We start from the raw sequence: 113,081 nt of genomic DNA on the forward strand, positions 1-113,081 counted from the left end.
CGATCGCGCGCGGCGAATATCAGTGGAAGATGCTGGGGGGCGATTGGGAGTTGTCGGGGGAGGCGGCGTTCAACACGCTCGACAATGTTGCGGCGCTTTATACGCTCGATCCGACAGGGGCTTTCGTCGAGCTTCCGTTCCCGGGCGGTACCGGGGGCGTGAAGGAGGATCGCTACGAAAGCCTGTTGAGCTTCGGCCGCAAGATCACCGACAAGCTGAACGTGCAGATCGTTGCGGGCGCCGAACGATCAACGATCACGCAAAGCGGCGCGAACGGCCTGACGCGCAGCTTCTTCCGACCGAAGGGATCGCTGTCGATCGCCTGGGCACCGGCGCCCGATTTCGACATGTCGCTCAAGATCCGACGCCGCGTGCTGCAGTTGAGCTTCTACGATTTCCTCGCGCGCGCCTTCCTGAACGACGACAACCAGAATGGCAGCAACACCGATCTGCGGCCGCAGCAGGACTGGAGCTATGAACTGGAAGTCAACAAGCGGTTCGGGGCGTGGGGATCGACAAAGCTGTTCTTCGTGTACCGCGATGTCGAAGACCGGGTCGACGTGATCCCGATCGGCGATGGCGAAGGCGTCGGCAATACTGCCAAGGCGCGCGCCGGCGCGATCGACTGGACCTCGACGATCAATCTCGATCCGGCCGGCATCAAGGGCATGAAGATCGAAACCCGGCTGCTACTTCAGAAAAGCTCGCTGCGCGACCCCTTCACCGGCGAGACGCGCCAGTGGAACGGCTTCACCGACCGGGTCGTCGAGCTGAGTCTGCGCCACGATATTCCCGGTAGCGACTGGGCCTGGGGCGCAAGCGCCAACCATTCGCATTACCAGCCGGTCTATCGCCGCAACCAGATCGACACCGCGTGGGAAGGGCCTGTGTTCGCCAACATCTTTGTCGAGAACAAGGATGTGTTCGGTCTGACGGTCCGTGCGACGGTGGCGAACATCCTCAATGCAAGGTCGAAGCGCGACCGCACGGTATGGACGGGATTGCGCGGCGAAAGCCCGATTGCCTTCGTCGAAAAGCGCGACCGGTTGATCGGGCCGATCTTCGCTTTCTCGGTTCGCGGGAAATTCTAGGCCGCGTAGGCGTCGATCGCGGCGAGATGACGCGCCTTGGCGTCGTCATCGAGGAAGGCGCCGAGAAAACTGTTGCGGGCGAGCGTGACAAGCTCGTCCCGCGACAGATCGAGCGCATCGGCGACGACGGTGTAGTTGGCGTTCACATAGCCGCCGAAATAGCTTGGGTCGTCGCTGTTCACGGTAGCAAGAAGCCCGGCATCCAGCATCGTCTTGAGGGGATGCGCGGTCATGTCGTCGACGACGCAAAGCTTGAGATTGGAAAGCGGGCACACGGTCAGGCACATCGCGTCATCGGCGAGCCGCGCGACAAGGGCTTCGTCCTCGAGGCTGCGATTGCCGTGGTCGATGCGATCGACGCCCAGCAGATCGAGCGCTTCGTGCACATATTCAGGCGGCCCCTCCTCGCCCGCATGGGCGACGAGGCGCAGGCCGAGGTTGCGGGCGCGGGCGAAGACGCGCTGGAACTTGGCGGGCGGGTGGCCGACTTCGGACGAATCGAGACCGACTCCGTCGATCCGGTCGAGCCATGGGCGCGCTTCGTCGAGCGTCGCCTCGGCCTCCTCCTCGCTGAGATGGCGCAGAAAGCACATGATGAGCCGCGAGCTCATGTCATAACGGGCCTGCGCATCGTCGAGCGCGCGGGTGATACCGCCGATGACGGTCGCGAAGGGGATGCCGCGCGCAGTGTGGCCCTGGGGATCGAAGAAGATCTCGCTGTGGCGAACGCCATCGGCATGCGCGCGCGCGAGATAGGCGGCCGTCAGGTCATAGAAATCCTGTTCGGTCTGCAGGACGCCCATCCCCTGATAATAGATGTCGAGAAAATCCTGCAGGTTCGAAAAGGCATAGGCCGCGCGGACATCATCGATCGTCGCAAACGGGATGGCGATGCCGTTGCGCCGCGCGAGTTCGAACATCAGTTCGGGTTCGAGCGATCCTTCGATATGCAGGTGCAACTCCGCCTTCGGGAGCGCGGCGATGAAGGCCGCCCGGTCTGCGGGGGTGGCAAAATCGTCAGCCATGCGGCGTCTCCGTTTCTTCGCGCAGGATGATCGCCGCCTCGGGTTTGTGGCGGCGTATTTCGTCGATCGTCAGCCCGTCGATTTCGTGCGGGAAGATCAGCCATTGGTCGGTTTCATGGACGAAGAAATCGGGTTTGAGATCGGTGACGTTGCGGCGCGGTTTGTAATAGACGGTCGCGATCCGGATATCGCGCGGCATATTGTGGCGGCATCGCGCCCTGAGTTCGGCGAGAAAGGCTCGAATGCTGCGACCGCTATCGAAAACATCGTCGATGATGAGCAGCCGGTCCTCGGGATCGAGTGTATCGATCAGATAGCCGAGCGCGAAGACCTTCACCTGCGTGTCCTGGCGGTCGATGCCGTGATAGGATGAGGTGCGGATCGCGATATGGTCGCTGTGAACGCCGTGATATTCCAGCAATTCCTGGACCGCGATGCCGACGGGCGCCCCGCCGCGCCAGATGCCGACGAGATGTGTCGGCGCAAAACCGCTGTCGATCACCTGCATCCCGAGCCGCAACGAATCGGCAAGAAGGTCGTTGGCGCTGATGTAGATCTTGTCGGTGGTCATGGGCCGGAGTTATACGCAGGCGAAGCGCCGGGCAAGGCGCGGCGACGGGGCGTCTTCTCTCTCTACCGACCGCCCGGCCGCCTCGCAGCCAAGATGCTATTTGCGGGTAGCGGCGGTCTGGTCGCGCAGCGCCTTGAACTCGCTGCCGCTCTTCCAGCCGGGCCATTTGCCCGAGCGCGCGAGCTCGTCGCCGATCGTGTAGAAGAGCGCGATATCCTGCGCGGCGCCTGCCAAGTTCCAGCTTTCATCCCATGCGTCGCAAGCTTGATGGTAACAGCGGCCGGTATAGTCATCGACCCATTTCTGCCCTGCTTCCTTGCCGCCTTCGACAAGGTCGGACACGCCGGCGATGCCCATGAGCAGCAACACGGGGACGCCGCGCTTGGCCATGCTGAAATGATCGGCGCGGAAGAAGAGGCCGCGTTCGGGAAGGCTTTCGGGCGATACGGTGCGGCCCTGCATCGCGGCGACGCGGGCGAGATCATCCTCGAGCGTGCCCTGGCCCTTGCCGACGAGAATGACGTCCTTTGACTTGCCTGCCGTCTGAAGAATGTCGATGCCAAGGTTCGCGACCGTCTTTTCAACCGGATAGACGGGCGCCTGTGCATAGGCCTCAGACCCGAGAAGGCCGCGCTCTTCGGCGGTCCAGAAGGCGAAAAGCAGCGTGCGATCGGTGGGCGGTGCGGCCTTGAAACCGCGTGCGATTTCGATCAGCGCCGCAACGCCGAGCGCGTCGTCGTTCGCACCGGCGCGGTAGATGCGGCCCTTTTCGTCGGGCTTGCCCTCGCCATAGGCATCCCAATGCGCGCCATACATCACGACCTCGTCAGCACGGTCGGTGCCCGAGATTTTGGCGAGAACATTCTGACTGCGCACGACCTCATGCGTGACCGGAATCGACGCCCGAAAGCCGGTGCCGAGGTCGACGGGACGAAAATCCTTGCGCCGGGCCGCAATGCGCAGCTTTGCGAGATCCTGACCGGCTGATGCAAACAGCCGGGTCGAGGCCTCGCCCGAAATCCAGCCCTGAAGCGCAAGGCTGGTCGCCTTTTCGGGTGGTACGACGAGGCTGTAGTTTTCGCCGCCGGGGCTTTTCACGACGTTCCAGCCATAGCCTGCGCCGTCGGTGTCGTGGACGATCAGCGCCGCGATGGCGCCGCGGCGGGCCGCTTCTTCGAACTTGTAGGTCCAGCGGCCATAGTAGGTCATCGTGCGGCCGCCGAATTTGCCGAAGCTGTCTTCGCCCTTCGTCGCGACGAAATCGGGGTCGTTGACCAGAAAGACCGCGACCTTGCCCTTGAGGTCGACGCCCTTGAAGTCGTCCCAGCCGCGTTCGGGCGCGTGGACGCCATAGCCGACGAAAACCATCGGCGCATCGGCGATCGCCGCCACATCCTTGTCCTGCTGGCTCGACACATAGATGTCGGTGCCGAGGGTGAGCGGGGTGGCGCTGCCCTGCCGGTTGAAGGCGAGCGCGGTCGGGGTGCCGAGGCGCGTATGGAGCAGCGGCACCGGCTGCGTCCATTCGCCGTTCGGGCCGGCGGGTTCGAGTCCGAGCGCCTGAAGCCGGCCGATCAGATAGCCGACGGTACGCTCTTCGCCGACCGTTCCGGGGGCGCGGCCCTGAAACTGGTCCGACGCGAGGGTGCGGACAGTCTCGGTCAGATTGGCGGTGCTGATATCCTGCGCAAGCGCGGGGACGGCAAAGGCGGCAGCGAGCAGGGCGGCGAGAGGGCGCAGAAACATCAGGGGAGCGGGCTCCGTTGGTTGGGGAAGCGCCGACCCTAGCAGGATGCGCGGCAATTGGAACCGCCGTAGAGCGGCGGGGGCGAGAGGCGCCCACCTGTCCGACCAAGCAAGTCTCGCGCGGGCGCCAGCCCGCGCTCAATCCTTGGCGGCCGGCGTCCACCCCTTCTTGTATTTTTCGAACCAGGCGAGGATCGCCGATGCCTTTGCGGCAGCCTGCGACGGGCGGGCTGCGATGCCGCCGTGGCTGGCGCCCGGCACCTTGACCAGCACCGTCGGGATGCCGCGCAGACGCAGCGCGGTATAATATTGCTCCGACTCGCTGACCGGGGTGCGATAATCCTCGCTGCCGACGACGACCATGGTCGGGGTCTTGACGTTGCCGACCAGCGACAGCGGCGAATGGCTCCAGAACGGCGTCTGATCCTCCCACGGCATCGCGCCGATCCAGTAACGGCCGAAGAAGGCGGGACCGTCGGCAGTGAGCGCCTGCGTCGTCCAGTTGATCACAGGCTTTTGGGCTACCGCGGCCTTGAAGCGGTCGGTCTTGCCGACGATCCAGCTCGTCAGCACGCCGCCCCCAGACCCGCCGGTGACGAAGAGCGCGTCGGGGTCGGCGATGCCGAGGTCGATCGCGCGATCGACGATGCTCATCAGGTCGAAATAATCATTGCCGGGATAATTTTTGTCGATCGCATTGGCGAAGGCCGCGCCATAGCTGGTCGAGCCGCGCGGGTTTGCCGAGAGGACGGCATAGCCCGCCGCGGCATAAAGCTGGTTATCGGTCGAAAAATGCGGCCCATAAGCGGCGAACGGCCCGCCATGGATTTCGAGGATCAGCGGTACGCGCTGCCCCTCGCGATAGCCCGGCGGCAGGGTGAGCCAGCCGTCGATCGACAGCCCCTCGACGCTCGACGTGGCGGTGATCTTGCGCACCTCGCCCAGCGCCTTCACCTCGCGCAGCGTGCGGTTGAGGTCGGTGAGGACGCGCGTTTTGCCGCCGGCCGCCAGTTCGACTTCGGCCGGCCGCGCCGGGCCGCCGCCGGTGAAGGCGATCGCGTCATTGTCGGCGACCGAAAAGCTGCCTCCCGAATAGGGCCGGTCGAGTCCGCTGCTCGTCAATCCGCTGGCGACGGTGCGGACCGATCCGTCGAGGCCGATGCGTGCCACTTTGGTTTCGCCATGCTCGTCATATTGGGCATAGAGGCCCCGCCCGTCGGCGTCCCACGCGAGGCCGTCGACGCTGAAATCCCAGTCGGGGGCGATGCGGCGGCTGTTCGATCCGTCGCGGTTCATCACGTAGAGGCCGGTGTTTTCATAGGCGCGCAGCCGGTCGTCGAAACCGAGATAGGCGATCATCCGACCGTCGGGCGATACCAGCGGATTGGCATCGGGGCCCTTGCGCGTCGTGAGCTGAGTGATCGAGCCGCTTGCGACGTCGAGCGCATAGATGTTGCTTTCGAGCGGATCGCTTTCCCAGTCGGGGCGGCGGTCGGCGCTGAAATAGAGCATCGCGCCGTCGCGCGACCAGCTGAGCGGACCGCCGTCATGATAGGGGCCGAAGGTCAGCTGGCGCGGCGCGCCGCCGGTCGCCGAGACAAGGAAGATCTTTTCGAACCCCGGTTCGATATAGCCCTGGCCGTCGGCGCGGTAGGTGAGCAGGTCGTGGACCTCCAGCGGCGCGGCCCATTTGGCGCCTTCGGGCTTGTTCGCGGGGGCCTTGCCGAACCGCGGCGCATCGTCCTTGACGAGCATCGTATAGGCGATCGACCGGCCATCGGGCGACCAGGTGATGCTCGACGGGCTGGTCGGCAGGCCGGTGAGCTTTACCGCCTCGCCTCCGTCCATCCAGCGCACCCAGAGCTGGACGCTGCCGCCCTCGGTCGATGCATAGGCAAGCCGCTTGCCGTCGGGCGACCAGCGCGGCGAAAAGGCATCACCGCCGCGTCCCGCAGCGGGGACTTCGGCGCCGGTCTGGGTGTCGACCAGCCAGATCGTGCTGACCGCGCGGTCGGACATGATGTCGTTCGCGCGGCGGACATAGGCGATGTGGCGCCCGTCCGGGCTGATCTGCGGGTCCGATGCGGCGGCGAGGCCGAAAAGATCCTCACCGGTGAACCGGCGCTGCGGCCCGGTCTGTGCGCTGCCGGTTGCGTCATCCGGCGCGGAGGCGGTTGCGGCGGGAGCGCTCGCGTGCTCGGAAACGGCGCCTTGCTGCGCGTGAAGCGGCTGCGCTGCGAGGGTGAGAAGGCTCGCGCCGAGCAAGGCGAGTTTGCGCATAATATGGGTGCCCCTTTTTCCGGTGGATGGTTGAGGGTGTAACCATCTGGCGCGGCGCGTCAATCGAGCGGGTGGGAAAGGGATGGTGGGTTGTGATTTTCTCCTCCCCTCCCGCCTGCAGGAGGGGAAATCAGCGCGCGACCTTGGCGCCATCTTCTGGTCGGACAAGCTAATAGCCATATAGGTTATTTTCTATTGATATTACCACGCTCTTATGGCACGAGGCCACATCATGAAGAACTGCGTTTGGGGCTGGCACCCTTCGATGCGGGAGGGGCGTTCCGGCCCTTTGTTTTGGGAGACGGGTGGCAGGCCACGTCCGGCTCGCAGTCAGATGGACATTTTTCTGGCATCGCTGGCAGAATCGTCGAATGTCGCGGCGTCGGCGCGGGTGACGGGAATCTTGCGCGATCCGTTAAGCAACAAGCCTTTCGTGCATTTCTATGCAACCAAAAGGGTGGGCGGTGCGATCATCGATTCGAACGCCATCAAGCTGTTTAAGTTCGCCGCCAGCTAAAGCGGCTGGTGCGCGAGGGCGCCCGGTCCCGGCTCCCTTCCCTTTCGGGACGGGCCGGGCGCCTACCGGCCGGCATTCCACTCCAAAATTAGGTCAATATTCGACAGGATGGTCCTGCCATGCCGACCCCCTTTTTCGCCGATATGGTGCGCGCGCTGTGCAACGAGGGCGGGACCGGCTCGCTGACGCCGAGCGGCGCGGTGCCCGGCCAACGCCGGTTCGCGGGCGCCGAGCCTGTCGCTAGATGTTTCCCTTATACGATTGCCGGCGCGGCGGGGCGATCGCGGGGGCGCTGCGCGGCGGTGCCGACGGCCGGGCGATGGCGGGGGCGCGGGTCGAACGGACGCGAACGCGCTTCGGGCGCGACGGCGGCTGGCGGCACGAGATGGCGCTGCGATGCCGCTGCCTGTTTGGGGATGGTTAGGGTAGGGAATAATCAAGTGCGGCGGGGATGGGATGGGAAGCGGAGCCTTGAAGCGTCCGCTGTCCTCCCCTCCCGCAAAGGGGAGCGGCAGTGAGCGTTGCGAGCTTGCTCGCTAGCCGCAGCGCAGTGGGTATATTCAAAGTCGCAAGCCCACCGCCAACCGCTCCCCCCTGCGGGAGGGTGGCAGAAATTCCGCAACCGGCCGAGACCCGTCGGGTCGTTCGCCACCGCATGGCGGGTGATGGCCGGACGGTCCGAATTGGTCCGCCCGCCTCGTCCCGCGTCTAGTCGGCGGGCATTGTCTTGGTTTCGGTATAATCCTTGAACTTGTCGATGAAGGTCGCGTGGTAATCCTCGACCTGCGAATCGGCGTCTTCGGCCGCTTCGGCGGCAGTGTCGCCATCGGCGCGATCGAGCGCGACTATTGCGCTGCGGAACGCATCGCGTTCGGTGCCGCAGGTTTCCTTGAGCGCGAGTTCATATTCGGCTTCGCCCATCTTTGCCTCGAGCGACTTCTTCATGTGATCGCGCAGGCATTTGGTGAAGACCGCACGCGAATTGTCGACGGCGGCGGCGGGCGACGGCGCCATGGCAGCGAGAAGAATGGAAAAAACAAGCATCCTGCGACTCCCCAGTTTGCGGATGATTATGTGCGAAGAGATGTAGACGATGGCTATTAAAAATGGGAGCGCCTTTCTGCTGCAGATCGGCAACGGCGCAAGGTGGCATCGAACTGGTCGATGTGCCGGTGCCATCGGCGGCGCGAGCGCTGCGGCCGCTGTCGCCGCTGCATGGAGATGTGTGCGCGGCTGCCGATGGCGCGATCGAGGCGCATAGGGTGCGGCGTAGCCGCGCCAGTAACGGCTGGCGCGGCCAGGTCGATCCGCCCGGCGAGGGCCGCGAGCTGTGGCAGACGATGCTGGTGCCCTTGATGCCGGGGCTCGGCCCGTGGGATTGCACTGGATCCCAGCTGGTCCTGGATGCCGCGCTGCTGGCAGCAATACCGGCGGGAAGCGCGCTTTCCGTTCAACAGGTCGGCGATTTCCGCCTTTCCCCGCCGCCGTTGATGGGCCGCTGGCAACCCCGCCCGAAGCCCCTGCCGCGGGCAATTGCTGGATCGTGGATGGAGCCGCGACCGGTGCATGGGCCAGCGAGGCGGGTCGGCTGGCGCTCTGGACCGCGGGCGGATGGCGAATTGTCGCGCCCTTGTCCGGGATGCGTGTCAGACGGATCAGCGACGGTGCCGCGTTACGTTTCGGCGGCTCCAAATGGACTCTACCCATCGCTATTGCGAATCCCGATGGGGGCACGACGATCGACCTGGAAGCGCGTGCGGCAATAGACGCGCTGCTTGCGCTTATGGTGGCGCATGGTATTATGATCGCTGACTGATTTTGCTTCTGTTCGCGCAGAAAGTGCGACTTTTTGGCAACAGATTGTCGATTTGTTTACTTGCGTGGAACCAAAGGCACGAGTAGGACGTCTGTCGAGACGTAATCTCAATTGAAAGGGGAATCCATTATGAGGAAGCTTGCCGTCGCTGTGGCGTTGGCCTCCACTGCCCTTGCGTCGCCTGCTATGGCGCGCGACAACTCGTGGTATGTTGGTGTCGGTGGTGGTGTCATGATCGTCGAGGACATCGACCTCGATATCGGCACCGTCGCTAATGCGGGAACGCTCGATCATCGTACCGGTTATGATTTCGAAGGCACTGTCGGTTATGACTTCGGCGGTTTCCGCGCTGAAGTCGAAGTCGGCTATCGTGAAGCCGACATCACCGGTGGTCGTTTTTCGACTCCCGGGATTCCGGCGAGCTCGACGGGCGGGCTCTTCACCGGCAATACGCCGCTGAACGGCGATTCGAACGCGTTGAGCTTCATGGCCAATGGTATGTTCGACTTCGGTGACGACGATGGCCTGCAGGGCTTCGTCGGCGGTGGTGCCGGTGTTGCACGCGTTTCGGTTCAGCCGGTCTTCGCAACCAACTTCCTCGACGATTCCGACACGCGCTTCGCGTGGCAGGCAATCGCCGGTGTTCGTGCACCGCTGACCAAGCATTGGGATGCCGGTCTGAAGTATCGCTTCTTCAATGTCAGCGATCTGAAGATGGTCGATCAGCTTGGCCGCGATGTTTCGGGTCGTTTCCGCTCGCACTCGCTGCTCGGAACGCTGACCTACAACTTCGGTGGCGCAGAAGCTCCGCCGCCGCCGCCGCCGGCTCCGCCGCCGCCGCCGCCGCCGCCGCCGCCGGCTCCGCCGCCGCCGCCGCCGCCGCCGCCGGTTTGCGAACCCGGACCGTATATCGTGTACTTCGACTGGGATCAGTCGGCGATCACGCCGGAAGCGGCTGCAACTCTGGACAACGCGATCAGCGCTTACAACCGTGGCTGCAGTGGCCAGCAGGTCATGCTCGCCGGTCACGCCGACCGTTCGGGTTCGGCCAAGTACAACGTCGGTCTGTCGCAGCGTCGCGCCGATGCCGTGAAGTCGTACATGACGGCTCGTGGTGTCGCCGATGGCTCGATCACGACGCAGGCGTTCGGCGAAACCCGCCCGGCCGTTGCAACCGCCGATGGCGTCCGCAACGACCAGAACCGTCGCGTGGAAATCACTTACGGTCCGAACTCGGGCATGTAAGACCGGTTTCCATCCCCGACGGGGATTGGACGAAAAAGAAGGGCGGTACCGCAAGGTGCCGCCCTTTCTTTATTTGGGCTCTTCGATGACACCTGCGGCTGATGGCGGGGCTTGCCGGGGCGACGACGCAGAATTTGAGCCTTGCTCCTCAGGATAAATGATATATCATATCTGTGAGGCGCCTCGATGAACGGGTTTGCCTCGGACAAGGCGGGCGCGCTGGCACGCGAGGATGAAATGTTGGCGCTCCCGATGGACAGGGAGAGACAGAATGCGTCGACGCCGCAGCATCTTTCGCGCCGATCCGAACGGCAGCCCCGACATCAACACCACGCCGCTGATCGACGTCATGCTCGTAATGCTGGTGATGTTCGTCATCACCATTCCGCCGCCGACGCACAAGGTCGATGTCACGCTGCCCGCCGGTCCGGCGCCTTTCGAAGTTCGCGACCAAAATCGCGTCAGCATCGACACCAGCGACATCATTCGCTGGAACGGCAACGCCGTCGACCTCGCCGAACTGGGCCAACTGGTGAAGGCAGCGTCCGAGCGGGCGGTTCCGGCAACGCTGCTGTTCGAACCCGACGCGCAGGCGCGCTATCTGCGGGTCGATCAGGCCATCGGCGCGATCCGTCGCAACGGGGGCAGCAAGATCGCGTTTCCCGGCATTCAGCGGTACGGCGGTCTGGTCTGACTTACAGCCCCCTGCGCGGGTATCCGATGTCGGGCGCGCCGGTCAGGCGGCCGGCGCTGTGCCGGGGCGTAGATGTTGCATCATATAGCCGGCATAATCGGCCTTGCCGAGCGGTACCCCAAGATGACGCATGACGGCATAGGCCGCGACGACGTGGAAGTAGAATTGCGGCAGCGCCCAGTCGCGAACATAGGTCGCGGCGGTAAGGTCGAAGACCATGCCGTTGGGCAGATCGAAGCTGACCGGTCGATCATCGTCCTCGCCGAGCGACGCGGGGTCGATCGTATCGAGAAAAGTCAGCGTGCGCGCGATCTGATCCTGCATTTCCGCAAAGTCCGCGGCGTCATCGGGGAAATCGGGGCCGCCCGATGCACCGAGCCGGGCAAGCCCGCTGACGGCCTGGCCGCAGGCGAAACGGATCTGCGTCGGCAAGGGAAACATGTCGGGGGCCAGCCGGCCGGCGGCGAATTGCAGCTCACCCACGGCATTGTCGGCACCCCATGTTTGCGCCTTTGCAAGCTGCGCCGAGAGCGCGCCGAGCGCATTGACGTAGGCGGGAACGGTCAGATCATAGAGCGACATCGCTATTTCTCCATCACGGCTGCCTGATCGGCGGCAAGATTATCCTGGAACTGCAGGCGCGCGAGCCGTGCATAGAGCCCGTCGGCGGCGACGAGATCGTCGTGGCGACCTTCCTCGACGATACGGCCTTCGTCCATCACGATGATGCGATCGGCGGCGCGGACGGTCGCGAGGCGGTGCGCGATGACGACGGTGGTGCGGTCGTGCATCAGCGCCTCGAGCGCATCCTGAACGAGTTTTTCGGACTCGGCGTCAAGCGCCGAGGTGGCCTCGTCGAGTAGCAGTAGCGGCGCGCGGCGGAGCAGCGCGCGGGCGATTGCAACACGCTGACGCTGGCCGCCCGACAGGCGGGCGCCCCCTTCGCCCATGAAAGTATCAAGGCCATCGGGAAGCTTGCGCAGAAATTCTTCCGCATTGGCCGCGCGCGCGGCGGCCCATAGCTCGTCGTCGGTGGCCAGCCAGTTGCCATAGCGCAGATTGTCGCGCGCCGACGCCGCGAATATCACCGTTTCCTGCGGCACCATCGCGATCCGGGCGCGCAGGTCGGCGGGGTCGAGCTCGGGCAGCGCGACGCCGTCGAGGCGGATTTCGCCGCCTTGCGGATCGTAGAAGCGCTCGGCGAGCTGGAAGAGCGTCGATTTGCCGGCACCCGAGGGGCCCACGATCGCGACCGTTTCGCGCGCGCGAATGGATAGGCTGAAATCGTGCAGCGCGGGCGCGTCGGGGCGCGTCGGGTAGCGGAATTCGACATGATCAAATTCGAGCGTACCGGTCGCGGTCTCCGGCAGAGCGCGAGGGGCCGGCGGCGGGGCAATGCTCGGCTCGGCGATCAGCAGTTCATTGAGGCGTTCGGCGGCACCGGCCGCGCGAAGCAGATCGCCATAGACTTCGGTCAGCGCGCCGAACGCACCCGCGACAAGGCCGCCGGTCAGGACGAAGGCGGCAATGGTGCCGCCCGTGATCGTGCCCGCGGCCACGCCTTCGGCCCCGTACCAGAGCAAAGTGGTGATGGCTCCGAACAGCAGCCCGATAACAATCGCGGTCATCGTAGCCCGGAGCCGGATGCGGCGTTTGGCGGTGGCGAAATTGGCTTCGACGGCGCTGGTGAAGCGTTCGGCCTCGCGCGTTTCCTGCCCGAAGGCCTGGACGATCTTCATTGCGCCGAGCTGTTCGGCCGTGGTTGCACCGATGTCGGCGACGCGATCCTGACTTGAGCGCGAGACGTTTTGCAGGCGGCGCCCGAGCAGCACGATCGGCATGATGATGATCGGGATGCCGAGCAGAATCCCGCCCGTAAGTTTCGGCGAGAGCGAGAAGAGATAGGCAATCCCGCCGATCCCCATAACGGTATTGCGCAGTGCGACCGAAACCGTGGTTCCGACGGTCTGTTCGATGATCGCCGTGTCCGCCGTCATGCGCGAGGCGATTTCTGAGGGGCGGTTTTCTTCGAAGAAGCCGGGGGCCAGGCGCAGAAGGTTACGCTGCACCGCCTCGCGGATATCGGCGACGGTGCGTTCGCCGAGCCAGCTCACGAAATAGAAGCGGAGCGCCGTCGCAATCGCGAGGATGAGAACGATCACGTAGAAGAACCGGAAATGCGGGCTGACATCGCCGCCGCCGGCGACGAAGCCCGAATCGATCATCTCCTTGAATTGATAGGGGATCGCGAGCGTTGCGATCGCCGCGATGCCGAGCGCGATCGCCGCGATCAGCAGCTGGAGCGGATAGCGGCTGGCATGATGCCAGACCATGCGCAGGCTCGATAGCTTGCGGGGTGGGTTCGGTTTATCGGATTTGGTCGCCATTGATCATCGCCCTAGCAGCCGCGCCGATGCCGCTCAACGATGCAGAATGGCGATCTGCTTCAAGGACCATGAAGCCAGGCTGCGTAAAGGGAGCGCGGGGCCGGATTGCCCGCGTGCCCTGCGGCTCAGTGATTGTCGAGTTGCGCGCCGGCACCGCACGCAGGCCCGCCTGCGTGATGCGATAGGGCATGCCGCTGCGCGAAGCGATGAAGCCGCGGCGGCGGAAGGTGCTCGAACAGGCCGAGGCCGCCGCTGTCCCGGAATATTATCCATCAGGCGCCGCGCAATGATTTTGATGCATTGCACAATGGCGATGTTGCCCTAGACTGTGCTCCAACAGGGATGCCGGAAGAGCGCCCGACCGGACGCAAGGAATTCAGATTATGCTGTACCACGCTTTTGACATGCAGCGCAGCTGGCTCGCGGGCGCGAGCGCATTGGCGACCGCGGGCGCGCAGGTCATCCAGCATCCCGCCAATCCGCTCGGCTATTTCAGCGCGAGCCCGATGTTCGCCTCGGCGCTCGAGGTCTTTGCACACGCCTCGGCGCCGCGCGGCAAACCGGGGTTCGAACTGTACGAGACGCTCGTCGATGGCGAGACGCTGCGCGTCGATGAAGCGATCGAGGCGCGCAAGCCCTTCGGCCAGCTCAAGCATTTCCGGCACGCGGCAAGCGTCGGCAAGCCCAAGCTGCTGATCGTCGCGCCGATGTCGGGCCATTATGCGACGCTGCTTCGCGGCACGGTCGAGCGGATGATCCCCGACCATGATGTGTGGATCACCGACTGGCGCGATGCCCGCAATGTCCCGCTCGAAGCGGGCAAATTCGATCTCGATGACTATATCGACTATCTGATCGGCTGGCTCGAGCATATCGGGCCGGGTGCGCATATGCTCGCCGTGTGCCAGCCTTCGGTTCCGAGCCTCGCCGCCGCAGCTGTCATGGCGGCCGACAAGCACAAGTGCCGCCCGCGCACGCTGACGATGATGGGCGGGCCGATCGACACGCGCAAGGCGCCGACCGCGGTGAACCAGCATGCGACGACGCGGCCTTATGCATGGTTCCAAGAAAATGTGATCGCAACGGTTCCGGCCTGGTATCCGGGCGCCGGGCGCCGCGTCTATCCTGGCTTCCTGCAGCTTGCCGGCTTCATGTCGATGAACCTTGGCAATCACATGATGAGCCATTGGGAAATGTTCAAGCATCTGGTCGACGGTGATGGCGAGAGTGCGGACAAGACCAAGGAATTCTATGACGAATATCGCGCCGTCTGCGACATGACCGCCGAATTCTATCTCCAGACGGTCGATGCGGTTTTCCAGCGCCATCTGTTGCCCAAGCGCGAATTCGAGCATCGCGGCAAGATCGTCGACCTTGGCAAGATCGACGATATTGCGCTGCTCGCGATCGAAGGCGAGCGTGACGATATTTCGGGGATCGGCCAGACCAAGGCGGCGCTGACCCTCGCCACCGAACTGCCGACCGCCAAGAAGAAATATCTGATGGCAAAAGGCGTCGGCCACTACGGCATCTTCAACGGCCGCAAGTGGCGGGAAGAGATTGCACCGGTCGTCGAAAAATGGATTCGCGCCAACGGCGGCTGACAGGATGCCCGCTCGCCCGATTCCCGTGATCGGGCGGCGGCGGACCGGAATCACGCGCCTTTCACGCAAAAGGGAGCATTGTCTTCGCCCATGCTTGGCGAAGCGGGACCGGCGCCCTACATGGAGCGCTCATGCCGCCTGACACCGCTTCTTCCGCCAGCCCGCGCAGCGAGCCGCCGATCCTGGCGACGCTGCGGCGCTTCCTGCCCTATCTTTGGCCGGCGGGGCATCGCGAGCACAAGTTGCGCATTATCGGGGCCGGGCTGCTGGTGCTGGCGTCAAAGGCGGTGCAACTGTCGATGGGCTTCGTCTATGGCGCAGCGATCAACCGTATGGCGCCGGGGATGCAGGAAGGCATCGCGCTGACCATCGGGCTGGTCGTCGCCTATGCCGGCGCGCGCTTTGCCGGGGTGCTGTTCGACAATCTGCGCAATGTTGTTTTCGAACGCGTCGGGCAGGATGCGACGCGCGAACTCGCGATCGCCACCTTCACTCACCTGCATGCACTGTCGCTGCGTTTCCACCTCGCGCGGCGGACGGGCGAGGTGACCAAGGTGATCGAGCGCGGAACCAAGAGCATCGACACCATGCTCTATTTCCTGCTGTTCAATATCGCGCCGACAATCATCGAACTGACCGCGGTCATCGTCATCTTCTGGACCAAATTCAGCCTCGGCCTTGCCGCGGCGACTGCGCTGATGGTCGTCGTCTACATCGCCTTCACGCGCAAGGTGACCGACTGGCGCACCGCGCTCAGGATGCGAATGAACGACCTCGACACGCTGACCGTCGGGCGCAGCGTCGACAGCTTGCTCAATTACGAGACGGTCAAATATTTCGGCGCCGAGGAGCGCGAGACGGCGCGCTACCGCGAGGTTGCGGGCCAATATGCGAGCGCCGCGGTCAAAAGCGAGAACAGCCTCGCCTGGCTCAATATCGGGCAGAGCTTCATCACCAATGCCGCCATGGCGGGGGCGATGGGCTACACGGTGTGGGGCTGGTCGCGCGGCATCTTCGCGGTCGGCGACGTGGTGCTCGTCAACACGCTGCTCGCGCAGCTTTTCCGTCCGCTCGACATGCTCGGCATGGTCTATCGCACGATCCGCCAGGGGCTGATCGACATGGAGGCGATGTTCCGCCTGATCGACACGCCGAGCGAGATCACCGACGCGCCGGGCGCCCCCGCGCTGCACGTCGCGGGCGGTGCCGTGGCGTTCGAGAATGTCGTCTTCGGCTATGAGGCCGACCGCACCATTTTGAACGGCGTCAGCTTTGCGGTGGGCGCAGGCGAGACGCTGGCTATTGTCGGCCCTTCGGGCGCGGGCAAATCGACGATCGCGCGGCTGCTCTTTCGCTTCTACGATCCGCAGGGCGGCCGCATCCTGATCGACGGGCAGGACATCCGCGCGGTAACGCAGCAGAGCCTGCGCGCCGCAATCGGGATCGTCCCGCAGGATACGGTGCTGTTCAACGACAGCATCGGATATAATATCGCCTATGGCCGCGCCGATGCGCACGTCGAAGAGATCGCCGAGGCCGCGAAGGGCGCGGCGATCGATGGCTTTATCGCGATGCTGCCGCAGGGCTATGAGACCGAAGTCGGCGAGCGCGGGCTCAAATTGTCGGGCGGCGAGAAGCAGCGCGTCGCGATCGCGCGCACCCTGCTCAAGAATCCGCCGGTCCTGATCCTCGACGAAGCGACGAGTGCTCTCGACAGCCGGACCGAGGCGGCGATTCAGGACACGCTCGAACGGATCGCCGAACGGCGCACGACGCTGGTGATCGCGCATCGCCTGTCGACCGTCACGAGCGCCGACCGCATCATCGTTCTCGATCGCGGCCGCGTCGCCGAAACGGGAACTCACGACCAACTGCTCGCGATGCGCGGCCTCTACGCCGACATGTGGGCGCGTCAGCAGGCCGAAAAGGAAGAGGGCACGGTTTAGGCTGGGAGAATGGAAGTCGGGCGGATGCTTTCGAGCGGGAGGGGAATTTCTGGTCTATCCTGATCCGTTCGCATCGAGCTCTTCGACGGCCCTCGCAGGCGCTCAGCACAGCCTTCGGCGTTTGGCCGAAGTCGAGATGCTCCTCGGGCTAGGCGTCGCGCCGATGGGTGTCTCGGCTTCGCTCGAAACGAACGCGATAATAGGTTCGACGGCTAGCGACCGATTGCGGACGCTCAGTTGGTAGTTACCTCAAGCGGAAAGCTGAAGCTCTGCTTCTCTCGGCGAACTGGCGAACGCGTATCCAAGCCCTCAATGTGCTTTGCCCATTTTAGAAGCCGTGGAAGTGCTTTGGTTAGCAGGCGGGCATTGATGGCGTTTGCAGAGCCTGATTCCACCGCTTTGCAGTAAATCCAGATAAAGTCTCCTGACCGACCGGACCAACTGCCATCAGGATAGTAATTGGCTTGTAGGACGGCCTCGAACTTGTCCCATCTTGTAAATTCCACCCTTAGCTGTAGCCCGCTCTCCAAGACTGCCCTTTCAAGCTCTGATGGCTTCAAAGGATATGAGCGACCCTTAGGCAACTTGTCCTTCCGCGACTCCAATTGCCTATCCTTCCGTTTTTACGCTTGTCTATGTCAGCTTTCTGCATCGCTATCGGAAAAGCAGACCGGCTGAAACCCACCTCAAAGCGGCCATTCCTACACGCGACTAAGCCCTAAAATGCAACAAAATCGCTTGAGTTGCTTGACCATGCGCATTCGCGGCTTTTACGCTGCCCTATGCCGCATGACACAAGCTTGATCGGAACCGTCGTCGCGGGCCTTGTGGTCGCATTTCTGATGGGGGCGCTGGCGCATCGGCTGCGCATTTCGCCAATTGCGGGCTATCTGCTGGCGGGCGTGCTTGTCGGGCCGTTCACGCCGGGTTTCGTCGCTGACACTGGGCTGGCGCTCCAGCTTGCGGAGATTGGCGTGATCCTGCTCATGTTCGGGGTGGGCCTTCATTTCTCGCTCAAGGATCTCTTGTCGGTGCGCCGGATCGCGGTGCCCGGAGCGATCGTGCAGATTGCTGCCGCGACCGCGCTCGGGACCGCGCTGGGTCTGTGGCTCGGCTGGTCGTTCGCCGGCAGCCTGATCTTCGGTCTGGCGCTGTCGGTGGCGAGTACCGTTGTTCTGCTGCGCGCCCTCCAGGCGCGCAACATGGTCGAGACCGAAAAGGGGCGGATCGCGGTCGGCTGGCTGATCGTCGAGGATCTGGCAATGGTGCTGGCGCTCGTCCTGCTTCCCGCGATGTTCGGCGCGCGCGGCGACGAGGGCGGCGCGGGGGACAGCGCCGCCTTGCTTCAGTCGGCAGGGATCGTCTTTCTGAAGGTTGCGGGTTTTGTCGCGATGATGCTCGTCCTCGGGCGCCGTATCCTGCCGTGGGTACTGCACTGGGTCGCCCATTCTGGCTCGCGCGAGCTGTTCCGGCTCGCGGTACTGGCGACCGCGCTCGGGGTCGCCTTCGGTGCTGCGGTGATCTTCGATGTCAGCTTCGCGCTGGGCGCCTTTTTTGCCGGAATGATTCTGGGCGAGACGCAGCTTTCGCGGCGCGCTGCCGAGGAAACGCTGCCGCTGCGCGACGCCTTTGCGGTCCTCTTCTTCGTCTCGGTCGGCATGTTGTTCGACCCTTGGGTGCTGATCGAGCATCCGGTACCGGTGCTCGCGACCGTTGCGATCATCATCGTGGGCAAATCGCTCGCGGCCTTTGCCATCGTGCGCGCCTTCGGTCATTCGACGCAGACCGCGCTGTCGATCTCGGTCAGCCTGGCGCAGATCGGCGAATTCTCCTTCATCCTCGCCGGGCTGGGGGTGGGGCTCAAGGTCATGCCTGACATGGCGCGCGACCTGATCCTGGCGGGGTCGATTCTGTCGATCCTGTTCAACCCGATCTTCTTCACGCTCGTCGTTCGCCGTGTGCGCGCCGAGCATCTTCCCGATATTGCCGAAGAAGCGGCCGCGTTGCCCGCGGCTGAGCCGTCACGCACCGTGCTGATCGGCTTCGGCCGCGTCGGCAGCCATATCTGTTCCCTGCTCTGTTCGCGCGGCGAGGCGCTGGTGGTGATAGAAGATCAGAAGGATATGGCCGCCGCCGCCGGCGCCGCGGGGGCGACGGTGATCGTCGGCGACGCGACCAAGGAAAGCGTTCTGCGCCAAGCGAAGATCGACACCGCCGCGACGCTGCTGATCGCCATCCCTGAAGGCGTCGAGGCGGGCGCGATCGTGCGGCGCGCGCGGGCGATCAACCCACAGCTGGTCATCGTAGCGCGAGCCCATTCGGACGAGGAGGTGGGCGATCTCGTCCGCCGCGGCGCCGACCATGTGGTGATGGCGGAACGCGAAACCGCGACGCGGATGGCCGAACGCGCGATGCTGGCCAGAGCCTGAGCGCCGGCAAAGGCGCGGTTGGGGTTTCCCTCGATCCCGATCTTCCCTATCGCCCCGAGCGATGTCTCCCGACGCTCTTCTCCCCCTGCTCAAATCCACATTCGGTTTCGACGCCTTTCGCGGGCGACAGGCCGATGTCGTTGCGCGGGTGATGGCGGGCGCGCATACGCTGGCGGTGATGCCGACGGGCGCCGGCAAGTCGCTGACCTACCAGCTTCCAGCTGTCGCCCTCGACGGCTGTGTCGTCGTCGTATCGCCGCTGATCGCGCTGATGCACGATCAGCTGCGCGGTGCGCGTGCGGCGGGGATTCGCGCCGCCAGTCTCACCAGCGTCGATGCCGATTTCGCCGACACGCGTCAGGCCTATCGCGACGGACAGCTCGACCTCCTCTACATCGCGCCCGAACGGGCAACGGGGGAGGGGTTTCGGTCGCTGGTGGCGGCGCGTGCGCCCGCGCTGTTCGCGATCGACGAAGCGCATTGTGTTTCGGAATGGGGGCATGATTTCCGCCCCGACTATCGCCTGCTCCGCCCGCTGCTCGACGCCTTTCCAGCGGTGCCGCGGCTCGCGCTGACCGCGACGGCCGACAAGCACACGCGCGAGGATATATTGGTCCAGCTCGGCATCCCCGCCGAAGGGCTGATTCTCGCGGGTTTCGACCGACCGAACATTCGCTATCGCATCGCGCCGCGCGGCGCGCCGGCAAAACAGCTTACCGAATTCATCGCCGCCAATCCGGGACCCGGGATCGTCTATTGTCCGACGCGCGACGGGACCGAACGGATGGCCGCGAAGCTCGCCGCCGCCACCGGGCGCAGCGTCGCCGCCTATCATGCCGGGCTCGATCCCGAACGGCGCGCGCGGGTGCAGCATGATTTCGTCGCTTCGGAAGATGGCATCGTCACCGCGACGGTCGCCTTCGGCATGGGGATCGACAAGCCCGACGTGCGCTTCGTTGCGCATGCCGGGCTGCCGAAATCGATCGAGAGCTATTATCAGGAGACCGGGCGCGCGGGGCGCGACGGCGATCCCGCCGAGGCGTTGATGCTGTGGGGCGCCGAAGATTTCGCGCGGGCGCGGATGCGGCTGGGCGATTTGCCCGAAGGCCGGCTGGCGGGCGAGCGCGCCCGGCTCAATGCGCTCGCGGCGCTGGTCGAGACGGTCGAGTGCCGCCGCGCGCTGCTGCTGCGCCACTTCGGCGAAAACCCGCCGCTGCGCTGCGGCAATTGCGACAATTGCATCGACCCGCCGAAGCAGGTCGATGCGACGGTGCTGGCGCAGAAGCTTTTGTCGGCGGTCTATCGAACCGGGCAAAGCTATGGCGCGGGGCATGTCGAGGCGGTGCTCACCGGGCGGCGTGACGAGCGCATCGCCGCGCGCGGCCATGACAAATTGTCGGTGTTCGGCATCGTCGAGGGGGAGGATGCGCGGCTGATCAAACCGCTGGTGCGCAGCCTGATGGCGCGCGAGGCGCTGGCCGCGACCGAACATGGCGGGCTGATGTTCGGCCCCACCGGGCGCGCGGTGATGAAGGGCGAGGTGCCCGTACTGATGGCCGAGCCGCCCGCGCGCCGCCTGTCGCGCGCCGGGCGCGGCGACGGCGCGGCGGCGAACCCGGTCGGAGACCCGCTGTTCGATGCGCTGCGTGCGACGCGGCGCGATCTCGCGAGCGAGGCGGGCGTGCCGCCCTATGTGATCTTCCACGACGCGGTGCTGCGCGCGATGGCGAGCGAGCGTCCCGCCTCGCGCAGCGACCTTGCGTCAATTCCCGGCGTCGGCGCCAAGAAGCTCGAAGCGTGGGGCGATGCCTTTCTGGAGGTGATCCGGCGGTTCTAGGAAAGATCGTTATCGCCCGACCTTGTTGCCACCTTCACGCTTGTCAGCAATCGGCGCAGGTTTATAGATCGCGGCATGAGCGACTTTCGAGCCTTGACCCCGACCTATTCGGTCGCGCCGCAAATCAGCATCGAGGACGTCGCCGCGGCGAAGGCGGCTGGCTTTGCGATGATCGTCAACAACCGCCCCGACGGCGAGGACCCGGGTGCGCCGCAGGGCGATGCCATCGCGCATGCCTGCGCCGCCGAGGGAATGGCCTATGCCGCCATCCCGATCGGCCATTCGGGGTTCAGCCATCCGCAGCTCGACGCGCTCGATACGCTGCTGGGCGATGCAACCGGGCCCGTGCTCGCCTATTGCCGGTCGGGCACGCGCTCGACGCATTTGTGGGCGCTGACGCGCGCGCGGGCCGGCGACGATATCGACATGCTGTGCGATGCGGCCGCGAACGGCGGCTATGATCTGTCGGCGCTGCGGCCGATGATGGACGCGCTCGCAGGTTAGCCATGACGGTGAGCGACCTCATCCAGCTCGCGGGATCGCTGGTGGCGGTCTTGTTCGTCGCCTGGCTGGTCAAGCGCATGGGTCTGGGCGCTGATCCGCGGATTGCCGACGCCGCTCATGCGATCCGCCTTGCCGACGAGGCCGAGACGGGGTTCGGAGGGGTAGAGGTCGCGCGCGACCGCGCGGGCTTTGCGGCGATCGTCCGCAACGCCGCCGGTCAGATGATGCTGGTGCGTGCGCACGGCAATCATTTCGCGGCGCGGCCGGTCGATGCCGCCGTGGTCGGGCGGCTCGACAAGGATTTCCTGACATTGACGATGCCCGAGCGAAGCTTCGGGTCGGTGACGCTGCAACTCGGGAAAGAGGCGGGCGTCTGGGCGGCGCGGATGCGGGATGTGGCGCATGGATGATCTTCCCAACCCGGTGACCTATGCGGTGCCCGCCTTCATCCTGCTGCTGATCGCCGAGATGATCGTGTCGCTGCGCCGCGACAAGAGCCGGTACGAAACGCGCGACACGCTGACCTCGCTTCTGCTTGGTACCGGTAGTCAAGTGGCCGGTGCAGCGGTCGGCGCGGCGGTCGTCGGCATGGCGGTGTGGGTCTATCAATTCCACCTGTTCGACATCGGCATCGCGCTCAAACAATGGTGGTGGGCGTGGATCCTCTGCTTCGTCCTCGACGATCTGGCCTATTATGCCTTTCATCGCAGCGCGCACCGCGTCCGCTGGTTCTGGGCGAGCCATGTCATCCATCATTCGAGCCAGCATTATAATCTGTCGACCGCGCTGCGGCAGACCTGGACCGGCTTTTTCAGCCTGGCTTTCCTGTTCCGTCTGCCGCTGTTCCTGATCGGCTTTCCACCCGCGATGGTCTTCTTCTGCGGCGGGCTTAACCTGATCTACCAGTTCTGGATTCACACCGAGGCGATCGGGCGGATGCCGCGCTGGTTCGAGGCGGTGATGAACACGCCATCGCACCACCGCGTCCACCACGGCGTCAACCCGCGCTACCTCGACGCCAACTATGCCGGGGTCTTCATCGTGTGGGACAGGATGTTCGGCAGCTTCGTTCCCGAACGCGACGACGATCCGGTTCGCTATGGCATCGTCAAACAGCTCGGCAGCTTCAACCTTTTGTGGGCGGCGGTCCACGAATGGGTCGGGATCGCCAAAGACGTGTGGAGCGCGCCGTGGCGGCACAAGCTGTCCTATATCTGGCGCGAACCCGGCTGGAGCCACGACGGCAGCCGGATGACCAGCGCCATGATCAAGGAGCGATGGGCAGGGGGGCGCCCCGCCGAGGAGCCGGCTGCGGAATAGTCCTCGCCCGCCGCGACAACGCGCTTGCCTCGCGGGCTAATGACATTCATGTAAGTCGCAATTGACCACCGATCGGGTGGCGAGGGGAGCGGCTTTATGGATCAGTTCGACATCATCGTCATCGGCGGCGGCAGCGCCGGAAGCGCGGCGGCGGGGCGGCTTGCCGAGGACGGCACGCGGCGTATCTGCCTGATCGAGGCCGGCGGATCGAACGACAATATGTGGGTGAAGACGCCCGGTTTCATGCCCTTCATCCCCAAGAAGTCGAATTATCAATATGATACGCTCCCGCAAAAGGGGCTGAACGGCCGCACAGGATATCAGCCGCGCGGGCGCGGGCTGGGCGGATCAAGCGCGATCAACGCGATGATCTATATTCGCGGGCACGCTTTCGATTACGACCAATGGGCGGCGCTTGGCGCGAGCGGGTGGAGCTATGCCGACGTGCTGCCCTATTTCAAGCGCAGCGAGGGCAATGAACGCGGCGCCGACCAATGGCACGGCGGCGACGGCCCGCTCAACGTGATGGACCAGCGCTGGCCCAATGTGACGAGCCGCCGCTTCGTCGAGAGCGCGGCGGCGCTGCAATTGCCGCGCACCCCCGATTTCAATGGCGCGCAGCAGGAAGGCTTTGGCCTGTATCAGGTGACGCAGAAGGGCGGCGAGCGCTGGTCGGCGGCGCGCGCCTATGTCGAACCGCTGCGCGGGCGCGCCAATTTCGCCATTCGCACCGGCGCGCTGGTCGAAAAAATCATCGTCGAAAACGGCCGCGCGACGGGTGTGGCGATCCGCCGCGGCAAAGCGCGCGAGACGCTGCGCGCCGCGGGCGGGATGATCCTGTCCGCCGGTGCTTTCGGGTCGCCGCAGCTGCTGATGCTGTCGGGCATCGGACCCGCCGCCCATCTGAAGGCGATGGGGATCGATCCGGTCGCCGACCGTGCGGCGGTGGGGGCCGATCTGCAGGATCATATCGACTATGTGTCGAGCTGGGAAACGCGCTCGGGCGACCCCTTCGGCGATAGTCTGGCGGGCAGCTGGCGAATGCTGAAGGCGATCTTTGAACATCGCACCGGGCGTACCGGCATCATGACCACGCCCTTCGCCGAGGCGGGCGGCTTCTGGAAGTCGCGGCCCGACGTCGCCGCGCCCGATATCCAGTTCCACTTCGTTCCCGCGATGCTGGAGGATCATGGTCGTACCAAGGTGAAGGGGCATGGCTTTTCGTGCCACGCCTGCGTCCTGCGCCCCGAAAGCCGGGGCAGCGTGACGCTCGCCTCGCCCGATGCAGCGGCGGCGCCCTTGATCGATCCCGGCTTCCTGACCGACGACCGCGACATGGCAACGCTGCGCGCCGGGGTACGGATGATGCACCGCATCGTCGCTGCGCCGCCGCTGTCCGACTATGCCGGGGTCGATCGCCATCCGGTGAATATCGACGATGACGCCGCGCTCGACGCGCTGATCCGCAGCCGCGCCGACACCGTCTATCACCCGGTGGGCACCTGCCGCATGGGCAGCGACGCCGACGCGGTTGTCGACCCGACGCTGAAGCTGAATGGCGTCGATGGCCTGTGGGTTGCCGATGCGAGCATCATGCCCCGCCTCGTCAGCGGCAACACCAATGCGCCGAGCATCATGATCGGCGAACGCGCCGCCGATTTCGTCAAATCCGCGCTGCAATAAGCGGCCTTTGCCGCCGCGCGCAAAAGCATCGCGGCGGCCGGAGTCTTTCGCGGCGGAGGCGCTGGGCGCGACCGATTCGGCGGACCGGGGCATGCAGCCCTCAGCGATATCTCACTATTCGAGAGGCCTGAAAAAGCCCGGCTTTTCGGGGGTGCCTGCGAAATGGGCAAAAAAAGAGGGCCAGGACTTGCGTCCTGGCCCAGCCTTTCAGGCTCTCCCCTCCTGAAACTGTTGACAGGCTGAATGCCATATTAATGTCATGATGGGAAGGCCTAATTTCGCGGCAGCGCTGCCCTTTTATTGTGCAGCGCAATCCGCACAAAAAAATGGCCGGGGCGCTTTCGCATCCCGGCCATGAGTGGTTCGCAGGAGGAACCTGGTTAGAACCCCGCCGCCCGTTTGAAAGAGGAGAGAGCGGCGGCGGGTATCCTGTCTCGTGATTACATATTGTAGGCGCGTTCCCCATGTTCGCCGAGGTCGAGGCCTTCGCGTTCGACTTCTTCGGTGACGCGGAGCCCAGTGAGCGCCTTGGCGACATAGACCGCGATAACGGTACCGATGGCGGCCCAGACGATCGCGACGAGGACAGCGACGATCTGGGTAACGACCTGGGGCCCCATCGCGAAATCCTCGCCACCGGGACCACCGAGGCTCGGCGCGTAGACGATGCCGGTGCCGATGGCGCCGACGATGCCGCCCACGCCGTGGATACCGAAGGCATCGAGCGCGTCGTCATAGCCGAGCTTGGGCTTGAGGACCGTGACGACATAGAAGCAGATGAACGCTGCAACCGCGCCGAGGACGATCGCGCCGAACGGACCCGAATTGCCCGCCGCGGGAGTGACAGCGACGAGGCCGGTGATGATGCCCGAGCAGAAGCCAAGGGCCGACGGCTTGTGACCGCCCAGCTTTTCGGCGAGCATCCAGGCGAGACCGGCCGAGGCGGTGGCGACGAAGGTATTGATCATCGCGAGCGCCGCCGAACCATTGGCTTCGAGCGCCGAGCCGGCGTTGAAGCCGAACCAGCCCACCCACAGCAGGCCGGTGCCGACCATCGTCAGCGTCAGCGAGTGCGGCGCCATGATTTCCTTCTGATAGCCGATGCGCTTGCCGAGGATCATCGCCGCAACGAGCGCCGAGACACCCGCGTTGATGTGGACGACGGTGCCGCCGGCAAAGTCGAGTGCCGCCGGAAGGTCGGTGCCGAACATCTTGCCTTCAAAAAGGAAGCCGCCGGCTGCCCACACCATGTGCGCGATCGGGAAATAGACGATCGTCAGCCAGATGACGCCGAAGACGAGCGCCGCCGAAAATTTCATGCGTTCAACCGTCGCGCCCAGGACCAGCGCCAGCGTGATCGCGGCGAAGGTCATCTGGAAACAGATGAACACATATTCGGGCAGCTTGAAGCCGTCCGAGAAGGTATCGGCAAGGCTGTCGGGCGTGACGCCGGCGAGGAAGAATTTGCCCCACGAGATGAAGGCATTGCCTTCGGGGCCGAAAGCAAGGCCATAGCCGTAGCAAACCCAGACGATCATCGCGAGACAGGCGACCGCGCCGATCTGCGTCATCGTCGAAAGCATGTTCTTGCTGCGGGTCAGGCCGCCGTAGAAAAGCGCAAGGCCGGGCAGGATCATCGCGAGGACGAGCACGGTCGAGGTCATCATCCAGGCGGTGTCGCCCTTGTCGACGACGGGTGCAGCTTCGGCCGCTTCCTGCGCCCAGGCGGGCAGCGCCGCGAACAGCGCGAGGCCGCCAGCCGCGGCGCTCGCCGCGATCTTACCGACCCCCATTTTCTTTGCGAACGTCATATTTTCCCCCTTCGTCATCACAGCGCCGCCTCGCCGGTCTCACCGGTGCGGATGCGCACGGCTTGCCCGACGTCGAGGACGAAAATCTTGCCGTCGCCGATCGACCCGGTTCCGGCGCTTTGCTGAAGCGTTTCGACGACCCGCGGTGCGAGCGCATCGTCGCAGACGAGCTCGATCTTCACCTTGGGCACCATGTTGGTTGCATATTCGGCGCCGCGATAGATTTCGGTCTGGCCCTTCTGCCGGCCGAACCCCTTGACCTCGGTGACGGTCATTCCCGCGATGCCCAGCCCGGTCAGCGCTTCGCGCACCTCGTCGAGCTTGAACGGTTTAATGATAGCAAGGATCAGCTTCATGATGCCCCCTTTTGCTTATGGCACCATGTTGCGGTGCAACAGCCGTGCCAAATTGCGGCGAGGGCGGGAAAGTTAACATTTTGTGACGATTTTCAACCGCCCCGCAGGTGCAATCGGTCGCAACCTGGGCAGGCGAGGCAGGCATTTGCCTAAATTTTGAGCAGCGATGCGCTCCTCGCGCTTATGCCTGTCCGCCCGACTTGGGAGGGCGCGGCCGGTCAGCCGGCGGGCTTGAACCGCGCCCAGATCGGCAGATGGTCGGATGCGCGCGCGGCGAGCGCGCTCTGATGGACTCCGGCATCCAGGGCTTCGAGATCGGGCGAGGCGAAGATGCGGTCGAGGCGCGCGACGGGCTTGCGGCTGTGGAAGCTGTGGCCGGTGTCGACGAGGCGGTGATGCTCGCCGAAATCATGGAGGCAGCCGCCGCGATTGCGCCATTCGTTGCAGTCGCCCATCAGCACCGTCGGCAGCTTTTCGCCCTCGGCGACATGCGAGAGGATGGCGCGCGCCTGCTGGCGCCGACGCAGCCCCGAAATGTCGAGATGCATGCCCACGACGCGGAGCCGCGTATCGCCGACGCGCACCGTCGCGGCGACCGCGCCGCGCGGTTCGAGCGTCGGCAGATGGAGCGCGTGACTCTCCTCGACCACGACGCCCTTGCGCACGAGCAGCGCATTGCCGTGCCAGCCGATCGCATAGGGGCGGCCGTCCAGCAGGTCGACGGGAACATAGTCACTATGATCTTCGAACATGTGCGGCGGGATCGCACTCGCGCGCGTGCCGAAGCGGCGGTCGGCCTCCTGCAAGGCGACGATGTCGGCATCGAGTTCGCCGAGTACCGACAGCACCCGCCCCGGATCGCGGCGACGGTCGAGGCCGATGCCCTTGCGCATATTGTAGCTGGCGACCTTGATCGTGGGAGGGGGCGGGATCATGGGAGAGGGCGGGCTGCTTTCATTGCGGTAAAGACGAACGGCGGCGGCTCCGGGTTGCAGCCGTCATCCGCATCCTAAGCGATCCCGAACTCCGCCATCAAGGCGCGCGCGTCGGCGAGATCCTCGTCGAGCACCATGACGCGGACGGGAATCGCGAGGCCGACGCTTTCGGCGATATTCATCCCCGCGTCGAAGCAGACAGCGGGAACCCCGGCGCTTTCGAGGCGGCCGCGCAGCAATTCGGCCTCGGCACCGTTCGGCATCCGCACCAGTTCGACCAGCGCCATTCAGGCTTCGCCCGCGATATAGCGGTCGGTCGGCCGGGTTGGCAGTCCGTCGATGCTGCGCGTGCGGCCCTTGAACTTTTCGGTCCATTCGACCGGATCGGCCTGACGATGATATTTCTGCAGCGTGTCGCGCTCGTGCTGCAGTTCCATCATCGGCACGCCCCAGCCGCAGCTCGTCTGCACGCTGTCGATATCGATGACGAAGATCTGGCGCGTGCCGGGGAGCAGACTGAAATGCGCCGCGAGCGCATCCCATTCCTCATCCTGCGGCAGCACCGCACGGCCGCGGCCATAGAGGCGCAGGATCAGCGCGCTGCGGTCGAAGGCGCAAAACATGATCGTGATGCGTCCGCGCTCGGCTTGTTCGGCCGCAAGATGCGCATGGGTTTCGTTCCCCGACCCGCCGAGGTCGAGATAGGCGACCTGGCTGCCGGACAGGATGCGGAAGCTGTCGGCATAGCCCTTGGGCGACAGGTTGACGCGCCCGTCGGCGGCCGCGGTCGCGACGAAAAATATGGGCTGCTTCTCGATGAAAGCGACGTGCTTTTCGGTCAGCGCGTCGAAAAATTCGGCCATGGCAAAGCTCCGTTCGGCCGCCGGTCTATCACCAATTCTTGCCCTCTTCTATCGCGCCCTTCTCATCGGCACGCGTTTCACGGCCGAGGGCAGCATTGCGGTGCGGGAAGCGTCCGAAACGGTCGATGATGTCGAAATGCTTCTGCGCATAGTCGTGGAAGACGGGATCGGCGAGTTCGGACATCAGGCGCAGCGATTCGCGCTGATCGGCGATATCCTCGCTATGTTCGAAGGGCAGATAGGCAAATTGACGCCGTGCGTCGGGCCAGTGCTGGTCCCAGCCCTGCGCGACGATGCCGCGCGCGATCTGGCGCGCCAGATCGTCGGATGCAAAGGCTTCTGCGCTGCCGCGAAAAATGTTGCGCGGCACCTGGTCGAACAGGATGGTCGCGGCGAGCGCGGTGTCGGGGTCGGTCAGGAAGACTTCGGCAGGCTGGCTGCGCAGCGCCGCCAGCCAGTCGGCTGCCAGATCGCGCACTGCGACATCGAAATCAGCCCCGCCGCCGTACCAGTCGTCCATTCCGTGGCTGTCGAACCAGAAGGCGAGCAGCCGATGCGGCCAGTCGGCGGGCGGCGGCGGGGGAGAGGGGAGGTCGTCGTCGAACATTCCCCTTATCTATCAGTTCGATCCCGCGCGTCGATAGGGGGTAAATTCGCCGAGCGAGACGAAACCGTTATACATGTGGCTGCTGCGGTCGTGCAGTTCGACGGTGTCGATCGAACAGAGCTGCGACGTCGTTGTCTTGGTCACCAGTATATCATCCTCGTCGAGGCTGTCGGCATTTTTGGGCCGATTGACCCAGAGGGTGTCGCCGATGCGATAGATGATCGCGGTCTTGTCGATGACCTGGCTGCTCGTGACCGCCGAGAGCGAGATGCAGTCGCGCGCCTTGCCGGCGACGCGGCCTTCGAGCAGCTTGGCAAGCTGCGCCTCGGGCGCGAGCTTTTCGCGCGCGGTGGCGGCAGCGGGAACCGCCGCTACGGCGGCGGCGGCGATGATGGCGGTAATCAGCGGACGCATGACAGGGCTCCTGCGGTTCGAATTGTCCTACCCTTCCCCACCCCATAGACGGAGACGCGTGAACCGAGCCTGAAAGCGCCGGGGGAAATCAGCAGGCGCCGTCGGGCAGCGGGATACCGAGCGGCCCTTTGCACTTCTTTTTCTTGGGCGGTTCGGCGGGGGTGCTGGCGCTGCCGCCCATCGCGCCCATGCCGCCCATATCGGCGCCGACGAGCAGCATGGTGTGTGACCGGAAGCGCACCTTGGCGGTCCAGTCGATATTCCACACCGCATTGCCCGCGGGTTTGGGCGGATAGGAGAAATTGGCTTCGGGGCCGAAGGCGTTGAGGTTGCCGATCATCATTTCGCCCGACGCTTTCTTGACCTCGGCCGGGATCTGGCAGCTCGTCTGCGATGGCGGCATCACGATCTTTTTCGTGATCAGGTTGGCGACGACCGACGGGGGGAGCCAATCCCACAGGCCGCCGCCGAATTCCTTCGATGCGCTGCTCGTCCACCAGACCATGTCGCCACTGCCGCCACCGCGGTCCATGCCGCCGATCGTCCATGCGACGTAACCGGTCGCGGGCTGGAGTGACCCCCAGCGGATCATCACCGATCCGTCGGCCTGTTGCGCGGTCGACGCCTGGAGTCCCGGCATATAATCCTGCGCCAGATTGAAATTGATGTCCGACCCGACATTGCTGTTGATCCGGTGCGCCCCGATCAGCGACGATCCCGCCTGCGGCTGTTTGCCGCCCTTGCTGTTCGGCCAGTCGACATAGGATTTGCTGTTCGCCTGGCTGACCTCGCGAATGATTGGCACCGCGCTCGAGAAGAGGCCCGGCGGAACCTGTCCGGCCGCGACCTTGGCGAAATCGATGATGACGGGCTGGCCGGGACCGGCCTTGGCGCCGCAGCCCCAATAGAGCAGCAGTCGCCCCTTGGGCCGTTCGAATTCGGTGGTGTAGCTGCCTTCGGCGCGCGGCGGCGCGATCAGCGGCACCGATTTGCCGAGCTTGGCCTGCGGTTCGAAATAATGATCGCCCTTGGGCGGCGGCGCGGTCGGCGACTGATCGGAGCCGAGACGAAGGTTGAGCGTGTAGGCGACGCGGCTCGACGGGTCGCCGCCGAACATCATGCTCATCGCGCCGCCCAGGCCGCCGCGACCGCCCCCGGCCATTGCGGCGAAACCGGACATCGTCGCGACGTCCATTTCATAACGTTCCTTGGGGCCGGTGGTCTTTTGCGCCGATCCCGGAACGGCGGCGAGCATCGCGGCAACGGCGGCGACGGACACGAAACGCAGACTCGAACGCATGCAAACCTCCCTGTTGTGGGGGTGCCCCACGGATGATGCGACCGAAATCTATTCTGTTTGCCCCTCTATATGCGCGGATCGGGCGAACGCCAAGTGAGGGCAGTCACAGTCTTCGGCATTGCGCGCGAAGCGACGCAATCTCCAGTCATCGCCGCCACGCAAGGCCAGCCGATCGAGATTGCTTCTTCACTTTTCCTCGCAGTCAGGCGATTGTCACGCCGTCCCGCCCACCGTCAGGCCGTTCACGAGCAGCGTCGGCTGGCCGACGCCCGCAGGGACGCTCTGGCCCCCCTTGCCGCAGATGCCGATGCCTTCGTCGATCGCCATGTCGTTGCCGATGCCGCTGACTTTGGTCAGCACGCTCGGCCCGTCGCCGATCAGGGTCGCGCCCTTGATCGAGTCCCCGATCTTGCCGTTCTCGATCTTGTAGGCTTCGGTGCAGCTGAAGACGAACTTGCCCGACACGATGTCGACCTGTCCGCCGCCGAAGCTCTTGGCGAAGATGCCGTTCTTGACGCGGCTCAGCAGCTCGGCGGGATCGTCGTTGCCGCCCCGCATGAAGGTGTTGGTCATTCGCGGCATCGGCGCGTGCGCGAAGCTTTCGCGGCGGCCGTTGCCGGTGGGCTCGACCCCCATCAGCCGGGCATTGAGGCGGTCCTGCATATAGCCCTTGAGGATGCCGTCCTCGATCAGGATCGTCTCGCCGGTCGGCGTGCCCTCGTCGTCGATGCTGAGCGACCCGCGGCGGCCGCCGCCGACCGGGCTTTCCATCGCGCCGTCATCGACCACCGTGACGCCCGCCGCTGCGACGCGCTCGCCGATCCGGCCCGAAAAGGCGCTGGTGCCCTTGCGGTTGAAATCGCCCTCAAGCCCGTGGCCGACCGCTTCGTGCAGCAGCACGCCTGGCCAGCCGGGGCCGAGCAAAACGGTGAACTCGCCCGCCGGGGCGTCGACCGCGCGCAGGTTGACGAGCGCCTGGTTCAGCGCCTCGTCGATCGCGCGGTTCCACTGCGCATCCTCGAACAGATGATCGTACATGTAGCGGCCACCAAGGCCGAAATAGCCGCTCTCGCGCCGCCCGTTTTCCTCGACGACGATCGAGACGTTGAGGCGGACGAGCGGGCGTATGTCGGTTGCGAGGAAACCGTCGGCGCGGACGATCTCGACCACCGACCAGCTGCCCGCGAGCGCGACCGAGACCTGGACGATGCGCGGATCGCGCGCGCGCGCGGCGGCGTCGATCTTCTGGCAGAGGTCGACCTTCTTCGCGAAGGGGATAAGGTCGAGCGGGTTCGCCTCGTCATAGAGGTGGCGGTTGGTGCGCGGCGGCGGGCCGGCGGGTGCCTGCTTTGCGGGATCGAGCAACGCGAGCGTTTCGGCGGCGCGGCGGATCGCGCCGGCGCTGACGTCGCTGGCGTGCGCAAAGCCCGTCATTTCGCCCGACACGGCGCGCAGCCCGAAGCCGGCGTCGGTCGAATAGTCGGCGGTCTTCAGGCGCCCGTCGTCGAAGCCGAAGCTCTCGGTCGCGCGATATTGCAGATAAAGCTCGCCATCGTCGGCCTTCGCCAGTGCCTCGCGCGCGAGTTTCTGCGCCAGATCGGGGTCGAGCGCATCGGTGCGGTACAGGAAGCGGCGGGGATCGGTGGGGCTTGTCATGCGCATGATATAGGCGCGCATAGCCATGGCGCAAAGCCCGTTCGGTGCCGCCGTGCCGCGGCGCTTCAACGACAGGCGGTGCGCGGCCTTGCAGCACTCCCCGTATCAGCGGCGGGAACTGCAAAAGAAAAGGGCGGGGAAATCCGCCCTGTCCGCGGCCTTCTAATCTCCTATAGTCCCGAACTGTTTTTCAGAACTCCAGCTTTGCTGCGGGGTCGAGAGGCGTTTCGGGTATCTGCCGCCAATTCGGCCTATCGCATCACTCTCGATCCTCGCGGTTGTTGCGCGACGGCTTCCCGCGAGGTGGTCAGCAACTGGCTAATTTACGCGATGAATCTGCCCTGCTTTGTAAGCCGTCCTTATGTCATCGTGCGATATCACTCCAGCCGGGCTTTCGATCCAAAAGATATCTGCTCCGGTGGGTGTCAGATGAGCCAGAATATAAGCAAGATCACCGAACGGCCCGCAGATAATCTTCCTCGCTCAGCGCGCCATCTTTCCGCGCAGCCATGAGCGTGACCTGCAGCCAAGCTGAGTAGTGGACTCGGCTGTTCGCGGCTATCTTAATTACCTAAAAATCGCTCCACAAGAAAACCTAAAATTCGTCTTGCATAATAACCTAAAAAGCGTACATCTGAATAACCTAAAAACTGTGCCACCGAATAACCTAAAATCACTCCAAGAGATGCAAATGGCGACCCCGCAGGAAAAATTGGCCAACGCGCTCGAAGCGCTTCATCAGCTGCAAAATGATGGGCGTGTGGCAATTCGGAGCGAGGATCTCGACAGGCCGCAGCGTGAACTCCTCATTCGGCGCGGGTTTCTAGGGCCCGTGATGAAAGGCTGGTACATCGCCAGCCCGCCGGAAACCATGCAAGGCGAAAGCGGTATCTGGTACACCGCCTATTGGAGCTTCTGCGCCCAATATCTCGCCGAGCGGTTCGGCGAAACATGGTCGCTTACGCCCGAGCTTTCTCTCGCATTGCAGACCGGCAACCGGACTATTCCCCGCCAGTTGCTCGTTCGGGCCAAGAAAGCCGGTAACAAGGCAACCGGGCTACTACTCGGCACATCGCTCTTCGACACGAGGGCTGCGATCCCTGAAGGAAACGACCTCGTCGTGCAGGACGGGCTAAGGCTTTTTTCGATCCCCGCTGCGCTGATCGCGGCGAGTCCGGGCTATTTCGAAGCCAATGCAATCGACGCGCGCGCGGCGCTGGCGACGATCCGTGACGCGTCGGAGCTTCTCGAGCGCCTGCTGGATAAAGGGCAAAGTACCGTTGCCGGTCGGCTTGCCGGCGCATTCCGCAACATCGGGCGCGGGCGGATTGCAGACGATATTCTAAAGGCGATGGACGGGGCGGGATACCGGGTTCGAGAAACCGATCCGTTCGAGCAAAAGCTTTCCGTTATGCCGCCGCGCGAGCGTTCGCCCTATGCCGGGCGCATTCGGCTCATGTGGGATATGATGCGCGGCCCGATCATCGAGCGCTTTCCGAGGGCGCCCGGGCTTCCGGGTGACGTCGAGGCCTTTCTCAAAAGCGTTCAGGACAATTATATTACTGACGCTTATCACTCGCTGTCGATCGAGGGATATCGCGTAAGCCCCGAACTTATCGACCGTGTGCGCAGCGGCGCTTGGAACCCCGATGCCGATGCCGCCGACCGCGAGCTAAAGAACGGCCTCGCAGCCCGCGGCTACTGGCTCGCCTATCAAGCGGTTCTGGATAGCGTCCGCGATGTGCTTGGCGGTGCCAATCCCGGCGAAGTCGCTGATGCGGATCATGGCGACTGGTACCGGGCGATGTTCAGCCCCAACGTTCAGGCGGGGCTGGTCGAAGCGAAGGATCTTGCGGGATATCGCAGCGGACAGGTTTATCTGAGCGGAGCGCTTCATGTACCGCTGAGTCCGGATGCGATGCGTGATGCTATGCCAGTGTTCTTCGAGCTTTTGAGAGAGGAGAAAGACGCCTCGGTTCGTGTCGTGCTCGGCCATTTCATATTCGTCTATATTCACCCATATATGGACGGGAACGGACGAACCGGCCGCTTCCTCATGAATCTCATGCTCGCGGCCGGCGGCTACCCTTGGACTGTCATTCCGGTCGAGCGTCGCAAGGATTATATGGTCGCACTGGAAGCAGCGAGCAGCGAGCAGGATATTGTGCCGTTTGCCGAGTTTCTCGCGGACCTCGTAACACGGGCGCTGAACGGCGAGGCAACGGCCGAGCTGCCCGCCGCGCGTTGATTGATTGACGGTCGCACTTGGGAGGCGGCTTTCGACTAATCATTCTCCAGCAACTCAGAACGTCCGTTCTCGTTGTCTGCTCACTGAAAGCCGCCCGAGCGCAATCGGCCAATCCTACCCATCGCGCGCCTCCCCGCTGGTCGCTCCCCCGAGGCTGCGCATGACAACTTCAGACCTCAAATCTTATGGCGATAAATACTTTGGCCTATTGTCGTTGCGCGATGGAGTAGAATAGACAATCTCAGACAATAATAGCAGAGGAATTGAACGGAACGGACTGTATCGTGAATTCAGATGCGCGGTGGGGCCGTGTGGGTCTGAAATTACGCGGATGTGATTTGAAAAATTATTTCAATCACATAGTCTTAACTTAACAATTCGCCCTGTTCTGGGTCTCAGTCGCCTTCGCCCGGTTCGGGCGAGAAGAATTTTTCATATTTGTCGTCGACGCCCTTATATTCGTCGGCGTCCGCAGGGCTGTCCTTCTTGGTCGTGATGTTCGGCCATTCGGCACTGAACTTGCTGTTCACTTCCAGCCATTTTTCAAGGCCGCTCTCAGTATCGGGCAGAATCGCCTCGGCGGGACATTCGGGTTCGCACACGCCGCAATCGATGCATTCATTGGGGTTGATGACGAGCATATTCTCGCCCTCATAGAAGCAGTCCACGGGGCAAACCTCGACGCAATCCATATATTTGCAGCGGATGCAGGCGTCGGTGACGACATAGGTCATGGGTAAGGGCTCCCTTCGTGGCGGATTGCTGCCGCCCCTTGTTGCGATTCCCCGCCTCCTATGCCGCGTGGCGGCGATGCGTCAATGGTCCGCCGCCAGTTGCGAATCACTCTCATTTCCCCGGGAGGCCGGCGCAGGGGCCAGTCGTTCGTAACAAGCCTGCGCTTCGGGCGCGGGACCGCGGCGTGGCGGCAGGGTCAGGAGGCGGATCACCTCGATGCGTTCGCCGACCGGCAGCACGATCGTCGCGCCGGGATGGACCGCGACCGACGCGCGGCTGACACGGCGGCCGTCGAGACGGATATGGCCCGCCGCGACCATCGCCTGCGCGATGCTGCGCGAGCGCGCGAAGCGCAAATACCAGAGCAGCTTGTCGAGCCGGATGCTGCCTGCTGCGCCGGGGCTCGCCATCAGTCCTTGCGCGCCTCTGCCATTAGCGCGGCCAGCCCGGCGAAGGGGCTGTTCGGCGACGGGCCGCGCCGGACCGGGCGCTCGGGACGGTCGGTTCGTGGTGGCCGCACCCCGGCTTTGCCCTGCTGCTGTCCTTGGGGCCGCTGACCCTTTGCCGTGGTCGGCTTGTCGGTCTTGCCCGGCTTGGCTCGGTGCCGCGCGGGGTGTCCGTCGGTAGAGGGCGCGGCCTTTGCTTCAGGCCGATTGTCGCCCACCTTGTGCTTGCGCCGCTTGCGCTTGTCGGCGGCCTTAAGCCCCGACCAGCGCCAGCGCTGGAGCGCGGGATCGCCGACGCTGCGAAAGCCGAACGCCTGCAGCAGCGCGCGGCGCGTTTCCTCGTCAAGCCCGAGCGATGTGGCGAGCGCCGGGTCGATGACGAAACCGGGCGGCGGCGCGGCCGAAACCCCCTGACCTTCGTCTGCGCCGTCAGAATGGTCGGCATGATGTTCGGCTGCACCCGCGACGGGCTCGGTCGGCGGGTGCGCGGCCTTCAGGCGCGCGGCATGGGCCTGGCGCGCCAGCTTTTCGGCCATGTCGATGCGCAGCCAGCCCGAAGCACAGCGGCGAAAGCCTGCAATGCGCAGCCCGCCGTGGTTGCCGGTCTTCTGCAGCACCGCGCCCTGCGGCGGCAGCGCCGGGATTGGCGCGCTTCCTTGTTGCGCCGCGAGCAGCGCGGCGCGCCAGCGCACCGCTTCGGGCTTGAGCAGCAGGTGATGAAATAGGTCGAGCGACCCGACGGTCAGCCCGAGCCTGCGCAGATAGGGGCGTTCGTCCGCGCTCATCGCGCCCAGTTGCGCCTCGACCTGCGCGCGCGGCGCCATGCCGCCGCCATCGACGAGCGCGGCGAGCAGCGCGCGGACGTGCGGCGGGGTGAAGAGGTCGCCGGCCGCTTCGCCCATCGCGGCCAGCGGCGCGGCGTGGCGCGCGAGCTGTTCGGCGACGAAAATCTGCAGCCGCTCGGCAATCGCCTGCGCCTGCTGCGGTTCGAGCCGCCGCAGCGACGGGTCGATCTGGATTGCCGGCTGTACAAGCGTCGGGCCGCGCGCGAGTGTCGCGATCGTCTGGCCGTGCCAGGCGAGCCGCGGCGGGGCGCCGGCTTCGCTGACCAGTTCGATCGCCTTGTCCTCGCCGCTTGCGAGCAGCGCGGCGCGGCGCGCGAGTTCGGCGCGCAGATGCTTCTCGGCGGCGGCGAGCAACAGGCGGTGATCGCTGGCGCGCGCGCCGGGGTCGACCTTGAACTGAAAGCCTTTGAGCGTCCCGATCGCTTCGCCGTCGACGGCGACGGTGCCGTCGGCGCCGACCGCGACCGGCAGCGCGGCGTGGCGCTGCCCCGCATCGCGGATCAGCAGCGCAAGGCGGCGATCAACAAAGCGCTGCGCGAGCGCCGCATGCAGCGCGTCGGACAATCGCGATTCGAGGTCCTGCGTGCGCTCGGTCCATCCGGCGCCGCCTTCGATCCAGTCGCCGCGCTGGGCGATAAAGCATAAGGTGCGGACCGCGGCAATGCGGCTTGCGAGCTGGTCGATATCGCCGTCAACCTGGTCGAGCCGCGCGAGGCGGCGCGCGAACCAGTCGGGGTCGATCATCCCGTTGCCGCTCGTGCGCCACTGCCACAGCTTGAGGACGGTGCGGCTATGATGTTCGGGGCCGAGCTGTTCGAAATCGGGGAGGCCGCACACGTCCCACAGGCGCTGCACCGCAGCGGCTTCGCCAGCGCGTGCACGCACCTCCATGTCGCTCGCCAGATGCTTGAGCACCGCAATATCCACGGCCTCGGGGGCGGGGCGCAGCGCCTTGTGCTCCGGCGGCCGCGCAAGGTCGGCGATCAGCGTGTCGAGCGTATCGAAGCGCGGCGCCGGATTGCGCCAGAACAGGCTGGTCAGCGGCGGGAAATGATGCCCTTCGATCGCGGCGATTTCTTCAGGCGTGAAGCCGCCCTGTGGCTGACCGACAGTGCCGAAACTGCCGTCCTGCTGGTGCCGCCCGGCGCGTCCGGCGATCTGCGCCATTTCCGATATGGTCAGACGGCGGACCCGGCGGCCGTCGAATTTCTGCAGGCTCGCGAAAGCGACATGCTGGACGTCGAGGTTCAGCCCCATGCCGATCGCGTCGGTGGCGACGAGATAGTCGACCTCGCCCGCTTCGAACATCGCGACCTGCGCGTTGCGCGTCTTGGGGCTGAGCGCCCCCATGACCACCGCGGCGCCGCCTGAGAAGCGGCGCAGCATCTCGGCGATCGCATAGACCTCCTCGGCCGAGAAGGCGACGATCGCCGATCGCTTGGGCAGGCGCGACAGCTTCGCGGCGCCAGCATAGCTCAGCGTCGAAAAGCGCGGCCGGCTGATCACCTCGATTTCGGGAACCAGATCGCGCACCAGCCCCTTGATGCTCGCCGAACCAAGGATCATCGTCTCTTCGCGGCCGCGCGCGCGCAGCACGCGGTCGGTGAAGACATGGCCTCGCTCGGGGTCGGCGCCGAGCTGCGCCTCGTCGATGCCGACGAAGGCGACGTCGCGGTCGACCGGCAGCGCCTCCATCGTGCCCAGCACATAGCGCGCTTCGGCGGGCCAGATGCGTTCCTCGCCGGTGACGAGCGCGACCTGCGCCGGCCCTTTGATTGCCACAACCCGGTCATAGACCTCGCGCGCCAGCAGGCGCAGCGGAAAGCCGATCATTCCGCTGGCGTGCGCCGTCAGGCGCTCGACCGCCAAATGGGTTTTGCCGGTGTTGGTGGGGCCAAGGACAGCCTTGACCGGGTGGGAGGAGTGGGACGGCATTTTCTTGGATGCAACGCTGGCACGGGCGGCGCGGCGGCGCAACAGCGGATCGACGAAGGCGGGTCGATCCGGTCGATTTCCCGATTGCGGCACATTATAACCCGCACGCGCCACGACTGGCCGCAAGCCCGCGCGTTCGCGTGGCCGTTAAATTGACTTTAACGGCCTTTGTTTACAGACCTCGGGTCGAAAACATGATCGACGGCCGGGCTTTGGGGGCCCGTCGAGCGGGGATTGCGATTTGTTTCAGCGTCACGAACCCATCGCGGGTATGTCGGGCAATGCCGCGACCCTGTCGATGTCGCAGGCGATTTCGCTGCGCCGTGCTGCCGACGAACCGCCCCGCGCGCTGTCCTGGATCGACGCGCTGCGCGACCGTTTCGCGCATATCGACCTCGTCCCCGACCTTGGCGACAATATCGGATCGGCGGAATGGTGGCGCGGGCTGGCCACGCTCACCTTGCTCTGCGGCACGGCCATATCGACCTTTCCGGGGCTGAAACCGCTCGAGATCGGCGGCGCTCCGGCGCTCGACGCATCGGACTTCAACGAAGCGCGTGCGCAGATGATCGTGCCGATCGCCTATGGCGGCGATACCGGGCGCCATATGGCGGCAACCGACGCGGTGCGCCCGCTGGCCCAGACGCCCGAACGGCCGCAGATCGAACTCACCGCGACACTGGGGCAAGGCGACAGCTTCGCTCGCGTACTCGAACGCTCGGGCGTCGGCAGCCCCGATGCGCAGGCGATCGCCAGCCAGGTCGCGGGCGCCGTCCCGCTGGCCGATATTGCCGCGGGAACGCGCATTGACCTGATCCTCGGCCGCCGCGCCGCGCGCACGATGCCGCGCCCGGTCGATGCGCTTGCCATGCGCGCGCGTTTCGATCTGCGGATCGAGATGGAGCGCATCGACGGCCGGTTGGTGATGCGCCGCATCCCGATCGCGGTCGACAATACGCCGCTGCGCATTCGCGGCCGGGTCGGCGACAGCCTCTATCGCTCGGCGCGCGCCGCCGGCGCGCCGCCCGAGGCGATCCAATCCTATCTGCGCGTGATCAGCCGCCAGATTTCGGTCGGCAGCGATATTCGCTCATCGGACGAATTCGACATCATCCTCGACCATCGCCGCGCCGAAACGGGCGAGAGCGAGACTGGCAAGCTGCTCTATGCCGGGCTGGTGCGCGGCGGAAAGCCGAAGCTGTCGATGATCGAATGGACCGTCGACGGCCGAACCCAATGGTATGAGGCCTCGGGCATCGGGCAGCAGCGCGGCGGCATGATCCGTCCGACGAACGGCCGCATCACCTCGACCTTCGGCATGCGCCGCCATCCGATCCTCGGCTATACGCGCATGCATAGCGGCGTCGATTTCGGCGGCGGTTACGGCGCGCCCATCTATGCGGTCAGCGACGGCGTGGTGACGATCGCGGGGCGGACCGGCGGTTTCGGCAATTATGTGAAACTGAACCATGGCGCCGGTCTCGGCACCGGTTATGGCCATATGAGCCGCATTGCGGTGCGCCCCGGCCAGCATGTCAATCGCGGTCAGGTCATCGGCTATATCGGGTCGAGCGGCCTGTCGACCGGCCCGCATCTTCACTATGAAGTCTATCGCAACGGCGTCGCGGTGAACCCGCTGTCGGTCAGCTTCGTGACGCGCGCACAGCTCGAAGGCAAGGCGCTCGCCGACTTCCGTGCCCGCATTCGCCAGCTCACCTCGGTCTCGGTCGGCGCCGCGCTGGCGCCGGTCGCCGCCCGGCCTGCCGAAGGACGGAAGCTCGGTTCGCTCGCCGACACTGCGTCGAAGCGGGCCGGCGAAGGGATCTGACGTCGGGCTTTCCCGTCGGTGCGCGGGGCGCACCGATATCCAATATCCATTTGCCCGGCGACCAAGCGCCGCTATGCACACGGGCATGACTCATGCCGCTTTCCCCGACCTGCGCCTGCGCCGCACCCGCCGAACCGCCTGGAGCCGCGCAATGGTGCGCGAGACGCAGCTGACTTCCGCCAATCTGATCTGGCCGCTATTCGTCTGTCAGGGTGACGGCGTCGAAGAACCGATCACCAGCCTGCCCGGCGTTTCGCGATGGTCAGTCGACCTGCTCGTGGCGCGCGCGCGCGATGCGGTCGATGCGGGCATCCCCTGTCTTGCCCTCTTTCCCTATACGCAGCCCGACCGGCGCAGCGAAGACGGCGCCGAGGCGCTCAATCCCGACAATCTGATGTGCCGCGCAACCGCGGCGATCAAGGACGCGCTCGGCGATGCGATCGGCGTGCTGACCGACGTCGCGCTCGATCCCTATACCAGCCACGGGCAGGACGGGCTCATCGACGCGGCGGGCTATGTCCTCAACGATGAAACGGTCGAGGTGCTGGTCGGCCAGGCGCTCAACCAGGCGCGCGCGGGCGCCGACATCATCGCGCCCAGTGACATGATGGACGGTCGCATCGGTGCGATCCGCGAAGCGCTGGAGATCGAGGGCTTCGGTCATGTCCAGATCATGAGCTATGCCGCCAAATATGCGTCGGCCTTCTATGGTCCCTTCCGCGATGCGGTGGGGTCGCGCGGGTTGCTGAAGGGCGACAAGAAAACCTATCAGATGGACCCCGCCAACGTCGAAGAGGCGCTGCGCGAGGTCGAACAGGATCTGGCCGAGGGCGCAGACAGCGTGATGGTCAAGCCGGGCCTCCCGTATCTCGACGTGGTGCGCGCGGTGAAGGACGCTTTCGCGGTGCCGGTCTATGCCTATCAGGTGTCGGGCGAATATGCGATGATCGAGGCCGCCGCCGCGGCAGGCGCGGGCGACCGCGACGCGCTCGTCCTCGAAACCCTGCTCGCCTTCCGCCGCGCCGGCGCGTCGGGGGTTCTGAGCTATCACGCACTGCACGCGGCGAGGCTCCTCGCTGCATGATCGAAACCGAGCGACTGGTTTTGCGGTCTTGGCGCGAAAGCGATCTCGCGCCCTTTCAGCAAATTTGCAGCGATCCCGATGTGATGGCAACGCTTGGGCCACCGCTCGACATGGCGGCTACGGCGACGCGGATCGAATGGATGCAGCGGCACGAAAGCGGGCATGGCCATTGCTTCTGGGCGCTCGAACGCCGCGACGATGCGCGGCTGATCGGATGGTGCGGCGTGATCCGCGGCGACATCGATCCGGTGCGGGACAAGCTCGAAATCGGTTGGCGCCTGGCACGCGATTGTTGGGGCGCCGGCTATGCGAGCGAGGCTGCCAAGGCCGCAACGGCGTGGAGTTTCGCCAATCGTGACGATGACGAAATTCGGGCCATCACGTGGGAGGGCAATGGTCGCAGCCGCGCGGTGATGGAGCGGCTCGGTATGGGCTATTGCACCGGGCTCGACTTCGATCATCCCAAGCTCGACGCGGGCGACCGATTGCGCCGCCATGTTACCTATTCGCTTTCTCGCGCAGATTGGCTTCGCGTATGACCGTCGCCGACCGTGGGCCGCGTCGGCTCCTGTTCGTTCTGACCATATTGGTCGGCAGTTTCCTGCTCTTCCTCGTTCAGCCGATGGTCGCACGCATGGTGCTGCCGCGGCTCGGCGGGGCGCCGGCGGTGTGGAACAGCGCGATGCTCGTCTATCAGGCGCTGCTCCTTGGCGGTTATGCCTATGCGCATTGGCTCGGGCGTTTCGCGGTGCGGCGGCAGGCGATGATCCATCTCGGCCTGCTGCTCGTTGCCGCGCTGTGGCTGCCGGTCGGCCTTGCACGGATCGCACCGCCGGCGCCGGGGCAGGAGGCGCTGTGGGTGCCGCTCCTGCTCTTTGCCTCCATCGGACCGGTCTTTTTCGCGGTTTCGGCGCAGGCGCCGTTGATGCAGCGTTGGTTCGCCGCCGATCCGCGCGCCGGCGATCCCTATTTCCTCTATGCGGCTTCGAATCTGGGCAGCTTCGCCGGGCTGATCAGTTATCCCGCGCTCGTCGAACCGCTGCTGCCGCTCGAGAAGCAGAGCATCGGCTGGACGCTGGGCTATGTTCTGCTGTTCATGCTGGTTGCGGCCGCCGCCGCGGCGCGCTGGGGGCGCGGCCCGGAAAGCGCCCAGCCGACTGACACGGCCGGCGACGAAGCCAGGCCGGACTGGCGGCGACAGGTGCATTGGCTGTTGATCGCCGCGGTTCCGTCGGGCCTGATGCTGTCGACGACGACGCATCTTACGACCGATATCGTCGCGATGCCTTTGCTCTGGGTATTGCCGCTCGGGCTGTATCTGTTCAGCTTCGTGATCGCTTTTTCCAGCTGGACGTCGCTCACCAACGTCATCGTCACGATCGCCCCGGCGCTGCTGCTGGTCGTCGGCGGACAGGCGCTGCTCGGAACGGGCGGCGGAACGATGCTCGTTGCGCTGGCGAGCCTCGTCATGCTGTTCGTCGTCGCGACCGCGCTTCACGGCTATCTCTATTTCCTGCGGCCGGGACCGCGGTATCTGACCCTGTTCTATCTGATCATGTCGGCGGGGGGCGTCCTTGGCGGCGCCTTCGCGGCGCTGGTGGCGCCGCTCGTCTTCAACTGGGTCTATGAGCATCCGGTGCTCGTGCTTGCCGCGGCGATGCTTTTGCCGTTGCCTGCATTGCTGCCGTGGGAAAAATGGCTGGGACTGCGCCGCCCGCTACCCGTCGTCGTCGCATTGGTCGCGATTGCCGCCTTCGCATCGTGGAAGCTTGTGGCGAGCTGGGACGGGACGCTGCACGGCGCGCATGTCGTCTGGGCGGCGATCATCGTGGCGGTCGGTCTGCTCGTCATTCGCTGGCGCTGGGCCTATGTTGCCGCGCTCTTCCTCTTGATGCTCGGATTCGGGGGCGTCCAGACGCTCGAAAAGGGGCGCGACGGGATGCGGGTGCGCAGCTATTTCGGCATCTACACCGTCACCGACGATCGCTATCATCAGCAGCGGCGGCTCGCGCATGGCACGACGCTGCACGGACTCCAGCGCACGACGCCCGGCCACGAACTCGATCCGACCACCTATTATGGCCATCAGTCGGGGGTCGGCCTGACGCTCGACAGGCTGCCCGAACTCGCCGGGCCCGATGCCGCGGTCGGCATCGTCGGCCTGGGGACGGGAACCTTGTCCTGCTATCGCAAGGCGGGGCAGCACTGGACGATCTTCGAAATCGACCCGGTCATGGCCGATATCGCGCGCGATCCCACCAAATTCACCTTCCTGTCGCGCTGCGCCGCCGATACGCCGATCGTGATCGGCGACGCGCGCCTGCAGATCGCGAAGCTGCCGCCCGCGCGCTTCGATGTGCTGGTCATCGACGCCTTTTCGTCGGACGCAATCCCGCTGCATCTGCTGACGCGCGAGGCGTTTGACGCCTATACGCGCGCGCTGCGCCCCGGCGGCATCCTGCTCGTCCATATCTCGAACCGCTTCTTCGATCTCGAACCCGTGCTCGCCGCCGAGGCGCGAGGCCGCGGGTGGAGCGCGGCGATCCGGCTCGACCCCGGCCCGGAGGATAGCGAGTTCGGTGATCTCACCGGATCGAACTGGGTGGCGCTGACGGCGACGCCTGCCCGCCTTGGCCAGTTGACGCACGGCCTGCGCCCCCGTCAGAATGCCGCCGCGAACGATACCTGGGTCGCGCTGCGTAGCGAGGCGGGGTTCGAGCGCTGGACCGACGATTATGCGTCCACGCTACCGATACTTCTCTGGGGCAATCTGATCGGGAAACATGAATGACCTACACCGACGTCAGCATCATCAGCGTCAACGGCAAGTCGCCGCAGATCGACCCGAGCGCCTTCATTGCGCCGGGTTGCCGGATCATCGGCGACGTGACGATCGGCGCCGATGTCAGCATCTGGTATAATTGCGTGCTGCGCGCCGACGTCAGCCATATCGTTATCGGCGCGCGGTCGAATATTCAGGACGGCAGCGTCGTGCACTGCGACGGCCCGATGCCGGGCCGCCCCGAAGGCTATCCGACGATCATCGGCGAGGATGTGCTGATCGGTCATATGGCGATGGTGCATGGCTGCATGCTCGCCGACCGCGCCTTCGTCGGATTGAAGGCGACGGTGATGAACGGCTGCCGCATCGGCAGCGACGCGATGCTCGCGGCGGGCGCGCTGCTGACCGAGAATAAAGAGATTCCCGACCGCGAACTATGGGCCGGGTCGCCCGCGCGCCGGGTGCGCGAAATCGGCGACGCGCAGGCGGCGGGAATGCAGATGGGCGTTGCCCACTATGTCCTCAACGGACGGATGCACAAGGCGGCGATCGACGGCTGAATCTTCCCTCCTCCCGATTGCGGGAGGGGAGGGAGGCGTTAATTTTCTTCCGGAACCGCCAGCCCGTTCTTCAGCATCACCGGTACCTGCGTCAGCGTGAAGAGGAAGGACAGGGCGGTCACGCCCCAGACCTTGATCGTCAGCCAAGTATCGAAACTCATCCGCCCGGCTTCGATGAGCACGTACATCACATGGTTCGCGATGCCGAGCGCGGCGAAGAACAGGCCCCAGTTGCGCGACAGCAGCAGCCAGCCGCGTTCAGTCATCCCGTCGAGCGCCGACTGGAGCAGATATTTGAGCATCGGCTTCTTGAACCACCAGCCGCCGAGCAGCATCAGCGCAAAGACCGCATAGATGATCGTCGGCTTCATCACGATGAACTTGGGATCGTGAAGATAAACGGTCAGCGCGCCGAACCCGATGACGAGGATACCCGACATCCACAGCATCGGCGAAATCCGCCCGAGCTTCCATTTCGAGATGCCCATCGCAACGAGGATCGCGACCATGAAGGCGATCGTGCCCTTGATCGCGCCCGCAGTCGCCGCGAAGGCGCCCTGGCCGCCGGCGGTGAACTTGTAGGTCAGGAAAAACACCAGCAGCGGCCCGAAATCGATCGCGAAGTTCAGCCAGCCATGCTTGGCGGGCGGCGCGGCGGGGACGGCTTCGGGGCCGCCGGGTAGCTGGTCGAGCGGTTCGCTCATCGGATATTTCCTGCAATGATGCCCGCGATCTCGTCGGGGTCGAAGGGGCGCAGATCGTCGATCGTTTCGCCGATGCCGATCGCGTGGATGGGCAGGCCATGGCGTTCGGCCGCGGCGACGAGGACGCCGCCGCGCGCGGTGCCGTCTAGCTTGGTCATCACGAGCCCGGTCACGCCCGCCACGTCACGGAACACGTCGATCTGCGATAGCGCATTCTGCCCGGTGGTCGCGTCGAGAACGAGCACGACGTCGTGCGGTGCTGCGGGGTTGAGGCGGCCGAGCACGCGCTTGATCTTGGCAAGCTCGTCCATCAGTTCGCGCTTGTTCTGAAGCCGCCCGGCGGTGTCGACGATCAGCACGTCGATGCCCGTCGCGGTCGCCTGCTTGACCGCATCGAACACGATGCCCGCCGCATCGCCGCCTTCGGGTCCGGTGACGATCGGCACGCCCAGCCGTTCGGCCCACACCTTGAGCTGGCCGATCGCGGCAGCGCGGAAGGTGTCGCCGGCGACCAGCATCACGCCATAATCCTGTTCCTGGAACAGATGCGCGAGCTTCGCGATGGTCGTGGTCTTGCCCGACCCGTTGACCCCGATCACCAAAATGACCTGGGGGCGCGGGAAAGCATCGATTTCCAGCGGCTCGGCGACCGGACGCAGCACCGCCGCAATCTCCTCGGCCACGACCCGGCGCAATTCGTCGGTGCCGTTAGCGGCAATGTCGCGGCGTTCGGACAGGCGGTCGCGGATACGCGCCGCCATGCCGGGGCCAAGGTCGGCGGTAATCAGCGCTTCCTCGATTCGGTCGAGGTCGTCTTCGTCGAGGCGCGACTTGCCCGTCAGCCCGGCCAGATTTTCGCCAAGCCGTTCCGACGTGCGCCGAAAGCCGCCGAGCAGCCGCTCGCTCCAGCTCGGTCCGCTCATCCCGATATCCTTTCCGCAGTCATTCTGTCGCCGTCGCGTGCGCCCGCACGGACCGGCACGATGGCGCCCGGCTCGGCGGGCGTGGCCAATATCAGCGCGGCGAAATTTTCGGCATGGCCGGTTCGGCCGTCGCGCTCGACCAGCATGGTTGTTGTCGATCCCGTCAGTCGGTCCAGCCAGGCATGACGCCGCCGCGCATTGGCCTCGCGCAGCCGCGCCGCCCGGTCGCGCGCCGCGCTGCGTCCGACCTGCGGCATTCGCGCCGCGGGCGTCCCGCTGCGCGCGCTGTAAGGAAAGATGTGACCGAAAACGATGTCGCAATCGTCGATCAGCGCCAGGCTGTTCGCGAACATGGCGGCATCCTCGGTCGGAAAACCGGCGATCAGGTCGGCGCCGATCGCGATTTCCGGGCGCGCGGCCTTCAGCCTTTCGACCAGCCGCACCGCGTCGGCGCGGCGGTGGCGGCGCTTCATGCGCGTCAGCACCATGTCGTCGCCCGCCTGCAGCGAGAGATGAACGTGCGGCATGATCCGCGCATCCTGCGTCAGCAGCGCGAACAGCGCATCGTCTATGCGGTCCGGATCGAGCGACGAAAGCCGGAGGCGTTCGAGGGGCAGGCGCAGCAAGGCTTCGACGAGCGCAGCAAGGCTGGTGCCGCTGTCGTCGCCATAGCTGGCAAGATCGACCCCGGTCAGCACGATCTCGCGCTGGCCGCGGTCTATCGCCGTTCGGGCCGCCGTCAGGATCGAACCGACCGTGGCCGAGCGGGCGGTTCCCCGTGCCAGCACCGTCGCGCAGAAAGTGCAGCTATGCGAACAGCCCGTCTGGACGCCCAGGAAAGCGCGGGCGTGGTCAGCGCCGGAAAGAGCAGGCAGGTAGGGGAGGGAAGAACGGCCCTTCGGCAGGCTCAGGGCGAAGGGTGGAGGAGGAGCTGCGTCATCCATCTCCGCTCGTGCCGAGCTTGCCGAAGCAATATTTTCGACTTGGTAGCTTGCCGTTAGCCCCTTCGCATCGTTGGCGACCACCCGCGCACCCATATCGGCAAAGCGCTCGGCCTCCAGTTCGGCGGCGCAGCCGGTAACGACCACCGCGGTGTCAGGGCGCTCGCGCAGCGCGCGGCGCACGGCCTGGCGAGCTTGGCGCACCGCTTCGTCGGTCACCGCGCAGCTGTTGAACACGATCGTGTCGGGCGCTGCGGCGCGCGTTGCGGCGGCGCGGATCGCTTCGCCTTCGGCCAGATTCAGCCGGCACCCGAAATTGACGACCTCGACCCGGCCGGCTTCGGCAACGCTCATCCGAATTGCGCCCAGTCGGTCTCGCCCTCGAACACGCGGGTCGCCGCGCCGCTCATCACGATCGGCTCGCCGGGCGACCAACGGATCACCAGATCGCCGCCGGGAAGCGACACGGTGACGGGCGATTTGACGATGCCGGCGCGGATTGCGGCGACCGCGGTCGCGCACGCGCCCGTGCCGCACGCCTGCGTCAGCCCGACGCCGCGTTCCCAGACGCGAAGCTGGAGCTGATTTTCGCCGTCGAGGCTCGCGACATTGACGTTGACCCGCTCGGGAAACAGGGGGTCGGTCTCGATCCGCGGGCCGAGGTCGCCCAGTGCGACTGCATCGGCTTCGGGGACGAAGAAGATGATGTGCGGATTGCCGACATTGACCGCCGCGCCATGTTCCAGTTCGTCCCACGCGACGGGCATGTCGCGGGTGTCCATCGGCATGGCGAGCGGAATATGCTCCCAATCGAAGACGGGTTCACCCAGCACGACTTCGGCGCCGCCGTCGGCGGGGGTCACGCGCAGCATCCCGCCCAGCGTTTCGATGACCGCGGGCTTGCCGATCAGCGTGGCGACGCAGCGCGTCGCGTTGCCGCACGCCTCGACCTCGCTGCCGTCGGCGTTGAATATCCGCATTTTGACGTCGGCCTTCGACGACGGTTCGAGCAGGATCAGCTGGTCGCAGCCGATGCCGTGGCGGCGATCGGCAATCGCATGCGCCCGCGCCGGCGTCATCTCGACGCTGTTCGCGCGCGCATCGATCACGACAAAGTCGTTGCCGAGGCCGTGCATCTTGGTGAAGCGGTCCGCCATAGTCCGCGCATGTAAGGGCGCCGACGGGCGAAGTCTAGCGATGTGGCGGCGTCAGGCCGTCTTGCGCAGCACTTCCTCGTCGACGTCGGGGGACGGCGTTTGTGGCAGCGCGGGCGCGCGGAGCAGGCCGCGGTCGGCAAGCATGCGCGCCGTGTCGTCGGCCGATGCGGCGCGGCCGTAGAACCAGCCCTGACCCTTCGCGCAGCCGAGCCGCGTCAGTTCGGTGGCGGTTGCTTCGTCTTCGACGCCCTCGGCAGTGATCGGCATGGCCAGGCTTTCGCCGAGGCGGACAATTGCCACAACAATCGCCTGCGCATCGGGGCTGCCCCGCATCGCGGCGACGAAGCTGCGGTCGATCTTGATGCGGTCGAAGGGCAGCGCGCGCAGGTGCGACAAGGAACTATAGCCGGTGCCGAAATCGTCGAGGCTGAGCGAAACGCCCTGATTCTTGAGGCTGGTGACGATCGAGCGGACCAGCGGCAGATTCTCGAACAGCGAGCTTTCGGTGATCTCGACCTCAAGCTGGCTGGCGGGGTAGCCCGTTTCGACCAGCAGCTTGGTGAGCTTCTGGCTGAACCAGGGATCCTTGAGCTGTTGCGGAGAAATATTGACCGCGAGAATGATCGACGGATCCCAGCCTTTGGCGATTTCCATCGCGCGGCGAATGACCAGCAGGGACAATTCGCCGATCAGCCCGCTTTCCTCGGCGATTGGAATGAAGCGTTCGGGCGGGATCATGCCATATTCGGGCGAATCCCAGCGCATCAGCATTTCGAAGCCGACAAGGCGGCCGGTCGCGATGTCGACCTGCGGCTCGAAAAAGGGAATGAACTCGCCGCGCGGCATGCCTTCGCGGATGCCGTTTTCGATCTGGTTGCGGACCTGGACCGCCATTTCCATGCCCTGCTCGAACCAGCAATAGCGGTTCCGGCCCTCGTCCTTGCAGTGATACATGGCGATGTCCGCCTGGCGGATCATCGTCTCCATCGTCATGCTGGCATCATTGGCAAGTGCGATGCCGAGCGAGGCGCCGATGCGGATATGCTGCGCATCATGGGCGACCGAATCCTCGAGCGACGAAACCAGTGCCGCGGCGAGCGCGTCGATGTTGGCGCGCGCGGCGGGCTCGAACGGAATCATCGCGACGAATTCGTCGCCGCCGAGCCGCGCTTTGGTCGCATTGGGCGGCAGGATGGCGGTGATCCGCTCGGCCGCGACCTGCAGCACACGGTCGCCCGCGGCATGGCCGTGAATATCGTTGACCGTCTTGAAATGGTCGAGGTCGAGCAGGAACAGGGCGACATTGCGCTTTTCGGCCGCGGCGCTGGCGATGAGCTGCTGCCCCGCAACGATCAGCGCGCGGCGGTTCAGAAATCCGGTCAGCGGATCGGTGTCGGCCAGATAGCGCGCGCGCTGTTCGGCCTCGGTGCGCTCGCGAATCTCGCGGTTGAGGTCTTCGTAGCGGCGCCAGCCGAACAGGATCAGCGCGACATTCAGGATCAGCGCCGCCGACAAGACCTTGTCCGGCCCGCCGCCGATGCCGATCAGCGTCTGCACCACCGCCTGCATCACATTGCCGCCGGTGCCGACGAACATCACGATCGCGGCGACGACGATTCCCCCTGCGATCATGTCGCGTCGGGCGTCCTCGCTACGGTTTCGCGGCTTCATCGTCGAATTCATGCTATAGTCCCCACCATTCCCTCGCATATGCCGGCAAAGCGGTGAAATTTGCGTTAAGTGGGGCTTGGTGGCGATCGCGAAGCCAGCGGGCGGTCCGACTTGCCTTTGCGGGCGATCTCGCCTAGGGAGCCGCTGTCCGCCTATTGGATTCGGGTGGGCATATCGACATCCGCGACGGAATTTCTGTCCACGGATAGCCGCTGGTTGGCGAGGTTTCGCTCACCGGCGTCTTTTGCGTTGCGGATCGAGAGAAGGATTTGGAAGCGCATGTTCGACAGTCTGAGCAATCGGCTAGGCGATGTATTCGGGAAGCTCCGCGGCCGCGGTGCGCTGACCGAGGCCGACGTGCGCGCGGCGATGCGCGAAGTGCGCATCGCACTGCTCGAAGCCGACGTCGCGCTGCCCGTGGTGCGCAGCTTCGTCGACCAGGTCACCGAACTTGCGGTCGGTCAGAATGTCCTGCGCTCGGTCACGCCGGGGCAGCAGGTCGTCAAGATCGTCAGCGACGCGCTGACCGAAATGCTCGGCTCCGAAGCTGCTGAACTTGACCTTGCCGTCACGCCGCCCGCCGTTGTCATGATGGTCGGCCTTCAGGGGTCGGGCAAGACGACGACGACCGCGAAGATCGCGAAGCGGCTGAAGGACAAGGAGCGCAAGAAGGTGCTGATGGCGTCGCTCGACGTCAATCGTCCCGCCGCGCAGGAACAGCTCGCCGTCCTCGGTAGCCAGATCGACGTCGCGACCTTGCCGATCATCGCCGGGCAGCAGCCGGTCGAGATTGCGCAGCGCGCCATGCAGGCGGCCAAGCTTCAGGGCTTCGACGTGCTGATGCTCGATACTGCGGGCCGCCTCCACGTCGATCAGCAATTGATGGACGAAATGCAGGCGGTGTCGCGCACGGCGAATCCGGCCGAAACGCTGCTTGTCGTCGACAGCCTGACCGGTCAGGACGCGGTGCAGGTCGCGCAGCGCTTCACCGAACAGGTGCCGCTGACCGGCGTCGTGCTCACCCGCATGGATGGCGATGCGCGCGGCGGCGCCGCGCTGTCGATGCGCGCCGTCACCGGCAAGCCGATCAAATTCGCCGGCACCGGCGAAAAGCTTGACGGCCTTGAAGTCTTCCAGCCCTCGCGCATCGCGGGCCGCATCCTCGGCATGGGCGACGTCGTCAGCCTCGTCGAACGCGCCGCCGAGACGATTCAGGCCGAAGAGGCCGAGGCGATGGCCAAGAAGATGGCGAAGGGTCAGTTCGACCTCGACGATCTTCGCACGCAATTGAACCAGATGCGCCGCATGGGCGGGCTAGGTGCGCTGGCGGGCATGATCCCCGGCCTCAAAAAAGCACAGGCGGCGATGGCGCAGAGCGGCACCGACGACAAGGTGCTCGTCCATTTCGACGCGATCATGGGCTCGATGACGCCAAAGGAACGCGCGAAACCCGAAATCATCAATGCGAAGCGCAAGATCCGCATTGCCAACGGGTCGGGTACCACGGTGCAGCAGGTGAACAAGGTGCTGAAAATGCATCAGGAAATGTCCACCGCGATGAAGAAGATTCGCAAGATGGGCGGCCTCAAGGGCCTTGGCGCTCTCCTCGGCCGCGGCGGCGGTATCCCCGGAATGGGCGGCGGCGGCATGGGCGGCGGCGGCATGGGCGGCGGCGGCGGTGCCGGCGGATTGCCCGGCCTTGGCGGTGCCGGACTTCCGCCCGATCTCGCCAATCTGCTGAACAAGAAGAAATAACCCTTAAAAATCAAAGTCAAAGTTAGCAAGTCAGAAGGAAAATATCATGGCTACCACCATTCGCCTTTCGCGCGGCGGTTCGAAAAAGCGCCCCTATTACAAGATCGTCGTTGCCGATTCGCGCAGCCCGCGCGACGGCCGTTTCATCGAACGCATCGGCAGCTACAACCCGCTGCTCGGCAAGGATAATCCGGACCGCGTCAAGCTCGACGCCGAACGTGCGAAGCATTGGGTTTCGGTTGGCGCGCAGCCGACCGACCGCGTCGCCCGCTTCCTCGACGCCGCAGGCGTGAAGGAACGTTCGGCCCGCAACAACCCGAACAAGGCTGTCCCGGGTGAAAAGGCCAAGGAACGCGCCGAAGAAAAGGCCGCGAAGCTGGCCGAGGCCGAAGAAGCTGCGGCGGCCGCCGCTGCGGCTCCGGCTCCGGCCGAAGAAGCGGCTCCCGAAGCGGCTGAATCGGATGCGACCGGCTCGGTGAAGAGCGAAGAAACCGCCGAAGCGGTTGCCGACGCAGTTGCCGAGGAAGTTCCGGCCGACGCGAGCGCCGACGACGCGGCTGCGATCGCCGAAGAAGTTGCCGAAGGCGGCCCCGTCGCCGAAGCCGGCGAAGAAAAGGCCGAAGGCTAAACCCTTGGCCGCCGCCGATCGTCCCGTCACCCTGGCCGCCATTGCCGGCGCGCACGGGGTCCGGGGCGAGGTGCGGCTCAAATTGTTCGGTGAAGGCGCGGAGGCTCTCCGCGCCTTTTCCGTTTTCGACGCCGGCGCCCGCAAGCTGACGCTGAAATCGGTACGCCCCGCCAATCAGGGGGCGGTGGCAAGCTTTGCCGAAATCGCCGATCGCAGCGCCGCCGAAGCGCTGCGCGGCACGGTGCTGACGGTCCCGCGCTCGGCGCTGCCGTCGCTCGCGCCAGGGGAGTATTATCACCACGACCTGATCGGCCTGCCCTGCGTTTCGACCGACGGCGAGGCTGTCGGCCATGTCGTGGCGGTCGAGAATTTCGGCGCCGGCGACATATTGGAAATCGAACGTCCGGCCGAAGCGGGACACAAGCCGAAGCGCTTCATGGTGCCGATGACCGCGCAGGCGGTTCCTGCCTGGAACCCCGAGGGCGTGACCGTGGCGGCGGCCTTCGTCGAATAGGTGTCGGCGCAAAGGCTTGGCGTTCGCTGCCGGGGCGTCTAGCCTGACCCCCCGCCAACCAGAGAGAGGTCCGCAGAGAGATCCATGTTCGCTCCCTTGATCCTGTCGCTCGTCCTTGCGGTGCAGTTGGTTCCAGCCCAGACCACGCAGTTGCCCCCGCCGCCGCCGCCCGTTCCGGCGGCCGTGACGCCCCCGGTCGAAGTCGCGGCGCCCGATACGCGGCCTTATGTGGCGCTCAAGACCGACGCGGGCACGATCGTCGTTCGGCTGGAGGACAAGCGGGCGCCGATCACCAGCGCCAATTTCCTCCGCTATGTCGACAGCAAGCGGATGGACGGGTTCAAATTCTATCGAACCACGCGCAGTTGGGGCGAGGGAAACAAGCTGATTCAGGCGGGCAACCGCGGCGACCCGCGGACCAACTTCCCACCCATCGCGCATGAGCCGACAACGAAAACCGGCCTTACCAATTGCGATGGTGCGCTGGTGATGGCGCATTTGCGCCCGGGCGATGCGACGACCGATTTCTTTTTGCTGCTGTCCGGCATCAAGGGCTTCGACGCCGACGCGCCCGGCGGCGATGGGGCGGGTTTCGCGGTATTCGGCGAGATTGCTTCGGGGCGCGACGTCGCCGAAAAAATCTTCGCGATGCCGGTTTCCGAGACCGCGGGCGAGGGCGTGATGCGCGGCCAGATCCTCGATCCGGCCGTGACCATCCTGTCGGCGCGCCGCGTTCCGGCGCCTGCCGATGCACCCAAAGGCTGTGTGGTGAAGGCGCCCCCGGTTCCGGCGCCGTGACGCCCCCGGGCGCCGCCGGACGATTTGGTTCGCGATGCCGACGAAAGACATGATCATTTATTTTGCGTTCATCTGCGCTGTGGCTATACCGCGCCCATGACTCAGCGCCCTTCCTCTCGCGCCGCCGTGCGCCTGATCGCCGCCGCCCTCGTGATTTCGCCGCTGCTCGCGGCCTGCGCCGGCGGGGGTGGGGTCAAGAAGGACACGCGCTACGTCGCGCGTGACGTGAATACGCTCTATCGCGCCGCGCAGGATCGTCTCGACCGCGGCCAGTACAAGATTGCCGCGGCGCTGTTCGACGAGGTCGAGCGTCAGCACCCCTATTCGCCCTGGGCGCGCCGCGCGCAGCTGATGAGCGCCTTTTCCTATTATATGGACCGCGAATATACGCCGTCGATCGAATCGGCGCAGCGTTTCCTGTCGATCCACCCGGGCAACAAGGATGCGCCTTACGCCTATTATCTGATCGCGCTCAGCTATTATGAGCAGATCAGCGACGTGACCCGCGACCAGAAGATCACGCAGCAGGCGCAGGCCGCGCTGGGCGAGATTGTGCGCCGCTATCCCGACAGCCGCTACGCCGCCGATGCGCGGTTGAAGCTTGACCTTGTCCGCGACCATCTGGCGGGCAAGGAGATGGAAATCGGCCGCTTTTACGAGCGCAGCTCGAACTGGCTCGCGGCCTCGATCCGCTTCCGCGAAGTCGTCGACAAATATCAGACCACCAGCCACGCCCCCGAGGCGCTGTTCCGGCTGACCGAATGCTATCTCGCGCTCGGCGTTCCCGAAGAGGCGAAGAAGTCGGCGGCCGTCCTCGGCGCCAATTATCCCGGCAGCAAATGGTACGAACGCGCGTACAAGCTGATGGAAAAGCACGCGCCCAGCGCCTGATGCATCGCGCGATAGATTCGCGCTTTGTTCTATTGTAAGGCGGGGCCGGATGCTGACCGCGCTGTCCATATCGAATATCGTTCTGATCGAACGGCTCGACCTCGATTTCGAGGGCGGGCTGGGCGTGCTCACGGGCGAAACCGGCGCCGGCAAGTCGATCCTCCTCGACGCGCTGGGACTTGCGCTGGGTGCGCGCGCCGACACGGCGCTGGTGCGGCAGGGCAGCGACCGCGCGCAGGTCACCGCCAGCTTTGCGCCGCCGGCAGCAGGCACGCCGCTCGCCGCGCTGCTCGCCGACAATGATGTCATATTGGAGGATGGCGAACCGCTGCTCATCCGCCGCACCGTCAAGGCCGACGGCGGCAGCCGCGCCTTTCTCAACGATCAGCCCTGTTCGGCGGCGCTGCTGCGCGAAGTCGGCAGCTATCTCGTTGAAATTCATGGGCAGCACGATGATCGCGGCCTGCTCGCGCCCGCGGGGCATCGCGCGCTGCTCGATGCCTATGCGCGCGCCGATGCCGGCGCGGTGGCGGCGGCGCATGCGAGTTGGCGCAGCGCCGAGGAGCGACTGGCGGCTGCACGGACCGCGATTGCCGAGGCCGAGCGCGACCGCGAATGGCTGGAACATTGCGTCGCCGAGTTGCGAACGCTGGCACCGCAGCCGGGCGAAGAAGCCGAACTCGCCGAGGCGCGCGCCGCGATGCAGAAGGGCGAGCGGATTGCGGGCGACCTGTCGGCGATCATGGAGGCATTCGACGGCAGCGCCGGCGGTCCCGCCCTGCTGCGCGGTGCCGCGCGGCGGCTCGACCGGCTGGCGGGCGACCATCCGCTGCTTGCCGAAGCGCTCGCCAGCCTTGATCGCGCAATCATCGATGCCGACGATGCCGAGGCCAAGCTGCACGAGGCGGCACGCGCCCTGGAATATGATCCCGATCGGCTCGAGGCGACCGAGACGCGGCTGTTCGAACTGCGCGCGATGGCGCGCAAGCATGGCGTCCAGCCCGACGAACTGGTGGCGCTGACCGACGACCTTGCCGCGCGGCTCGATGCGATCGAAGGCGGCAGCGCGGGGCTTGCCCGGCTCGAAGCAGCGGTCGCCGAAGGTGCCGCCGCCTACACCCATGCCGCGACCGCGCTGTCGGATCAGCGGACGAAGGCCGCGGCGCGGCTCGATGCGGCGGTCGCCGGCGAACTGGCGCCGCTCAAGCTCGATGCGGCGCGCTTCCGCACGCTCGTCGAACGCCTGCCTGCCGAGCGTTGGGGTGCGGACGGTATCGACCGCGTCGAATTTCTGATCGCGACTAATCCCGGCGCACCCTTTGCTCCGCTCGCCAAAATTGCCTCGGGCGGCGAATTGTCGCGCTTCATCCTCGCGCTGAAGGTTGCGCTTGCCGAAGAGGGCGGCGCTGACACGATCATCTTCGACGAGATCGACCGCGGTGTCGGCGGTGCGGTCGCGAGCGCGATCGGCGAGCGGCTGGCGCGGCTGGCCGGCGGAAGCGGAAAGGGCGGGGGCAAGCAATTGCTCGCGGTGACGCACAGCCCGCAGGTCGCCGCCAAGGGCGCGACGCATTTCATGATCGCCAAGTCGAGCGAAGGAACGGTGACGCGCACCGGCGTCCGCGCGCTCGACGAAGCGGGGCGCCGCGAAGAAATCGCCCGGATGCTGTCGGGGGCCGAAGTGACCGCGGAGGCGCGGGCACAGGCAGACCGGTTGCTCGAGGTTGCGGGGTGAGCGCGCACCCCCTCGATCGGCCGATCCTCAGCATCCTGACCGGCCGACAGGCACATCTGGCACAGGGCGACGCGCGGGCGGTGCGGATCGATGGGGACTACGGCCCGTTCGGTGCCGCCGCCGACACCGGCGCGGCGGCGCAAGCCGCGCTCGCTGCGCTTGTTCCTGAGCACGGCGAGCTGTGGCTGGTCGAAGGCGAGGCTTGGCCGCTGCCGCCGGGAACCCGCGAGATCAAGCGCGCCATTCTGACGCAGATGGTTGCGGAAGGACCGCCGCCCGAACCGCGCGCGGATGATCCCCCCATCGTGCCGCTGGGCGAGGCCGATGCGGCTGAAATGACCGCACTCGCCGAGCATGCGAAGCCGGGGCCGTGGGGGCCGAAGACGCATCTCTACGGCCCCTTCTTCGGCGTACGCGAAGAGGGGCGCCTGCTTGCGATGGCGGGGCAACGCATGCTTGTTCCCGGCATGGCGGAGGTCAGCGGCGTCGCGACCTGGGCAAATTGCCGCGGCCGCGGACTGGCGCGCGCGTTGATCGGCCATGTCATGCGCGCGATGGCGCAGCGCGGCGAGATGCCCTTTCTGCACAGCTATGCCGACAATGAAGGCGCGATCGCGCTGTATGAATCGCTCGGCTTTCGGGAACGGCGACAGGTGCATGTGCTGGTGATTGCACGGTGATCGGCAGACGCACCCATCTTGCCGCGCTCGCGACGTTCGCAGCAGCCGTTCTGGCACCGCGCGACCTGCTGGCCTTGGAGACGATCATGGACGAAGAACAGCCCCATTACGGCCTGATCGGCCAGATGATCGCGCTGCCCGGCCAGCGCGCCGCGCTGGCTGCGATCCTGACCGAGGATACGGACGCGATGCCCGGCAATTTCGCCTATCTGGTCGGCGAGGACAGCGCGAATCCGGATGCGCTGTGGATCGTCGAGCTCTGGGCTGACAAGGATGCTCATGCCGCCTCGCTGCAATTGCCGTCGGTGCAGGCGGCGATTGCGAAGGGGCGACCGCTGATTTCCGGATTTGGCGCTCGCGCCGAGTTCGTGCCGGTGGCAAAAGCGCGTCCATGATCGACATTGAATCGCTGACCGAAGCCGACGCCGCCAACGAACTGATGCGCCTCGCGAAACAGATCGCGCATCACAATAAACTCTATCATGCCGAGGATAGTCCGGAGATTTCGGACGCCGATTATGATGCGCTCGTCCGCCGCAACAATGCGATCGAAGCGGCGTTCCCGCATCTCGTCCGCGCCGACAGTCCGAACCGGCTGGTCGGCGCGGCAGTCGAGGCGTCGCCCCTCGCCAAGGTGACGCATGCGGTGCGGATGATGAGCCTCGACAATGCTTTCGCGGCGGAAGATGTCGAAGAATTTGCCGCGCGCGTAAGGCGTTTCCTCAATCTGGACGCGGACGAGGCGATTGCGCTGACCGCCGAGGACAAGATCGACGGATTGTCCTGCTCGCTGCGCTATGAAATGGGCAAGCTGGTTCAGGCGGCGACGCGCGGTGACGGTACGGTCGGTGAGGATGTCACCGCCAATGTCCGCACCATCGCTGACATTCCCGAAATGCTGAGCGGCGAAGTACCCGACGTGTTCGAGATCCGCGGCGAGGTCTATATGGCCAAGGCCGATTTCGCGGCGCTCAACGCGCGCCTGCTTGCCGAGGCTGACGATCCCGAAAAGGCGCGCCAGTTCGCCAATCCGCGCAACGCGGCGGCGGGATCATTGCGTCAGAAGGACGCCAGCGTCACCGCGTCGCGCCCGCTGCGCTTCCTGGCACATGGCTGGGGCGACGTCAGCGCGGTGCCGGAGGCGACGCAATATGCGATGATGAAGCGTATCGCGGGGTGGGGCGTCCCCGTATCGCCGCTGTTGAAGCGTTTCGACAGCGTCGAGGGCGTGCTGACGCACTACCGGACGATCGAGGCCGAGCGCGCCGAGATGCCCTATGATATCGACGGCGTCGTCTACAAGGTCGACCGGCTCGATTGGCAGGCGCGGCTCGGCTTCGTCGCCAAGGCGCCGCGCTGGGCGATTGCGCATAAATTCCCCGCCGAACGCGCGCAGACGACGCTCGAGGCGATCGACATCCAGGTCGGCCGGACGGGCAAGCTCACGCCCGTCGGGCGCCTCACCCCCGTTACCGTCGGCGGCGTCGTCGTCTCGAACGTGACATTGCACAATCGCGACGAGATCGAACGGCTCGGTGTCCGGCCGGGGGACCGCATCATTGTCCAGCGGGCGGGCGACGTGATTCCGCAAGTGGTCGACAATCTCACCCGCGACACGGCGCGCGACCCCTATATCTTCCCCGATCATTGCCCCGTCTGCGGCAGCGAAGCGGTTGCCGAGGAGGGCGAGGTCGATGTCCGCTGCACCGGCGGGCTGATCTGCGCGGCGCAGAAGTTCGAGCGGCTGCGCCACTTCGTCAGCCGCGGCGCGCTCGATATCGAGGGGCTGGGCGAGAAGAGCATTCAGGAATTCATGGACCTTGGCTGGCTCGACAAGGGCCCGGCCGACATCTTCCGCCTGAAGGCGCACCGGGACGAACTGCTCGGACGCGAAGGGTGGAAGGAAACATCGGTCGACAAGCTGTTTGCCGCAATCGAGGCAAAGCGGCAGCCCGATGCTGCGCGGCTGCTGTTCGGGCTCGGGATCCGTCATGTCGGCGCAGTAACCGCGCGCGATCTGCTCAAGGGGATCGGCGACATCCGGCGATTGCCCGAAAAGGCCGAGCAATTGCGGGCCTGGACCGAGGCGAACCCGCAAGATTCGGACGAATCCGACGGCAAATATGCAAGCCGCAAGCTCGACGCAATCAAGGCCATCCTCGAGGTGCGCGCCGACGGCATCGGTCCCGCGGTCGCCGAGGCGCTGAGCGATTTCTTCCATGAGCCGCACAACCGCGCGCTCTGGGACGATCTGTTCAGCGAAGTATCGCCGCCGCTTTATGTCGTCGAAACCCGCGAGAGCGAGGTGTCGGGCAAGACGGTCGTATTTACCGGCAAACTCGAGACGATGAGCCGTGACGAAGCGAAGGCGCAGGCCGAGGCGCTCGGCGCCAAGGCGGCGGGATCGGTGAGTGCCAAGACCGACCTCGTCGTCGCCGGGCCGGGCGCGGGATCGAAGCTCAAGCAGGCGGCCGCGCTCGGCATCCGCGTGATCGACGAAGCGGCGTGGGCGGAAATTGTGGCGGCGGCGGGATAGCACCGCGGCGCATATGGTTGGTCATGCGGAGGGGGCGAGGGGGGCAAAATGGCGAAGAGCGACTATCTGAAAAGCCTCATGCGCGATCTGGAATCGCATACCGAGGTGCGACGGTTCGGGAGCGGGTGGCTTTCGGGCTTCTTCGGATTGCTGTTTGCGATCAGCGGGTTTTTCATGGTCGTCGCGCTGCGCTTTCCCGACTGGTTCGCGACGCCCGAGCTCGAGATCGTCAAGGGCTGGACCGGATTTCGCGGGATGGTCCACCTGACTTTGCTCGCTAGCTATGGCCTGTCGCTGCTCAGCCTGCTGCTGCGGCCGCGCAAGGTGCTGGGGCTGACCGCGCTGATGATCGGGCTTGCGGCGGCGTTGATGGGCGGCGCCAATGTCCAGCCCGCCGAGACGCGCGACTGGGGCATTTTCTTCGGGCTCGACTTTTTCGTCGTCAACCTGCTCGTCACCGGCTTCATGTTCGCGCCGCTCGAGCGCGCCTTTCCGCACCGCCGTGCGCAGCGATTGTTCCGCATCGAATGGCGCGAGGATCTTTTCTATTATCTCGTCAGCACGATGTTCGTGCAGATATTGGGCTTTCTTGCGCTCGCCCCGCAGGCGTTCGTCAATGATCATACGAGCAGCTGGGCGGCATTCCGCGCCGGGGTCGCGGCGCTGCCGTGGATCGCGCAGTTCGCCATCGTCCTTCTCGCCTCCGACCTCGCGCAATATTGGTATCACCGGCTGTTCCACAAAATCCCCTTTCTGTGGGGATTCCACGCGATCCATCACAGCGCAAAATCGATGGACTGGCTCGCGGGATCGCGGATGCATTTCGTCGAGATCATCCTCCTGCGTTCGATCACCTCGCTGCCGCTGTTCACGCTCGGGTTCAGCCCGTCGGTGATGCAGGCCTATATCGGCTTCGTCTATGTCTGGTCGTCGCTGCTCCACGCCAATGTCGGCGGCGATTTCAACCGTCTGGGGCACTGGATCGCAACGCCGCGCTTTCACCATTGGCACCATGGGCTGGAACGCGAGGCGTTCGACGTCAATTTCGCGATCCACTTTCCCTTTCTCGACAAGCTGTTCGGCACCTTTCATCTGCCGAAGGATCGCTGGCCCGAAAATTATGGCATCCCCGAAGATGTACCGCGCAGCTATGGCAGCCAGTTCCTCTATCCGTGGACGCGGACGGGCAAGAAGATCGACGAGGCGCCCGCCGAATAGGGCTCATGCCCGCTTGCCAGCGCGCGTGGACGGGCATAAGGCGCGGCGCGTGGGGGTTCTCGCCGTCTTGCGCCGTCCCGGCATCCTGTTGCTGCTACCCGTGCTGCTGGCGCTGGCGGCGCGCGTCTTCGTCGCGCCCGGCTGGATGATCGAAAGCGACGCAAAGGGCGCGATCACGGTGCGCGTCTGTTCGGACCCCGCCAATCCCGGCGCGACGCTGACCATCCCCATTGAAAAGGCGGGCGACCACGACAGCGGCAAGGGGCAGCAGCATTGTCCGTGGGGCGCGCTCGCGGTCGCGCCGATCGTTCCCGATACGCCCGTGCTCCCCGTCGCGCTCGCCGCGGCCGATCCCGCGCCGGTCGCGATTCCCGCGCTGGGCTATGCGCCCGGGATCGCGTCGCCGCTACCGCCAAGCACCGGACCACCCGCCTTCGCCTGACCCGGTTTGATTACCGTCCGCGCACCTCGCGCGGCGCGGTTCTGCCTGTGTTCAAGCGAAGGATTTTCCATGAAGAGTCACGTTACCCGTGCGGCGCCGTTGCTGGCGCTCGCCATTTCCCTGGCGCCTGCCGCCCATGCCGCGGACACCGAAGACCAGTCGACGATCATCGTCACCGCGCCGCAGCTTACCGACGCGGCCGAAGCGCGCGCCGCGAGGACGCCCGGCGGCACCGATGTCGTTTCCTATGAAGATTATGCCGACAAATCGATCGTCAGCCTGCGCGACACGCTCGCCTTTTCACCCGGCGTTTATCTCCAGCCGCGCTATGGGCAGGAAGTGCGCCTGTCGATCCGCGGTTCGGGCCTGTCGCGCGGTTTCCACATGCGCGGCATCACGCTGCTCCAGGACGGCGTGCCGATCAACCTCGCCGACGACAATGGCGACTTTCAGGAACTCGAACCGATCTTCTTCGACCATCTCGAAGTCTATCGCGGCGCCAACGCGCTGCGCTTCGGGTCGGGCACGCTGGGCGGCGCGATCAATGGCGTGACGCCGACCGGCCGCACCGCCGAGGGCGTCTATCTGCGCGCCGACGCGGGCAGCTTTTCGATGCTGCGCGGCCTCGTCTCGGCCGGGGTGGCGAGCGAAGCGGTCGATGCCTGGGGCGCGGTCAGCGCCGACACGTCCGACGGGGATCGGGATCATGCGAAGCGGCGGAGCTTTCGCTTTCATTCCAATGTTGGCCTGCGGCTCAGCGATACCGTCTCGACGCACTTTTACGCCAGCTTCAACAATATCAACCAGCAGCTTCCCGGCGCGCTGACCTATGATCAGGCGCTGACGACGCCGAAAATGGCGAACGCGGGCAGCGCGGCGGGCGATCAGCAGCGCGACATCGATTCGCTGCGCCTGCAGAATCGCACGACCTTCGATTTCGGATCGGCGACGCTGGAGGTTGGCGGCTTCATCAACGCCAAATCGCTGTTCCACCCGATCTTTCAGGTGATCGACCAGAAATCGACCGATGTCGGCAGCTTCGCGCGGCTCGACTATGCGGCGGGGCCGGTCGAACTGACGCTGGGCGGCGAAATTCGCCATGGCAGCACCAAGGCGAAGCAGTTCGTCAACATCAGCGGGTCGCGCGGCGCGCTGACCTTCGATGCCGACCAGAAAGCGCAGACGGCGAGCCTCTATGGCGAGGTCCGCGTGCGCCCGGTGCCGCAGCTTTCGCTGATCGCGGGCGGCGTCTATGCCGATGGCTGGCGCAAGCGGCACGTCAATTTTTCGGCCTCTCCGGCGACCGACGGGCGCGTTGATCTCGACGCCTTTTCGCCGAAATTCGGATTGCTGTTCGAACCATTGAGCCGCATCCAGATTTTCGCCAACTACAGTCGTTCGGCCGAATTCCCCGGTTTCGGCGAGCTGTTCCAGACGATCGGCACCCCGCCGACCAGCGCCGTCATCTCCGCCATCCGCCCGCAGCGCGCGTGGACGGCCGAGATCGGTACGCGCGGCAGCGTCGGCATCGCGCATGGGGATCTGGCGCTCTACCGTTCGACGCTGACCGGTGAGATGCTGCAATTCTCGACGAACAGCAGCATTCCGGCCGCGACCTTCAACGCCGACCGGACGCTGCATCAGGGGATAGAGGCGGCGCTCGAGCTCAATTTCGCGCCGTGGGTGCGGCTGCGCCAGATCTATACCTACAGCGACTTCCGCTTCCGCGGCGACAGCCAGTTCGGCAACAACCGCCTGCCGGTGGTGCCGAAGCATATCTATCGCGCCGAGTTGCGGCTGGGGAGCGAGGCGTTGCACGTCGCTCCGAATGTCGAATGGGTACCCGACGGCCCCTTTGCCGATTATCGCAATCTGGTGCGGACGCCGGGCTATGCGCTGATCGGTATCACCGGCGGTGCGCGGATTACCGACGGCATCGACGCGTTCGTCGATGTGCGCAACATCACCGGCAAAAAGGCCATCGGCGATATCAGCGCGACGATCACCGCGGCACCGGCGTCGGCGATCTACTACCCCGTCGAACGCCGTGCCATTTCGGCCGGCCTTCGCGCGCGGTTCTGAGGGGGAGGAGGGGGATGACCGACGTCAGCCGCATGCCGCTCTATCGCACGATCTGGCGTTGGCATTTCTATGCCGGGCTGTTCGTCATCCCCTTCATCCTGATCCTGTCGCTGACCGGCGCGGCCTATCTGTTCAAGCCGCAGATCGACCGGTGGGAGGAGCGCGACTGGCGCGGGCTCTCCGCCGCGCAGCCCGTCGATGCCGATGCGCAGGTCGCGGCGGCGCTCGCCGCCTTTCCCGGCGCGGCCTTTCACTCTTATCGCATCCCGGAAGCGCCGGGCGACGCCGCGGTGATCCACCTCGGCCTGCCCGGCGGCACAATGCGCGATGTGGCGGTGTTGCCGCAGGGGCGCGTCATCGGGTCGGCCGATCCCGAGCTGCGCTGGACGGCGTGGCTCGCGCGGTTGCACGGCAAGCTGCTCCTTGGGCTGGGCGGCGGCATTCTGGTCGAACTTGCCGCAAGCTGGGCAATCGTGATGATCCTGACCGGCCTCTATCTCTGGTGGCCGCGCGGGCGGGGACTGGCCGGGGTCGTCTGGCCGCGGCTGCGCCTTGGCGGACGCGCGGCGCTGCGCGATCTGCACGCCGTCACGGGATTCTGGGTTTCGGGCCTCGCGCTCGTCCTCCTCACCACCGCGCTGCCGTGGACCGACATCTGGGCGACGGGCTTTCGCGCCGTGCGCGCCGAGATGGGCTGGGTGTCGGGGGTGCAGGACTGGAAGGGGGGGCTAGATCCGCACGCCGCGCACGATCATGGCGCGATGGCCAAGGCAATGAACGGGGCGACGCCGGCGCATCGGATGGCGAATGCAAACGATGCGCCGCGGGTCAAGCTCGATCGGATCGTGCTGCGCGCGCAGGCCGAACATATGCCCGCGCCGGCGATCATCCAGCCGCCGGGGGCGCCCAATATGTTCGGGCCGCCCAACGGCAATGTGTGGACGCTGACGACGCAGACGCAGAACCGCCCGCTCGTGCGCAAGGTCAGCTATGATCCGGTGACCGGGATCGAGGTGGGGCGCAGCGGTTTTGCCGACAAGCATGTGATCGACCGCGCCGTCGGCTACGGCATCGCCTGGCACGAAGGGCAGCTATTCGGTGTCGTCAATCAACTCGTCGGCGTCGCAACGGCGCTTGCGATGATCACGCTTGCCGTGTCGGGTTTCCTGATGTGGCGCCGCCGCAAGCCCTATGATGCGATCGGCGCGCCGCCCATGCCGCGCGATCCGGCGCGGCTTAAGGGTGTGGCGGCGATCGTGCTGTGCCTTGCCGCGCTGCTGCCGCTGCTTGCGGCGTCGCTGATCCTGTTGTGGCTCGTCGACCGGCTGATCCTGCCGCGCCTGCCGCGGGTGGCGCGCTGGCTGGGAATGGCTCCGGCGGTGCGGGAGGTTTTTAGAGTATAAGTTCATGGCCACAGCGGGCTTGACCTTCACGGCCATTGCGCCCGAGGGCAGAGAAAAGGTCGTGGCGCGCGTGGGTGACTTTCTAGATAAGCTTGGAGAGGCGCGGGGGCGAAAGCCACAGGATTGCGAAAAGCCGTTATTGCAGACCAACCCCTCGGTCCAGCTTGCGAACTGAAGCAGGCTCGCCGGATTCGCAGCTGCAATGGCATGAATGACTTTGCGAGCCATTCGCGCTTCCCGTCTCGACGAAGCGATGAATAAGCCGTAGCAGCCGGCTCCATCCGTCGACGGCGGCGCGGCACCTACGCCGCCCGCAAACACTGAAGACCATTCCATAACAGGAGGCCGAAAAATTGCAGCATATCAGCACCCATCCTGCTTTTGCAGGACGGCCAGAGCGTCATTCCGTGCTGAGGCAAGCCATCATGGTCGCGGCACTTGTTGGGTGCACCTTGCCCCCCTCAGCCACACTTCTGGCAGCCGAAGTGCAGGCAGGTCAGAAAGCGGTCTCGGCCAACCAGGAAGAGTTTCTGAGCAAATTCATGGCCTATTATGTCAAATGGGCGGAGGAAATTGAAGCGCGCGGCCAAGCGACGGGCATCCCTCTCGATCCGGACCAGGTGCGCCTCGCCGCAGAGATCGGCATAAAACATCCCGAAAAAGTGCGCCTCGTTTTCGTCGACGAAATCCCTTTCCCGACGGAAAATCCCGAGATCAAGCTTGCCGGCGAGACGTTCGGTTTCATCGGTCCGGGCATCGTCAACAACGCCCAGGCCTTTGGATACACAATCTGGGTGCGGAAGGGCTTCACGCTCGACCAGCCGCGCCTCGCACATGAGCTCGTTCATGTGTGGCAGATCGAGCGGAGCACGAGCTTCGCGGCCTATGCGGGCCAATATGTCTCGGAATTGATCCAACATGGCCACGACAAATCCCCACTCGAACTCGAGGCCTACGAAGCCAATCGAAGATATGCCGGTTGATCGGCCGGTGACGGCGTGATCCACAGCCGCCATCGACCGTCCGCCCGATGCAGCGGACTAAGATCGCGGCAGGCAGAGCGTCATCATCGAGAGACAGGCATGTTGCGAACGGCGACGAGATAGGCAATGCAGACCAAGGGGTTGCTGCTTTTGCTAATCGCAAGCGCTTTGGGGAAATGAAAATGACGAAATGGCACCTTGGCCTCGTGGCTCTCGCGGGCGTGTTGGCCGCATCACCAGCCGCCGCGACGATGAATTGCTACGGGCCGGAATGGCAACACTTCACCGATCCGCGGCTCGGCGTGACGCTCGACGTCAGCACCGATGTGCATCAAACCTACAGCCTGGGGGCCGAAGATTTCGTCAATGTCGAGGTAACCGAGCGCGCGCGGCCCGGGAAAGAGATCGGCGGCCGCTGCAGCAGCTTCAACTTCGGGGTCGTGGATTTTGGCATTTATGAAATTTCCGACGTCGCCGGCCTTCTGAAGGACCAGGCCGATCAGATCGCCAGCGGCGGCCTCAACAATTTCAAGGTCCTGAAAAACCGTCCCTTGACCTTCCAGGGTCTCCCGGCGCGCGAGGTCATCTTCTCGTTCGCCATCGACTATTTCAACACCCCGGCAACCCACCGCTATCTGATCGTGGCGCGAGGAAACAAGCTTTACACATTCAACTGGGTATGGGGTGACGCCGGCGACGTTCCCGCCGATTCAACGCGCATATACGACTCTATCCGGTTCACGCCCGTTGCAGCTGATCCGAACGCCCGGTCTCGTGCGATGCTGGAGGATACCATCCTCCTCTACTGGCTCCGCAGCGACTATCCTTCCACGATCCACATGTCCGCGTCGCTGCGCCGCATCGCCGATCCCAAACGCGCCGAAGAAAGCAAGATGGTCGCTGGATATGGCTATGTACAAAAGGTCGACTATCTGCGGACGGAGAAGGGCTACCGCGTCTTTCGGGTCGAGCACAGCAAGGCGGTCGTCGATTGGTATACGGCCGACGATGGAAGCCAGATTTCGGCGCTCTACTGGAAAAAAGTCCGTGATCTCTGAAAAGAGCTCGTCGTCACGCCATCGGACGATGGCATGACGAACCCGGCCACCTACGCCATCGTTCCGGATTTCCTCCGTTTCGAGGTCGGCGCGATCGGCCTCGAACTGGGCGGTGCGCATGGCGAGTATGAACGGCTGGAGCGGTGCATGACCGCTCCGCTCAGTGGAATCGCGGGCCAGCCGATCACCAGCGCAGCGCAGCATATCGGCGCGCTACAAGGAATGCTGGTCGTCCTCGACGCCCAAGAGGACGGCTCCGACTGGAGCGGCAGCATCCGCCGGAGCGCCTTCGGGACAGGTACCCCCGACGCGCCCGACTATGTGGTTTCGATCGATCTGTCGCCCGCCGCCTTCGACCGGCTGCTCGCGATGATGCAAGCAGGTCGGACGCTCACCGGACTGTCGCTCGATTTCCAGAATATCGATGGTCCGCTGAACGAAGATCCCCTCGACCGCCCGATCCCTTGGGACGACGCCCGATATCCGCACGTCGCCTTGACCAACTTCTTGCTGCGTTGGGCTTGAGGTGGCCGGTTTCGGACTGGCAGATTTCAGTGAAGAATCGAGAACAGTGGACAGTTGCAACGCAATCCCGGTGTCAGAAACAAGGGCTAGATAAAGCTAGGAATGGGCCCGATTTGGCTGGTCTGATCAGGAAGCGCTACCTGGACCTCATCAACATAGCACCAGCCCCAACCTTCAGGCGGATCATATCCCTCGATGATCGGATGGCCCGAACGCTCGAAGTGCGCGCGGGCATGGCGATTTGGCGATTGGTCGCAGCAACCGACATGTCCGCATTCGCGACAGAGCCGCAGATGCACCCATGGGCTGCCAATTTTGAGGCATTCCTCGCAGCCCCGTGCACTCGGTGTAACGTCGTGAACATGCGACAGGTGAGAACATCCAGACACAGCGAATTCCTTCAGGATTGTGCGAGCAAAGAATGAATCTGCGAAACGACCGCCGCGCCCTCGCCGACCGCGGCGGCCACGCGCTTCGTCGATCCGGCACGAACATCGCCAATTGCAAAGACGCCGGCGCGGCTCGTTTCGAGCGATCGGCTGCCGGCACCGCTGACGATAAAGCCGTCCTCATCGGTGGCCACGCAATCGCGTGCCCAGCCGGCATTGGGGTCGGCCCCGATGAACAGGAAAAGGTGTCGCAGCGCGTAACGGCGGGCCTCGCCGTCGGCCGCTCTGCGAAACGTCGCCGCAGCGAGATTTCCGGCCTCATCTCCTTCAAGTGCAGACAATTCTTCGCCGGAATGGATTTCCACATTCGGGAGCGCAGCGATGCGGTCGATCAGATAGCGCGACATAGTCTCCGAAAGATCGCGCCGAACGAACAGGCGGAGCGTACGCACAAAGGGTGCGAGAAATACGATTGCCTGTCCCGCCGAATTGCCGCCGCCGACAAGGGCGATGTCTTCGCCTGCGCATAGCCGTGCCTCGATCGCCGACGCCCAATAGGCGACACCCTTTCCTTCGAAGGCCGCCAGATTGGGGACGTCGGGCCGGCGATATTGCGCGCCAGAGGCAATTACCACCGAGCGCGCGCTGACACGGCGTTCCTCCGCGCAGACCAGGGTCAGCGGACCTGCGTCACAGACCAGCCGCTCGACGGCGACGGGGATCGCGATTTCGGCTCCGAACTTGAGCGCCTGATTGAAGGCGCGTCCGGCAAGCGCCTGTCCCGAGATGCCGGTGGGAAAGCCCAGATAATTTTCAATTCTGGCCGAGGCCCCCGCCTGTCCGCCCATGGTGCGCGCATCGAGAACGATAACCGATAACCCCTCCGAGGCGGCGTAGACCGCGGTTGCGAGACCTGCGGGGCCCGCACCGACGACCGCAACGTCGTAGAGGTGATCGGGATCGAGGTCCGGGATGATCCCCAGGCAGGCGGCAAGCTCCACGCTCGTCGGCCGGCGAAGAAGCGCCCCGCCGGGGCAGACGACGAGGGGAAGCTCGTCAGACGAAACCCCAGCCTGTTCGACCAGCGCGCGTCCCTCGCCATAGACGCGAACATCGAGAACAAGATTGGGCAATCCACTGCGGGTCAGAAACTCCTGTAGCGCGATAATCTCGGCGCTCCCGGGAATACCGATCAGGATCGTGCCGGCGCCTCCTTGTTCGATAAGCCGGACGCGCCGAAGGATCAGCGCCCGCATGATGATTTCGCCGATCTCGGCAGACCCTATCATCAAGGCCCGGAGATGCGCGGGATCGAAGGGGAGCGCCGTACATCCTAGGTCGCCTGCGTGTCCCCCGGCAATCGACGGACGGCCGGCAAGCTGATTGACCTCTCCGGTGAACTGCCCCGCGCCATGGACGGTGATCGGCGCCGTGCGATCGAGCCCGTCACCGCGCGTCACCTTGATCTCGCCATCGAGAATGAGCCAGGCTGGCGCGCCGCGCTCGCCGATCGCATATACGGTCTCACCGGGCGCAAAGCGATGCTCCGGACCGCTGGCGAAACGCCGCGCAAGCTCAATCTGCGCATGGCTCAGAACGGGAAACATCTGGGGTGCGCGGGTATCGGGGTCGCTCATGATCATCTCCCTGGATGGATGGGGGACGGCGCCGCGCGCCGCCCCCTCATGCAAAGCTCATTGCGTGATGAAGGCGAGCAGGTCGGGGTTGATGACATCGGCGTGGGTGGTGAGCATGCCGTGCGGAAAGCCCGGGTATATCTTCAGCGTTCCGTTCTGCAACAACTTGACCTGAAGCAGTGCGGCGTCGGTGTAGGGCACCACCTGGTCGTCATCGCCCTGCACCGCCAGCGTCGGCACGGAGATCGCCTTGAGATCCTCGGTCTGGTCGGTTTCGGAGAATGCCTTGATGCCTTCATAATGCGCCAGCGCGCTGCCCATCATGCCCTGCCGCCACCAGTTGCGGATCACCGCGTCCGACACGACGGCATCAGGACGGTTGAAGCCGTAAAAGGGCCCGGCGGCGACATCGAGGAAGAAGGCGGCACGATTGGCCGCAAGCGCCTCGCGAAAACCATCGAAAACCTCGATCGGAGTTCCCCCCGGGTTCGCGTCGGTTCGCAGCATCAGCGGCGGAATCGCAGCCACCAGAATGGTCTTGGCGACGCGCCCCTGCGGCTGACCGAACCGCGCGACATAGCGCGCGACCTCGCCGCCGCCGGTCGAGTGCCCGATGTGCACCGTGCCCCGAAGATCGAGATGCTCGACGACAGCCGAGGCGTCCGCCGCATAATGATCGATATCATGGCCGATGTCGGTTTGCGATGACCGGCCATGTCCGCGGCGATCATGGGCGATCACGCGATAGCCATGGGCAAGGAAGAAGAGCATCTGCGCGTCCCAATCATCGGCGGACAGCGGCCAGCCGTGATGGAACATGATCGGCTGAGCGTCTTTCGGACCCCAGTCCTTGTAGAAGATTTCGGTGCCGTCGGGCGTGGTAACAAAAGCCATGATCGTCTCCTGTGAATGCAGCGGACGGCAAGACGTGTCCGTCCGGTGATCGAACCATCGGCGCTGCGGCTCCGCGGCGATATTATACGCAGGTTTCGGGTCGCCCGTTGATGCCGGCAAACCTAGGTATGATGGCGCCTGTCCGCGCGATCGGGAAACAAGGGGGGCATGCCGCTTGGCGGCGGACCGAAAGGATGCCCGATGACCCAGCAACATCAAGTCCCGATCTTTGCGCCGTCCCCTGTCGCGGTCCTGCCGCCCCTGCGGGGACCGAGCCGTGCCGACGAAGCCAATCACCGCATCGCCAATAATCTCCAGTTGCTGAGCGCGCTCATTTCGCTGGACGCCCGTCGGGTAGCCGACCCCGAGATGCGCGATTGGTTCGCCACAGTGCAGCGGCGCATCGGCGCGATCGCCAATGTCCACCGCCAGCTCTATATTGCACCTGACAAGGCCTTCGTGGACCTCGGCGCCTATCTTTGCGAGCTAGCCGAAGAGCTTGATGGGGCGGCAGCCGCTATCGAAGGCGAAAGCCGGATCCGGGTCGAGCCGGCTGCGGTCGATGTCCCCGCCGAAGATGCGACCGCGGTCGGGATCATCGTCTCGGAACTGGTCGGCAACGCCTTCAAATATGCCTATGCCCCGGGCGCGCCGGGTCACGTCAGGATCGCTCTGCGCGCTCTGCCGCACGGCGGCTACTGGCTCGAGGTTTCGGACCGCGGCCGCGGCATGGTGCGCGGCCAGCCGTCCCGAGGCACCGGCATCGGCTCGCAGCTCGTAGCGATAATGGCGCGGCGTATGCGAGCGGCGCATGGGTGGCACGATAACGCGCCAGGAACGCGGTTCACATTATGCGTCGAACCACGTTGAATTTCGGTCTCGAGCCGCCTTCGCTGTTGCGATTGCGCCCTGGCTCGTCCAGCTTCCCCTGGGGCCGGCTCTCCTCGCCGGGCCAGCTGCGGGAGGCTTTGATGCGCGGGGATGCGGACGCCAGGAGGCTGGGCGCGCAGTTGCACGGCGCGATGGCGGCGACCCTCGCGCTCGTTATTTTTGCCCTCGATATTCTGAGCCCGCTGCAGGGTGCAGTAGCGGTGCTCTATACGACCGTTGTGCTTGTCGCATCGCGCAGTCAGATGCGCGCGCTGATATGGGCGGCCGGGAGCCTGACGATCCTGCTCGCGGTAACGGGCTATTACATCAGCCATTGGGGCGAACCGCTCGATTCGGCGGCGATGCGCCTCGCCGTCAGCCTCGTCGCGATCGGCATCACGACCTTGCTGTGCGTACGACATCAGCTATTGGCCGAAGCGCGCCGGCGCTCGGAAACACGGTATCGCACCATCTTCAACGCTGCCGGTCTGCCGATCTGGGAAAGCGACTGGTCGGCGGCTCACAGCCTTCTGGCAGACGTCGATGAGCCGGAACCAGCCAGGATCCAGCGCGCAGCCCGAGCGGCCGTCATACGCGACGCAAATGAAGCAGCGGCGCGCCTGTTCGGCTTGAAGGGCCGTGACGCACTGGTTGGTCAGACGCTCGCGCCGCATCACACCCCCGCGGCCGAGGCGACCTTTGGCGATATCGCGCGGGCGCTGACCTCGGGTGATCAGACGATCGAGCAGGAAACCCAGTTCCTCGATGCATCCGGCGAGCCCGTTGACGTCTTGTTGCGTGTCACTATTCCGCCCGGCAGCGATGGCTGGGGACGGGTTCTTGTGATGGCGCTCGATATTACCGAACGCAAACGCGCGCAGGCGCGGCTCGCGCAGTCACAGGCCGAGTTGACCCATGTCTCGCGTCTCACCACGCTCGGCCAGCTTGCCGCCTCGATTGCGCATGAGGTCAACCAGCCGCTGTCGGCGGTCGTGACCTATGCCAAGTCGGGCAAGAGATGGCTCGCGCGCGAGGCGCCGGATGCCGCCGAGGTGTCCGACTGTCTCGATCATATTGCCGCCAACGGCACACGCGCCGCCGATGTGATCGCGCGCATCCGCGATGTCGCGCGCAAGGCCGACCCGCGCCGGGAGGCAATAGCGCTTGCGCCGTTGATCGAAGAAACGGTTGCCCTGTTGCAGCGCGACCTGCAAACGCATGGGGTCGCCATCAAGCTGACTGTTGCCGGCGATCTTCCCCGCGTGGCGGGCGACCGGGTCCAGGTCCAGCAGGTGCTGATGAACCTGATGCTGAATGCGGAGCAGGCCATGAGCGAGGTTCCGGTCGAGCGTCGAACACTGGACCTCAAAGCGCGCCGCGATGGCGACGCGGTGAGGATCGACGTCTGCGATGCGGGCACGGGTATCGCGGCCGATCCGGAAAGCCTTTTTGCGCCTTTCTTTACCACCAAGACGACTGGCCTCGGCATGGGCCTTTCGATCTGTCGCTCGATTATCGAGCAGCATGGCGGCACGCTTGGTGCCGCGAACAATGGCGATCGCGGCGCGACATTCTGGTTTCGTCTGCCGATCGCGCGCGAGGGAGCCGAAGCGATATGAGCAATGCGGCCCGCGTTCATGTTATCGACGACGATGCCGAGGTGCGCGGCGCCTTGGGGAGCCTTTTGCGCTCTGCCGGCCATGACGTTGCGCTTCATGAAGAAACGGAGGATTTCCTCGCGTCCGGGCAACCCGATACGGCCTGCTGCCTGGTCCTCGACATCCGGCTCCGCGGCGAAAGCGGTCTCGATTTCCAGGAGCGATTGGCCAAGCAGGGAATCCAGATACCCGTCATCCTGATGACGGGACATGGCGATATTCCGATGACCGTGCGGGGAATGAAGGCAGGCGCGGTCGATTTCCTCCCCAAACCGTTCAGCGATGATCAGATGCTGACGGCGGTCGCGGCGGCGATCGAAGCCAGCCGGACGCAGCGCGCCGAAGCCGCCAAAGCTATTGCCGTGAAAGAGGCCCATGACAGGCTCACCCCGCGCGAGCGCGAGGTCATGGCGCTGGTCGTCACCGGCCTCATGAACAAGCAGGTCGCAGCGCGATTGAATCTGTCCGAGATCACGGTCAAGATCCACCGCGGCAATGTGATGCGCAAGATGGCGGCGCAGTCGCTCGCCGACCTCGTCCGCATGGCCGAACAGCTCGGCGTGCGCGACGACAGCATCCACCGGTTTAACATCTGAGTATGATGGAAAAACGGCGTGGGCGGGCGCATTCAGAAAGTCCCCCGTGCCCCCGTGCCGCTATTTCACTGGAATTGCTTTCGTGTCTTCTTCCCCCATCATAGCCATTGTCGACGACGATCCCGATGTCCGTGGCAGCCTCGACAGTCTGCTCCGCTCGGCCGGCATGACGCCGCGCTGCTATGCGGGTGGCGAAGAGATGCTGGCGAGCGGCGGGCATGAGGAGCTCGCCTGCATCGTGACCGATCTGCACATGCCCGGGATGACAGGATTGGAGTTGCAGGCCCAAATGGGCGCGCGCGGCTGGCGGACGCCCTTCATTCTCGTGACCGCCTATCCAACCGACGCCGCCCGCGACCAGGCGACGAGGGCAGGCGCTTGCGGATTCCTGACCAAGCCGGTCGACCCCGATCGCCTGCTCGACGCGATCGAAGACGCGATCAGATGGAGGGGCGCCGAAGCCGCGACGACGCCGAAGCTTTAAAAAGGGAGATTTTTTGTCGCCGAGCGGCGCGTCAATCCGGACGCGGAAGGCGGCACTGGGGGCATTGCGGAACCCCGTGATCGCGCGCTTCCTCGCCACATCGGCAGGATCGTCCGCAACAGGAAATATGCGATATCGCTCGCACCCGCCGCCGCATCGCAAGCGCGCAAGCCGCTGATCGCCGCGCCGTTGGTAATTCCGGCAGCCGGTGATCAACAAGATGAGACCGACAGCAACAGGGAGCATGTGTCTGTCAGGTTTCTCGATTGGAGGATGCGGCGACCCGCCGGGGGAGAGCGGGAGGCAGGCGGGTCGCCGCGGCCGAAGTCCTCAGAGGATCTTCGGCGATCGGCAGCTCTCGTAAAGGAACCAGCTTCGCCGTTCGGTCTCGTCGATCCACACTTCGAGCAGGCTCGCGGTGGCGACGTCGGCATATTCGTCGCATAGCTCATGAACGCGGCGCATCTCCGCCACGAGCTGCTTGTTGTCGCCGTGCAGTTCGGCGAGCATGTCCTTGGGATCGACGTAGGCGGCGTTGTTGTCGAGGATCCGCTGGCGGCCAGCGATGTCGGAGATCGAGCGGATCGTCGTGCCGCCGATCTTGCGCGCGCGTTCGGCGATCATGTCGGTCATCGCGAAAATCTGATCGCCCTGCTCATCGAGCAGGAGATGATAGTCGCGGAAATTCGGCCCGCTCATATGCCAGTGAAAATTCTTGGTCTTAAGATAGAGCGCGAAGACGTCGGCAAGCAGACCCGCAAGACCCGCCGAAATATCGCGGGTAGCATCGGTGCCGAGATCTGTGGGTGTGCCGAGAAAGCGCTCGGCTAGCGAGGCGCGCTGGTGTTGATCCGCCATCTTGATTCTCCTGGTCGGGGCGGCCCTATGCCGTCCGGCGGAGGTTTAGATACAGGCGAAAAGGCCCCATCCAATCCAAACAAAGGTTTGCATATCTTCGTATGATTGGCGGTTCGTCCGCCCCTGCCTAGCCTCCGCAGCAATCCGGAGAGCGACCCTCGCCTCTCCCGTATCGCGAGAGCATTCTACCATGACCGCACCCCGCCATGTCCGGCCGATCATGTTCCGCGAAGATGACCAAACCTGCTGATCAGGAGATCCCCATGACCAACGATCTTCGCCCATCGATGGATAATGCGCTGACCTTTTCGATGGCCGCTGCCGCCGGAATCGCGGTTGCCAACATCTATTACAACCAGCCGATGCTTGCGATAATGGAGCGCGATCTGCCCGGACCGGTTACGGCACTCGTCCCGACCGCGACCCAACTTGGTTATGCCGCCGGCCTCTTCCTGCTCGTACCGCTCGGCGACCTTGTCGAGCGCAGGCGGCTTATCGCCATGCAGTTTGGAGCCCTGGCTCTCGCGCTCGCCGCCGCTGCAATCGCACCGGGAGCAGCCATGCTCGTCCTCGCATCGCTGCTTCTCGGCGCGGCGGCGACGGTCGCCCAGCAAATCGTACCCTTTGCTGCACATCTCGCTCCGCCCGAGCGGCGCGGAGCGATCATCGGCCGGGTCATGGCGGGCCTCCTCTGCGGCATCCTGCTCAGCCGGACCATTGCCGGCTTCATCGTCTCGACTGCGGGCTGGCGAGCCATGTTCTGGATTGCTGCGCCCGTCGCCTTGCTGAGCGGCGCCTGGATGGCCCGCAAACTGCCCATAAGCAGGCCCGAGACCAGTCTGACCTATGGTTCGCTGATGCGCTCGCTGATCCATCTGTGGAACGAATTTCCGGCCTTGCGGCTCGCCGCCGTGACGCAGGCGCTCGTATTCGGATCGTTCACTGTTTTATGGACGATCCTGGCCTTTCGTCTTGAAGAGCCGCGCTTCGGGCTTGGTGCCGATGTCGCTGGCCTATTCGGTATTGTCGGCGCCGTCGGCATACTCGCGGCGCCGCTCGCCGGGCGCATCGCCGACCGGCAGGGACCGCACCGGATGATTTTGGCAGGCACGGCGCTGACATTCGCTTCCTGGGCGATCTTCGGTCTCTGGACCTCGCTGGCAGGGCTGATCGTCGGGGTGATCCTGCTCGATTTCGCGGTGCAGGTTTCGCTCGTTTCCAACCAGCACCTCGTTTACGCGCTCCGCCCCGATGCCCGGGCACGTCTCAACACCATCTTCATGGGCACCATGTTTCTTGGCGGCGCGGCCGGTTCAGCTGCTGCTGCCCCCGCCTGGCTCGCCTTCGGATGGCCAGGGACCGTGGCAATCGGGCTGGCGCTCGCCGGCGCTGCAACAATCCTGCAGTCGCTGTCTTGGAGGCTTACGCGGTCGTGCTGATGGTGGCCGCTTGCGGTCGGTCTGCTTTCGAGACGAAAATCTCGACAAGCAGACGTTCATGACAAAATGCTTGACGATGACCGAAAATCACCGTTTTCGAGTGTTTATCCGCGATGCTGGCGCACCGCGCGTGGCGGCTGGTTCGCAGCGGCGAGCGCGAGAGCCGCGATCAGGCCCGCCCACCTGCTCCCAAGGTGACCTTCGCCGCCGGGCTCATTTCTGTTCTTTTTTCGGGAGTTGCCTCTACCGGGCACGGCAACGATTGGCGCTCGCGCCGCCCTTTGCCTCATCTTGGAGGTCTAGTTCCTTCGTGACACGCCCCTAAACGTCTTTGAATCCTGCAGGCACCGGGACTAGGTCCGATCGATAATTGGCTCATCGGAATGTTCGCGATCGGGACGGCCCGCAATGTGATTGAGGACCTTGGCGAGAGAACGGACGCGAAGTTGTTTCTGAGGTTGAGCGCCGCACGCTTCTCGTCCACTGGTTGCCGATGACAAGCCCTAGCCTCCCGACTCAGATTATTTCATCCCGACGCCTCGATGCCGGGAGGGCGCGCCGTGCCGGCTAACGCACCGATCAACGTCACGGTAGGATATCCCGAAGCCGCGTCCCAAGGCTATGACGTCTATTTTTCGGCCGACGTCGAAACCGATGGTCCCATCCCGGGGCCTTATTCAATGCTCTCTTTCGGCCTCGTCTATGCCGGAGCATATGACGGGACGACCTTCTATCGGCCGCCGGAATATCTCGAGAAATATTATGTCGAGCTCCGTCCGATTTCCGATGATTTCGAGCGCGAAGCGCTGGCCGTCAACGGGCTGGATCGCGCTGCTCTTATCGAGCGAGGTGCGGATCCGATCACAGCCATGACGGACGCAGCGAATTGGGTACGACAGCGTGCAGGCATCGGATCCCCTGTCATCGTCGCCTACCCGCTGAGTTTCGACTGGATGTGGCTCTATTGGTACTTCATGCGATTTTCAACGACCGGGTCGCCGTTCGCTCACTCACGGGGATTTGACACCAAGACGGCCCTCTCAATCAAACTTCGCCGAATGATCAGCAAATCGGGTCGGTCGCGGATTCCGGAAACCGTGCGATCAAGCTTTCCCCACACGCACAATGCTTTGGATGACGCAATCGAACAGGCCGAAATATTCGCGAATGTCTTCGTGATGGAAGAAGGCCATGAGTGAGCTTTATCTTTTTTCGGCGCGTGCAAGCGCCTTGGAACGGCTGCAGCAGATAACGCGTGACCTGTCCGGCGCAAATGATGCCTTTGGAACAAGAGCATGCGTTTACGCCACGGGATCCTTTGGCCGTCTGGAGGCCGGCCCTGATAGCGATCTAGACTTGTTCATCGTCCTTGAGACGGATCCGAGCCCGCCTGGAAAACCGCTGCTCAACGCTGTTGATGAGATAAAGCTCAAAGGCGCGCTGATCAGCGCCGCAGAAAAGAACAAACTTGCCAAATTCGATGGCGGGGGTCGATTTCTGACGTCGCACAAAGTTGGGTCTTTCACAGAATGGCTCGGATCCAGCGAAGATGACTTCCGCAATACGTTGACCGGCCGGATGCTGTTGCTGCTCGAAAGCAAACCTCTCGTTGGTAATGATACCTACGCCAAGACGATCGACCTTGTGATTGCGAAATATTTTCGCGACTATGCGGGTCACGAGGATGCGTTTGTTCCGTCATTTCTGTTCAACGACGTCATCCGGATGTGGCGGACTTTCTGCGTAAATTACGAATTCCACCGGAAAGAGGGCGATTCCCGTAACAAGATCAAGAATCTGAAGCTCAAATTTAGCCGGATGCTGACCTGTTATTCGGGGATCGTCTATCTCTTGGCGGTATATGCCCGGGACAACCGCGTGCGCCCTGACGATGTCAAGGCGATGATAGCGATCAGCCCAACCGAACGTCTGGAAGCGATCGTGGCAGCTGATTTTGGTTTGCCGGAAAACAGCGCCGCCACGCTGAAAGAGGCCGTCCACCACGCGCTGACGAGCTATTCAGAGTTTCTGGGTCTGACGCATTCCAAAAAAGCGGTCCAAATATACACTGAAGATGAGACCATGTGGCGTAAAAAGTCCTACGCCTTCGGCCGTTCTCTTTCGACAATGATTGATTGCCTTGGCGAAGTGTCACCGGAAGCGGACGGTCTTCGCAGGCTCATCCTAATTTGAAGGCAGTTGCCAACCGCCGTCAGATACGCTGTCCTCTCGAAATTCCACGCCCTGCCGACGTTGGAGGTCAAGGCGCGCGCCGCCGACGCCGAAGCCCCTTCACCTCCTAATTGCGACGGGGGCGCCTTCAGCCTATCTGAGGAGATCAAGCTTCTCGCAGGACGCGATAAACCTGTTCAGGAAATGATGATAAACGTTTCAGCGGCCCCGCCGCACCTGCCCAGCCTGCTCCACTATGAGATTGGCCGATTGCAGTCAGACCGCTTTCGCACGCTGATTTCAAGAAGCGGAAATAATGCCACCTCTTTGACCCGCCGGCCGAGGTCGCGTTGTACGTGATCGCAGCTTGAGGGGCTCACGCGGCAAAAACGCGTACGGAGCCGGATCAGCAATCGAGCAAGATGCTAGACCGGCAGAGCTGCTTGGGCCAAATCACCGGTGAGGAGGGCTGCGTGCGAATCGCTGGGCAATCGACGATCACGGCATATGAGCAGACGCTTCGAAATATCGCTCGGGCCGATACAAACGCGTCGCTCCGACTCCCTTCGCGTATCCGGACGTCGATCGGTGGGGGTGAAGCCGCGCTTGCGCAAGTTATTGTCACTTGGGCGCAGCGTATGGAGGAACCGCAGCTCGCGACCTTTTTGTCGAATCCGGCCCAAATCAATGATTTTGTACGTCGGTTGCCAGGCATCACCTCGGCCTTGTGCTGCAGCGCCGCCACGGCGATGGATGGCGCCACGTCGATCACTGAGCAGCTCATCGGCGCGGCGCTTGCACGCCTAGACGCCATTCAGGGGCAGCGTCCGAGATTGGGCTTTCGCGGATCGTCCTCGGAGATCGTCTGTGCGGATCATCTAGGTCGCGACCGACCGTATCTTCTTTATCTGCCCGGCCGGCATCAAAGAGGGGCTTTGAGGCCCCGAGAGAATTTTCGGGACCTTGCCCGCTGGCTCCTGACGCGGACGATCCCGGAGCCATATAGACCGCAGTTCGACCAAGAAGCAGCAGAAGCGATCGGCGCCATGCTGTTCGAGACTTTCAAAAATACCGAAGACCATGGCCTCGTCGACGCCGAAGGAAATCTTCTGCGAATATCCATTCGTGCAGTGAAAACGGACCATCATGCTATCAGGCCCGACACAGCGGCGCGATTGGCCGACGAATTTCCGCCGCTTGCGAACTTCTGCGCCATGCTGGCTCCGGCGCAAGACGCCGCCCATGCGCATCTATTCGAACTGTCGATCCTTGATTCAGGGCCTGGCTTCGCCTCGACCTGGACCGGCAAGCCCTTGGCAGAATTGTCGGAAGAGGAGGAAGAAACGGCTGTCCGCGAGTGCTTCGGCAGAGGCAGCGCGAAGGGCCAAGATCGGTTCGGCGAAGGTCTGCCCCATGTACTGCGTGTCCTCCAGCGACAGAGGGGATTTCTGAGGCTGAGGACCGGCCGGCAATCGTTCTACCTCGATTACGGCGCGCACAATATTCCTGATGGCTATGCGCTGCAGCGCTTTGCGCCGCCCGGCACGGCACCGCTTGCCCCCGCGGCAGGCAGCCTTGTGACGATCCTCCTTCCGATGCGGCGCGGCCGATGAACTCGGTATACGCCTTCAGATTCGTCACCGGGCCTAAAGCCTCCGCGCGCGATGTGTTGATGGTCTTTTCGGCGACGCCCACGCTGGACGCTGAGGCGCTGGCGACCGTCGTTGAGGCCGAGATCGAAGCAAATCTGGTGCCCGACGAATTATTCATCGTTGTCCGCGAACCGCAATTCGATGCAGCGCGGGCCGACCTCGCGGCGGCGCCGCTCCATACTGCAACCCTTGCCCGCCTGCGCGACCGCGCCACAGTCACGCTCGCCGGCTATAACAGGCGCGGCGAAGAGTGCCGGCGCGAGCATATCAAGGGCCCCGCAGCGACGCGTCGGATTGAGTTCGACGACTTCAGGCGGCGTGCTGTCACAAGCATTTTCAACCTTCGCCACGGGTTCGTCGAGTCGACGCCGACTTATCATTTCGAAAACCCGTCGGGTCGGCATACCGAACGATTCATCCGGCTTTCAAACATCCTCGCACGCGGTGCGGAGATCGCCTTTATTGGCTTCGCGGCGCTCCCGCACGTGCCTGAGGGTGCCCGCATCGCTTACCTCGATACACCATCGCTTTACGCGGTAGTCGCCGCGATCAACGAACAGCTCGCTTCGTTCGAGGGCATCGCGCCGATATTGGCCGACAATTTCTCGTCCTACGCGGGCGTCGAGGATTATCGCTTCACGCAAATCGCCGACGCATTCGTGCTTATTTCCGCGTCGTCCAGCGGAAGCCTCGCGCGGCATCTGATCGAGCAACACGGCTTCGAGCCGGGGCAGATCGCCCACCTGCTGTTTCTCGGCGATGACAAGAGCAAATCGAGGATTGTCTGCGACCTATCGCGGTCGGACACGCGCAATCCCGAAGGCGTCGACAAATTGCCCGAGGTCGAGGAAGAAGCGCGCTGCCGGATGTGCCGGGGCGGTTCCTTCGCGATCAAGTTGAAGGGCGACCAGTTCGAATTTGCGGGGCCTCAGCAGGATCCCTTACTCATCGGGAAAAATGACGGACCAGACCGGCTTGCGGAATTGATGTCACGATATGCGGGGGGCGGCCTATTCGGAATCGGCTTCGGGAACAAGCCGGGCGCGCGGCAATTCAGCATCAACCATGCGGCATTGCTCGAACTTCCGGCCTTTCGCGACCGCCTCGATTACGCGCTACGCCGATCGCTCCCCGGGAGCGTCGAGCACGTCATTGCGATCGACGAATGGTCTGTCCCGATCGCGCGGCATGCCGCAGACTTCGCCGGCCGGGACATAAAGCCCCTTGGAAGGGACGACCTCTCACATATCCCAGCGGATACGACCTCGGCGATCCTCATTGCCGCTGCGGTGATCGAAAGCGGTCGAAGCCTGCTCGATATCAGCCGAGATCTGCGCAGCGTCGCCGCGAAGGCGCCGCTCCTTTATCTTGTAGGCTTCTCCAAGACGTCGGGCGAGGCACGGCGGGAAGCGCTGTCGCGCCATTTGGAACAGACGGTCAATCCTTTTCCCTACCAAATGATCGAAGTCGAGAAGATGGTCCTCCCGTCTTCGAGTGAAGACAACGCTTGGGATGCGGAGCTGCGCCTATTTCGCGATCCGGATGTCAGCGCCCTCATCCCGGACAATCTGAAGAGGGCAATCAACGCACGGGTCGAGATTCTGCGCCGCATCGCGTCGAGCACCAGCGCCGATCTCTTCGTCGCCAACTCAGGGAAGCGGTCGCTCACGCTGCAACCCGGATTTGTCTTCTGGCCCGATGGGCTACCCCGCGGACCGCATTCAGAGGCCGATATTTTCTTCACCATCGCTTCGGTTTTGCAAAATTTGCGTGCAAATGCAGGTCGCGGAAAAAAGCCAGCGATAAAAAGCAACTGGTTCCAACAAACTATCCTAGCGGCCGGCAACTTCGGCCGGTTCAACGACGACATAATTCAGGCGAGCATTCTACGCGCAGCGTATCCTGCGGAAATGAACTTCGCAGATGCGCCTGACGAAAGCCGCGACCTCGGGCGGCTCATTCGGCGCGTCATCCTGTCGGCAGGAACCGCGCGGGGCGGTGCCGCGGCGGAGTTTCTCATTGCCCTTGCATCGAGACGGTTGCAGCTTCGATGGCCGGACCTCGAGGCTGTCCTTTCCGCGGAGCCCGGTAACTACCCGCTCGTCGCATTCCTACAGGTCGTCTGCCGTGCTCGGTTGCAGCCGACATAGGCGTCTCTGCAACCATCGCGCGATAATTTCCCCATTAAATTGCCCCGCCCTTAAATGGGCGCACATTCACATCTCTTTCGGAAGACTACATGAAATTTCGAAAATCGTAGACATTATCAACGATGTCCGGATTCTGCTGGAGAATAGAAGCGAAGCGGCTGGAATAGACCAACGAAACCGGCAGCTTCTTGTACAGCGTGTTGTTGTTCCAATCCATCTTCGTCAGGCCGAGAATACCCGCACAGGTATCGTGCCACCCGCCGCTTCCCGAAAAGCGCCTTACTAGGATCGGTGACGGCACTGGTTTCAGGGAACCTTCCTTGTAAACATCACCATTCGGCTTTGTCAGATGCACGCCTTTGACATTGCCTTGTGTCCACAAAAGCGCCTCGTCCTTCTCGAGAGGAATATATGTTCCACGCTCCACGGGGTATCCATGTGCGGACGGGCTCTGCCTCGTGTTGTACCAGATGCCCTTCCACTCGACGTCCTTCACAATCTGAATGAGTTCAACCTCGGTGCCGTCGCGGAAGCTGTCGAGTGCGCCCAGTATCTCCTCTTCGCGAAAGGGCGTGTTCTTGTGTATGGTTACCTTGCGCGGCAGCCGGCCGGTATGGCCACTCTGGTAGATGTTCAAACTTCGGGAGAGGACCGACTGCATCTCGTAGTAAGAGAGATAAGGGTTGTTGCGAGCGTCCTGTTCAAACCCGTTCGCATCGACGTCATAGGCCACGAAATTAAAGCCTGTTCCATCGGGATCAAAGATTTGGCTGCAACAGGTAGTGAAACTGGTACCGTCGGCAGTGGTTTTCATAGCGTAGCTGATGCCGACGAACGCCTCGTCAGGTGTGAGTCCTGTCAATTTCCACGGTGCCCCGCCAGCTTTGGCGTACAACGCGACGCTCAAACCCCACATCACATTTGCACGGCACGTGCGTTCCAAGCTCGACTGGCGTAGAATTTGAATTGGAATATTTGACGGCGCGCAGAACGCCTTCAGATAGTCATGAAAGTCGAAATTCTCGCCCTCGAAGCAAGCCGCCCATGCCTGCGGCAGGTACAGTAGCACGACGTCGAACTCTGTCCGCAATCCCCGTAGCAACGCGAGCGATTGAAACAGCTCACGCGCGAGTTCGACTTTCGCGCCGGCGCTTGCGTGAGCATCAAGGGAATCGGGCAGCGCAATTGTCGTGCGGTCGGTAGGGGGAACGAGCGGGGTACGAAATACCTTCTGGAAGCCAAGGTAGTCGGGATAATAGTTAGTTGCCTGCCGCGCCCGCGCCGTGTTGCTCAGCTCAGTGATCACGCGGCCGACTTGCGCCATGTCGCGCTGTCGAGCCACGACGGCCAATCGCACCTGACCGGGTATGTTGAGCTTCAGGCTAAACGGGCCATGCTCGATAAGCCCGACGAGCGGATGCTTATGTGTGCGCCCGAGATGGAAGAGGAGATCTGGCTCCGGCAGCTTCGAATATCCTGGGAGGCGGCTGTCGATGGCCATTATCCCCCCAATCCCATGGAAAAGCCTGTCCGGTTGCCGAACGTAAAGCTGGGATTGGCATCCGTCTCCACATCACCAAATGCCGAGACCTCGATAACTGCCCCTCGTTGTGCCGTGCCAGCAAGCACACCGATCCAAGCCGTCAGAATAGCGTCGAACTTCGCGTTCAGGCGATCCTTGCGACGTTCGTCGAGAAACTCGCGTGCGGCCTCTCTTGCCCGTGGCGGCCAAATCCAGATATCGGGATCGACCAGAAGCCAAAAAGCACCATGCTTCTGAGCAATCGAAATGCGTGCCGCCTCCGCCCAAAAGACCCGCTCGGGCGCCGGATGTTCGTCATCGATCGGCGCAAAGACACCTGAGACTTGTCCGGTTAATTTGCCGACTGCCGAAAAGAGGGGCTGCAGTGCGCTCATATCCGGCGCGTGCGCGTCGGCGATGAGAATGGGCGAATTGCTTCTTCGACGGATGAGCAACGGACGGCTTCGAGCGAGCGCCGTTGCAAGCCCCTCCTCCACGAACCCTTTAAGAGGAAGCGCATCTGAACCAATCAGATCAGAGGAGATGTCTACTCCTTCGATCTGTGCGGCATGTCCTTCGAATGCCTTCGCAACCGCGTCAGGTGTCCGCCGTCAGCGCCAATGGCACAGATTTGAGGTTGTGATTTAAGGAGGATTTGGGCTTCGTCGTAGTGACGAAGGAACGAAGATGAAGCCCAAATCCTCCTTGAAAAAATCGGCGCCGAAGGCCCCAGCTGAGCGGGTGGTGAAGGACATACGGCGTGCGACGCGCCGGCACTTCTCTGCAGAGGACAAAATCAGGATCGTGCTGGAGGGGCTGCGCGGCGAAGACAGCATCGCCGAGCTGTGCCGCAAGGAAGGCATCGCCCAGAGCCTGTATTACACCTGGTCGAAGGAGTTTATGGAAGCGGGCAAGCGTCGTCTGGCCGGCGATACCGCCCGAGCTGCGACCACCGGCGAGGTGCACGATCTGCGCCGCGAAACCCGTGCCCTGAAGGAATGCGTGGCCGACCTGACGCTGGAAAACCGTCTGCTCAAAAAAAGCATGATCGCGGATGGGGGCGACGAAGAATGAGGTATCCCGCATCTGAGAAGCTCGAGATCATCAGGATCGTCGAGCAGTCGCATCTGCCCGCCAAGCGGACGCTGGACCAGCTCGGCATCCCCCGCCGGACCTTCTATCGATGGTATGACCGCTACCTCGAAGGCGGGCCGGAGGCGCTAGAGGATCGGCCATCGGCGCCGAGCCGGGTGTGGAATCGCATCGGCAACGATATCCAGCAGCAGATCGTCGAGATGGCGCTGGACGAGTCCGAGCTATCGCCCCGCGAGTTGGCTGTGCGCTTTACCGACGAGAAGCGCTACTTCGTGTCGGAATCGACGGTTTACCGGCTTCTGAAAGCCCATGACCTGATCACCAGCCCGGCCTTCATCGTGATCAAGGCGGCCGATGCGTTCCACACCAAGACGACGCGGCCGAACGAGATGTGGCAGACCGACTTCACCTACTTCAAAATCATCGGTTGGGGCTGGGTGTATCTGTCGACCGTGCTCGACGACTTCTCCCGCTATGTCATCGCCTGGAAGCTTTGCACCACCATGCGCGCCGGGGACGTCACCGACACGCTGGAACTGGCGCTTGAAGCCTCGGGCTGTTCGTCAGCCAGGGTCGTGCAAAAGCCCAGGCTGCTCAGCGATAATGGTCCGAGCTACATCGCCGAGGAGCTGGCCCAATGGATCGGTGCCAACGGTATGAGCCATGTCCGCGGCGCCCCGATGCATCCCCAGACCCAAGGCAAGATCGAGCGCTGGCACCAGACCCTCAAGAACCGGATCCTGCTGGAAAATTACTTCCTGCCCGGCGATCTGGAGACCCGGATCGAGGCCTTCATCGACCACTATAATCACCGCCGATATCACGAAAGCCTCGGCAATGTGACGCCCGCCGACACCTACTTCGGCAGGGCAGACGCCATCATCCAACAGCGCGAAAGGATCAAACGGAAGACCATCGAACACCGACGCTTGCAGCACCGCAAGCTCGCCGCTTAATATCAACCCCAGGACGAGGCCCGCGCTCCGCTAATCAACGCCGCGATCTGCGCCAAATGTTCTGACGACAGACACGCGTCAGGGTCGCCCCAGCAAAGGATGTTCGGAGCCTTGGTGACGAGAATTCTACTCTCCGCCTCCGATTGAATTGATCGCAGCGTCGCCCAGTCGATATCTTGGCGGGGCCGCACCGCAAGAGCCCGCCTGGGCAAGACCGCGATTGGAACGGCATTTAAGCGTAGCAATGGGGGCATCGATCCATGCGAAGGCACAGCAATGCTGACGGCTGCCGGCAATGACTTGCGCACCTTGGCATCCAGATCGGGGGGCCGTGAGGGCAGGTTCCTCCACATGCGCAGCATTAGTGCATCAAAGGTATCCACCTCGACATAGGCAGCCCGTACGCCCATAGCGACCGCCGCTTCGATCAACTCCGCGACAGCAGGCAACACGGGAGCGCCGCGCATCCCAGTCCAAAAGAGGCCATGAGGAAAGGGATTGGGCCGTGCAAGCGCAAGTCGAAACAGGTTCATCACGCTCTCGTCCCGGCCACTGTAGCCTGCGACGATAAAGCCAAACCGCCCTGCGGCTGTCAGTAGGCACTCTGCCAGTGCCGCATCCTGCTGCGCAAGGTCGACAGAAAGATTCTTGACGCTCTCGTACCGAAAATCACCGTGAAGCTTGCAATAGATCGGCCATTCCTCGTTCGACAACGCTTGGTTGGCTGCGGTTGACCCTTCCAAGTGAAATGCGCTGATTGAACGACCGCTGATCTCTGCGACGGCTCGCTCAACGACGCTGTCGAAGTTCGTTGTAAACACGATGCGGGTCAGCGCGGCTGAAAGCAGCGCGCCCATGACACGATTGCCTGCAGTGAGCCTGACCTTGTCCTCGGCGAGGATCGCGCGGAGATAAGCGCTCTGACGTTCGCGATCGGTGCCGAAGATCTTCTCGAAATAGGTACTGTATTCTTCGTCTGCCCAGAGCGGTGGAAAGCCACGCGAATCCATAAAGGACTGAATCCGTGCCGTAACGGCTGGGAGCTGCATGTCTTGGCGGCTCACATCTTGGTTCTCTTCGCGGCAATAGAAGCGCCGCTTCAAATCCCAGATGATATCGGTCGCTGTTGGCAGCCCGGACATTCGCGACGCGCCAGCGCCAAGAAACCAAGCGAAGGCTTGCGGCCTAGCAATAAAATGATCCGTCAGTTCCCCCTGATTCATCCAACTATTGTGCAAAAGACGACAGAATAAATCCAGTAGCGATCGCTGCATTATGGACTCTCAGAGAGCGCAGCGCAAAGACGCTATAATGCCCGCTGATCGCGTACGTCGTAATGTTTAGGGCGCAGTTTTTCCACGCCGGCAGCATCAATACCCCGTCCGCTTTTGGGGTGTGATCTATGTGGGCCGCTACGGCCGACATGAGGCGCGAAGCGGACGTGTCACCGAGCAGCAACCAGATTGAGACGATCAGGATGCCGGCTTGGCTGCGCGGTCCTTGTTCCGCTTGTCGGCAACGAAGCTGTGGCCGCCTTCGCCCTTAACGATCTCGAATAGCCCGGTTGCCTCAAACAACGCCGGAAAATTCTTGGCCCCGTAGTTTCTTGGATCGATCGGCGCCTGCCGCTTGACCGCGCTCCCGGCCGCCGACATCGATGCCCATCCGTCGTCACGCGCTGATGCCTCAACGGCACCGCGCAGGATCGTTACCAGCTTGGTGTCCTGCGCAAGTTTCTTGTTGGTGGCCTTTGCGGGCGGCGTAGCAGCCTTTGCCGAATCCTTGGCCTTTGGCGGCTTCGATTCGGATGGCTCGGACGGTGCCGCAGGTATATCGACGCCATCGAGATTATCGAGGTAGAGGAATGTCGTGCAGGCATTGACGAACGGACTGGGCGTTTTCCGTTCGCCGAAGCCGTAGACTTCATGACCATTGGCGCGAAGCTGCATTACGAGCGGCGTGAAGTCGGCATCGCTCGAAGCGAGGCAAAAGGCATCGAGCTTTTGGGTGTAGAGAAGCTCCATCGCATCGATCACCAGCGCGATGTCGGTGGCATTTTTCCCCGTGGAATAGTTGAACTGCTGGATCGGACGGATCGCGAAATCGTGAAGCTTGTCTTTCCAACCCTTCAGACTATCGCTTGCCCAATTGCCGTACGCGCGGCGAATGTTCGCCGTCCCATATTTGGAAAGCTCGGCCAGCATCGCTGCGATCTTGGCGTGTGAAACATTGTCGGCATCGATCAGCAACGCGATCTTGCGGTCCGCAATCGCCCGCGCGCGATCATTGCTTTCGGACGCCTCTGTCATGTGGGTACCCCCTCTTCCAAAGCGGCAATCCGCTCCGAGCAAACCGCGTGAACCGCGCGACCGAGTTCCTCGACGCAGCCGCCGAGCCATGTCAGCTCCTCTTCGGTGATGCGATAATGCTTCGAATAGCGGGCCTTAACATAGGCCTCCTTCAGCTTTTCGAAGCGAGACCGATCCGATTTTAGTTCGCGCGGCCAAGCGTCGACGAGGCGCATATCAATCCGCTCAGCTTGCGTGCGGAGAAACCCGAGATTGTGCACATGCGGCGAGTAGAAAGTGCAGACCAGTAGAACGCAGTGATAAAGAGTTTCGGTCGTTTGATGAAGGAGGAAAGCGGCCTCCTTTGAGAACGACTGGTCTATCGCATCTTGCGCAAGTTTCGATTTGCGCATCGCCGCCGGAAACCACTCCTCAAAATACTCCTGCGCCATCGCCAGAGCCTGCTCGGGCGTCTTCGGCTTGGGCTGGTGCAGTTCTTTGTCGTCTGCCTCGTAAAGCGCGATCCCGTCGCGCGCGACGTCCATGAAGAAATACCGCCCGTGCGCGAGCCCGTCGTTCACTTCCTGCAGGGTATGGACGATGAAATTCACCGGTGTCTTGAGGGTCCGGTCGATTAGAAGTTCCCGGGTCAGCCGGTCGTCAAGCTTCGACCAGACATCGACCTTGTCGATGAGCCGCTTGTCGTTGACGATGATGAGAAGGTCGAAGTCCGAGCGATAGCCCTTGGCGGTATGCGGCTCATCGACCCAGCCGCCGCGCGCATAGCTGCCATAGAGGATGATCTTGTCTATCCGCCCCTTCTTCTTCCAGCTCATCGTGCCGAGCGCCAATGCATCCTCGAACTCTTCGAAGATGATCTGCTTCACGCGTTCCAGCTCGCGCTGCTTGTTGGCTGGAAGATGATCGAGGTCGGTTTTCATCGCTGGCGGCACCCTGTCGGTGCGGCGGTCGCTTGGCAAGGTCGAAGCGGCGCTAACGCCGACAGAATTGCCACCACCTGCGGTTCTTTCTGCGGGCGGCCTGCGCGATGACCCGCAGACTGAGGTCATCGCTTCCTCGACCTCAGTAATGCTGACGCCATGGCGCTCGGCAAGCTGGCGGAGAGCTGAACCGCCAACCGGCAAACGGCCCGGCATCCCCCCACAGGTGCCGGGCCGCGCGCTGGCGGGACGTGCTGCGACCCGTTCAGCCCGCCGCGACCGCATGCGGTTCGCTGGTCCCCGGCACGGCGCCGGGGATGACCGCATGCATATCCTTGTTCTCGGGAAAGATCGGCCACAAAAGCTGCTGGCCCAGCGTGGCCGGCGGCAGATTTTCGACGCCATAGCTTTGCGGATAGCTGCGCGTGATCTTGGCGGTGCCGAACAGCACGTCCCAGAAAAACAGAAGATTGCCGAAATTGCCCTTGTAGTTGACCGCCGGGTCGTCGGCGTGGCGGCCGTGATGCGCATGATGCGTTGCGGGGGTGCTGATCGTGCGTTCGACGACCCACATCACCGGCGCGAGCGCCCGGATGCGATAGAGCGGCGCATCCCAGGCGACGTCGCTGTGCGCGCCGATGATCACCGCCATCTTCACGACGAGATAGAAGGCGTAGAACCAGCCGAGCCCGAGGTAGACGAGCACCCCGGCAAACCAGATGCTCGGCATCATCGCATAATAGATGATGTTGTTCCGGTAGACGAGCCGGACGCTCATATAGCGGGCATTATGGTGCGCGCGGTGCAGGTTGTAGAGCCAAGCGGTGCTGTGCGACGCGCGGTGCCACCAATATTGCATCATGTCTTCAAAGACGAGGAACATTGCGAGCGCGGCGTACCAGGGGGCGTGCGCCAGCGCGCCTTCATATTGCGGAAACCAGGCGTGGCCGAGCGCGCCGACGATCAGCAGGATTGCGGGCTGGGTCGCGATGAGCAGCGTGAAGGTGCTGACGATTTCGATGATGCCGTCGTGGCGCGACTGTTCGGACTTGGCGAACAGGCGCGTGCGGATCAGCTCGAGCAGGCAGAAGCCGACATAGATTGCAACGACGATCAGGCTCGACTGGGCCGAGGTAAGCTGCATCCCGATTCTCCCGCTATGGCCCCGTGCCACTTGTCTTTCGCGGCGTGGTGGCACAGAAACCTACTCGACAATGCAAAGAAGTTATCAATTGGCTCTTGCCGAGCGAACGCGCCTGTCGGGCTCCGAACGCGACCGGCTGCTCGCGATGACGTCGCCGCGATCCTTTGCGGATGGTCAGTTCGTTCAGCATCAGGGCGATCCTGGCGATGCCTTCTGGGCCGTGATCGAGGGGCATGTACTCGTCGGACGTTATGCGGAGGATGGCGCGTTCACCGCCTTTGCCGTGCTGGGGCCGGGCGATATCTTCGGCGAGCTGGCCTTCTTCACCGGGCTCGAACGCCAGGTCGACGCGATTGCCAGCGGTCCGGCGCGGCTGGTTGCCATCGACCGCCCGGTGCTTCGCGCGCTGATGACCGCCGACATCGGCTGGGCCGAGCTGCTGCTGCGCAGCCTGGGCCGCCAGCTTGCGGTGTCGCTCGACATCATCGATGCCGAACGGCGGCTGCCCGTCGCCGAACGGCTGGCGCGGCTGCTCGCGGCGATGGCCGCCGACGCCGCCGACGGGATGACGGTGCGCGCGACGCAGCAACAGCTCGCCGATCTGCTCGGCGTCTCGCGCGTCACGCTCGGCGCCGCGCTGCGCGATCTGTCGGCGCGCCGGACGATCGAGCGCGGCTATCGCCATGTTCGCGTCCTGCCGCCGCTTTCGCGCCCGGCGTAGCATGGCTATGGTCGCCGCCATGACGATCCTCCGGCGCCTGCTCCTCCTCCTTGGCCTGACCATCTGGGCGCCCATGGCGGCAGCGGCCGAGCGCGGGCCGCTGATTCTTGCGGCGGCCAGCCTTCAGGAATCCCTGACCGACGCCGCCGACGCTTGGGCGGCGCAGGGGCATGCGCGCCCCGTCCTGTCCTTTGCGGGATCGTCGGCGCTCGCGCGGCAGATCATGGCGGGGGCGCCCGCCGACCTGTTGATCTCCGCCGACGAGCCCTGGATGGACGCGGTCGGCAAGGCGGGACTGCTGCGTCCCGGCACGCGCGCCAATCTGGTCGGCAACCGGCTCGTGCTGATCGCCCCCAGGGCGAGCAGGCTGCACCTTGTCCCCGCGCGCGGCTTCGCGCTGGCGCGCGCGCTCGGCGGCGGGCGGCTGGCGGTTGCCGATCCGAACGCGGTGCCCGCGGGCAAATATGCCAAGGCGGCGCTGACCGCGCTCGGCGTGTGGGGCGATGTGGCGAAAAAGCTCGCCCCGGCCGAGAATGTCCGCGCCGCACTGGCGCTCGTCGAACGCGGCGCCGCGCCGCTCGGCATCGTCTACGCCACCGATGCGCAGGCGTCGCACGCGGTGCGCGTCGTTGGCACCTTTCCGGCCGCCAGCCATCCGCCGATCCGTTATCCGCTGGCGCTGCTCAAGACGTCGCGCAGCGGCGAGGCCGCAGCGTTCCGCGCGTTCCTGTTGTCGCGGCAGGCGCGCGCGATCTTTGCGCGCCACGGCTTCACGGCGCCCTGATGCTGTCGGCCGAGGAGTGGGGGATTGTTGCGCTGTCGCTCAAGGTCGGCGGGGTCGCAGTGCTCGCGACGCTGCCGCTTGCCTTCGCGCTCGCCTGGGTGCTCGCGCGCTATCGCTTTCCGGGGCGGCTGCTGCTCGACGCGCTGGTCCATCTCCCGCTCGTCCTGCCGCCAGTCGTCACCGGCTGGCTGCTGCTTGTCGCCTTCGGCCCGCTCGGCCCGATCGGCAGCCGGCTGCAGGAGTGGCTCGGCGTCACGCTGATGTTCCGTTGGACCGGCGCCGCGCTGGCCGCCGCGATCATGGCGCTCCCGCTGATGGTACGCGCGATGCGCCTGTCGATCGAGGGGATCGACCGGCGGCTCGAAGGCGCGGCGCGGACGCTGGGGGCGGGGCGCTGGCACGCCTTCCGGACGGTCAGCCTGCCACTCGCTCTGCCCGGCGTGCTGGCGGCGCTCGTGCTCGGCTTCGCCCGCTCGATCGGCGAGTTCGGCGCGACCATCACCTTCGTTTCCAACATTCCCGGCGAAACACAGACGCTGCCGCTCGCCATCTATTCGGCGCTCCAGGTGCCCGGGGCGGAGGCGATGGTAACCCGGCTCGCGCTGCTGTCGGTCGCGCTGTCGCTCGGTGCGCTGATCCTGTCCGAGTGGCTGGTGCGGCGCACCCATGCCGAAAGGGCGCGGCATGGCGATTGATATCGACGTCGAAAGGCGCTTCGGCGCGAGCGTCATCGCGGCGCAGTTCACGGCCGAAGCCGGACTGACCGCGCTGTTCGGGCCTTCGGGGGTCGGCAAGACCAGCCTACTCAACATGGTCGCCGGGCTGCTGCGCCCCGATCGCGGGCATATCCGTATCGGCGGACGGACATTGTTCGACGGCGCCACCGACCTGCCGCCCGAGGCGCGGCGCGTCGGCTATGTCTTTCAGGACGGGCGCCTCTTTCCGCATCGGCGCGTGAAGGCCAATCTCCTCTATGGCTGGCGTCTCGCCGATCCGGCTAATCGCTGGATGACGCTGGATGAGGCCGCCGATTTCCTGGGCATCGGCCATTTGCTCGGTCGCTGGCCGCAAAGCCTGTCGGGCGGCGAGGCGCAGCGGGTCGCGATCGGCCGGGCCTTGCTCGCGGCGCCGCAAATCCTGTTGATGGACGAACCGCTGTCGTCGCTCGACGCGGCGCGGCGCGACGACATCATGACGGTGATCGAACGGATACGCGACGAGCTGAAAGTGCCGATCCTCTATGTCAGCCACGATCGGGCCGAGGTCGACCGGCTGGCAACGCAAATCGTCGAGGTCGGCAAATAAAGTTTCACTTGAAACCATATTGATGGTAGATTGCACGCATGGAAAGCCAGTTTACGCACGTCCACGACACGCCGCCGCCGGGCGCCGCGGCGGATTGGACGATTTCGCAGGATTGGGACGCCTTTACCGCCGACGAGCATGCGATGTGGGACCGGCTGTTCGCGCGCCAGTCCGAGATGCTGCCGGGACGCGCCGCCGACGCCTTTCTGCGCGGGATCGACGTGCTCAAGCTCGAAAAGCCGGGCATCCCCGATTATCGCGAACTCAATGCGCGGCTGATGGCGGCGACGGGGTGGCAGGTCGTGGCGGTGCCGGGGCTTGTCCCCGATGACGTGTTTTTCGACCATCTGGCGAACCGGCGCTTCCCGGCGGGCAATTTCATCCGCACACCGCAGCAGCTCGACTATCTGCAGGAACCCGACGTCTTTCACGACGTGTTCGGCCATGTCCCGATGCTCGCCGACCCGATATTCGCCGATTATATGGTCGCTTATGGCGAAGGCGGCCTCAGGAGCCTGCAGTTCGACGCGCTGAAGCAGCTCGCGCGGCTCTATTGGTACACGGTCGAATTCGGGCTGATCCGCGAGAGCGGCGACCTGCGCATCTATGGCGCGGGGATCGTCTCGTCCTACGCCGAAAGCGTCTTCGCACTCGATTCGGACAGCCCCAACCGCATCGGTTTCGACCTCGCGCGCGTGATGCGCACCGATTACCGGATCGACGATTTCCAGCAGAATTATTTCGTGATCGATAGTCTGGACCAGCTTCTGGAGACGACGGTCAACACCGACTTTGCTCCGCTCTATGCCGCGAACGCCGCGCTGCCGCCGATCCCGATCGCCGACATCCTGCCGGACGATAGCGTCATCACCCGCGGCACGCAGGACTATGCGGCGGCGAAAGCCTGATTTTCACCAGCTCCCGAAGCTCGCGTCCGAGGGGCTGGCGCGGTGCAGGGCGCGTTCCTTGCGGCGGTAGCCGTAGCGCCGCCGCTTGGTGAGCAGCAGACAGGGCCATTCCGCGCTGCCCCCGCGCGCGGACAGGCGAAAGCCGTGCGCGCGATAGGCGGCGACTACGGGATCCATCTGGCGCGCGATCAGGCCGGCAAGAATGGCGCGGCCGCCGGGTGCGGTCGCAGCGGCAATGTCGGGAGCAAGAGTGATGAGCGGCCCGGCGAGAATATTGGCGATGACGAGGTCATAGGGCGCCCGGTGCCTTATGGCCGGATGGTCGGTCCCCGGCGCGACCGCCAGCGCGAGCCGGCCGCCGCCGCGGCCCAGTGGCACATCGTTGATCGCGGCATTGTCACGCGTGACGAATATGCTCGCCGGGTCGATGTCCGACGCGATGACGCGCGCGCGCGGCCATAGCGCCATGGCGGCGAAGGCGAGCAGGCCCGTGCCCGTCCCGATGTCGGCGATATTGCGCGGTGCGGCGCCCACGCGGTCGAGGCGGTCGAGCATCGCGAGGCAGCCCGCAGTGGTGTCGTGCCCGCCGGTGCCGAAGGCCTGGCTCGCATCGATCAGAAAGGATGTCGTGCCCGGCGGGACGCGGTCGGCATAGCTGCTGGTGTGGACGAAAAAGCGTCCGGCGCGCACCGGCTCGAGCCCCTGCTGCGACAGCGTGACCCAATCTTCTTCGGGCAATTCGGCGACGGTCGGCGCGACGCCCTTCGCGCTCGGGGCGAGCGATTGGATCAGCCGCAGCAGATCATCGCCCGGCGCGTCGTCCATATAGGCGTCGAGCTGCCACGTTCCGGCATCTTCGTCGATCTCGCGCGTCACGACGACCGGCGCTTCGGGGGCAGCATCCAGCGCAGGGATTTCACCCGACAGCGCTTCGGCCTCCGCACGCGTGCAGGGCAACGAGACGATCCAGCTCATCGCGTCGCCGCCTCTTTCGCCAGCCGATCGTCGAGTCGCTTGCTTGCTGCCGCGGCATAAGCGGCGCAGCCATCGGCGCCGGCCAGCGGAGCCTCGCCCGCCAACCGCGCAAACAAATTGCTCGCGCCGGGATGCGGGGTGACCAAAATGTCGCACGGCAGCGTCGGCACCTTGGCAAAGGTCGCGCGCAGCATCGCGACATAGTCGGGATGGTCGCTGAAGCGGTAGCCGTCGGCCGAAATGGCGGTCAGGCTGTCGACATAGGCGATGGTGCGGCAGGCGGACCCTTCGCACGATTGCCACGTCCAGCTCGTGCTGCCCGGCGTGTGGCCGGGGGTTGCGTGGGCGGTGATCCGGATGTCGGCAAAGGCGAGCGGCTGTCCGTCGCGCAGGCGCTGTGCGACCGGCACGCCGGTGAAGCTATCGAGGGCGCCGCGCTGCGGATCGCGCGGGTCGGGGGTTCCGCTTTCGAGCTGCGGCGCGGCGTCGGCAAGCGCGATCACCGGCGCGCCGGTCGCGGCATGCAGCGCCGCGAGACCGCCGACATGATCGAAATGCTCATGGCTGGTCAGGATCGCGCGGATGCGTTTGGGATCGAAGCCCAGCGCACGGATATTGGCAAGGATCGCAGGCGCCGCTTCGGCGGTTGCGGCATCGATCAGGATCGGTCCGGCCGGTGCGTCGATGAGCAGCGCGGTGATGCCGCAGGTGCCGACATAATAAGTGTTGCCGAACAGCTTGGCCGGCGGCGCGGGATCGCTCCAGCCGTCGCGATCGGCGCAGGCGGCGGCGAGCGCCTTGCCCGTCGGGGCAGGAGGCGCCGCGGCCGGAGCGCTCGCCTGCGGCGCGCATCCGGCAAGCATCGGGGCAGCAAGCATCAGGGCGGCGAGAGCAAGACTTTTAGCGGACATAGCTGGCTCCATTGGCATCGAGGATCGCGCCGGTCATCGAGGGCGGCGCCTCGAGCGCGCACCAGCGCGCCATTTCGGCGATTTCCTCGGGGCTCGCCACGCGGCCCAGCGGGATGTCGGCGAGCAATGTGTCGCCGCCCCGGCTGGCGAGATAATCCTCGGCCATGCCGGTCATCGTGAAGCCCGGGCAAATGGCGAAGGCGAGGATGCCTTCATGAGCATAGCCGCGCGCAATCGTCTTGGTCATTGCGACCATGCCCGCCTTCGATGCCGCATAATGCCAATGCGCGGGACTGTCGCCGCGATAGGCGGCGCGGCTGGCGATATTGACGATCCGGCCATGGCTCGTGTCGCCTGCGGCCCGGCGCGCCTGCCAGTGCTGCACCGCGCGGCGGCACAGCTGCGCGGCGGCGGTCAGGTTGATCTGGAGGGTCCGGTTCCAGCTTTCGAGCCAGTCGGCGTCGCTGCTGTCGATCGGATTCGCTTCGAAAACGCCGGCATTATTGACGAGCACGTCGATCCGGCCGTCGAGCCGGTCGAGGCTTTTATCCCATAGTTGGTCCGCAATCGCAGGGTCGCCAAGGTCGCCGTCGGCGCTCGACAGCGCGGCGACCTTCGCCGCGTCGGTCGCAAGCGCGTCGGCGATGGCCGCACCAATGCCGCGGCTCGCGCCGGTAATCAGGATGTGGGTTTTCATCCCCCCGCCTTAGGCGAGCGGCGGGCCGCTTGCCAAGCAGGGCGCGACGGATCAGGCGACGCGGCGGCTGAATTCGCTCGCGGCGGTTTCCAGTGCCTGCAGCCGCTCGCCCATCTTGGAAAATTCCTGGCTGAGCACGCTGATTTCGCTGGCGACGGTGCCCGAATCGTTGCGGATGCTGGCGATGGTCGACGACATGCTGTCGGCCGCGAGCGCGGTTTCGTCGACGGCGGCGGTGATCGAGGTGACCGTCTGCGCCTGCGCGTCCATCGCATCGCGAATTCGCTGCGCCGACTGCTGCACCTCGATGATCGTCTGCTGGATCGACTGGTTGGCCGCGACCGACCCGCGCGTTGCCTGCTGGATCGCGGTGATCTTGCCCGCAATATCGTCGGTCGCGCGCGCGGTTTCGTTGGCGAGGCTCTTCACTTCCTGCGCGACGACGGCAAAGCCGCGGCCCGATTCGCCCGCGCGCGCCGCCTCGATCGTCGCGTTGAGCGCGAGGAGGTTGGTCTGGCCCGCAATTTCGCGGATCAGGCCCAGAATGGATTCGATCGATTCGGCGTGACGCGACAGCGCGTCGGACATGGCCACCGCTTCGCCCGCCTGTTCAGAGGCGCGCGTCGCGACGCTGGCCGATGCTTCGACTTCGGTGCGGGCATCCTCGATCGCGCGGATCAGCCCGGCGGCGGTCGATGCGGCTTCGCGCATCGCCATCGCCGATTGCTCCGAGGCCGCAGCGACTTCGCTCGTCTTGGCGATCATGCCGCGCGCGGCATGATCGGCCGATGTGGCCTGTTTGGCGAGCTGCTGGCGCACCCCGTCGCTGTCCTGGACCAGCGAGGCGATCGAGCGGTCGAAATCGCTCGCCAGCGCCTGTCGCTCCTGCGAGATCGCCGCCCGGTCGAGCTTTTCGGCATAAGCGAGCATGATGTCCATTTCGAGCAGCGCGAGACGGTTGATCGCCGCGGTCAGGCGCGTCTGGCGCGCCGTGTCGCCGGCGCACGCCTCGATCACATAATGGATGGCGAGCTTGTGGCTCTCGCCGATGCACGACAGCACGGTCGCGATCGGCAGGCCGACGCGCAGCGCCATATGGGTGTTCTGGCACGCGATGGTCGCGGCCTCCTGCCCCCCGGCGTCGGCATATTTGGTCTGCATGTGCCGCGCGCTGCCGCGAATATAGGATTCAAGCAGTTCACCCTCGATCTTGCGGGTGACGATGGGCAGCGCGTTGAAGGCATCCCAATAGGCGGTCGCCAGCTGCGTCTCCAGCCCCGACAGGATCATGTGCACTTCGGCCCCGTCGGCGGCGAGCCGGCCGTCGAGGTCATAGGTCGGGAAGCGATCGGCCATCAGAACGGGCTCGATTTGCTGCTTATGAATCGGATTTTCCTTCACCATGATCCTGTTCCCTTGCCGACCCCGGGACGCGCAGGTCTGTCGCCCGCCATCATCCCAAACTGCGTCTGCCGGATATGGAAGGAAATTGGTAAATTCACCGTTAACCAGCGCGGCCGGTTTCGCTCGGTTCAGCGGCGCTCGGTGGGTTGGACGGGATAGCCTTCGAAGCCCTTTATGGTGCGCAGGGCAAAGGCGCTGTGCATCGCGGCGACACCGGGAAGGCGCGACAGGCAGTGGCGGTGCAGCCGGTCGAAATCGGCGACATTGCGCGCGGCGACGCGCAGCCGATAGTCGGACGCGCCTGACAGCAATTGGCACTCGAGGATTTCGTCGAAGCTTTTGACCGCGCTTTCGAAAGCGGTGAGCGCCTCTTCGCTCTGCGAGGTCAGGCTGATGTCGACGAACACGTCGAGACCGAGGCCGATCGTGTCGGGGGCGATGCGCGCGGCATAGCCGGTGATGATCCCCGCCGCCTCCATCGCGCGGATGCGGCGATGGCAGGCGGAGGCCGAAAGTCCGACCCGTTCGCCCAGTTCAGCGACGGGTTTTGGCCCCTCGCGCTGCAACAGGTTGAGCAGCTTTGCATCGATTCGATCGATCATGTCGCGTGTCTATCCAGAAAGACGCAAAAATATTGCGTGTTTATCGTCATGCGAACGATAGTTTGCAAGCAAATCCCGCCGATACGCTGTTATGTTTGCCCGAAGGCTTCGGATAGGCGAAAATGCGCGCGTCCGTTCCGGCAAATCGGAGAGATAGCATGATCATCGGCACCCCCAAGGAAATCAAGAATCACGAATATCGCGTCGGCCTGACGCCCGAGAGCGCCCGCGAACTGGTGGCACATGGTCACCGCGTCCTCGTCCAGACCGGCGCGGGCGAGGGCATTGGCGCTCACGACCGCTTCTATGTCGAGGCGGGCGCCGAGATCGTCGACAGCGCCGAAGAAATTTTCGCGAGCTGCGAAATGGTCGTGAAGGTCAAGGAGCCGCAGGCGGTCGAGCGCGCGATGCTGCGCGAAGGCCAGATTCTCTATACCTATCTCCACCTTGCGCCCGATCCCGAGCAGACGCGCGATCTGATGAAATCGGGCGCGGTGTGCATCGCCTATGAAACCGTGACCAGCCCCCATGGCGGCCTGCCGCTCCTGAAGCCCATGAGTCAGGTCGCGGGGCGCATGTCGATCCAGGCCGGCGCGACCGCGCTTGAAAAGGCGCACGGCGGCCGCGGCGTGCTGCTCGGCGGCGTGCCGGGCGTGGCGCCGGGCAAAATCTGCGTGATCGGCGGCGGCGTCGTCGGCTTCAACGCGGCGCAGATGGCGGCGGGGCTGGGCGCCGACGTCACGATCCTCGATCGTGATCCCGAAGTGCTCGAACGCGTCGGCACCTTTTTCGAAGCGCGCGCGAAGACCCGCTTTTCGAACCGCGCGAACCTTGCCGAATGCGTCGCCGAGGCCGATCTGGTCATCGGCGCGGTGCTGATCCCCGGCGCCGAAGCGCCGAAGCTCGTCACGCGCGACATGCTGAAGACGATGCGCCCCGGATCGGTCCTGGTCGACGTCGCAATCGACCAGGGCGGCTGTTTCGAGACGAGCCATGCGACGACGCACGCCGATCCGACCTATGTCGTCGACGGCATCGTCCATTATGCGGTCGCCAACATGCCCGGCGCCGTCGCGCGCACGAGCACCTATGCGCTCAACAATGTCACCCTGCCGCACGCGCTGCGCATCGCCGACCTCGGCTGGAAAGAAGCGCTGCGCCGCGACATGCATCTTTCGCAGGGCCTGAACGTATGGAATGGTAAGGTGACGTTCGAAGCCGTAGCCGAAGCGGTGGGAACGGACTATGTGCCTGTCGAGCAGGCACTCGCCTGACGCCAGACCATAGGATCAAGAGAGACGATGACCGAGCAAGTGCCGCCTCCCCCGCAAGACGAAGAAGAAAATGAAGTGCTGCGCGCCGCGCGCGAGCAGCAGGCCCAGAAGGAAGCCGCCGAGGCGACCGAGGCGGCCGACCGGGAGGCGGCGAAAGGCGGCCGCAAGATCGGCTGGAAGACGGCGGCGGGGATCGGCGTCGGTTCGGCCGCAGTGCTTGCGGCGCTGCTCTACGCGAACCGCGACAAGATCAAATAAGGCGCGTCGGCCCCGGACGATCCTTCGATCCCGGGGCCGGCTGCCTGCGAATTCTTGCCTCCATCGCCCCCTAAGCAATTGCATATCGTGCGCGCGGCGCTAAACCGGCGCCCATCGACCGACTAGAGTCACGGAATGGGGCTGATATGGCTGGCAAAGAACCGAGCGGGCGTCCGCTCTCGCCGCACCTCCAGGTGTATAAATGGGGGCCGCACATGGCGGTCTCGATCTTTCACCGCGTCAGCGGTGACGGGCTGGCCATCGTCGGTGCGCTGATGTTCCTCGGCTGGCTCGGCGCGATCGCGGCGGGCCCCGAGGCCTATGCGGCCTTCGTCGCCTGCGTCTGGCACGACCCTGCGGGCGGCGGCGTGCATCAGGTCACCAATATTCTGGGCAAGATCGTGCTCGTCGGTCTGACTTGGGCCTTTTTCCAGCATCTGTTTTCGGGGCTGCGCCACTTCGTCCTCGATACCGGCGCGGGTTATGAACTCAAGGCCAACAAGCTCTGGTCGACCGTCGTGATCGTGGGCGCGATCCTCGCGACCGCCGCGACCTGGCTCTATATCGCCAAGGAGGCGCTCAATGGGTAACGGAACGCCTCTCGGCCGGGTTCGCGGACTTGGCGCTTCGCACCACGGTACCGGCCACTGGCTGCAGCAGCGGCTGACCGCGCTCGGCAATGTGCTGCTCGTCACCTGGTTCGTCGTCTCGCTGCTCCGCTTGCCGCTCGGCGACCATGCCGCGCTGATGCAGTGGGCGTCGAAGCCGATGGTCGCCTTTGCGCTGATCCTGCTCGTGGTCAGCGTCTTCTGGCACCTGCGCCTCGGGCTGCAGGTGCTGATCGAGGATTATGTCCACGGCGAAGCGACGCGTCTGCTGTCGATCGTCCTGTTGAATTTCTATGCGTTCGGCGGCGCGGCCTATGGCATTTTCGCGATCGTGCGCATCGCGCTGGCGCCCGCCGCGCTCGGCCCGGGGGGCATGTGATATGACCGAAGCCTACAAGATCATCGACCACACCTATGATACCGTCGTCGTCGGCGCCGGCGGTTCGGGCCTGCGCGCCACGATGGGCAGCGCCGAGGCCGGCCTGCGCACCGCCTGCATCACCAAGGTGTTCCCGACGCGCAGTCATACCGTTGCGGCGCAGGGCGGCATTGCCGCCAGCCTCGGCAACAACAGCCCCGACCATTGGCAGTGGCATATGTACGACACCGTCAAGGGTTCCGACTGGCTGGGCGACCAGGACGCGATCGAATATATGGTGCGCGAGGCGCCCGCCGCGGTCTACGAACTCGAACATGCCGGCGTGCCCTTTTCGCGCAACGCCAATGGCACCATCTATCAGCGCCCGTTCGGCGGCCATATGCAGAATATGGGTGAAGGCCCGCCGGTGCAGCGCACCTGCGCCGCCGCCGACCGCACCGGTCACGCGATGCTCCACGCGCTCTATCAGCAGAGCCTGAAGTATGACGCGGACTTCTTCATCGAATATTTCGCGCTCGACCTGATCATGGAAGACGGCGTGTGCCGCGGCGTGATCGCGCTGTGCATGGAAGACGGCAGCATCCACCGCTTCCGCAGCCAGGCGGTCGTGCTCGCGACCGGCGGCTATGGCCGCTGCTATTTCACCGCCACCTCGGCGCATACCTGCACCGGCGACGGCGGCGGGATGGTGCTGCGCGCGGGCCTGCCGCTCCAGGACATGGAGTTCGTCCAGTTCCACCCGACCGGCATCTACGGTGCGGGCGTCCTCATCACCGAGGGCGCGCGCGGCGAGGGCGGCTATCTCACCAACTCCGAGGGCGAGCGCTTCATGGAACGCTATGCCCCCTCGGCGAAGGATCTGGCGTCGCGCGACGTCGTGTCGCGTTCGATGGCGCTCGAAATCCGCGAAGGCCGCGGCGTCGGTCCGCACAAGGACCATATCTTCCTGCACCTCGATCATATCGATCCCGCGGTGCTGGCGGAGCGTCTGCCGGGCATCACCGAAAGCGGCAAGATTTTCGCGGGCGTCGACCTGACGCGCCAGCCGCTGCCGGTCGTGCCGACGGTCCATTACAATATGGGCGGCATTCCCTGTAACTATCATGGCGAAGTCGTGACGCTGAAGGACGGCAACCCCGATGCGGTCGTCCCCGGCCTGTTCGCGGTCGGCGAGGCGGCGTGCGTGTCGGTCCATGGCGCGAACCGCCTTGGCTCGAACAGCCTGATCGACCTGGTCGTTTTCGGACGCGCGACGGGGCACCGGCTCAAGGAAATCGTCGCGCCCGGCGCCGCGCAGCCTGCGCTGCCCAAGGACAGCGCCGACCTCGCGCTTGGCCGCCTTGACCATTTCCGCAATGCGAGCGGCGGTTCGCCGACCGCCGAAATCCGCACGGAGATGCAGCGCGCGATGTCGCAGCACGCGGCGGTTTTCCGCACCGACGAGCTGATGGCCGAGGGCAAGGACAAGCTTGCCAAGACCTATGAGCGCATGAACGACGTCCATGTCGCCGACCGCAGCCTGATCTGGAACACCGACCTCGTCGAAACGCTCGAGCTCGACAATCTGATCGCGCAGGCGACGGTGACGATGCATTCGGCGTTCAACCGCAAGGAAAGCCGCGGCGCCCACGCGCACGAGGATTTCCCGAACCGCGACGATGCGAACTGGATGAAGCACACTATCAGCTGGTTCGACGGCTGGGGCGGCAAGGACGGCAAGGTGACGCTCGATTACCGCCCGGTCCACGAATATACGCTGACCGACGATGCCGAATATATCAAGCCGAAGGCGCGCGTTTACTGAGGACGCGTTTGTGACCGGGCGCCTTCGGGTGCCCGGATCGGCCGCTCCGCCTATTTGCCCAGAATATTGTCGATCGGATTGAGGTCGGAAAAGGGCCTGTCGACCTGCAGGCCCATCAGCCACAATTTGTAGCAGGCAACCGCGAAGAACATCAGCGCGATCGTCCACACGATGATCGTCTTGATGATGCGCCAGCGCTTTTCTTCATAGGCGGCGCGCGCGCGCGCCTTGTGATCGATGCCGAGTTCGCCCTCGAACTCGGCAATCAACTGCGCACGGCGAGTCCGCGAAATATTCGCAAGGCTCATCGCCTGCCCATCACTGGCCGAACGGGGGTCCGCCATCGTTGATCCCTGAATCCCAATAGTCCTGCATTGAACGATAGGGGGGAGCCCCTGATAAATGGTTAAGCGGGGCCTTGCTTTGCGATCAGTCGAGCGCGACCGCGACCAGTTTTATCCGCGCCGTCGCGCCGCGCAGCAGCGTCAGATCGCGGCGTGGCCGGCCGAGCGCGGCCGCGAGCAGGCGCAGCACCGCCTCGTTGGCGGCGCCGTCGGCGGGCGGGGCGGTGACGCGCAGCAAAACGGCGCCGGCCTCGATCCGTACCTCGTCGCGCCCCGCGCCAGGCGTCACGCGCACCTCGATCCGGCCGGTCGGCCGCGCCAGTGCGTCGAGCGCCTCGGTCAGCGCGGGATCGGGGCGATATTTCAGATGGTCACGACCAGCTTGCCGACGGCGCTGCGGTCGCCCAGCTTGGCGATCGCCTTGCCGCCATCGGCCAGCGCGAAGCGTTCGGTGACGCGCGGGCTGATCTTGCCCTGTTCCCAAAGCTGGAACAGGCGTGCGATATTGGCGCGGTTGCGCTGCGGCTCGCGGGCGGCGAAGGCTCCCCAGAAGACACCGGCGACGTCGCAGCTCTTGAGCAGGGTCAGGTTGAGCGGCAGGCGCGGAATGCCCGCGGGGAAGCCGACAACGAGGTAGCGTCCTTCCCATGCGATCGAGCGCAGCGCCGGTTCGCAATAATCGCCGCCGACCGCATCGTAGATCACATTGGCGCCGTCGCCGCCGACCGCCGCCTTGAACGTGTTGGCGAGCGCCTTCGAGGCCTCCTTGTCGAACGGCTGATAGCCATAGACGACGACTTCGTCGGCGCCGGCCTGACGTGCGATGTCGGCCTTTGCCTCGCTCGATACGCCGGCGACGACGCGCGCGCCGAATGCCTTGCCCAGTTCGACCGCGGCAATGCCGACTCCGCCCGAGGCGCCAAGGACGAGCAGCGTATCGCCTTCCTCGATATGGCCGCGATCGACCAGCGCATGAATGCTGGTGCCATAGGTCATCAGGAGCGCCGCGCCTTCGGCAAAGTCGCGCCCTTCGGGCAGCGGATAGCTATTGGCGGCATTGACCAGCGCCGCCTCGGCCATGCCGCCGTTGCCGCACGCCGCAATCACCCGGTCGCCGACCTTGAAATCGGTCACGCCTTCGCCGACCTCGGCCACGATGCCCGCGACCTCGCCGCCCGGGGCGAAGGGGCGCTGCGGCTTGAACTGATATTTATCCTCGATGATGAGCACGTCGGGGAAGTTGACCGCGCAGGCCTTCACATCGACGACCATCTGCCCTTTGCCGGGGGTGGGGCGCGCAACCTCGCCCAGTTCGAGCGTTTCGGGGCCGCCGGTCGCGGTCGACAGAAGAGCCTTCATCATCGTCTCCTTTTCCTGTTTCGTTGGTTATTCGGTGAGCGCGGGCTGCAGCCAGGGCCGCTCGGCCGCTAGTTTGGCCTCATAAGCGTCGATCGCCCCGCCGCTCTTTTCGGTGAGCGAGATCTCGTCGAGACCGCCGAGCAGGCACATCTTGCGGAACGGGTCGATTTCGAAGGTGAAGCGATCCTGAAAGGGCGTCGTCACCGTCTGCGTGTCGAGGTCGACGTGAATCGGATCGGTTGCCGCGACCTCGATCAGCCGGTCGACCGCCGCCTGCGGCAGCACTACGGGCAAGATGCCGTTCTTTACCGCATTGCCCGAGAAGATGTCGGAATAGCTGGGCGCGATGACGACGCGGATGCCAAGGTCGCCGAGCGCCCAGGCGGCATGTTCGCGGCTCGACCCGCAGCCGAAATTGTCGCCCGCGATCAGGATCGGAGCGCCCTTGTTCTCGGGGCGGTCGAACAGATTGTCGGGATCGGCGCGCAGGCTTTCGAACGCGCCGCGGCCCATGCCTTCGCGGCTCGTGGTCTTGAGCCAGTGCGCGGGAATGATGACGTCGGTATCGACATTCTTGAGCCCGAGCGGAATCGCGCGGCCTTCGACCTTTTCCAGTGGGGTCATGCCATCAACTCCCGCACGTCGGTGAGCTTGCCGGTCACCGCCGCCGCCGCCGCCATGGCGGGGCTCACAAGATGCGTGCGGCTGCCCGGACCCTGGCGGCCGACGAAATTGCGGTTGCTCGTCGATGCGCAGCGTTCGCCTGCGGGCACTTTGTCGGGGTTCATCGCAAGGCACGCCGAACAGCCCGGCTCGCGCCACTCGAGCCCTGCGTCGATGAAGATGCGGTCGAGTCCTTCGGCTTCGGCCTGCGCCTTTACCAGGCCCGATCCCGGAACGACGATCGCCCAGCGGACATTGTCGGCCTTTTTGCGGCCCTTGATGACCGCAGCGGCAGCGCGCATGTCCTCGATCCGGCTGTTGGTGCAACTGCCGATGAAGATGTTCTCGATCGCGACGTCCTGCATCCGCGTGCCGGGTTCGAGGCCCATATAGGCAAGCGATTTGGCGGCGGCGGCCTGTTTCGACGGGTCGGCAAAGCTCGCAGGATCGGGAACGATGCCGGTGATCGGCACCACGTCCTCGGGGCTGGTTCCCCAGGTAACGCTCGGTGCAATGTCGGCAGCGTCAATGACGACGGTCTTGTCATAGCTGGCGCCCGGATCGGTCGCGAGGCTGCGCCAATAGGCGACCGCAGCCTCCCAGTCGGCCCCCTTCGGCGCGTAGGGGCGGCCCTTCAGATAAGCGAAGGTGACATCGTCGGGTGCGATCAGGCCAGCGCGGGCGCCGCCCTCGATTGCCATGTTACTCACAGTCAGACGGCCCTCGATGCTGAGGCCGCGAATCGCGCTGCCGGTATATTCGATGACGTGGCCGGTGCCGCCAGCAGCGCCGATCACGCCGGTGATGTGAAGGATGATGTCCTTCGCGCTGACGCCGGGCCCGACATCACCCTCGACGCGCACTTCCATCGTCTTTGCGGGCTGGAGCAGCAATGTCTGCGTCGCCAGCACATGCTCGACCTCGCTCGTTCCGATGCCGAAGGCGAGCGCGCCGATGCCGCCGTGACAGGCGGTGTGGCTGTCGCCGCAGACGATCGTCGTGCCGGGCAGGGAGAAGCCCTGTTCGGGGCCGACGACATGGACGATACCCTGCTCGGGCGCCACCGCGTCGATGTAGCGGATGCCATATTCGGGTGCGTTCTTTTCGAGCGCCGCCAATTGCGCCGCGCTTTCGGGGTCGGCGATCGGCAGCCGGTTGCCCGCCGCATCGCGCCGCGCCGTCGTCGGCAGATTATGATCGGGAACCGCCAGCGTCAGGTCGGGACGGCGCACCGTACGGCCGCTCGCGCGAAGCCCGGCGAAGGCTTGCGGACTGGTGACTTCATGGACGAGGTGGCGGTCGATGAAGATCAGGCAGGTACCGTCGGGGCGCTGTTCGACGACATGCGCGTCCCAGATTTTCTCATAAAGCGTGCGGGGCCGAGTCATGCGGGTTCACTTACGCTGCCCACACAACTTTGCAAGCGAGTGGCGATCAAAAACGCAATTTTCGGTCGCCGATACCCATAGCGGGGAGTGAGGAGATGATGGCGCGGCTGCCTTAACCGGCCTATACTCTCCCCCATGTCGACGCTCGCCATCATCGCCCTTGTCCTTGCCACCGTCATCGCGATGGAGGGCGTCGCCTGGGCAAGCCACAAATATATCATGCACGGCTTCGGCTGGGGTTGGCACCGCGACCATCACGAACCGCACGGGCGTCGGCTGGAGAAGAACGACCTGTTCGCCATCGTCGGGGCCGCGATGAGCATTTCGATGTTCGCGATCGGCAGCCCGATGATCTTCGGTGCGGCGGCGTGGGAACCAGGAACGTGGATCGGCCTCGGTATCCTTTGCTATGGCATCATCTACACGCTGGTGCATGACGGGCTGGTCCATCAGCGCTATTTCCGCTGGGTACCGCGGCGCGGCTATGCCAAGCGGCTGGTGCAGGCGCACAAGCTGCACCATGCGACGATCGGCAAGGAAGGCGGGGTCAGCTTCGGCTTCGTCTTCGCGCGCGACCCGGCCAGGCTGAAGGCCGAATTGAAGGCGCAGCGTGAAGCAGGCGTCGCCGTGGTGCGCGAGGCGCTGGCGGACTGAACCTCGTCATTGCGCGGAGCGAAGCGACCAAGCAACTTCCGGCTGGCGGCGTTAAATTCCGATCGCTGGAGATTGCTTCCCCCGGCTTTCGCCGGGGTCGCAATGACGAAGGAGGAGGGCTCAGGCCGTCCGGTAATCCGCCGTAATTACCCCGGCTGCTGCCAGCTCGGCTTCGTGGCTTTCTTCGCGCCACTCTTCGGCGAGCGCCTGCCGCTCCCATTCGCGCATGGCGGGGTGCGCCAGCATATGGTCGACCCACGCCTGTCCCGCGCCGACGTCGAGGCCGTAAGTGCGGATACGAAAGGCGACCGGTGCGAAAAAGGCGTCGGCGGCCGAGAAGTCGGCGCCGGCGAGCCATGGGCCGCCGAACTTCGTCAAACCTTCCTCGAACAGCTCGCGGATGCGCGCGACATTGGCGGTGAGGGCGTCCGACATCGGCTTGGGCGTCACGCGGACGCCGACGTTCATCGTGCAATCGTTGCGAAGCGCGGCAAAGCCGCTGTGCATTTCCGCCACCGCGCATTGCGCCCAGGCGCGTGCGTCGGGATCGTCGGGCCAGACGCCATTGTGCCGGTCGGCGAGATAAAGCGTAATGCCGAGCGAGTCGTAGACGGTGCGCCCCTCGTGGAGCAGCGCCGGAACCTGACCAGTCGGCGAAAAGCTGCGGAAGGCGTCGTAATTGACGGGTTTGGCGAAAGGCTCGACGCGATCCTCGAAGCCGATGCCGAGCCCTTTCATCAGCATCCACGGGCGCAGCGACCAGCTCGAATAATTGCGGTTGGCGGTGATCAGCACATACATGCGTGGTGGCTCCTCACCCATTGCTGTCGTCGGCGCTCGGCGCAGTCGCGACGGGCGCGCGCTTGACCTTGGGGAGTTCGCTGAGGTCGAGCCAGGCCGCATCGGCGCGCTTGTGGTAGCTGTCGAGTGCGGCAAATGGGATGCGGAAGGGGAAGCCCCAGTCGCTGTTCCACAGCGCGACGACGCCGGTGCGCGTCGCGGGTTCGAAGATCATCGTGGCGCGATAACCCGACACGGCGCCCGAATGGCCCTGGAGGTGGAGCCCAGCATAGGTGAAGTTACGCCAGCCGAGGCCATAAGAGGCATCGCCGATCGCCTGCCGCAACGCGCCGCCATAGAGCCGCGCTGTGCCGACGCGCGGCTGGTGGGCGATTTGCAGCACATCCTTCGGCAGAACGTCGGGGCGATTACCCATCATCGCCTGCATCCAGGTCGCGAAATCGACGATATCGCTTTCGACGCCGGCGGCGGCGGGGACGCGCCAATAGGCTTCCTTGACCGGCTGGACGTGGCGCCCGCGGTGCGGCCGTGCCCAATCCTTCGCGCCCGTCAGCCGCTCTGCGCCATAGCCGGCGCTGACCATTCCGAGCGGCAGGAAAAAGCGGTCCTCGACGGCATCGCCGAAGGATTTGTGCGCCGCGGCGCCCAGAATCTCGCTCGCCGTGTCGAAGGCGACATTCTGATAGGTGTGGCAGGTGCCGGGCTCGCATTGCAGCGGCGCGCCGGCGAGGCTGGTGCGCAGGAGCGCCGGGCTCTGCCCTTCCTCCAGCTTTTCGTCATAGGCATTTTTGGTGAGGCCGGTGCGCTGGGCGAGCAGTTCGGCCAGCGTCACATGCGATTCGGCGCCGCCGGGGAGGCGTAGAGAACTGCGCCAGCTTGCGACCGGCCGATCGAGGTTCACCGCGCCATCCTTGCTCAGCGCCGCGGCCAGCGCGCCGGTCGCGGTCTTGGACACCGACGCCCAGCGGAACAGCGTGTGCGGGGTCACCGGCGCGCCGCTATCGGCGTCGGCGACGCCGTAGGTGCGTACGAAGCTCAGCTTGCCGTCCTCGACAACCGCCACCGCCAGCCCTGCCATTTCGGGGCGGGCGGCGAGATCAGTCAGTTGCCGGTCGAGCGCGCGATAGTCGATCCGTCCGCGCCATTTGTCGGGCGTGTCGGGCAGATTTTCAGGAGCGGCGAAGGGAATCGGCACGCTTGCCAGTGGCTGGCTGTCGCCCAGCGCCTGAACCCCGAACCAGCCGGCGAAAACGAGCGCGCCGGCCGCAATCAATATCATCAAAGCACGCAGCATGGACTCTCGATCAGACGGCGACCTCATATTTGGCCGTCGTCTTAGCTGCGACTTCGTCCGCCGTCACCCCCGGTGCGAGCTCGATCAGCCGGAACGGGCTGTCATGGTCGTCGCGCTTGAACACTGCGAGGTCGGTGATGATCATGTCGACGACATTCTTGCCGGTCAGCGGCAGGGTGCAGGCGGGGATGAATTTGGGGCTGCCGTCCTTGGCATTATGTTCCATGACGACGATGATCTTCTTGACGCCGGCGACCAGATCCATCGCGCCGCCCATGCCCTTGATCATCTTGCCGGGGATCATCCAGTTGGCGATGTCGCCATTTTCGGCGACTTCCATCGCGCCCAGCACAGTGAGGTCGATATGCCCGCCGCGGATCATCGCGAAGCTTTCCGCCGAGCTGAAATAGACCGACTGCGGCAGTTCGCTGATCGTCTGCTTCCCCGCATTGATGAGGTCGGCGTCTTCCTCGCCCTCGATCGGGAAAGGGCCGATGCCAAGCATGCCGTTTTCCGACTGCAGCGTAACGTCCATCCCGTCGGGAATGTGGTTGGCGACCAGCGTCGGGATGCCGATGCCCAGATTGACGTAGAAGCCGTCCTGTAATTCCTTCGCGGCGCGCGCCGCCATATCATCACGCGTCCAGGCCATGTCAGTTCGGCTCCCATTGCTTGTCGGAGGGGAAGATGTCGGCAAAGCCGCCGCGGATCGACGGGCCATAGACGGGGTTGGAGAAGAGGAACCAGCCATGGCCCCACAGCCCCGCGACCGGTCCGCTCGTCGCCATCGTCCTGCGGTCGGCGACCGACAGACCGCGCGCGTTGAACGCCTGCGCGAAATCGCCAAGCTGGTCGCCGCCCATCGCGATCACGCACCAGCGCGAGGCGATCAGCGCCCGGCGTCCGTCCTTGCTCGCGCCGTCGGGCGTGTCGCCCATCAGGAACAGCGTCTCACCATGCTTGAAATCGCCGAGGCCCGCGGCGCGCAGCGTATCCTCGCTGCCCTTGGGATTGGCGGCGCTGCGGTTGGTGTTGACGATGATCGTCACCCCCGCACCGCGCATGATCGCCAGCGCGTCGATGACGCCGGGCATCGCCACCGCCTTGCCGGCGCCGGTCTTTTCCCACTGGTCCCAGACGGCAGGATCGAAATCCTTCCCCTGCTCGGCAAAGTAGCGCATCGCGCCCACGTTCCAGATCAGCGTCTCGTCGGCGTCGAACACCGCCGCGAGCGGCTTGTCCCCGCAATCGTCGAACTTCGGCGCGACAGGCGTCGATCCTTCGGCGAGCACGACCTGGCGGCGCGGCGCCGCCGAAATCGCGGCCATGCGGACATAATCGGCCATGGTGCGATAGACCTGTGCCGAGGCGATCGCGCCCTCCGCCGAGCCATAGAGCCATTGCTGTCCCGCCGGCGGCGAGGTCGGCGTCGGCTTTTCACCGACCTGCGAGGCGATCACCTCCGCGCTGGGCGCCGCGGGCGCCGTCGTTGTCGCGGTCTGGGCGCAGCCGGCGAGCAGCAGGCCGGCCGAAAGGGCAAGCGCGCGCATCATGCGGCTTCCCGTGGGCGTACGGTGCGGAATTCGATCTTCTTGTCATAGGGCGCGCCGACGATCAGGCGCTTCACATAGATGCCGGGCAAATGGATGCAATCGGGATCGAGGCTGCCGACGGGGACGATCTCCTCGACCTCGGCGACGCAGATCTTGGCCGCGGTCGCCATCGGCTGGTTGAAGTTGCGCGCGGTCTTGCGGAAGATCAGATTGCCGCTTTCGTCGGCCTTCCAGCCTTTGACGATCGCGAGGTCGGCAAAGATGCCGCGTTCGAGGATATAATCCTGCCCGTCGAAATTCTTGACCTCCTTACCCTCGGCCACCGCGGTGCCGACGCCGGTCTTGGTATAAAAGCCGGGGATGCCCGCGCCGCCCGCGCGGCAGCGTTCGGCGAGTGTGCCCTGCGGACAGAATTCGACTTCGAGCTCGCCGGCCAGATACTGCCGCTCGAACTCCTTGTTCTCGCCGACATAAGAGGAGATCATCTTCTTGACCTGCCGCGTACGCAGCAGTTTGCCGAGCCCTTCGCCGTCGATGCCGGCATTGTTGCTGGCGATGGTGAGATCCTTTGTCCCGGCGTCGCGGATCGCGTCGATCAGCCGTTCGGGAATGCCGCACAGGCCGAAGCCGCCCGCGCAGATTTGCATGCCGTCGAAGAGCAGCCCTTCGAGCGCGGATGCTGCATCGGGATATTGCTTGTTCGCCATGACGGGACTCCCTTCCTCTGATCGGCTCGCGGATCGGCCCACTGATCGGCGGCGACCTTGGCGCAAATAAATCATCAATTCTAATTGTTCTATTTTTCGATTATCCATAACCGATGTCGATCAATCGCATCTCCATCTATCATCTCGAAACCTTGCTGTGGATCGACCGGCTCGGCACTTTCTCGGCGGCTGCCGAACGGCTCAACACGACGCAGCCCGCGGTGTCGGCGCGGATGCGCGAGCTGGAGCAGCGCCTGGGTTCGACGCTGTTCCGCCGCGACGGGCGCACCATGTCGCTGACCCCGGCGGGACGTAAACTCGTCAATGACTGCACCCCGCTGCTGCGCGACATGCAGCTCGCGCTGCTCGGCAGCGGCGGCTTCAACGAGGCGAGCGGCGTGGTGCGGATTGGCGCGGGCGAGATCGCGGCCGCAAGCTGCCTGCCGCCCTTCGTTGCTTCGCTGAAAGCCGACATGCCCAATGTCGCGCTCGAGATCGAGATCGACCTGACCGCGAATCTGATCCAGCAACTGCTGACCGGCCGCACCGACCTGGCCTTCGCGGCAGGGCCGATCGCGCACCCAGCGCTTCGGACCAGCCCGATCGGCGAGGTTGCGCTGCTCTGGCTCGCCAACCCGGCGGTCGCCGCGCTGTTCGAGCGCGGAACGGGCGAACAGCAGGTGCCCGTCTGGTCGCTCGCCAGCCCTTCGCCGATCCACGGCCGGATGCGCGAGGCGATCGCGGCGTCGCGGATCGCGCAGAAATCGCTGAACCTGTGCAACAACGCCCGGATGATGATCGACATCGCACGCGCCGGCGGCGGTGTCGGCATCTTTCCCGAACCGATGGTGCGCGCCGAGGTTGCCGCAGGCACGCTCGTCGAACTGGCGGGGCTGCCCGCGCTCGCGCCGGTCGAATTCCGCGTCGCGATGCGCGTGTCCGATACCGAACCGGTGCTGACGCGCATCTTCGATCAGGCCGCGGGCCTCAGCCTGACCGCGGGATAGCGCGGCACGCGAAGATTCGCCGCTTTTGACCCCGGTCAATGAACGATAGGTTCGCGCGGCGCATTATTCTGATGTTCACTGGATAAAGGAGGCCCCCAATGCGCTCAATTCTGGTTCACGCCGACAGCGATGCCGCGTCCGAAGGACGTTTGCAGGTCGCGCTTGATTGCGCCCGCCGTTTCGAAGGCCATG

General features: G+C 64.6%; 108 protein-coding genes and 1 pseudogene (2 of these 109 running past the window's edge). 60 read left to right on the forward strand and 49 right to left on the reverse strand.

Annotated features, from left to right (window positions below; genetic code table 11):
* Nucleotides 1-1,091, forward strand: partial view of a TonB-dependent receptor plug domain-containing protein gene (locus MU856_RS00260; protein ID WP_263589004.1) — the 3' portion only. It extends 1,018 nt beyond the left edge of the window; 1,091 of the gene's 2,109 nt are visible here — the last part of the coding sequence; the start codon falls outside the window, past its left edge; it ends in the stop codon at nt 1,089-1,091.
* On the opposite strand, the gene MU856_RS00265 is transcribed toward MU856_RS00260, so the two are convergent.
* The 4 genes from MU856_RS00265 to MU856_RS00280 form a co-directional block, all read right to left on the reverse strand.
* Nucleotides 1,088-2,116, reverse strand: a complete 1,029-nt coding sequence (locus MU856_RS00265) for an adenosine deaminase (protein WP_186401241.1) — start codon at nt 2,114-2,116, stop codon at nt 1,088-1,090. The two genes, MU856_RS00260 and MU856_RS00265, sit on opposite strands and share 4 nt — an antisense overlap.
* Nucleotides 2,109-2,687 carry a phosphoribosyltransferase gene (locus tag MU856_RS00270; RefSeq protein WP_186401240.1) on the reverse strand — a complete coding sequence of 193 codons (579 nt, stop codon included), beginning with the start codon at nt 2,685-2,687 and terminating at the stop codon, nt 2,109-2,111. The genes MU856_RS00265 and MU856_RS00270 overlap by 8 nt, the downstream gene beginning before the upstream one ends.
* 96 nt (nt 2,688-2,783) lie before the next feature.
* Nucleotides 2,784-4,433, reverse strand: coding sequence for a M28 family metallopeptidase (locus tag MU856_RS00275; protein WP_263588167.1), 1,650 nt, complete (start codon nt 4,431-4,433; stop codon nt 2,784-2,786).
* A 138-nt stretch (nt 4,434-4,571) separates the two neighbouring features.
* Nucleotides 4,572-6,713: an alpha/beta hydrolase family protein gene (locus MU856_RS00280; protein WP_186401238.1), complete on the reverse strand. Its 2,142-nt coding sequence runs from the start codon at nt 6,711-6,713 to the stop codon at nt 4,572-4,574.
* Between the two features lie 394 nt (nt 6,714-7,107).
* Between MU856_RS00280 and MU856_RS00285 the strand changes: the two are divergent.
* Nucleotides 7,108-7,230: pseudogene (locus tag MU856_RS00285) on the forward strand (phage major capsid protein); the annotation flags it as partial.
* 244 nt (nt 7,231-7,474) lie between these two features.
* Nucleotides 7,475-7,654, forward strand: a complete 180-nt coding sequence (locus MU856_RS00290; protein WP_263588168.1) for a hypothetical protein — start codon at nt 7,475-7,477, stop codon at nt 7,652-7,654.
* Between the two features lie 284 nt (nt 7,655-7,938).
* Here the strand turns inward: MU856_RS00290 and MU856_RS00295 are convergent, their stop codons facing one another.
* Entirely contained in the window at nt 7,939-8,274 is a 336-nt protein-coding gene (locus MU856_RS00295; RefSeq protein WP_062901109.1) for a hypothetical protein, read from the reverse strand.
* 328 nt (nt 8,275-8,602) lie between these two features.
* On the opposite strand from MU856_RS00295, the gene MU856_RS00300 reads away from it, so the two are divergent.
* The 3 genes from MU856_RS00300 (at nt 8,603) to MU856_RS00310 (ending at nt 10,985) form a co-directional block, all read left to right on the forward strand.
* Nucleotides 8,603-9,046 carry a DUF2793 domain-containing protein gene (locus tag MU856_RS00300; protein WP_082819835.1) on the forward strand — a complete coding sequence of 148 codons (444 nt, stop codon included), beginning with the start codon at nt 8,603-8,605 and terminating at the stop codon, nt 9,044-9,046.
* 129 nt (nt 9,047-9,175) lie between these two features.
* Nucleotides 9,176-10,291, forward strand: coding sequence for an OmpA family protein (locus tag MU856_RS00305; protein ID WP_062901108.1), 1,116 nt, complete (start codon nt 9,176-9,178; stop codon nt 10,289-10,291).
* Nucleotides 10,292-10,562: 271 nt separating this feature from the next.
* Nucleotides 10,563-10,985, forward strand: a complete 423-nt coding sequence (locus MU856_RS00310; RefSeq protein WP_263588169.1) for an ExbD/TolR family protein — start codon at nt 10,563-10,565, stop codon at nt 10,983-10,985.
* A gap of 42 nt (nt 10,986-11,027) precedes the next feature.
* On the opposite strand, the gene MU856_RS00315 is transcribed toward MU856_RS00310, so the two are convergent.
* Together MU856_RS00315 and MU856_RS00320 are read right to left on the reverse strand one after the other, a co-directional pair.
* On the reverse strand, nt 11,028-11,567 hold the full coding sequence (locus MU856_RS00315; RefSeq protein WP_186401235.1) for a DUF1993 family protein: 540 nt from the start codon (nt 11,565-11,567) through the stop codon (nt 11,028-11,030).
* Between the two features lie 2 nt (nt 11,568-11,569).
* Nucleotides 11,570-13,372, reverse strand: a complete 1,803-nt coding sequence (locus MU856_RS00320) for an ABC transporter transmembrane domain-containing protein (RefSeq protein WP_062901105.1) — start codon at nt 13,370-13,372, stop codon at nt 11,570-11,572.
* Nucleotides 13,373-13,755: 383 nt separating this feature from the next.
* Between MU856_RS00320 and MU856_RS00325 the strand changes: the two genes are divergently transcribed.
* The 8 genes from MU856_RS00325 (at nt 13,756) to MU856_RS00360 (ending at nt 24,695) form a co-directional block, all read left to right on the forward strand.
* On the forward strand, nt 13,756-14,976 hold the full coding sequence (locus MU856_RS00325) for a polyhydroxyalkanoate depolymerase (RefSeq protein WP_263588170.1): 1,221 nt from the start codon (nt 13,756-13,758) through the stop codon (nt 14,974-14,976).
* 131 nt (nt 14,977-15,107) lie between these two features.
* A complete protein-coding gene (locus MU856_RS00330) occupies nt 15,108-16,922 on the forward strand; it encodes an ABCB family ABC transporter ATP-binding protein/permease (RefSeq protein ID WP_234179174.1) in 1,815 nt (604 codons plus the stop codon).
* Nucleotides 16,923-17,704: 782 nt separating this feature from the next.
* The gene (ybaL, locus tag MU856_RS00335; RefSeq protein ID WP_234179173.1) at nt 17,705-19,351 is read left to right on the forward strand and encodes a YbaL family putative K(+) efflux transporter; all 1,647 of its coding nucleotides are present in this window, start codon (nt 17,705-17,707) and stop codon (nt 19,349-19,351) included.
* A 61-nt stretch (nt 19,352-19,412) separates the two neighbouring features.
* Complete coding sequence (gene recQ / locus MU856_RS00340) at nt 19,413-21,188, forward strand: DNA helicase RecQ (RefSeq protein WP_062901101.1); 1,776 nt, start codon at nt 19,413-19,415, stop codon at nt 21,186-21,188.
* Between the two features lie 75 nt (nt 21,189-21,263).
* A complete protein-coding gene (locus MU856_RS00345; protein ID WP_003043089.1) occupies nt 21,264-21,692 on the forward strand; it encodes a TIGR01244 family sulfur transferase in 429 nt (142 codons plus the stop codon).
* Between the two features lie 2 nt (nt 21,693-21,694).
* Nucleotides 21,695-22,102 carry a hypothetical protein gene (locus MU856_RS00350; RefSeq protein WP_062901100.1) on the forward strand — a complete coding sequence of 136 codons (408 nt, stop codon included), beginning with the start codon at nt 21,695-21,697 and terminating at the stop codon, nt 22,100-22,102.
* Nucleotides 22,095-23,012 (forward strand): sterol desaturase family protein, encoded by a 918-nt coding sequence (locus MU856_RS00355; protein WP_062903030.1) that lies wholly within the window; start codon nt 22,095-22,097, stop codon nt 23,010-23,012. The genes MU856_RS00350 and MU856_RS00355 overlap by 8 nt, the downstream gene beginning before the upstream one ends.
* Nucleotides 23,013-23,108: 96 nt before the next feature.
* The gene (locus tag MU856_RS00360) at nt 23,109-24,695 is read left to right on the forward strand and encodes a GMC family oxidoreductase (RefSeq protein WP_263588171.1); all 1,587 of its coding nucleotides are present in this window, start codon (nt 23,109-23,111) and stop codon (nt 24,693-24,695) included.
* Between the two features lie 440 nt (nt 24,696-25,135).
* Here MU856_RS00360 and MU856_RS00365 read toward each other — a convergent pair whose 3' ends face one another.
* From MU856_RS00365 to tldD, 9 genes are all read right to left on the reverse strand, one after another.
* Nucleotides 25,136-26,506 (reverse strand): ammonium transporter, encoded by a 1,371-nt coding sequence (locus MU856_RS00365; RefSeq protein WP_062903029.1) that lies wholly within the window; start codon nt 26,504-26,506, stop codon nt 25,136-25,138.
* Between the two features lie 17 nt (nt 26,507-26,523).
* Nucleotides 26,524-26,862, reverse strand: coding sequence for a P-II family nitrogen regulator (locus MU856_RS00370; protein ID WP_003043080.1), 339 nt, complete (start codon nt 26,860-26,862; stop codon nt 26,524-26,526).
* A 218-nt stretch (nt 26,863-27,080) separates the two neighbouring features.
* Nucleotides 27,081-27,797 carry an endonuclease/exonuclease/phosphatase family protein gene (locus tag MU856_RS00375; RefSeq protein WP_062901098.1) on the reverse strand — a complete coding sequence of 239 codons (717 nt, stop codon included), beginning with the start codon at nt 27,795-27,797 and terminating at the stop codon, nt 27,081-27,083.
* Between the two features lie 74 nt (nt 27,798-27,871).
* The gene (locus MU856_RS00380; protein ID WP_003043073.1) at nt 27,872-28,084 is read right to left on the reverse strand and encodes a DUF2007 domain-containing protein; all 213 of its coding nucleotides are present in this window, start codon (nt 28,082-28,084) and stop codon (nt 27,872-27,874) included.
* Nucleotides 28,085-28,660 carry a pyridoxamine 5'-phosphate oxidase family protein gene (locus MU856_RS00385; protein ID WP_186401229.1) on the reverse strand — a complete coding sequence of 192 codons (576 nt, stop codon included), beginning with the start codon at nt 28,658-28,660 and terminating at the stop codon, nt 28,085-28,087.
* Nucleotides 28,661-28,688: 28 nt separating this feature from the next.
* Nucleotides 28,689-29,267: a DUF924 family protein gene (locus MU856_RS00390; RefSeq protein WP_234179169.1), complete on the reverse strand. Its 579-nt coding sequence runs from the start codon at nt 29,265-29,267 to the stop codon at nt 28,689-28,691.
* A gap of 12 nt (nt 29,268-29,279) precedes the next feature.
* On the reverse strand, nt 29,280-29,681 hold the full coding sequence (locus tag MU856_RS00395; RefSeq protein ID WP_234179168.1) for a hypothetical protein: 402 nt from the start codon (nt 29,679-29,681) through the stop codon (nt 29,280-29,282).
* A gap of 88 nt (nt 29,682-29,769) precedes the next feature.
* The gene (locus MU856_RS00400) at nt 29,770-30,981 is read right to left on the reverse strand and encodes a hypothetical protein (RefSeq protein ID WP_234179167.1); all 1,212 of its coding nucleotides are present in this window, start codon (nt 30,979-30,981) and stop codon (nt 29,770-29,772) included.
* Nucleotides 30,982-31,194: 213 nt separating this feature from the next.
* Nucleotides 31,195-32,637, reverse strand: coding sequence for a metalloprotease TldD (gene tldD, locus MU856_RS00405; protein WP_062903028.1), 1,443 nt, complete (start codon nt 32,635-32,637; stop codon nt 31,195-31,197).
* A 691-nt stretch (nt 32,638-33,328) separates the two neighbouring features.
* Between tldD and MU856_RS00410 the strand changes: the two genes are divergently transcribed.
* On the forward strand, nt 33,329-34,885 hold the full coding sequence (locus MU856_RS00410) for a Fic family protein (RefSeq protein ID WP_263588172.1): 1,557 nt from the start codon (nt 33,329-33,331) through the stop codon (nt 34,883-34,885).
* A 395-nt stretch (nt 34,886-35,280) separates the two neighbouring features.
* Here MU856_RS00410 and fdxA read toward each other — a convergent pair whose 3' ends face one another.
* From fdxA to MU856_RS00425, 3 genes are all read right to left on the reverse strand, one after another.
* Nucleotides 35,281-35,619 (reverse strand): ferredoxin FdxA, encoded by a 339-nt coding sequence (gene fdxA / locus MU856_RS00415; RefSeq protein WP_003043060.1) that lies wholly within the window; start codon nt 35,617-35,619, stop codon nt 35,281-35,283.
* An 81-nt stretch (nt 35,620-35,700) separates the two neighbouring features.
* Nucleotides 35,701-36,030 (reverse strand): RNA-binding S4 domain-containing protein, encoded by a 330-nt coding sequence (locus MU856_RS00420; protein WP_062901092.1) that lies wholly within the window; start codon nt 36,028-36,030, stop codon nt 35,701-35,703.
* Nucleotides 36,030-38,846 (reverse strand): helicase-related protein, encoded by a 2,817-nt coding sequence (locus MU856_RS00425; protein ID WP_263588173.1) that lies wholly within the window; start codon nt 38,844-38,846, stop codon nt 36,030-36,032. The genes MU856_RS00420 and MU856_RS00425 overlap by 1 nt, the downstream gene beginning before the upstream one ends.
* Here MU856_RS00425 and MU856_RS00430 point away from each other — a divergent pair.
* The 6 genes from MU856_RS00430 (at nt 38,754) to MU856_RS00455 (ending at nt 45,100) form a co-directional block, all read left to right on the forward strand.
* The gene (locus tag MU856_RS00430) at nt 38,754-39,002 is read left to right on the forward strand and encodes a hypothetical protein (protein WP_263589014.1); all 249 of its coding nucleotides are present in this window, start codon (nt 38,754-38,756) and stop codon (nt 39,000-39,002) included. The genes MU856_RS00425 and MU856_RS00430 overlap by 93 nt on opposite strands.
* Before the next feature lie 115 nt (nt 39,003-39,117).
* Entirely contained in the window at nt 39,118-40,674 is a 1,557-nt protein-coding gene (locus tag MU856_RS00435; protein WP_234179164.1) for a M23 family metallopeptidase, read from the forward strand.
* An 85-nt stretch (nt 40,675-40,759) separates the two neighbouring features.
* Nucleotides 40,760-41,758, forward strand: coding sequence for a porphobilinogen synthase (gene hemB / locus MU856_RS00440; RefSeq protein ID WP_234179163.1), 999 nt, complete (start codon nt 40,760-40,762; stop codon nt 41,756-41,758).
* On the forward strand, nt 41,755-42,297 hold the full coding sequence (locus MU856_RS00445) for a GNAT family N-acetyltransferase (protein WP_263588174.1): 543 nt from the start codon (nt 41,755-41,757) through the stop codon (nt 42,295-42,297). The genes hemB and MU856_RS00445 overlap by 4 nt, the downstream gene beginning before the upstream one ends.
* A complete protein-coding gene (locus tag MU856_RS00450; protein WP_234179162.1) occupies nt 42,294-44,549 on the forward strand; it encodes a spermidine synthase in 2,256 nt (751 codons plus the stop codon). The genes MU856_RS00445 and MU856_RS00450 overlap by 4 nt, the downstream gene beginning before the upstream one ends.
* A complete protein-coding gene (locus tag MU856_RS00455) occupies nt 44,546-45,100 on the forward strand; it encodes a gamma carbonic anhydrase family protein (protein ID WP_062901087.1) in 555 nt (184 codons plus the stop codon). Before MU856_RS00450 ends, MU856_RS00455 begins: the two co-directional genes overlap by 4 nt.
* 38 nt (nt 45,101-45,138) lie before the next feature.
* On the opposite strand, the gene MU856_RS00460 is transcribed toward MU856_RS00455, so the two are convergent.
* Genes MU856_RS00460 through MU856_RS00480 form a run of 5 tightly spaced genes read right to left on the reverse strand, consistent with a single transcriptional unit; the run spans nt 45,139 to nt 50,508 of the window.
* Nucleotides 45,139-45,804: an inner membrane-spanning protein YciB gene (locus MU856_RS00460; protein WP_263588175.1), complete on the reverse strand. Its 666-nt coding sequence runs from the start codon at nt 45,802-45,804 to the stop codon at nt 45,139-45,141.
* A complete protein-coding gene (gene ftsY, locus MU856_RS00465; protein ID WP_062764286.1) occupies nt 45,801-46,727 on the reverse strand; it encodes a signal recognition particle-docking protein FtsY in 927 nt (308 codons plus the stop codon). Before ftsY ends, MU856_RS00460 begins: the two co-directional genes overlap by 4 nt.
* Nucleotides 46,724-48,022, reverse strand: a complete 1,299-nt coding sequence (locus tag MU856_RS00470) for a MiaB/RimO family radical SAM methylthiotransferase (RefSeq protein WP_263588176.1) — start codon at nt 48,020-48,022, stop codon at nt 46,724-46,726. Before MU856_RS00470 ends, ftsY begins: the two co-directional genes overlap by 4 nt.
* Nucleotides 48,019-48,825 carry a diaminopimelate epimerase gene (gene dapF, locus MU856_RS00475; RefSeq protein ID WP_003043039.1) on the reverse strand — a complete coding sequence of 269 codons (807 nt, stop codon included), beginning with the start codon at nt 48,823-48,825 and terminating at the stop codon, nt 48,019-48,021. Before dapF ends, MU856_RS00470 begins: the two co-directional genes overlap by 4 nt.
* Before the next feature lie 51 nt (nt 48,826-48,876).
* Entirely contained in the window at nt 48,877-50,508 is a 1,632-nt protein-coding gene (locus MU856_RS00480; protein WP_186401216.1) for a putative bifunctional diguanylate cyclase/phosphodiesterase, read from the reverse strand.
* 267 nt (nt 50,509-50,775) lie between these two features.
* Between MU856_RS00480 and ffh the strand changes: the two genes are divergently transcribed.
* The 16 genes from ffh (at nt 50,776) to MU856_RS00560 (ending at nt 67,744) form a co-directional block, all read left to right on the forward strand.
* A complete protein-coding gene (ffh, locus tag MU856_RS00485) occupies nt 50,776-52,251 on the forward strand; it encodes a signal recognition particle protein (RefSeq protein ID WP_263588178.1) in 1,476 nt (491 codons plus the stop codon).
* A gap of 46 nt (nt 52,252-52,297) precedes the next feature.
* Complete coding sequence (gene rpsP, locus MU856_RS00490; protein ID WP_003043030.1) at nt 52,298-52,879, forward strand: 30S ribosomal protein S16; 582 nt, start codon at nt 52,298-52,300, stop codon at nt 52,877-52,879.
* Nucleotides 52,880-52,883: 4 nt separating this feature from the next.
* Nucleotides 52,884-53,393: a ribosome maturation factor RimM gene (rimM, locus tag MU856_RS00495; protein ID WP_263588179.1), complete on the forward strand. Its 510-nt coding sequence runs from the start codon at nt 52,884-52,886 to the stop codon at nt 53,391-53,393.
* 84 nt (nt 53,394-53,477) lie between these two features.
* The gene (locus MU856_RS00500; RefSeq protein ID WP_263588180.1) at nt 53,478-54,191 is read left to right on the forward strand and encodes a peptidylprolyl isomerase; all 714 of its coding nucleotides are present in this window, start codon (nt 53,478-53,480) and stop codon (nt 54,189-54,191) included.
* A 96-nt stretch (nt 54,192-54,287) separates the two neighbouring features.
* Nucleotides 54,288-55,082, forward strand: coding sequence for an outer membrane protein assembly factor BamD (locus MU856_RS00505; RefSeq protein WP_040589805.1), 795 nt, complete (start codon nt 54,288-54,290; stop codon nt 55,080-55,082).
* Nucleotides 55,083-55,131: 49 nt separating this feature from the next.
* A complete protein-coding gene (recN, locus tag MU856_RS00510) occupies nt 55,132-56,817 on the forward strand; it encodes a DNA repair protein RecN (RefSeq protein ID WP_263588181.1) in 1,686 nt (561 codons plus the stop codon).
* Nucleotides 56,814-57,497 carry a GNAT family N-acetyltransferase gene (locus tag MU856_RS00515; RefSeq protein ID WP_263588182.1) on the forward strand — a complete coding sequence of 228 codons (684 nt, stop codon included), beginning with the start codon at nt 56,814-56,816 and terminating at the stop codon, nt 57,495-57,497. The genes recN and MU856_RS00515 overlap by 4 nt, the downstream gene beginning before the upstream one ends.
* Complete coding sequence (locus MU856_RS00520; RefSeq protein WP_318153197.1) at nt 57,494-57,892, forward strand: putative quinol monooxygenase; 399 nt, start codon at nt 57,494-57,496, stop codon at nt 57,890-57,892. The genes MU856_RS00515 and MU856_RS00520 overlap by 4 nt, the downstream gene beginning before the upstream one ends.
* Nucleotides 57,889-60,033 carry an NAD-dependent DNA ligase LigA gene (ligA, locus tag MU856_RS00525; protein WP_234179155.1) on the forward strand — a complete coding sequence of 715 codons (2,145 nt, stop codon included), beginning with the start codon at nt 57,889-57,891 and terminating at the stop codon, nt 60,031-60,033. Before MU856_RS00520 ends, ligA begins: the two co-directional genes overlap by 4 nt.
* A 48-nt stretch (nt 60,034-60,081) precedes the next feature.
* On the forward strand, nt 60,082-61,251 hold the full coding sequence (locus MU856_RS00530; protein ID WP_263588183.1) for a sterol desaturase family protein: 1,170 nt from the start codon (nt 60,082-60,084) through the stop codon (nt 61,249-61,251).
* Between the two features lie 49 nt (nt 61,252-61,300).
* Nucleotides 61,301-61,693 carry a DUF2946 family protein gene (locus MU856_RS00535; protein ID WP_234179153.1) on the forward strand — a complete coding sequence of 131 codons (393 nt, stop codon included), beginning with the start codon at nt 61,301-61,303 and terminating at the stop codon, nt 61,691-61,693.
* A 69-nt stretch (nt 61,694-61,762) separates the two neighbouring features.
* Nucleotides 61,763-63,775 (forward strand): TonB-dependent receptor family protein, encoded by a 2,013-nt coding sequence (locus MU856_RS00540; protein WP_263588184.1) that lies wholly within the window; start codon nt 61,763-61,765, stop codon nt 63,773-63,775.
* Between the two features lie 14 nt (nt 63,776-63,789).
* Nucleotides 63,790-65,178, forward strand: coding sequence for a PepSY-associated TM helix domain-containing protein (locus MU856_RS00545; protein ID WP_263588185.1), 1,389 nt, complete (start codon nt 63,790-63,792; stop codon nt 65,176-65,178).
* A gap of 353 nt (nt 65,179-65,531) precedes the next feature.
* Complete coding sequence (locus MU856_RS00550) at nt 65,532-66,161, forward strand: hypothetical protein (protein WP_263588186.1); 630 nt, start codon at nt 65,532-65,534, stop codon at nt 66,159-66,161.
* A gap of 47 nt (nt 66,162-66,208) precedes the next feature.
* Entirely contained in the window at nt 66,209-67,219 is a 1,011-nt protein-coding gene (locus tag MU856_RS00555) for a hypothetical protein (RefSeq protein WP_263588187.1), read from the forward strand.
* A gap of 33 nt (nt 67,220-67,252) precedes the next feature.
* On the forward strand, nt 67,253-67,744 hold the full coding sequence (locus MU856_RS00560) for a hypothetical protein (RefSeq protein ID WP_263588188.1): 492 nt from the start codon (nt 67,253-67,255) through the stop codon (nt 67,742-67,744).
* Between the two features lie 86 nt (nt 67,745-67,830).
* Here MU856_RS00560 and MU856_RS00565 read toward each other — a convergent pair whose 3' ends face one another.
* The 3 genes from MU856_RS00565 to MU856_RS00575 are packed head-to-tail and all read right to left on the reverse strand — an operon-like array spanning nt 67,831 to nt 70,664.
* On the reverse strand, nt 67,831-68,133 hold the full coding sequence (locus tag MU856_RS00565) for a UBP-type zinc finger domain-containing protein (protein ID WP_263588189.1): 303 nt from the start codon (nt 68,131-68,133) through the stop codon (nt 67,831-67,833).
* A gap of 11 nt (nt 68,134-68,144) precedes the next feature.
* On the reverse strand, nt 68,145-69,770 hold the full coding sequence (locus MU856_RS00570; protein ID WP_263588190.1) for an FAD-dependent oxidoreductase: 1,626 nt from the start codon (nt 69,768-69,770) through the stop codon (nt 68,145-68,147).
* Nucleotides 69,771-69,827: 57 nt separating this feature from the next.
* Nucleotides 69,828-70,664, reverse strand: a complete 837-nt coding sequence (locus tag MU856_RS00575; RefSeq protein ID WP_263588191.1) for an alpha/beta fold hydrolase — start codon at nt 70,662-70,664, stop codon at nt 69,828-69,830.
* A gap of 201 nt (nt 70,665-70,865) precedes the next feature.
* On the opposite strand from MU856_RS00575, the gene MU856_RS00580 reads away from it, so the two are divergent.
* From MU856_RS00580 to MU856_RS00595, 4 genes are all read left to right on the forward strand, one after another.
* Nucleotides 70,866-71,534 carry a sensor histidine kinase gene (locus MU856_RS00580; RefSeq protein ID WP_263588192.1) on the forward strand — a complete coding sequence of 223 codons (669 nt, stop codon included), beginning with the start codon at nt 70,866-70,868 and terminating at the stop codon, nt 71,532-71,534.
* 101 nt (nt 71,535-71,635) lie between these two features.
* Nucleotides 71,636-73,153, forward strand: coding sequence for an ATP-binding protein (locus tag MU856_RS00585; RefSeq protein WP_263588193.1), 1,518 nt, complete (start codon nt 71,636-71,638; stop codon nt 73,151-73,153).
* Nucleotides 73,150-73,788, forward strand: a complete 639-nt coding sequence (locus MU856_RS00590) for a response regulator transcription factor (protein WP_186401199.1) — start codon at nt 73,150-73,152, stop codon at nt 73,786-73,788. Before MU856_RS00585 ends, MU856_RS00590 begins: the two co-directional genes overlap by 4 nt.
* Before the next feature lie 82 nt (nt 73,789-73,870).
* On the forward strand, nt 73,871-74,272 hold the full coding sequence (locus MU856_RS00595; RefSeq protein ID WP_217373083.1) for a response regulator transcription factor: 402 nt from the start codon (nt 73,871-73,873) through the stop codon (nt 74,270-74,272).
* Nucleotides 74,273-74,602: 330 nt separating this feature from the next.
* Here the strand turns inward: MU856_RS00595 and MU856_RS00600 are convergent, their stop codons facing one another.
* Nucleotides 74,603-75,130, reverse strand: a complete 528-nt coding sequence (locus MU856_RS00600; RefSeq protein ID WP_263588194.1) for a Dps family protein — start codon at nt 75,128-75,130, stop codon at nt 74,603-74,605.
* A 263-nt stretch (nt 75,131-75,393) separates the two neighbouring features.
* Here MU856_RS00600 and MU856_RS00605 point away from each other — a divergent pair, with 263 nt between their 5' ends.
* From MU856_RS00605 to MU856_RS00625, 5 genes are all read left to right on the forward strand, one after another.
* Nucleotides 75,394-76,569: an MFS transporter gene (locus MU856_RS00605; RefSeq protein ID WP_263588195.1), complete on the forward strand. Its 1,176-nt coding sequence runs from the start codon at nt 75,394-75,396 to the stop codon at nt 76,567-76,569.
* Between the two features lie 560 nt (nt 76,570-77,129).
* Nucleotides 77,130-77,768 (forward strand): hypothetical protein, encoded by a 639-nt coding sequence (locus tag MU856_RS00610; protein WP_263588196.1) that lies wholly within the window; start codon nt 77,130-77,132, stop codon nt 77,766-77,768.
* Nucleotides 77,761-78,762: a nucleotidyltransferase domain-containing protein gene (locus tag MU856_RS00615; RefSeq protein WP_263588197.1), complete on the forward strand. Its 1,002-nt coding sequence runs from the start codon at nt 77,761-77,763 to the stop codon at nt 78,760-78,762. Before MU856_RS00610 ends, MU856_RS00615 begins: the two co-directional genes overlap by 8 nt.
* 617 nt (nt 78,763-79,379) lie before the next feature.
* Nucleotides 79,380-80,354, forward strand: coding sequence for a hypothetical protein (locus MU856_RS00620; RefSeq protein WP_263588198.1), 975 nt, complete (start codon nt 79,380-79,382; stop codon nt 80,352-80,354).
* Nucleotides 80,351-82,543 carry a hypothetical protein gene (locus tag MU856_RS00625; RefSeq protein ID WP_263588199.1) on the forward strand — a complete coding sequence of 731 codons (2,193 nt, stop codon included), beginning with the start codon at nt 80,351-80,353 and terminating at the stop codon, nt 82,541-82,543. The genes MU856_RS00620 and MU856_RS00625 overlap by 4 nt, the downstream gene beginning before the upstream one ends.
* Before the next feature lie 85 nt (nt 82,544-82,628).
* On the opposite strand, the gene MU856_RS00630 is transcribed toward MU856_RS00625, so the two are convergent.
* Together MU856_RS00630 and MU856_RS00635 are read right to left on the reverse strand one after the other, a co-directional pair.
* On the reverse strand, nt 82,629-84,044 hold the full coding sequence (locus MU856_RS00630) for an argonaute/piwi family protein (RefSeq protein ID WP_263588200.1): 1,416 nt from the start codon (nt 84,042-84,044) through the stop codon (nt 82,629-82,631).
* Nucleotides 84,044-84,460, reverse strand: a complete 417-nt coding sequence (locus MU856_RS00635; protein ID WP_263588201.1) for a hypothetical protein — start codon at nt 84,458-84,460, stop codon at nt 84,044-84,046. Before MU856_RS00635 ends, MU856_RS00630 begins: the two co-directional genes overlap by 1 nt.
* A gap of 292 nt (nt 84,461-84,752) precedes the next feature.
* On the opposite strand from MU856_RS00635, the gene MU856_RS00640 reads away from it, so the two are divergent.
* Nucleotides 84,753-86,116, forward strand: a protein-coding gene (locus tag MU856_RS00640; RefSeq protein ID WP_409372266.1) for an IS3 family transposase whose coding sequence is annotated in 2 segments (ribosomal slippage) — nt 84,753-85,100 and nt 85,103-86,116 — 1,362 coding nt in all. Because the reading frame shifts where the segments join, the coding sequence is not laid out codon by codon here.
* 2 nt (nt 86,117-86,118) lie between these two features.
* On the opposite strand, the gene MU856_RS00645 is transcribed toward MU856_RS00640, so the two are convergent.
* The 4 genes from MU856_RS00645 to MU856_RS00660 form a co-directional block, all read right to left on the reverse strand.
* Nucleotides 86,119-87,339, reverse strand: a complete 1,221-nt coding sequence (locus MU856_RS00645; RefSeq protein WP_263588202.1) for an SIR2 family protein — start codon at nt 87,337-87,339, stop codon at nt 86,119-86,121.
* Nucleotides 87,340-87,588: 249 nt separating this feature from the next.
* Complete coding sequence (locus MU856_RS00650) at nt 87,589-88,425, reverse strand: NYN domain-containing protein (protein WP_263588203.1); 837 nt, start codon at nt 88,423-88,425, stop codon at nt 87,589-87,591.
* Entirely contained in the window at nt 88,422-89,345 is a 924-nt protein-coding gene (locus tag MU856_RS00655) for a nucleotidyltransferase and HEPN domain-containing protein (RefSeq protein ID WP_263589005.1), read from the reverse strand. The genes MU856_RS00650 and MU856_RS00655 overlap by 4 nt, the downstream gene beginning before the upstream one ends.
* A gap of 265 nt (nt 89,346-89,610) precedes the next feature.
* A complete protein-coding gene (locus MU856_RS00660; protein ID WP_263588204.1) occupies nt 89,611-90,489 on the reverse strand; it encodes a sterol desaturase family protein in 879 nt (292 codons plus the stop codon).
* A 70-nt stretch (nt 90,490-90,559) separates the two neighbouring features.
* Between MU856_RS00660 and MU856_RS00665 the strand changes: the two genes are divergently transcribed.
* From MU856_RS00665 to phhA, 5 genes are read left to right on the forward strand one after another with little or no spacing between them, the layout of a single operon-like run.
* On the forward strand, nt 90,560-91,210 hold the full coding sequence (locus MU856_RS00665) for a Crp/Fnr family transcriptional regulator (protein WP_263588205.1): 651 nt from the start codon (nt 90,560-90,562) through the stop codon (nt 91,208-91,210).
* A 1-nt stretch (nt 91,211) separates the two neighbouring features.
* Complete coding sequence (gene modA / locus MU856_RS00670; protein WP_412072806.1) at nt 91,212-91,994, forward strand: molybdate ABC transporter substrate-binding protein; 783 nt, start codon at nt 91,212-91,214, stop codon at nt 91,992-91,994.
* Nucleotides 91,994-92,689 carry a molybdate ABC transporter permease subunit gene (gene modB / locus MU856_RS00675; protein WP_217373097.1) on the forward strand — a complete coding sequence of 232 codons (696 nt, stop codon included), beginning with the start codon at nt 91,994-91,996 and terminating at the stop codon, nt 92,687-92,689. The genes modA and modB overlap by 1 nt, the downstream gene beginning before the upstream one ends.
* Nucleotides 92,679-93,299: a molybdenum ABC transporter ATP-binding protein gene (locus MU856_RS00680; protein WP_186401184.1), complete on the forward strand. Its 621-nt coding sequence runs from the start codon at nt 92,679-92,681 to the stop codon at nt 93,297-93,299. Before modB ends, MU856_RS00680 begins: the two co-directional genes overlap by 11 nt.
* 38 nt (nt 93,300-93,337) lie before the next feature.
* Nucleotides 93,338-94,207 carry a phenylalanine 4-monooxygenase gene (phhA, locus tag MU856_RS00685; protein WP_062901058.1) on the forward strand — a complete coding sequence of 290 codons (870 nt, stop codon included), beginning with the start codon at nt 93,338-93,340 and terminating at the stop codon, nt 94,205-94,207.
* A gap of 3 nt (nt 94,208-94,210) precedes the next feature.
* On the opposite strand, the gene MU856_RS00690 is transcribed toward phhA, so the two are convergent.
* The 5 genes from MU856_RS00690 to MU856_RS00710 form a co-directional block, all read right to left on the reverse strand.
* Entirely contained in the window at nt 94,211-95,182 is a 972-nt protein-coding gene (locus MU856_RS00690) for a 50S ribosomal protein L11 methyltransferase (protein ID WP_062901057.1), read from the reverse strand.
* The gene (gene bla / locus MU856_RS00695; protein ID WP_263588207.1) at nt 95,179-96,093 is read right to left on the reverse strand and encodes a subclass B3 metallo-beta-lactamase; all 915 of its coding nucleotides are present in this window, start codon (nt 96,091-96,093) and stop codon (nt 95,179-95,181) included. Before bla ends, MU856_RS00690 begins: the two co-directional genes overlap by 4 nt.
* Entirely contained in the window at nt 96,083-96,790 is a 708-nt protein-coding gene (locus tag MU856_RS00700) for an SDR family NAD(P)-dependent oxidoreductase (protein WP_263588208.1), read from the reverse strand. Before MU856_RS00700 ends, bla begins: the two co-directional genes overlap by 11 nt.
* Before the next feature lie 51 nt (nt 96,791-96,841).
* Nucleotides 96,842-98,194, reverse strand: a complete 1,353-nt coding sequence (locus MU856_RS00705) for a methyl-accepting chemotaxis protein (RefSeq protein WP_062901054.1) — start codon at nt 98,192-98,194, stop codon at nt 96,842-96,844.
* A 128-nt stretch (nt 98,195-98,322) separates the two neighbouring features.
* Entirely contained in the window at nt 98,323-98,796 is a 474-nt protein-coding gene (locus MU856_RS00710) for an Lrp/AsnC family transcriptional regulator (protein ID WP_003042965.1), read from the reverse strand.
* Nucleotides 98,797-98,954: 158 nt separating this feature from the next.
* Here MU856_RS00710 and ald point away from each other — a divergent pair, with 158 nt between their 5' ends.
* The 5 genes from ald to sdhA all read left to right on the forward strand — a co-directional run bounded on the left by ald (nt 98,955) and on the right by sdhA (nt 103,119).
* Nucleotides 98,955-100,070: an alanine dehydrogenase gene (ald, locus tag MU856_RS00715; protein ID WP_062901053.1), complete on the forward strand. Its 1,116-nt coding sequence runs from the start codon at nt 98,955-98,957 to the stop codon at nt 100,068-100,070.
* A gap of 27 nt (nt 100,071-100,097) precedes the next feature.
* Nucleotides 100,098-100,328, forward strand: a complete 231-nt coding sequence (locus tag MU856_RS00720; RefSeq protein WP_263588209.1) for a hypothetical protein — start codon at nt 100,098-100,100, stop codon at nt 100,326-100,328.
* 146 nt (nt 100,329-100,474) lie between these two features.
* A complete protein-coding gene (sdhC, locus tag MU856_RS00725) occupies nt 100,475-100,918 on the forward strand; it encodes a succinate dehydrogenase, cytochrome b556 subunit (RefSeq protein ID WP_062901051.1) in 444 nt (147 codons plus the stop codon).
* Nucleotides 100,911-101,315 carry a succinate dehydrogenase, hydrophobic membrane anchor protein gene (gene sdhD, locus MU856_RS00730; protein ID WP_003042951.1) on the forward strand — a complete coding sequence of 135 codons (405 nt, stop codon included), beginning with the start codon at nt 100,911-100,913 and terminating at the stop codon, nt 101,313-101,315. Before sdhC ends, sdhD begins: the two co-directional genes overlap by 8 nt.
* Before the next feature lies 1 nt (nt 101,316).
* The gene (gene sdhA, locus MU856_RS00735; RefSeq protein WP_058811170.1) at nt 101,317-103,119 is read left to right on the forward strand and encodes a succinate dehydrogenase flavoprotein subunit; all 1,803 of its coding nucleotides are present in this window, start codon (nt 101,317-101,319) and stop codon (nt 103,117-103,119) included.
* Between the two features lie 50 nt (nt 103,120-103,169).
* On the opposite strand, the gene MU856_RS00740 is transcribed toward sdhA, so the two are convergent.
* From MU856_RS00740 to leuC, 5 genes are all read right to left on the reverse strand, one after another.
* Nucleotides 103,170-103,463: a hypothetical protein gene (locus MU856_RS00740; protein ID WP_234181134.1), complete on the reverse strand. Its 294-nt coding sequence runs from the start codon at nt 103,461-103,463 to the stop codon at nt 103,170-103,172.
* Nucleotides 103,464-103,548: 85 nt separating this feature from the next.
* The gene (locus MU856_RS00745) at nt 103,549-103,758 is read right to left on the reverse strand and encodes a DUF167 domain-containing protein (protein ID WP_313906776.1); all 210 of its coding nucleotides are present in this window, start codon (nt 103,756-103,758) and stop codon (nt 103,549-103,551) included.
* 68 nt (nt 103,759-103,826) lie between these two features.
* A complete protein-coding gene (locus MU856_RS00750; protein WP_062903020.1) occupies nt 103,827-104,822 on the reverse strand; it encodes an NADPH:quinone oxidoreductase family protein in 996 nt (331 codons plus the stop codon).
* Nucleotides 104,823-104,849: 27 nt separating this feature from the next.
* Nucleotides 104,850-105,446, reverse strand: a complete 597-nt coding sequence (leuD, locus tag MU856_RS00755; RefSeq protein ID WP_003042939.1) for a 3-isopropylmalate dehydratase small subunit — start codon at nt 105,444-105,446, stop codon at nt 104,850-104,852.
* On the reverse strand, nt 105,443-106,873 hold the full coding sequence (gene leuC, locus MU856_RS00760) for a 3-isopropylmalate dehydratase large subunit (protein ID WP_062901049.1): 1,431 nt from the start codon (nt 106,871-106,873) through the stop codon (nt 105,443-105,445). The genes leuD and leuC overlap by 4 nt, the downstream gene beginning before the upstream one ends.
* A 135-nt stretch (nt 106,874-107,008) precedes the next feature.
* On the opposite strand from leuC, the gene MU856_RS00765 reads away from it, so the two are divergent.
* A complete protein-coding gene (locus MU856_RS00765) occupies nt 107,009-107,527 on the forward strand; it encodes a sterol desaturase family protein (RefSeq protein WP_062901048.1) in 519 nt (172 codons plus the stop codon).
* Nucleotides 107,528-107,647: 120 nt separating this feature from the next.
* Here MU856_RS00765 and MU856_RS00770 read toward each other — a convergent pair whose 3' ends face one another.
* From MU856_RS00770 to MU856_RS00790, 5 genes are read right to left on the reverse strand one after another with little or no spacing between them, the layout of a single operon-like run.
* Complete coding sequence (locus tag MU856_RS00770) at nt 107,648-108,328, reverse strand: glutathione S-transferase family protein (RefSeq protein ID WP_186401176.1); 681 nt, start codon at nt 108,326-108,328, stop codon at nt 107,648-107,650.
* A 13-nt stretch (nt 108,329-108,341) separates the two neighbouring features.
* Nucleotides 108,342-109,622: a serine hydrolase domain-containing protein gene (locus tag MU856_RS00775; protein ID WP_263588210.1), complete on the reverse strand. Its 1,281-nt coding sequence runs from the start codon at nt 109,620-109,622 to the stop codon at nt 108,342-108,344.
* A gap of 10 nt (nt 109,623-109,632) precedes the next feature.
* Nucleotides 109,633-110,274 carry a CoA transferase subunit B gene (locus MU856_RS00780; RefSeq protein WP_003042921.1) on the reverse strand — a complete coding sequence of 214 codons (642 nt, stop codon included), beginning with the start codon at nt 110,272-110,274 and terminating at the stop codon, nt 109,633-109,635.
* Nucleotide 110,275: 1 nt separating this feature from the next.
* Complete coding sequence (locus tag MU856_RS00785) at nt 110,276-111,175, reverse strand: HAD family acid phosphatase (RefSeq protein WP_263588211.1); 900 nt, start codon at nt 111,173-111,175, stop codon at nt 110,276-110,278.
* Nucleotides 111,172-111,882: a CoA transferase subunit A gene (locus MU856_RS00790; RefSeq protein ID WP_186401173.1), complete on the reverse strand. Its 711-nt coding sequence runs from the start codon at nt 111,880-111,882 to the stop codon at nt 111,172-111,174. The genes MU856_RS00785 and MU856_RS00790 overlap by 4 nt, the downstream gene beginning before the upstream one ends.
* A gap of 113 nt (nt 111,883-111,995) precedes the next feature.
* On the opposite strand from MU856_RS00790, the gene MU856_RS00795 reads away from it, so the two are divergent.
* Together MU856_RS00795 and MU856_RS00800 are read left to right on the forward strand one after the other, a co-directional pair.
* A complete protein-coding gene (locus MU856_RS00795; protein WP_234181125.1) occupies nt 111,996-112,889 on the forward strand; it encodes a LysR family transcriptional regulator in 894 nt (297 codons plus the stop codon).
* Nucleotides 112,890-112,987: 98 nt separating this feature from the next.
* Nucleotides 112,988-113,081 carry the 5' end (the start) of a universal stress protein gene (locus tag MU856_RS00800; RefSeq protein WP_062901042.1) on the forward strand. The gene runs 716 nt beyond the window's last position, so only the first 94 of its 810 coding nucleotides appear in the window; it begins with the start codon at nt 112,988-112,990; its stop codon lies off the right edge, out of view.

The organism is Sphingopyxis sp. GC21, from assembly GCF_025727575.1.
Taxonomy (GTDB): Bacteria; Pseudomonadota; Alphaproteobacteria; order Sphingomonadales; family Sphingomonadaceae; genus Sphingopyxis; species Sphingopyxis terrae_A.

Coding starts and splice junctions, on each gene's coding strand:
- MU856_RS00600 (WP_263588194.1), bottom strand. CDS start 75,130: ATGGCGGATCAACACCAGCGCGCCTCGCTAGCCGAGCGCTTTCTCGGC.
- MU856_RS00545 (WP_263588185.1), top strand. CDS start 63,790: ATGACCGACGTCAGCCGCATGCCGCTCTATCGCACGATCTGGCGTTGG.
- MU856_RS00740 (WP_234181134.1), bottom strand. CDS start 103,463: ATGGCGGACCCCCGTTCGGCCAGTGATGGGCAGGCGATGAGCCTTGCG.
- ligA (WP_234179155.1), top strand. CDS start 57,889: ATGATCGACATTGAATCGCTGACCGAAGCCGACGCCGCCAACGAACTG.
- MU856_RS00765 (WP_062901048.1), top strand. CDS start 107,009: ATGTCGACGCTCGCCATCATCGCCCTTGTCCTTGCCACCGTCATCGCG.
- MU856_RS00270 (WP_186401240.1), bottom strand. CDS start 2,687: ATGACCACCGACAAGATCTACATCAGCGCCAACGACCTTCTTGCCGAT.
- MU856_RS00665 (WP_263588205.1), top strand. CDS start 90,560: ATGCAAAGAAGTTATCAATTGGCTCTTGCCGAGCGAACGCGCCTGTCG.
- ftsY (WP_062764286.1), bottom strand. CDS start 46,727: ATGAGCGGACCGAGCTGGAGCGAGCGGCTGCTCGGCGGCTTTCGGCGC.
- MU856_RS00310 (WP_263588169.1), top strand. CDS start 10,563: ATGCGTCGACGCCGCAGCATCTTTCGCGCCGATCCGAACGGCAGCCCC.
- MU856_RS00615 (WP_263588197.1), top strand. CDS start 77,761: ATGAGTGAGCTTTATCTTTTTTCGGCGCGTGCAAGCGCCTTGGAACGG.
- MU856_RS00630 (WP_263588200.1), bottom strand. CDS start 84,044: ATGGCCATCGACAGCCGCCTCCCAGGATATTCGAAGCTGCCGGAGCCA.
- MU856_RS00530 (WP_263588183.1), top strand. CDS start 60,082: ATGGCGAAGAGCGACTATCTGAAAAGCCTCATGCGCGATCTGGAATCG.
- MU856_RS00450 (WP_234179162.1), top strand. CDS start 42,294: ATGACCGTCGCCGACCGTGGGCCGCGTCGGCTCCTGTTCGTTCTGACC.
- MU856_RS00410 (WP_263588172.1), top strand. CDS start 33,329: ATGGCGACCCCGCAGGAAAAATTGGCCAACGCGCTCGAAGCGCTTCAT.
- MU856_RS00770 (WP_186401176.1), bottom strand. CDS start 108,328: ATGTATGTGCTGATCACCGCCAACCGCAATTATTCGAGCTGGTCGCTG.
- MU856_RS00420 (WP_062901092.1), bottom strand. CDS start 36,030: ATGGCGAGCCCCGGCGCAGCAGGCAGCATCCGGCTCGACAAGCTGCTC.
- MU856_RS00705 (WP_062901054.1), bottom strand. CDS start 98,194: ATGGTGAAGGAAAATCCGATTCATAAGCAGCAAATCGAGCCCGTTCTG.
- leuC (WP_062901049.1), bottom strand. CDS start 106,873: ATGACTCGGCCCCGCACGCTTTATGAGAAAATCTGGGACGCGCATGTC.
- MU856_RS00620 (WP_263588198.1), top strand. CDS start 79,380: ATGGAGGAACCGCAGCTCGCGACCTTTTTGTCGAATCCGGCCCAAATC.
- MU856_RS00555 (WP_263588187.1), top strand. CDS start 66,209: ATGCAGCGGACTAAGATCGCGGCAGGCAGAGCGTCATCATCGAGAGAC.
- MU856_RS00605 (WP_263588195.1), top strand. CDS start 75,394: ATGACCAACGATCTTCGCCCATCGATGGATAATGCGCTGACCTTTTCG.
- MU856_RS00290 (WP_263588168.1), top strand. CDS start 7,475: ATGTTTCCCTTATACGATTGCCGGCGCGGCGGGGCGATCGCGGGGGCG.
- MU856_RS00500 (WP_263588180.1), top strand. CDS start 53,478: ATGTTCGCTCCCTTGATCCTGTCGCTCGTCCTTGCGGTGCAGTTGGTT.
- MU856_RS00375 (WP_062901098.1), bottom strand. CDS start 27,797: ATGATCCCGCCCCCTCCCACGATCAAGGTCGCCAGCTACAATATGCGC.
- MU856_RS00350 (WP_062901100.1), top strand. CDS start 21,695: ATGACGGTGAGCGACCTCATCCAGCTCGCGGGATCGCTGGTGGCGGTC.
- MU856_RS00325 (WP_263588170.1), top strand. CDS start 13,756: ATGCTGTACCACGCTTTTGACATGCAGCGCAGCTGGCTCGCGGGCGCG.
- MU856_RS00320 (WP_062901105.1), bottom strand. CDS start 13,372: ATGGCGACCAAATCCGATAAACCGAACCCACCCCGCAAGCTATCGAGC.
- MU856_RS00590 (WP_186401199.1), top strand. CDS start 73,150: ATGAGCAATGCGGCCCGCGTTCATGTTATCGACGACGATGCCGAGGTG.
- MU856_RS00315 (WP_186401235.1), bottom strand. CDS start 11,567: ATGTCGCTCTATGATCTGACCGTTCCCGCCTACGTCAATGCGCTCGGC.
- MU856_RS00680 (WP_186401184.1), top strand. CDS start 92,679: ATGGCGATTGATATCGACGTCGAAAGGCGCTTCGGCGCGAGCGTCATC.
- MU856_RS00395 (WP_234179168.1), bottom strand. CDS start 29,681: ATGCGTCCGCTGATTACCGCCATCATCGCCGCCGCCGCCGTAGCGGCG.
- MU856_RS00330 (WP_234179174.1), top strand. CDS start 15,108: ATGCCGCCTGACACCGCTTCTTCCGCCAGCCCGCGCAGCGAGCCGCCG.
- MU856_RS00470 (WP_263588176.1), bottom strand. CDS start 48,022: ATGAGCGTTGCCGAAGCCGGCCGGGTCGAGGTCGTCAATTTCGGGTGC.
- MU856_RS00345 (WP_003043089.1), top strand. CDS start 21,264: ATGAGCGACTTTCGAGCCTTGACCCCGACCTATTCGGTCGCGCCGCAA.
- MU856_RS00660 (WP_263588204.1), bottom strand. CDS start 90,489: ATGCAGCTTACCTCGGCCCAGTCGAGCCTGATCGTCGTTGCAATCTAT.
- sdhD (WP_003042951.1), top strand. CDS start 100,911: ATGGGTAACGGAACGCCTCTCGGCCGGGTTCGCGGACTTGGCGCTTCG.
- MU856_RS00790 (WP_186401173.1), bottom strand. CDS start 111,882: ATGGCGAACAAGCAATATCCCGATGCAGCATCCGCGCTCGAAGGGCTG.
- bla (WP_263588207.1), bottom strand. CDS start 96,093: ATGTCCGCTAAAAGTCTTGCTCTCGCCGCCCTGATGCTTGCTGCCCCG.
- MU856_RS00370 (WP_003043080.1), bottom strand. CDS start 26,862: ATGAAGCTGATCCTTGCTATCATTAAACCGTTCAAGCTCGACGAGGTG.
- MU856_RS00585 (WP_263588193.1), top strand. CDS start 71,636: ATGCGCGGGGATGCGGACGCCAGGAGGCTGGGCGCGCAGTTGCACGGC.
- MU856_RS00365 (WP_062903029.1), bottom strand. CDS start 26,506: ATGACGTTCGCAAAGAAAATGGGGGTCGGTAAGATCGCGGCGAGCGCC.
- MU856_RS00720 (WP_263588209.1), top strand. CDS start 100,098: ATGACCGAGCAAGTGCCGCCTCCCCCGCAAGACGAAGAAGAAAATGAA.
- MU856_RS00645 (WP_263588202.1), bottom strand. CDS start 87,339: ATGAATCAGGGGGAACTGACGGATCATTTTATTGCTAGGCCGCAAGCC.
- MU856_RS00305 (WP_062901108.1), top strand. CDS start 9,176: ATGAGGAAGCTTGCCGTCGCTGTGGCGTTGGCCTCCACTGCCCTTGCG.
- MU856_RS00265 (WP_186401241.1), bottom strand. CDS start 2,116: ATGGCTGACGATTTTGCCACCCCCGCAGACCGGGCGGCCTTCATCGCC.
- dapF (WP_003043039.1), bottom strand. CDS start 48,825: ATGGCGGACCGCTTCACCAAGATGCACGGCCTCGGCAACGACTTTGTC.
- ald (WP_062901053.1), top strand. CDS start 98,955: ATGATCATCGGCACCCCCAAGGAAATCAAGAATCACGAATATCGCGTC.
- MU856_RS00700 (WP_263588208.1), bottom strand. CDS start 96,790: ATGAAAACCCACATCCTGATTACCGGCGCGAGCCGCGGCATTGGTGCG.
- sdhC (WP_062901051.1), top strand. CDS start 100,475: ATGGCTGGCAAAGAACCGAGCGGGCGTCCGCTCTCGCCGCACCTCCAG.
- MU856_RS00380 (WP_003043073.1), bottom strand. CDS start 28,084: ATGGCGCTGGTCGAACTGGTGCGGATGCCGAACGGTGCCGAGGCCGAA.
- MU856_RS00280 (WP_186401238.1), bottom strand. CDS start 6,713: ATGCGCAAACTCGCCTTGCTCGGCGCGAGCCTTCTCACCCTCGCAGCG.
- sdhA (WP_058811170.1), top strand. CDS start 101,317: ATGACCGAAGCCTACAAGATCATCGACCACACCTATGATACCGTCGTC.
- modB (WP_217373097.1), top strand. CDS start 91,994: ATGCTGTCGGCCGAGGAGTGGGGGATTGTTGCGCTGTCGCTCAAGGTC.
- hemB (WP_234179163.1), top strand. CDS start 40,760: ATGACTCATGCCGCTTTCCCCGACCTGCGCCTGCGCCGCACCCGCCGA.
- MU856_RS00295 (WP_062901109.1), bottom strand. CDS start 8,274: ATGCTTGTTTTTTCCATTCTTCTCGCTGCCATGGCGCCGTCGCCCGCC.
- MU856_RS00650 (WP_263588203.1), bottom strand. CDS start 88,425: ATGACAGAGGCGTCCGAAAGCAATGATCGCGCGCGGGCGATTGCGGAC.
- MU856_RS00455 (WP_062901087.1), top strand. CDS start 44,546: ATGACCTACACCGACGTCAGCATCATCAGCGTCAACGGCAAGTCGCCG.
- fdxA (WP_003043060.1), bottom strand. CDS start 35,619: ATGACCTATGTCGTCACCGACGCCTGCATCCGCTGCAAATATATGGAT.
- MU856_RS00690 (WP_062901057.1), bottom strand. CDS start 95,182: ATGAGCTGGATCGTCTCGTTGCCCTGCACGCGTGCGGAGGCCGAAGCG.
- leuD (WP_003042939.1), bottom strand. CDS start 105,446: ATGACCCCACTGGAAAAGGTCGAAGGCCGCGCGATTCCGCTCGGGCTC.
- MU856_RS00360 (WP_263588171.1), top strand. CDS start 23,109: ATGGATCAGTTCGACATCATCGTCATCGGCGGCGGCAGCGCCGGAAGC.
- ybaL (WP_234179173.1), top strand. CDS start 17,705: ATGCCGCATGACACAAGCTTGATCGGAACCGTCGTCGCGGGCCTTGTG.
- MU856_RS00710 (WP_003042965.1), bottom strand. CDS start 98,796: ATGATCGATCGAATCGATGCAAAGCTGCTCAACCTGTTGCAGCGCGAG.
- MU856_RS00655 (WP_263589005.1), bottom strand. CDS start 89,345: ATGAAAACCGACCTCGATCATCTTCCAGCCAACAAGCAGCGCGAGCTG.
- modA (WP_412072806.1), top strand. CDS start 91,212: ATGGCTATGGTCGCCGCCATGACGATCCTCCGGCGCCTGCTCCTCCTC.
- MU856_RS00570 (WP_263588190.1), bottom strand. CDS start 69,770: ATGAGCGACCCCGATACCCGCGCACCCCAGATGTTTCCCGTTCTGAGC.
- MU856_RS00785 (WP_263588211.1), bottom strand. CDS start 111,175: ATGATGCGCGCGCTTGCCCTTTCGGCCGGCCTGCTGCTCGCCGGCTGC.
- MU856_RS00275 (WP_263588167.1), bottom strand. CDS start 4,433: ATGTTTCTGCGCCCTCTCGCCGCCCTGCTCGCTGCCGCCTTTGCCGTC.
- recN (WP_263588181.1), top strand. CDS start 55,132: ATGCTGACCGCGCTGTCCATATCGAATATCGTTCTGATCGAACGGCTC.
- MU856_RS00445 (WP_263588174.1), top strand. CDS start 41,755: ATGATCGAAACCGAGCGACTGGTTTTGCGGTCTTGGCGCGAAAGCGAT.
- tldD (WP_062903028.1), bottom strand. CDS start 32,637: ATGACAAGCCCCACCGATCCCCGCCGCTTCCTGTACCGCACCGATGCG.
- MU856_RS00425 (WP_263588173.1), bottom strand. CDS start 38,846: ATGCCGTCCCACTCCTCCCACCCGGTCAAGGCTGTCCTTGGCCCCACC.
- MU856_RS00780 (WP_003042921.1), bottom strand. CDS start 110,274: ATGGCCTGGACGCGTGATGATATGGCGGCGCGCGCCGCGAAGGAATTA.
- MU856_RS00775 (WP_263588210.1), bottom strand. CDS start 109,622: ATGCTGCGTGCTTTGATGATATTGATTGCGGCCGGCGCGCTCGTTTTC.
- MU856_RS00560 (WP_263588188.1), top strand. CDS start 67,253: ATGACGAACCCGGCCACCTACGCCATCGTTCCGGATTTCCTCCGTTTC.
- MU856_RS00400 (WP_234179167.1), bottom strand. CDS start 30,981: ATGCGTTCGAGTCTGCGTTTCGTGTCCGTCGCCGCCGTTGCCGCGATG.
- MU856_RS00505 (WP_040589805.1), top strand. CDS start 54,288: ATGACTCAGCGCCCTTCCTCTCGCGCCGCCGTGCGCCTGATCGCCGCC.
- MU856_RS00750 (WP_062903020.1), bottom strand. CDS start 104,822: ATGAAGGCTCTTCTGTCGACCGCGACCGGCGGCCCCGAAACGCTCGAA.
- MU856_RS00580 (WP_263588192.1), top strand. CDS start 70,866: ATGACCCAGCAACATCAAGTCCCGATCTTTGCGCCGTCCCCTGTCGCG.
- phhA (WP_062901058.1), top strand. CDS start 93,338: ATGGAAAGCCAGTTTACGCACGTCCACGACACGCCGCCGCCGGGCGCC.
- recQ (WP_062901101.1), top strand. CDS start 19,413: ATGTCTCCCGACGCTCTTCTCCCCCTGCTCAAATCCACATTCGGTTTC.
- MU856_RS00385 (WP_186401229.1), bottom strand. CDS start 28,660: ATGGCCGAATTTTTCGACGCGCTGACCGAAAAGCACGTCGCTTTCATC.
- MU856_RS00575 (WP_263588191.1), bottom strand. CDS start 70,664: ATGGCTTTTGTTACCACGCCCGACGGCACCGAAATCTTCTACAAGGAC.
- MU856_RS00460 (WP_263588175.1), bottom strand. CDS start 45,804: ATGAGCGAACCGCTCGACCAGCTACCCGGCGGCCCCGAAGCCGTCCCC.
- rpsP (WP_003043030.1), top strand. CDS start 52,298: ATGGCTACCACCATTCGCCTTTCGCGCGGCGGTTCGAAAAAGCGCCCC.
- MU856_RS00480 (WP_186401216.1), bottom strand. CDS start 50,508: ATGAATTCGACGATGAAGCCGCGAAACCGTAGCGAGGACGCCCGACGC.
- MU856_RS00795 (WP_234181125.1), top strand. CDS start 111,996: ATGTCGATCAATCGCATCTCCATCTATCATCTCGAAACCTTGCTGTGG.
- MU856_RS00355 (WP_062903030.1), top strand. CDS start 22,095: ATGGATGATCTTCCCAACCCGGTGACCTATGCGGTGCCCGCCTTCATC.
- MU856_RS00540 (WP_263588184.1), top strand. CDS start 61,763: ATGAAGAGTCACGTTACCCGTGCGGCGCCGTTGCTGGCGCTCGCCATT.
- MU856_RS00635 (WP_263588201.1), bottom strand. CDS start 84,460: ATGAGCGCACTGCAGCCCCTCTTTTCGGCAGTCGGCAAATTAACCGGA.
- MU856_RS00625 (WP_263588199.1), top strand. CDS start 80,351: ATGAACTCGGTATACGCCTTCAGATTCGTCACCGGGCCTAAAGCCTCC.
- MU856_RS00435 (WP_234179164.1), top strand. CDS start 39,118: ATGTCGGGCAATGCCGCGACCCTGTCGATGTCGCAGGCGATTTCGCTG.
- ffh (WP_263588178.1), top strand. CDS start 50,776: ATGTTCGACAGTCTGAGCAATCGGCTAGGCGATGTATTCGGGAAGCTC.
- MU856_RS00390 (WP_234179169.1), bottom strand. CDS start 29,267: ATGTTCGACGACGACCTCCCCTCTCCCCCGCCGCCGCCCGCCGACTGG.